Raw genomic sequence first — 109,908 nt, 5'->3', positions numbered from 1 at the left:
AGTCATACCGAGCCGGGCGACCGAGCCGTCCCCGGCTGGGGACGATCAAAAAGGTAACGGGCGAGCCGGGCTCCCCTCGCCCGCGGTGCGCGCGAACGGCGAGGGGTTCAGCCTGGCGAGGCCTTCCTGCCGCTCATAGGGGAAGTTGCTCCTCGTTGCGGGCGCCGATGATGACGGTGGCCACGGTGGGTCGTCGCAGCAGCCAGTTGACCGCGATCTGCAGGCACCGCCCGGCCGGTCTCGCGGGACAGTTCCTCGAGGACGTCCACGACGCGGAACAGGTACTCGTCGTCGACCGGGGGACCGTGGGTGGCGCGCTCGTCGAGCACGGCTTCGACCGTCTGGACCTCGCCGACGTGGCGCGCCGCGCCGAGGTGGGCAAGGACGGTCTACCGCCGCTGGGGCACGGTCGCCGTCCGCATCGCCGAGTGGGGCACCTGCGTGGAGCAGGCCGTACGGCGGGCGGAACTGCCCCAGGGCACGGATGCCGCCGAGGTCATCCGCGCCGTCTCGGCGCCCGCTGCCACGGGGCCGGCCTCGCGCCCGTACTCCCGGTCGGCTGGGATGCTTCGGGCATGCCTTCCTACCCGCCGACATTCGCCGACCAGGTCGTCACCCAACCGCTGCGCGCTCAGTTCGAGGCGTTCCTCGACGAGCACCGCAGCGCACTCAACCGCTGTCTGGACGGGCTGACCGAGGAGCAGGCCCGCCGATCGTTGGTCGCCTCCCGGACCACGTTGCTGGGTCTGGTGAAGCACACGACCTTCGTCGAGAAGGTCTGGTTCGACGAGGCCGTGACGTGCCGGCCGCGTACGGAGCTCGGGCTGCCCGCTACGGCGGACGAGTCGTTCATCCTCGCTACCGACGACACGATCGCCAGTGTCCAACGCGCACACCGCGAAGCCTGCGAAGCGTCCCGCCGGGCGACGTCGTCCCTGGAGTTGGACGACATCCTGCACGGCAACCGGAGAGGTCCGCTTCCGCTGCGCTGGGTGTACCTGCACGTGCTGCGCGAGCTCGCCCAGCACTGTGGGCACGCGGACATCCTCCGCGAGCAGCTTGCCGACGAGTAGTACGCCGCCGCCTTCGCTGCCGCCGCTCACCGCCTTCGACCTCGGCCGAGGTGTTTACAAAACTGTTAAGAGTCTTAATAATTGCCGCACTGGTGCTTCGAGGGAGGGATGTCGATGAAACCCGTACGGATAGCCGCCCCGGTGCTGGCCGCGGTCCTCGCCGCCGCAGGGGTGATCTGGGCGGCCGGCCCGGCCCTGGCCGCCGGCCCCACCGCGACCTTCGAGAGAACCTCCGACTGGGGCAGCGGCTGGGAAGGCAAGGTCACCGTCGCCAACGGCGGCGCCACCGCCATCACCGCCTGGACCGTCGCCTTCGACCTGCCGGCCGGCACCACGGTCGGCACCTACTGGGACGCCCTGCTCAGCGTCTCCGGGCAGCGGTTCACCTTCACCAACCGCAGCTGGAACGGCCAACTCGCGCCAGGCGCGTCGGTCTCGTTCGGATTCCTCGGCAGCGGGCCGGGCAGCCCGACCAACTGCACCCTCAACGGTGCGTCCTGCGGCGGCCAGCAGCCGCCAACCACGGCCCCACCCACCTCCGCGCCACCGACCACCGCGCCACCCACCACCGCGCCCCCGACGACCTCACCCCCCAGCACGGCGCCGCCAACCGACGACGGGCTGCCGGAGCACTTCCTCACCGGGTACTGGCACAACTTCGACAACCCGGCCGTCGAGCTGCGGCTACGCGACGTGCCGGCCGAGTACGACCTGATCGCGGTCGCCTTCGCCGAGGCCACCAGCACCCCCGGCGCGGTCAGCTTCGGTATCGACCCGGGTCTGTCCGCCGCACTCGGCGGCTACACCGACGCACAGTTCAAGGCCGACCTCGCCACCCTGCACCAGCGCGGCAAGAAGGTGATCATCTCGATCGGCGGGGAGACCGGCCGGGTCGCGGTCAACGACCCCGCGTCCGCCGCTGCGCTCGCCGACAGCCTGTACCGGCTGATCCAGGACTACGGCTTCGACGGCGTCGACATCGACCTGGAGAACGGGCTCAACCCGACCTACATGGCGGAGGCGATGCGCGCGCTGCGCAGCCGGACCGGGCCGGGGCTGATCATCACGATGGCACCGCAGACCATCGACATGCAGTCAGCATCGGTGTCGTACTTCAAACTGGCGCTGGACATCCGCGACATCCTGACCGTGGTGCACACCCAGTTCTACAACTCCGGGTCGATGCTCGGCTGCGACCAGGCGTTTGCCTACAGCCAGGGCACGGTCAACTTCATGACCGCGCTGGCCTGTCTGCAACTGGAATCGGGCCTGCGGCCCGACCAGGTGGCCCTCGGCCTGCCCGCCGGTCCGGGAGCGGCCGGCGGCGGCATCGTCGCCCCGACGATGGTCAACCAGGCACTCGACTGCCTGGCCCGGGGCACCAGCTGCGGCAGTTTCCGGCCGCCGCGCACCTACCCCGGCATCCGGGGTGCGATGACCTGGTCGATCAACTGGGACGTGACCAACGGCAACGGGTTCGCCCGTACCGTCAAGCCGCACCTGGCGACGCTGCCCTGACCGGCGGCCCGGCCACCCGCCGCTACCGCTCGTCCGGGGCGAGCCGCACCCGGCGGAGCAGTTGCGCGTTGAGCGCGACCACGATGGTGGACGCGGACATCAGGATCGCCCCGACCGCCGGGCTCGACGTCAGCCCGGCCCAGGCCAGCACGCCGGCGGACCACCCCGGTGACCCCGCGCGGGTCGGACGAGGCGAGAACGACCCCGGCGGACTCGATCGCGACGTCGGTGCCGGCCCCAATCGCGATGCCGACGTCGGCTCGGGCCAGCGCCGGTGCGTCATTGACGCCGTCGCCGACCATCGCCACGGTCAGCCCCCGGGCCTGCAGGTCCGCCACCGTCTTGTCCTTGTCAGCGGGCAGCACCTCGGCGAAGACCTCGTCCACGCAGGGCCGGAAGCCGAGATCGGCGGCGACCGCCTCGGCGACCTCCGGGCCTCGGGCCGGACCTCGTCGGCCAGCCCGATCGCACCGAGCACCTCGGCTCGGCCGCCGTCGAGCCGCAGCAGATGCAGCACGGCGGCACCACGCTGCGACCAGCCCACGGTCGTGGTGGTCAGCTCCGGCGGGACTGCGGCGTCGAGTTCGCCCAGCAGCGCCGGGCCGCCGACGGCATAGTGGGTGCCGTTCACGTTTGCCTGCCCGCCCCGGCCGGTCAACGACCGGAAGTCGGTTGCGGCGCTCGTCGGACCGCGTCCGGTGGCGGCGGCCACGATGGCCCGGGCCAGTAGGTGCTCGCTGTCGGCCTCCACCGCCGCGGCCAGCCGCAGTACGTCGTGCTCGGTGCGCCCGGGGGCCGCCGCGACCCCGGTCACGGTGTGCGCGCCCCGGGTCAGGGTGCCGGTCTTGTCGAACAGCACCGCGTCGACGGTCCGCATCCGTTCCAGGGCCAGCCGGTTCTTGACCAGGATTCCGGCCTTGGCCGCCACGGCCGTCGACAACGCGATCACCAGGGGGATCGCCAGGCCCAGGGCGTGCGGGCAGGCGATCACCAGTACGGTGACCGTCCGTACCACGGAGTCGTTGAGGCTGCCAAACGCCCACCAGGCGCCGAAGGTCAGCACGGCGGCGGCCATCGCGGCGTAGAACAGCAGGGCGGCGAACCGGTCGGCGAGCATCTGGGCCCGGCCGCTCGATGCCTGGGCCTGTGCGACGAGGCGCTGAATGCCGGCCAGGGCGGTGTCCTCGCCGACGGCCTCGACCCGTACCCGGACAGCCGAGTCGGTCGCGACGGTGCCGGCAACCACCGGTGCACCGACGCGTCGGTGCACCGGCCGGGACTCTCCGGTGATCATCGACTCGTCCATCTCCGCCTCGCCGTCGGTGATCCGCCCGTCGGCGGGCACCCGGGCACCGGAGCGCACCAGCACCAGATCCCCGGCCCGCAGGTCGGCCGCCGTGACCTGCTGGACCTGCCCGTCGTCGGCGACCCGTTCCGCGTTGTCGGGCAGCAGCGCGGCCAGCGCGGACAGCGCCCCCTGTGCCTGGCCGATCGCCCTCATCTCCTGCCAGTGGCCGAGCAGCATGATCGTCACCAGCGCCGCCAGCTCTCACCAGAAGTCCAGGTCGAAGGCACCGAAGCTGGTGGCCAGCGAGGCCAGGTAGGCGACGGTGATAGCCATCGAGATCAGCAGCATCATGCCGGGTGCGCGGTCGCGGACCTCGCGTACCCCGCCGACCAGGAACGGCCAGCCGCCGTAGCAGAACACCACCGAGCCGAGCACCGGGCCGACCAGGGACATACCGGGAACATCCAGCGAGTAGCCGAACCAGTCCATCACCATGTGACTGGTGACCACGGCCGGTACGGTCAGCGCGAGACTCAGCCAGAACCTGCGGCGGAACATCTCCGGGTCGTGGCCGGTGTGCTCGTCGTGTCGGGTGCCGTCCGTTTCCACGTCACCACGATACCCCCCAGGGGTATTATCACCAGTAATGGGGTTTCATGAACCTCGTGGTCGGCCTGTGCCACAGTGGGTTGGACGGGAGGCCCGGCGGTGGTTACGCGTCGGCCGACACGGACGCCGCGACGATGTACGTTGATCCACCCAGCCGAGGGAGCCCTCATTGTCGTCAAACCGGCCCGGAGACAACCAGGTAGGTTCCCTCGATGCCCGTGGTCATCCGACGCAGACACGTCCCCCGCGTAGCTCCGGGGAACCCAAGGTATCTCCTGGACGTCTACCTCGTCCCGACGGTGTCGCTCTGAGTCAAACTGGCCGGGGGCTTATCGGCACCGGCGACGGCTCGTCGGCCGAACCGTCCCTGGCATCAGGGCGACGGTCGGCGGCCAGCGGCAGCCCGACGGCGGCGACGCCGGACCTGGCCGACCACCCAGTAGACGACCAGCCCGCCGAGCAGTACGAGGACCGCCACGTCGAACCAGCGGCTGTACCGCTCGACCTGCTGCCACTGTGAACCGAGCGCGAACCCGGCACCGACGAACAGGGCGTTCCACACCCCGCTGCCCAGCGTGGTGAAGGCGCTGAACCGGGTCAACGGCATCCGGTCGGCGCCGGCCGGCACCGAGACCAGGCTCCGCACGACCGGCACCATCCGGCCGAACAGCACCGCCCACCGCCCGTACCGGTCGAACCACCGGTCGGCCTTGTCCAGGTCTTCCAGATCGACCAGCGGCACCCTGTCCAACCAGCGTCGCAGCCGTGCCTCGCCGATCGCCGCACCCAGCCAGTAGAGCAGCAACGCGCCGGCCAGCGAGCCGATCGTCGCCCCGACCCAGACCCCGACCAGATTCGCCCGGTCCTGGCTTGCCAGGTAGCCGGCCATCGCCAGCACCACCTCGCTGGGGATCGGCGGGACGACGCTCTCCAGCGCCACCAGCAGGCCGACCCCGAGCTCGCCCAGCCGGGCGATGACATCGGCCACCCAGCCGGTCAGCCCGCCGATCTGGTCCGGTGGGGTGTCGACGGTGACGGCCATGGCGCTCCCTGCGTCGAGGTAAGTCCATCGGATACCCGGCGGCCGACGGCGCTACACCTGCTCAACGACCGGCTACGCCTCACGTTGGGTCAACGACCGCTGACGGCCGGCGACGTACCGAGCTCTCCCGGACCTGCAGCTTGGTGGGCAGGGTGACGGTGGTCGCGGCCCGGTCGGGGTCGGCGATCCGCTCGATGAGCAGCTGGGCGGCGGTCTCGCCCAACTGGTACGTCGGCTGGGTCACGGTGGTCAACGCGGGCCGAACCAGATGTGCCCACGGCAGGTCGTCGAAGCCGACCACACCCATCTCCGCCGGCACCGCGATGCCCTGGTCGACCAGGTACTCCACCGCACCAACGGTCATCAGGTTGTTCGCCGCGAACAGCGCGTCCGGTCGCGGTCGTAGCCGCAGCAGCTCCGTCATCGCCCGGTAGCCTCCGTCGGAGCGGAAATCGGCATGGCGGACCAGCTCCTCCTGGTACGGCTGCCCGGCATCGGCCAGTGCCCGCTGGTAGCCACCCAGCCGTCGGCAGGCGGTCCAGACGCCACGTCGCCCGGTGATGCAGGCGATCCGCCGGTAGCCCGAGTCGAGCAGGTGCGCGGTGGCCAGCCGGGCGCCGTGCTCGTTGTCCACCAGTACGGTGTCGATCCGGCTGCCGTGCAGCTGCCGGTCGACCACCACCACCGGCACCCGGGCGGCGGTGAGCTGCCCCAGATCGGCGGCCGGCCCGGACGGGGCGATGATTACCCCGGCGACCTGTTCGGCGAGGACGGCGTTCAGGTAGCGGCTTTCCTTGGCCGGATCCTCGTCGGTGTTGCACAGCACGACCGAGTAGCCGGCCTGCTGGGCGAGGTCCTCGACGCCGCGGACCAGGGCGGTGAAGAACGGGTTGCCGATGTCGCTGATCACCACCGCCCACAACGTGGTCCGGCTGCGGCGCAGATTACGGGCCACCGCGTTGGGCCGGTAGTCCAGCTCGCGCATCGCCCGCCGGACCCGGTCCGCCAGCGCGGGATCCACGTTGGTGTGGCCGTTGACGACCCGGGAGACGGTAGCCGGGGAGACCTCCGCTTTCCGCGCAACGTCGTAGATGGTCGCCATTGTTCATCGCCCTCTTCACTTGCTCCCGGCCCGAGGGTGCCGGTCACGGAACCCGGGACGATAATTACAGACCGGGTACGGAGCGCGATGGCCCAGCAGATCGGACACCCATGGCGTAGCGCATGCAGTCCGGCGCTGAGCTGCGACGCCGTGACCGTCCACTGTCGGGATACCGACACCAGTGAAGATTCCACAGCGGACATCCGCTGACCGGTGCCCGCACCAGCCCGAGCGCGGCGTACGAACTACGCCGTTGCGCCGGCGCCCGGATCGGCCGAGGCTCGGCTGCGGCGCAGCCAGAGAAGCCCGACGACCGGCAGCACCAGCGGGATGTAGCCGTAGCCGCTGCCAAAGCCCGACCAGACCGTCTCGTCCGGAAACGCCGCCGGCACCGCGAGACTCGCCGCGCCGATGCCGAGTACGCCGACCAGCTCCACCGTGCAGCAGCCGTACGCGATCCGCCGGCCGACCGGGCCATCGATGATCAGCCCGGCGGCCGCCACCAGGTACACCACTGCGGCGAAGGCGGAGAGCAGATACGCCACCGGCGCCTCGCCGAACCGGGTGGCGATCTGCACGCCGGCCCGGGACGAGGCGGCGATCGCGAAGAGGATGTAGACGCCGATCAGCACCCGTCCCGGCCCGCTGCGGGTCCGCGCCGTCCGGCCGGTGCGCGCCGTCCGGCCGTCCGTCGACGTCGGGTCAGCCACCGCCGACCGCCGTCCAGGTCTGCTGCAGCCGGACCACCAGCACCGGAATCACCAGGGCGAAGACGCCGACGGTCAACGAGCCCCACCGGGTCGGCTCCATCCGACCCAGCACCCCCGCCATCGGCGGCAGGCTGAGCGTGGTGATCAGGTAACCGGCGAAGACCGGTGGTTCACCGGGACGCTCCCCACCGACCAGCGCCACCACGGCGGCCACGGTCAGTGCGAGCAGGGCGACCTCGACCACCGCCAGCCCGCCGTACTGGATCAGACCCGGCGGCCGGTCCAACGCCGCGCAGAGCAGCGCCCAGCCGGCGACGGCCAGCGCGCCGACGATGACCACGGCGGCGATCGGCCCGTTCACCGCCGCACCACCGGCTCAGCTGCCACAGTCACGCCGAACACCATACTCACCAGCTACCCGACCCGCCGAGGTGCGCCCCCGCAGGTCGCCGAGGACCGGTAACCGGCGCTCCGATCCGCAGTGTTCGGACGGTGGCTGTCGGTATCAGCCGGAGTTTATAGTCAGTCCGGGACGGTCCGATCCACCCTGGGGAGGGTGTGGTGGTTGGCGTCGGCATCTGGGGCCTTCTGATCGCCAGCTGTCTCGTCCTGCTCGCCCTGCTCGCGCTGGCCGCGTTGGCCGCCCGTACGGCGGAGCACCCGGCCGACCGGCGGGCGCTGCGGGCCGAAGCCGACGAACTCGCCGCCGAGGCGCAGGCCATCGCCGTCGCGGCCGCCACCGCCCGGACCGCCGCCGACCAGCTGCGCGACCGGGCGGCCGCCGCCGAGCTGGCCCGCGACGACGCCTGGCAGCGCCAGGAGACCGCCGGCCGGGCCTATCAGCAGGCGATGCTCGCCGACCAGGAGGACCGGCCGGCGGCCGTCGTCACCGGTGCGCCGCTGCCCGCCGAGCACGGGCGCGATGTCAGCCGGGCCGCGCTCACCGCGTACCGCCGGGGCGACATCTCGGTGCAGCAACTGCGTACGGTGTGGCGGCGGGCCGGTGGCGCGTCGCCGGATCCGACGGCGGCCGGCCGAGCCGACCGGGCCGTCGACCGGCACCGCGTCCGCGACCAGGCGGCCCGCCGGGAGTACGACGTGGTCGCCGCCGCCGCGCGTCGGGCCATGGAAGCGGCCTATATCGCCGAGCTGAGTGCTGCCGGGCTGGCCGAGGAGGCGGCGGCCGCCGCAGCCGACGCAGAGGAGGCCCGCTACGTCGCGGACCGGGCCGAGCGGTCACACTGAACTCCGGTCGACGAAGGGAGACGCGGCGATGGCATTGCGGTTCGGTCTGTTCGGCACCGGGCACTGGGCGGCCGAGACCCACGCGGCCGGGCTCGCCACGCACCCCGGCGCGGAGCTGGTCGGGGTCTGGGGACGGGACCGGGCGAAGGTTACGGCGCTGGCGCAGCGGTATGGCGTCGCGCCGTACCAGGACGTGGACGCGCTGCTCGCCGACGTCGACGCGGTCGCCGTCGCCCTGCCGCCCGACGTGCAGGCAGGGATCGCGGTCCGCGCCGCCGACGCCGGCCGGCACCTGCTGCTGGACAAGCCGCTGGCGCTGACCCTGCCGGACGCCGACCGGATCGTCGCGGCGGTCGACCGGCGGGCCGTCGCCTCGGTGGTCTTCTTCACCAGCCGGTTCAACCCGGCCATGATCGACTTCATTGCCCGGCCGGCCAACGGTGCCTGGCACGGTGCCCGGGGAGCGCTGTTCGCGGCGATCTCCGAGCCCGGCAACCCGTATGGTGCCTCGCCCTGGCGGCGCACCTACGGCGGGCTGTGGGACATCGGCCCGCACGTGCTGTCGGTGGTGCTGCCGGTGCTCGGCCCGGTCGCCCGGGTCGCCGCGATGCCCGGCCCGGCCGGCGGGGTGCACCTGCTGCTGCAACACACCGGCGGGGCCACCAGCACGCTGTCGCTCAACTTGGACGGCCCGGTGGCGGCGAAGACCTTCGACGTCACGTTCTTCGGTGAGCCCGGAATCGTGCCGGTGCCGCACCGGGACGCGACCACCGGGCAGGCGTTCCACACGGCCGTCGACGCGCTGCTCGGGCAGGTCACCGCCGGCCGGGCCGGACACCCGTGCGACGTCCGGTTCGGCCGGCAGGTGGTGGCCGTCCTGGCCGCCGCCGACACCGCCCGGACCGAGCAGCGCACCGTCAACGTCCCGGCTGAAAAACCGGTCGCCTGAGCGATGCCCGCCGGTTAATCTGCCAGGCGTGTCGACCACCTTCCAGGCGCTGATCCTGACCGGCGGTACGCCGGCCGGGTGGTGCCCGTTGCTGACTGCCCGCCCGCGTGCCCGGCGTCCCGTCCTGGCCTGCGGTCAGTTCGCGCCCGGCAGTTGACCGGCAGTTGACCGGCACTCCGCCGGTCACCAGTGCTGCTGATTCCGATCCACCCGTCGGCCCGCCGACGGGTACCAGTCGCGCGCGAAGCACCCCGCCCCGGCCAGGGCGGTCCGAGTCCTGCCCTTTCTGGACCGGCCGCCGGACCGGCGGCCGGTCCGTGAACCGCCGAGCCGGCCCCTGCCGGCCGGCAGACTGGACCTGGCCGTGCCTCGCCCCCACCGCAAATCTGATCCGACACGCAGATCCGATCCGACGCGAAACCTCGACCCGACCCGGGTCGGTGCCGCCACCGGCGCCGACCGTACCCGTCGGGCCTTCTCCCAGACCTTTCTGCACGACCGGGCGGCCATCGACCGGGTGGTCCGGGCCGTACGGCCCACGCCCGGTGAGCTGACCATCGAGGTCGGTGCCGGCACCGGGCAGCTGACCCGGGTGCTCGCCCGGGTCGACGGCCGGCTCCTGGCGTACGAGGTCGATCCGGACCTCACCGCGCGCCTGGCCCGCCGGTGTGCCGATCTGCCGAACGTGACGCTGGCACCCGGCGACTTCCTGGCCGCCGGGCCGCCGGCCGAGCCGTTCGCGGTGGTCGGCAACATCCCGTACGCCGCCACCGCGCCGATCGTGCGGTGGTGCCTGCACGCGTCCCGGCTGCGCGCTGCCACCCTGGTGACCCAATTGAAGTACGCCCGCAAGCGCACCGGCGACTACGGTCGATGGAGTCTGCTCACCGTCCGCACCTGGCCGGAGTTCGACTGGCGGCTGGCCGGCCAGCTGCCGCGCACCGCGTTCCGGCCGGTACCCGGGGTGGACGCCGGCATCCTGCGGCTGACTCGCCGCCCGGTGCCGTTGGTGCCGCCCGCCGCGACACCGGCGTACCAACGGCTGGTCGAGCTCGGGTTCAGCGGTGTCGGCGGTTCGGTGGCGGCGTCGCTGCGGCGTGGCTTTCCCGTCCGCCGCGTCGACGCGGCGTTGCGGGCCACCCGGATCCCGGTCGACGCCCTGGCCGGCGAGATTTGGCCGGAGCAGTGGCTCACCCTGTTCCGGCTGATCACCGCCCGCTGACCCGTCGCCTCAGCCGGTGGCCAGCGCCAGCCACTGGTGGCTGGTGACCTCGGCGCTGGGCGGCACCAGCAGCCGGTCGAGTGTGCCCGGCGTCGCGGCCACCAGATCCCACAGCGCGCCGCCGGGCAGCCGGACCCGGGCCAGCGGGGTTCCCGCCGGATACGGCTGGCCCGGCACCACCAGCCAGCGATGCAGCCGCGCGGACCCGCCCGGGATGCCGAACGACAGCGGAACCATTGCGGTGGTCTCCGTCGACGCGCGGATGGTCCGTGGGCCACTGCGCGGCAGCCACCGGGCGGCACCGTGCACGGTCGCCAGCTCCGGCTCCTCCACCTGACGCAGCGGGCGCTGGAAGGCGTCGTGTACCGCCTGCGCCACGGCAGGCATCCGGGCCCCGCCGCCGACCAGCAGCACCGATCCGATGCTTGCCGGTGGCACCCCGACGGCGGCCAGCATCTGCCGGCAGCAGGCGATCGTGCGGGCCAGCAGCGGGGCCACCAGCTGCGCCAGGTCCGCTCGGGTCAGCCGGTACGCCGGGGTGTCCGGCAGCAGGAAGTCCTCCACCGCCGGGGTGTCACTGAGCTGGTGCTTGATCCGGTTCGCGAAGTCGGTGACCGCCATGCCGAGCCGCAACGTGGCCGGGGCGGACTGGCTGGCTGCGGCACTGGCCAGCAGCGGCGCCAGCCACTGCTGGCCGTCGGCGTGGATCCGTCCGGCCAGCAGCGCGTCGATGTCCCGGCCGCCGCAGTCGTCGATCGCCGCGTGTCCGAGCACCTCGTGCCAGCGTTCGTCGATGCGCACCAGTGCCGTGTCGAAGGTGCCTCCGCCCAGGTCGTAGACCAGCACCAGCTCGCCGGGGACCGGCGGTGGGCCGGCGACCGGGGCGAACGCGGCCGCGACCGGCTCCGGCAGCAGCTCGACCGGGCCGAGACCGGCCGCTTCGGCTGCGGCGATCATCTGCGCGCGGCGCGGGTCGTCCGGGCCGTACGACGCCGGAACCGTCACCACCGTCCGGTGCACCGGGGCGCCGTTTCGCCGCTCGGCCTCCGCCCGCAGCGCGGTCAGCACCGCCGCGACCTGCTCGATCGGCCGGAACCGGCGATCCCCGAGCGTCATCGGCACATCGGCGGCCATGCCGCGTTTGAACTCGGCGGCGTACGCGGTCGGCTCGGACCGCTTCCGCCGCTCCGCCAACGCGCCGACGATCATGCTCTGGCCGTCCCAGTGCACCGCCGACGGCCAGGTCGGCGCGCCGGTGACCGGGTCCGGTACCAGCTCACCGGTCTCACCGGTGACCACCATCGCGGCGGAGGAGGAGGTGCCGAAGTCGACCACCAGGACGGGCTGGTCAGACATCCCAGACATCGATCAGGCTCCGCTCGTTGGACTCCCAGTTGGCCAGCAGGTGCCGGCTGTCGGCGCTGAACCCGACCCGGACCCGCTGCCCGGTGCCACCCAGCACCCGGAACAGCTCCTGCCCGGTCGACGTGTCCTGCAGGACCACCGCGGCGATGCCGTCGAGCGCGCCGGCGACTGCGGCCCGCAGTTGCCCGTCGGCGCTGACCACAGCCGTGCCGAACCCTTCCCGCCGGCTGTGCTCGGCGAACTCCGGCATCCGCTGCTTCCACCGGTCGTCGGTGATCCGGTCGATCTGGCTGCCGGTACGCAGGTCCCACAGGGTCGTCACGGTGCGCCGGTACCGGCCTACCGCCTTCGCCCGGCCCTCGGCCGCTGCCCGCCACCCGGTCTCGTCGATCAGCACCCGGTGCGGCTCGCCCGGATCGCGGAACCGGGCGCTGAGCTTGCCGGTCTCGATATCCCACACCGAGATGAACCCGTCCGTGGCCCAGGCCACCACCGCCAGCCGGCCGTCCGGGTCGACGAACACCCGGCCGGTCGGCTGTGCGCCGGCGGTGTGCTCCGGGCGGAACTCGGCGCGGACCGTGTCGTCGGCGATCGCCCGGAGCCGGACCAGCCGGGCCGCCGGGTCGCACTCCACCAGATGCTCGCGGTCCGGGGTGAGCAGCCAGCTCCCGGTGGACTCCAGGTGCCGCCGCCGGGGCGGCGGCTGGCGCTGCAGGGCCACCGCGTCCTTCGCGGTGGCCACCACCAGGACCGGGCCGACCAGGTCGCCCGGGTACGCCTGCTGGCCCAACTGCCGGCCGTGCTGGGCGGCGGTGAGCTCGAAGACCCGCTCGTCGGGGGTACGGATGTGGGCGAGTACCGCCCCGGCCGGGTAGGGCTCGCCCGGCGGCACGCACCAGCGCAGCAGCCGGGCCCGACCGCCCGGGATCTCCCACGAGGTTGGCTCGGTGCGCCACCGCTGAGGCTCGGCGGTGACGGTGCGCCCGCTGGCGCCGGCCGCGAACCGGGCCGTGCCGCGCAGCACCGCCAGCTCCGGGTCCGAACCGCAGCGCAGCGGCCCCGGCGACCCGGCGTCGATGATGCCGAGGCCGGCCCGCAACGTGGTGTGCACCGCCGGCAGGTAGGCGTTGCCGCCGGCGACGACCACCGCGGCCAGGTCGGCCGGTGCGGCGCCGACCGCGCCCAGCACACCTGCGGCGCCCTCCACCAGCCAGCGCAACGCCGGTTCGGCGAACGCGTCCAGCCAGGCCCGGGTCAGCCGGTACGGCGGGGTGAGCGGGGTGAGGTGATCGACCACCTCGTCGGCGTTGACCAGTTGGTGCTTGAGCCGGCGGGCGAAGTCGATCGCCTCGTGGTAGGCGCGCAGCCCGGCGTCACCGGGTGCGGCGAGCATCGGCTCCAGCCAGGCCCGCCCCTCGGTACGCAGGTCGTTGATGAGCAGCGCGTCGAGCTCCTGCCCGGCCGGGCTGGTCTGCTGAGCGAGCTGGACGGTGTGGCTGCCGTACACCTGCACCAGCGCGACGGTCCAGGTCGCGCCGAGGTCACAGACCAGCACCAGCGCGCCGGCCGGCAGGTTGTCGCCGGTCGTCGGGTCCAGCGCCGCCGCCACCGCGCTGTCGATCAGCTCGACGTCGCGGAACCCGGCGGCCGCACCGATGGCGAGCATCGTGTCCCGACGGGGATCGCCGGGCAGGTAGTCCGCCGGCACCGACAGGGTCAGCCGGTCGATCTGGCCGCCGTACAGTTGGCGAACCTCATTGGCGACCACGGTGAGGTACGCGGTGAGCGCCTCGGCGCCGGTGACCTCCCGGTGTTCCAGCCGCATGGCCGCCTGGGCGTCGACGGCCCGGCGTGGCCCGTCGATGTACCGCCGCGGCATGGCCCGCTTACGTACCTCGGACGGAGTGCCGACCAGGAATCCCTCGTCCGCCAGACACACCGACGACGGCCAGCTGGTCGCTCCGCTGGCCGGTTCCTTGACCAGGGTCGTCTGGTCCGCGACGACCAGCGCCACCCGGGTGCCCGAGGTGCCGACATCAACCACCAGGATTGGCTCGGTCATGTTCCCGCCCTCACCACAGCAGTTCGGCGATTGATCGTCCTGAAAGTTCCGGGACAGTGTCCGTTAGCGCCGCCGTCACGTCCACCCTGGGGCGATGCGCGCGGTACGCCACGGACAGGGGTGAACGTAACGGAAACTGGTCGCGTTGGTGGACCCGCCCCCGTGTGTTCGGTCACCAACCGCGATCGTCGCTGCTGGAACCGCTAGACTCGGCGACTGCGAAGGGGAGTAGCTCCCAACATCGCGGTCGACACACTGGTGCTGCGCACCCGGCCGCGACGACCCGGCGGTACGTCGGGTGGGCGAGACCTTCGACCCAGGCTGCAGTAGCCGGGTCGAGGTCCGCGTGCCACGATCCGGCCCCGACCGGATGAGAGGCACCATGGACGGCTTCCTTGCCGCGACCGCGATCAGCTTCGGCGTGATCTTCATCGCCGAGCTGGGCGACAAGTCACAGCTGATGGCGTTGACCTTCGCCACCCGATTCAGGACCTGGCCGGTGCTGATCGGCATCACCGCGGCCACCGCCGTCGTGCACCTGGTGTCGGTCGCCCTCGGGTACGGCCTCGGCGTGGCCCTGCCCACCGGCTGGATCGCGCTGGCCGCCGCGCTGGCGTTCATCGGGTTCGGCTTCTGGACACTGCGCGGCGACACCCTCACCGACGAGGAGTCCCGCCGGGCGCAGCGGACCACCAGGACAGCGGTGATCGCCGTGTTCACCGCCTTCTTCCTGGCCGAGCTGGGGGACAAGACGATGCTGGCGACGATCACGTTGGCCACCCGGCACGGTTGGTTCGGCACCTGGCTCGGCTCCACGCTCGGCATGGTCGCGGCAGACGCGCTGGCCATCGTGGTGGGCCGGCTGCTCGGCCGGCGGCTTCCCGAACGGGTGATCGCGTACGGGGCGGCAGCGCTGTTTTTCGCGTTCGGCTGCTGGCTGCTGGTCGAGGCGGTCGTCGAACTGGCCGGCTGACCCGGCGCCCGTCGATGTCGGCCGTGCGCACAGCAACACGCGTACCGACGGCCGGTCCTGGGTACGTTGAGCGGTATGCAGCACTTCACGATCGCCACCGTCGCTGAGCAGAGCCCCGATTTCCGCCGGGTGCTCTGGACCGGTGAGCACTCCCAGCTTGTGATCATGACCGTTCCGCCAGGCGGCGAGATCGGCGAGGAGGTCCATGCGGACATCGACCAGATCCTCACCTTCGTCAGCGGTGTCGGCGAAGCGCTGGTGGCCGGCGAGCGGCAGGCCGTCGCCGCCGGTGATCTGGTCGCCGTGCCGGCCGGCACCAAGCACAACTTCGTCAACACCGGCCCCAACCCACTGGTGCTCTACACCGTCTACGGTCCGCCGGAGCACACCGACGGAGCGGTGCACCACACCAAGGAGGAGGCGGACGCGGCGGAGGCGTCCGGCCAGGACGAGCCGCCCACGTCGTGACGGCGGCCTCCGCCGTACACCTCGGCTATCCGGCGACGCGGCCGGTTCAGCCCTCCGTCGCCCCGTTGAGCAGTGACGGATCGCGTCGGATCAGCTCTGCCAGGCGGGCCGCCGGACCGTCCTGGGCGGGCTGTCCGCGCGGCGGCCATTCCGGTGGGCGCCCGGCGGTCGGCACCCCGGGCGCCGCCGGGTCGCCGGACGGCGGGTTCGGCCCCGCCGCAGGCGTACCGCCGTCGACCGTCACCTGCACCCGGCCGTCCCGGTTGCCGACGGTGAGCTGCACGGCCTGACCGCCGTCGGTGAGGTGGACCGTCGCGGTCAACCCAGGGTGGCGCTCGACCACCTGCCGGACCGCCGCGGCGATCTCGTGCGCCGCCGACGCCGTCCGGTCGTTGCCCTGACTGACCCGCTTCTGCAACTGGTCGCGTCGGGCGAGCCGGGCGAGCGCGTCGTCCAGGTCACCACGCATCTGTCCTCCTCTGCTACCACCTCAGGATGGCTGACTCCGTACCGCTCGGTCCAGCGCCCGGTCCAGGACCACCAGCAGCGCGTCCCGGACCGACAGTCGGTCGCGGGCGTCGTACGCGACGACCGGAACGGCCGGGCCGGTCGCCAACGCCCACCTAACCTCGTCAATGCTATGACCAAGGCGGCCGTGGAAGGTATTTACTCCCACCACGAACGGCAGCCCGGCCCGCTCGAAGTAGTCGACGGCGGGATAGCAGTCGTCCAGGCGTGAGCTGTCCACCACGACCAGTGCGCCCAACGCCCCCCGGGCCAGGTCGTCCCACATGAACCCGAAACGGGTCTGACCCGGGGTGCCGAACAGGTACAGCTTCAGACTTCGGTCGATCGTGACACAGCCGAAGTCCATCGCGACGGTCGTGGTGGTCTTGCCGGACTCCGAGCCGGGGTCATCGACTCCGACGGAGACGGTGGTCATCTCCGCCTCGGTGGTCAGCGGGGCGATCTCGGAGATGGCCCCTACGGTGGTGGTCTTGCCGACCCCGAAGCCACCCGCCACGACGATCTTGACCGGGATCGGCGCGGTCCGGGGTGCGGCCCGGTGCCGGGCTGTCGGGGGCGGTCCGGCGGTCGGACGGTCAGGAGATGGCACGTAGTCCACGGATCACTCGCAGGATGGTGTCGGCATCGGCAGGGGCGTCGACGTCGGGTACGTGGACGTCGAGATGGGCGGAGGCGCGGAGGTCACCGACGAGCACCCGGGTCACCCCCAGGTGCAGCCCCAGCCGGGCGGACAGTTCCGCGACGGAGATCGGGTCAGCGGCGAGCGCGATGATCGCCCGCAGCTCAGGGGCCAGGCCGGCTCCCGAGGGGCCGGGGCCGAACAGGTCCGGTGCCCGGGCGGTCACCTGCGTCTCCAGGTTGATGTCCGGGTCCGCCCCGGTGACCCGACCGGCGGTCAGCACGAACGGCCGCAGCGTCGTTGGCGCGGTGTCGCCGTCCGACCGGTCCGGCCCGCCGCCATCGGACTTGCCGACACCGGGCGAAGCCCCACCCGCCGGGGCGTCACCCGCCGGCGGGGTACGCAGGTAGGGGCGGATCCGCGGCTGCGGATCGACCGGCTCGTCCGCCCCGTACGGCGGTCGGGTCACGACTGGACGGAGTTCTTCAACTCGGCGATCAGCCGGGGAGTGAGCGGGCCGCCGGCGCGCCCGGCGAACAGGGTCATCTCGTAGGCGACGGTGCCAAGGCTGGCCGAGCGGTCGGCGATCACCCCCAGCACCGATCCGGAACTGATCGAGCTGACCAGCAGGTAGCCGTCGGCCATGTCGACCACCACCCGGTTCAGCGTGCCGAGTGAGTACCAGTTCGCCGCGCCACCGGCCAGGCTGGTCATGCCGGACACCACCGCCGCCAGCCGCTCGGCGTTGGCCCGGTCCTGAATTCCGGACATGGCCATCAGCAGCCCGTCAGAGGAGACCGCGATGGTCTCACGGACACCGGCTGTGCTGGAGGTGAACGAGTCCAGCAACCAGTTGAAGGTCTGCGCTTCGGCGCTCAGCGAGCCGTTGCCGTTGCCGGCCGGGGTCGTCGGGCGTTCCGCGGTGTCCGGCGTGTAGGGACTGTTCATCCGTCGGTTCCTTTGCTGCCGTGCTGAAAGGTGGTGGTGATCTCGGTGAGCGCGCGCTGAACGCCCGTCTCAAACTCGTCCAGGGACTCCTTGGCCCGCTGCGGGTCCGGTGGCCAGGACTGGCTGTTGCCGGCGGTTGCGCTGGCCGGGGGCGGGTCGGGCAGGCTCGCCCCGGGCACCCGCTGAGTGAGGCGGTCCGACCTGGCGACCGCCGGGTCCTGCGCAACCGCTTGCTGTGCCCGCCGTACCCCGGCCTCGAATTCCTCCAGCAGCGCTCGTGCGGCGACCGGGTCGGCCGGTGCGTCGCTGAGCGCCGCCGGTCCGCCGCCGACCGGATGCTGGGCGCCGGGAACGCGCTGCCGCAGCGGTCCACGTCCCACCGGCTCGGCGGCGGGCGCCGCCGCCGGCTGGTCCGGTGCCCCGGCCGCTTCGGCCGTCGTGCCGAACGCGTTCCACGGGGTTCCGGTGCCGAGCGACCGGGTGGCCCGCTGCACCGCTGACGAGTCGAAGCCGGCGCCGGAGCCGTTTGGTGTGCCGGTGCGGACGCTGGCCCGCGCGACGGTCCGTTCCGGTCGGGGCTCGCTGGCGGTTGCCGGCGGCGCGGCCGCCGGACTGTCCCCGGACGGACTGTCCCCGGACGGTCCGTCCGGGGCGGTGCCGATCAACACCGCATCGGCCGGGACCGTGCCGGGTATCGGCGCGACGGTGGGCGCGACCGCTGGCGACCGGCTGGCGGAACCGGTGGCCATGGCCGGTCCAGGGGTGCCGGTGGCCGGCACGATCAGATTGGGTCCCAGGTCGACCGTGACCGTGATCCCACCGCCCGGCGTGGCGGTCAGTTCGACGTTCATCGCATGCCGGCGGGCGAGTCGGCCGACCACGAACAGGCCGAGGACCTCGGTCGGTACCAGGTCGAGCCGTTCTCGTCGGGTCAGCCGGGCGTTCTCCTCGGCCAGTCGTGCCGGAGACAGCCCGAGCCCACGGTCGGAGACGCTGACCCGCAGACCGTCATCGAGCGGCCCGGCGGTCACGGTCACCCGGGTGTGCGGTGGCGAGAAGACGGTGCCGTTCTCCATCAGCTCGGCCAGCAGCAGCACCATGTCGGCGATGACCGACGGCTGGAGGGCGTACCCGGCTGGTGCCTGTACGTCGACCCGGGTGTAGTCCTCGATCTCGCCGAGAGCGAGTCGGATGACGTCGGAGATCGGCAGTGGGGCCATGTGCTCCTCGGCGCCGGTCGCGCCGGAGAGCACCACCAGGCTGCCGGCGTTGCGCCGCAGCCGGCTGGAGACGTGGTCGAGCCGGTAGAGGTGCTGCAGCCGGCGCGGGTCGGTCTCCTCCCGCTCCAGCCGGTCGATGATCGACAACTGGCGGCCCACCAGGTTCTGCGTCCGCCGTCCGACGTGGCCGAACATCTGCGCCACGTTGCGTCGGCTCGACACCTGTCGTTCGACGAGCCGGGCGGCGGTCTGCTGCACCCGTTCGAAGGCGCGGGCCAGGTCGCCGATCTCGTCGGTGGCGGAAACCTCGACCGGGTCGAGGTGCACCGGGTCGGGGCGTTCCGACTCGTCATCGGCCACCCGGACCAGCTCCGCCTCGGCGATCCGGGCGACCCGGTCGGCCGAGGAGGTGAGCCTGGCCAGCGGCTGGGCGACCGACCGGGCCACGTACAGACTCAACGCGACGACCGCCAGCAGGACCAGCAGCGCACCGGCCACCACGCCGTACGCGATGAAGAGGATCTGTTCCTGCCGCCGGGTCACGTCGACCGTGACGTCGATAACGATCTTGCGTTCGACGAACCGGCCGAGGGCGATCAGCGACTCCAGGGCCGGGAACAGCGTGGTTACGGACAGGCCGGCCAACGCCTGGGTCGGGTCGACTGGGAAGCCGTCCTGCGCGCCGGCCTGGGAGGTGGCGGTGAACCCGCTGCCGAGCCGCTGGTCGAGCGCCTCCTCGACCAGGCTGTAGAGGGCCACCTGGTCGGCGGTGGCGAATCGGCTGAACCGAGCGGCGTTCTCCTGCGCGGCGACCAGACTCATCGCGTACCGGGTGGCGGACTGCGGATCGCGGGATCCGACCACCAGCAGCATGTGAGCCGCTCCGGCGCTGATCGCGGCATCCAGCCGCAGCGCGGCGTCCAACGCTACGATCTGGCGTCCCTCCGGGGTGGCGACGTCGGCCGAGTCGACCAGCTTCAACCCGTCGATCAACCGCTCGATGAGATCGCCGTACGTGGCCATCACCTGATCGCTGGTTGCCGTGCGGTCGCGTACCGCGGACCGGACCTCGGCGAGGTCGTCGACAGTGTTGACCGCTGCGGTCAGTTCGGTGCCGAGGTGGTCCCCCAGCTCCGCCCGGATGTCGGCGACCCGGTCGGTGACGGTTGCCTCCTGCAACACCAGTCGGGACCGATCCACGCTGTCCAGCAGGTAGCCGATCGCCAGCAGACGTTCCTGCTGCAGGTCCTGGGCGAGCGAGCCGATCTGGCCACCGGTCTGCACGGTACGGACCGTGTCGGCGGCTCGGCCGGCCAGCGCGGCGCGGTCGATCACGATCGGCACTGTCAGGGCAGCGACCGCGATCAGCGGGATCATGACCAGCAGGGCCAGCTTTCCCCGGATCCGTAGCCTATCGAGCAGCAACGGTCGGCCCCCATCGTCCGGTGCCCGGGTCGGCGGTGCCGGCGGGTGCGCCACCGTGCGCCGTCGGGTCGAGTTCCGGCCAGCGGGTCTGCTGGTCCGCCGCGTCCGGACGGGGCTCGGCCGGTCCCGGCGGGCGACCGGTCCCGGCGTGGCCGGCCGCACCGGTGCCGGGCTGGCCGGCGGTCGACGCGGGCTGGCCGAGGTAGGCGATGACCATCGGGGCTACGGCCAGGGCGAAGGCCACCACCAGGGCGCCGGCCGAGACCCACTGGCCGCGTTGCAGGGTGCTGATCCGGTCGGTGATCAGATTGTCCAGCTCGGCCAGCATGGTGCCGGTGAGTTCGGCCGCTGCAACCTGGGCATCGCCGCGAAGCCCGATGAGCGGATCCAGGTCGGGCAGCGCTGCCCCGCCGCCCGGTGCCGCAGACCCGTCCTCCGAAACGACATCTGCGGGTTTCAGCGCGGCGGCGGCGGCGGCAATGGTGTCCATGCTGCGCCGGAATCGGTCGACCTGGGTGAGCAGGTTGCTGCTCATCGTCCGGCTGTCGGTGCTCTCCACCGCGGCTTGGACGTTGTCGGCCAGGTCGCCGGCGGGAGAGAGCACGTCGCCGGCCGCGCTGATCAGCTCGACCAACGCCAGTGGCTGGTCCTGCGCCGGCCGGGTCGGCAGCAGCACGGCGAGATCCGCGAAGCGTCCGGTGGCGACGATCGCCTCCGGCAACTCCTCGGCCGCACCGTCCTGTAGGTGGTAGGCGTCGCCTTCCGGGTCGCGCGTCAGGTTCGAGCTCTCCCGGATTCGGTCGTACTGGGCCAGCAGCAGGTCGGTGGCCTGGCGGTACGAGTCGAAGGCTTCGGCCGGCCGGCTGAACTGCCGGTCCGACAGGGATTCCACGGCGGAGCGCAGCGTCGCCCACCGTTGCTGGGCCCGTAGTGACGCACCGATCCGCTGGTCGACCTCGGTGACCGCGTCGAGAGCCCGAAGCAGCGCCTCGTCGTTGACCGGCTGACCGGCGACGGCCGCTGACTGTGCGTCGACCAGGGCCACGGTCAACTCGTTCAGCGCGCTGAGATACGCCACGCCCTCGCGTTCGCGTTCGGCGAAGGCGATGTCCGCCGAGGTGCCGCGCCACAGCTGCGTGAACAGCACGCAGACGGGTACGAGCATCAATACGGTGATGGCTGATCGGAGCAGTGCTCCGTCGAGCCATCGCTTGCGGCGTACGGCGTCCTGTGCGGGTCGCCGTACGGCTTCGTGTGCAGGTTGCATCGCCCACCCCCCTGGCGGTAGCAGCGAATTACGGCGGACAGCGTCGAGTGCGCAGGATCGCGTCGTTCGTGCGGCCCGCCGGCAGGGAAGATAGATGCCCTGCCGGCGGGCCGGAACCCTCCGTGAGGCCGCCAGTCGCGCACCGTACGGTCGACTCCACCGCAATGTGCGAGGACGGCTACGAACAGTGAAAATTCGTCGTTCAGCAACCGTTTTCTGTCTGATTTGGGGCTTATAGCAGAATTATCGGTATCTGCGGGTGGTCGGCCGAATGGGTATTGGTATCGGGCAGACTGTCGGATCGGCGATGGCCGACATGGCTCAACCTGCTACCGGCTAACGGCTAGTCGACCGGACCGCTGACCGGCGGAACCGTCCCTTCGCCGAGCAGATCGAGCACCAGTGCCGCAGTCCAGCTGAAAGCCGCTGATCCGACCCCGTCGCCGGTCTCCGGGTGGAAATACTCGTAGTAGCCGGACCGGCGGACCAGTTCCAGCATTGCGTCACGCAGCGTTTCGGCCTGATCCAGATGGCCATGCTCCCGAAGTCCCCGGCAGATCAGCCAGTTGATGTTGATCCACACCGGTCCGCGCCAGTAGCGCACCGGGTCGAAGTCGGCGGCGGAGCGGTCGTAGCTGGCCACCGGCATCGACGCAGACAGCCCGAACCGGTGCGACTGGGCCGTCGCCACCAACGCCGCGACTCGGTCGGGCGGTAGGTCGGGCAGGATCAGCGGGACCAGACCGCTCACGCAGCGTGCCGGACTGAGCCGTCCGGTCCGGACATCCCGGGCGTGGTACATGCCGGTCTGCGGGTTCCACAGTTGGTCGTCGACCGCCCGGGTGATCCGCGCGGCTCGGTCCAGGTGGACCGCCGGGTCGGCGCCGATCACGGCGGCGATCCGGGCGAGCGCGTGTTCGGCGGCGGCCAGCAACGCGTTGAAGGTCGGACATTCGACCACGAAATCGTGGCGGGCGGCGAGCTCGTCGTCCCGGTAGCCGCCGTCGCGGTAAGCCAGCGCCAGCGCGACGAACCGGGCGTAGTCCTCATCGGTCGGCCGGTGGGCCGCCGCGGCCACCCGGTTGTCGTGCCGCTGCCGCCCGACGAGCACGCCGAGGTCGGCCGGTACGGCGGCCAGCGCCGCATCCCAGGCCGGGCTGTTGTCCAGGCCGGACTCCCAGGGGTGCACGATGCTGGCCAACCCGTCCCCGCTGGCGTCGCGACAGCTCGACAGATAGTCCTGGGCGGCGACCAGCCGCGGGTAGAACCAGCGCAGCTCGGCTTCCGCCTGCGGCCCCGGTGCCCGTCGGTAGATTTCCCAGATGGCGAGGGCGTGGGCGGGCGGCTGGACGATGCCGGTGCCGTCCGGGTGCCCGGGACGGCGCAACGGCACCTGCCAGAAACCCGGTCCGGGAAAATAGTCGTGTTCGGCGACGTCCGGGTCGAAGACGATGTGCGGGACCCGTCCGTCCGGCCACTGCGCCAGGAACAGGCTGCGCAGGTCGAGCCAGGCCCGGTCGGGGTCGATCCGGGCCAGGCCGATCGCGATGAACGCCGCGTCCCAGCTCCACTGGTGCGGGTAGAGGCTGCGCGACGGCACGGTGTGGTTGCGCGACCAGTTGGCGTCGAGCACGGCTCTGGCCATGTGCCACAGGTCGGCGGGCGTGCGTTCGGTGAGTTGTCCGGCCGGCGGCCGGTCCGTGACCGGGATCCTCGCGATGGCCGTGTGGGCGGTGCTGATACTGCTCATTCTTCCGTCCTGGTCAATCTCCGGCCGGGCCGTCGGCCAGGCAGGAACCACCGCCAGTGGTGGGGTGGTAACGACGAATGTACGCGCGGTGAACAGCATGTGCCCTTGTCGCAGGCAGCGGTAGGGTCTGTCGGCTACCGGACGATGAGTCGTCCGGTCAAGGAATACGGGCAGGTCGAAGGGGGTAGGCGGGGAGGATGGCAACGCATGGTGAGCAACCTGTGGCAATTCTGTCGTCCGGGGTCGGGATGCCGCTGCTCGGGTTCGGCACCTGGCAGGCGACGGGCGACGCCGGGTACCGGGCGGTCCGAGCGGCATTGGACGCCGGCTACCGACACGTCGACACCGCCACGATGTACGGCAACGAGGCAGAGGTCGGCCGGGCGATCAAGGACAGCGGAATCGCCCGGGACAAGATCTTCATCACCACCAAGCTGCCGCCCGAGCGGGTCGGGCGGGAGGCGGAGACGCTGGCTGCGAGCCTGGCCGCGCTGGGCACCGAGTACGTCGACCTGTGGCTGATCCACTGGCCACCGGCCGGTGGTGCCGGCGTGCCGACCTGGCGCGAGTTCGTCGCCCACCGGGATACCGGTGCGGTCCGGGCGATCGGTGTCTCCAACTACGGCCTCGACCAGATCGACGAACTGACCGAGGGGACCGGGGTGGTGCCGGCGGTCAACCAGGTGCCGTGGGCACCGGCGATGCATGATCCGCGGACGGTGGCCGAACACCGCGACCGCAGGGTGGTACTGGAGGGGTACAGCCCGTTCAAGAACACCGACCTCGCCGACCCGGTGCTGGCCCGGGTCGCCGCCGCCCACCAGGCGAGCCCAGCCCAGGTGGTGCTGCGCTGGCACATCCAGCACGGCATCGTGGTGATTCCGAAGTCCGTCACGCCGGAGCGGATCCGTACCAACGCCGACGTCTTCGGCTTCACTCTGTCCGCCGACGAGATGGCCGCGATCGACGCCCTGCGCGACTGAGGCCCACTACCACCGGCTGCCGGGCGGGTAGGTCGCGGCGCTGTCCGGGATCCCGGGCCGGGCCTGCGGCGGACGCGTCACTCGCACCGCGGGCCGGGCCCGGGTCCGTGGATCAGCCGGTGGTGCAGGTGGTGCCGTTCAGGGTGAAACTGTTCGGCGAGGAGTAGCTACCGCTGTAGCTGGCCTGGTAGCCGAACGAGGCGGTCCCCCCGGGGGCCAGCATGCCGTTCCAGCCCACGTTCCGAGCGGTCACCGACGATCCGCTCTGGGTGACGGTGGCGTTCCACGAGTTGCCGACCGTCTGCCCGGCCGGCAGTTGGTAGGCCAACGTCCAGCCGTTGATGGTGCCGCCACCGGTGTTGGTGACGCGTACGTCGGCGGTGTAGCCGTTGTTCCAGGTGTTCGCCGTGTAGCTGACCCGGCACCCGCCACCACCGGGCGGCTGACTGGTCGGCGGGGCGGTGGTCGGCGGGGCGCCGCCGGTGGAGACCGAACCGGAGAAGGAGTTGACCCCGAGTCCGACGCCGCCGTTCCACGGCTCGAAGCCGGCCTGGACGCTGGTCAGGTACCAGGAGTTGGTGATCTGCCCCCGGGCCCGGACGTCGGCGATGAAATCGAGCACGTTGAAGCTCCAACTGGTGATCGACGACGGGGCCAGGTAGGACACCACGTTGTTGGAGCCGTTGCTGCCGGTCCAGACCTGCCAGCTGCGGCCGGCGACGGTGGCGTTGCCGACCGGTGAGCCGATCGGCTGGATGGAGCCCTGCCGGTGGAACCAGATCATGATCTCCATCTGGCTGACACCGTTGGTGCGCGGGGTCGGGTCGAGCCAGATGTCGTACGAGGCGTTGTACGTCCCGTTGCCGACGTACTGGTAGTTGATGCTGGTCGGTGCGTTGCTGATCCGGCTCACCTGGATCGGCATGTTGGTGCCGGGGGAGCAGTTGGTGTAGTGGCAGCCGTAGAAAATTGACGGGTACGACACCGGTGCGCCGTTGGTCGGTGAGCTGCCTTGCTGCGAGGTCACCGAGAAGCCGGTGCCGGTCACGTTGATGCACTGTTCGGCGGTGGTGCCCCAGCGGTTGTTCTGCACCACGTAGCGACCCTGAATGGTGGTGCTGCCGTACTGTTCGCAAATTCGTGTGTCGGCCTGGGCTGGCGTGGCGGCGACCACGGTGACGAGGCCGCCGGTGAGCAGCAGTACGGCTGCGGCGGCGGCGCGGATCGGACGTCTCATGGTTCTCCTTAGACCGTGGAGACGGCGGGTAGGAACCAACGTCGCGGGAGCGCTCCCATCACGGTAGATCACATCGACATACATGAAAAGAGTCAGTGGGAGATCAGCCCGCGGGCGGCGGCCACCTGGTCGGCGGCGGCCCGCAGCGCCTCGACCATCCGGGCTTCGCCGGCGGCGTCGATCCGGTTCGCCGGGACGGACAGGCTGATCGCGTCGCCGGCCGGCTGGCGCAGCGGCATCGCCATCGCCAGGCAGACGATCCCCTCGGTGTTCTCCTCCCGGTCCACGGCCCAGCCCTGGGCGCGGACCTCGGCCAGGGCGGCGTGCAGGGCGGCCTGGTCGGTGATGGTACGCCGGGTCATCCGGCGCAACGGCCAGCTCAGCAACTGGTCGACGGTGTCGTCCGGATGTTCGGCGAGCAGCGCCTTGCCCAGCGCGGTGGCGTGCGCCGGCAGGTGCCGGCCGATCGCGCTGTACAGCCGCAGCGGGTGCACCGACTCGCGCTTGGCCAGGTAGACCACGTGCGGGCCGTCCAGCCGGCCGAGATGGACAGTCTCACCGAACTGCCCGGCCAGCGCGTCGAGCACGCCGTCCAGCAGGCTGACGGCGTTGTCGGCGGCCAGGTACGCCGCGCCCACCTGCAGCGCCCGTACGCCCAGGCCGAACCGGGTGCCGGTGGGATCGGTCTCCACCCAGCCGCGATGCACCATCGTGCGCAGTATCCCGTGCAGGCTGCTCTTCGGGATCTGCAGGACCCGCGCCAGTTCGCCGAGGGACCGGCGGTCGGGGGCGGCGGCCAGCGCCTCCAGTACCTCCAACGTCCGGCCGGCGGACTTCACCGGCTGGAAACCCTCCTGCGCCGCCATGGCGGTCACTCTAACCAGCGCCGCACCGGTTGACAGCGATGTGCCACGGAGTATGGTCACGTATGTGACCGATGTTCATGATGCTGAACGTGAGTCAACCGGCCGAGAGACCGACCAGGGCGCGCACGACGGCGGCGACGTCGTCTCGGTGATCGGTGCGGGGCGGATCCTTCCGGTGGTCGTCCTGGCCGATCCGGCCGGTGCCGCGCCACTGGCCGAGGCGTTGCTCGCCGGCGGGCTGCGTACCGCAGAAGTGACCTTCCGCACCCCGGCGGCGGCGGACGCGATCGCGGCGATGGCCGGGCATTCCGGCATGCTGGTCGGTGCCGGCACCGTGCTCACCGTCGAACAGGTCGACCGGGCGGTCGACGCCGGCGCCCGGTTCGTGGTCAGCCCTGGCTTCGGACCTGCCGTCGTGCGCCGCTGCCAGGAGCTCGACCTGCCGGTCTTCCCCGGGGTGTCCAGCGCCACCGAGATCCAGATGGCCCTCGACGCCGGGCTGGACACGGTCAAGTTCTTCCCGGCCGAACAGCTCGGCGGGGTGGGCATGGTGTCCGCGCTCGCCGCGCCGTTCCGGTCGGTGCGCTTCATTCCGACCGGCGGGGTGAGCCCCGCCAACGTCGCGGACTACCTGGCCCACCCGGCGGTCCTCGCCGTCGGCGGCACCTGGATGGTCGCCCCCCGCCTGCTCGACGCCGGCGACTGGGCCGAGGTGACCCGGTTGACCGCAGCCGCGGTCGCCGCTGCCCGCGCCGCCGACTGACCGGTCCGACCCGGCGTGGGACCGATCTTGACAAGGACCGGTTCGACCGCGATCAGGACCGGTCCGACCGTTTGACTGAGGAGTCGTGAGATGGCCGAACAGCACCCTGTCGACCGCGCCCCGCTGCACCCCCGGCCGGCCGCCGACTGTCGCTACGACCTGGTCTCGCTCGGCGAGGTCATGCTGCGGCTGGACCCGGGTGAGGGACGGGTGCGCACCGCCCGCAGCTTCCGGGCCTGGGAGGGCGGCGGCGAATACAACGTCGCGCGGGGGCTGCGCCGCTGCTTCCGCCTGCGTACCGCGGTCGTCACCGCGTTCGCCGACAACGAGGTCGGCCGCCTGCTGGAGGATCTGGTGCTGCAGGGCGGCGTCGACACCGCATACGCGCGCTGGCTGCCGTACGATGGGATCGGCCGCACCGTCCGCAACGGGCTCAACTTCACCGAGCGCGGCTTCGGGGTGCGCGGCGCGATCGGCACCTCCGACCGGGCAAACAGCGCGGCCAGCCAGTTGCGCCCCGAAGACGTCGACTGGGACCACCTGTTCGGTACCCTCGGCGTGCGTTGGCTGCACACCGGCGGCATCTACGCGGCCCTGTCGCCGACCACGCCGGACACGATCGAGGCGGCGATGACGGCCGCCCGCCGGCACGGCACGATCATCTCCTACGACCTGAACTACCGGCCCAGCCTGTGGAAGGCGGTCGGTGGACAGTCTCGGGCGCAGGAGGTCAACCGGCGGCTGGCCGGCTACGTCGACGTCATGATCGGCAACGAGGAGGACTTCACCGCGAGTCTCGGGTTCGCCGTGCCGGACACCGACGAGAGCCTCACCGACCTGGAGGTCGCCAACTTCCAGCGGATGATCACCGAGGTGACCGGGGCGTACCCGAACTTCAAGGTGGTGGCGACGACGCTGCGTACGGTGCGTTCCGCGACGGTGAACGACTGGGGTGCGGTCGCCTGGTCGGCACCGACCGGTTTCGTGTCCGCCACCCACCGGCCGGGCCTGGAGATCCTGGACCGGGTCGGCGGCGGTGACAGCTTCGCGTCCGGCCTGGTCTACGGTCTGCTTGAGCTGGGTGACCTGGCGGTCGCGGTGGAGTACGGTGCCGCCCACGGGGCGCTGGCGATGACCACTCCCGGGGACACCTCGACGGCCAGCCTCGAGGAGGTGGCGGCGCTCGCCGGTGGCGGTGGGGCAAGGGTGCAGCGCTGAGGGTCCCGCTGGCACCGATGAGCCGTTAAGATTGTCCATTGGTGGATGTTGCCCGGTGCCGTGGCGGGTGGCATTCGCGCGGAGCAAGCAGGGTGGGATGGGCCTACCGCAGGCAGTGTTGCCGGCAGTAGTCTCTTGGCTTCAATGAGTGTCTATTCCCCCGGAGGCGGCGCGGACCATGGCTCAACCACCCGTGCGCGTGCTCATCGTCGGTGCCAGCGTCGCCGGGCTGGCCGCCGCCCGGGCGCTGCGGCTGGCCGGCATCCGGCCCGAGCTGGTGGAGAAGCTGGCTCCGACCGTCGTTGCCGGCGCTGGGATCTTCCTGCCCGGCAATGCCATCCGCGCGCTTCGTGAACTCGGGCTGGACAATCCGTTGCGGCCGCTCGGCGCGGTGATCCGGCACCAGCGATTCCTCGACGCAACCGGTGCCGAGCTGTGCTCGGTCGATCTGGAACAGCTGTGGCAGGGGGTCGGGCAGTGCCGGGCGTTGCCCCGCGCCGACCTGCATCAGGTGCTGCTCACCGGTGCCGGCGGCGAAGTGCGGTACCACACCGAGGTGTGCGACGTGGAGATCGGCGACGAGACCACCAAGGTCGCCTTCGGCGACGGTTCCTACGCCGAGTACGACCTGGTCGTCGGAGCGGACGGGCGCCGGTCGGCGGTCCGTCGACTGGCCGAGATCGGTGGCGCGCCGCACCCGGTCGGCCAGATCGCCTACCGCAGCGTGGTCAGCGGCGGTCCGGTGATCACCGAGTGGACGGCACTGCTCGGGCGACGGTCCGGCATCGCGCTCGCCCCGATGGGCTACGGCCGGGTCTACCTCTACGCCGACGAGCCGTTGCCGGCCGGCTCCGCCCCGCCGGCCGACCCGTTGGTCCGGCTCCACCAGCTCCTCGGTGACTACGGTGAGCCGGTGCCAGCGGTCCTCGACGCGGTGGAGAAGGTCCAGGTGGCCGTCACCGACGAGGTGGAGCTGAGCGGCTGGTCCCGGGGGAACGTGGTGCTCGTCGGGGACGCTGCCCACGCCACCGCACCGACCCTGTCCCAGGGGGCGGCGATGGCGTTCGAGGACGCGCTGGTTCTGGCCGAGGAGCTACGCGCCGCGCCGTCGGTCGTCGAAGCGCTCGCCAGGTACGAGAGCCGACGTCGGCCGCGTACCCAGTGGGTCCTGGACCGGACCCGCGACCGGGACCGGACCCGCGACGCCGCCCCGGCCCTGCGCGACCCGATGCTGCGTGCCAAAGGCGGCACCATCTTCCAGGAGCACTACCGGTTGCTCGTCGACCCGGTGTGAGCCGACCGGCAGCCCGCAGCGGGGCAGGCACCCGGCGTGCGGACCGGCGGTGAACGGGGACTATCCTGCCTGCGAGGCACGGCCAGCGGATCATCACCCCGGGCGCCGTGGGATTGACGAGAACCGGAGGCCATTCGTGACCACCGTCGCACCGAAGCCGATCGCCAGCCGGCCCTTTCCGGTCCGCAGGCCGGTCCGCGGCTCGGCCATGGCGCGGCTGCTGCGCACGACCGACGCGAAGCAGATCGGGATCATGTACATGATCACCGCCTTCGCGTTCTTCATGATCGGTGGCCTGATGGCCCTGATCATGCGTGCGGAGCTGGCCCAGCCGGGGATGCAGTTCCTCTCCCCGGAGCAGTACAACCAGCTGTTCACCATGCACGGCACGATCATGCTGTTGTTCTTCGCGACGCCGATCGTGTTCGCCTTCGCCAACTACGTTACGCCGATCCAGATCGGCGCGCCGGACGTTTCCTTTCCCCGGCTGAACAGCTTCGCCTACTGGCTGTACCTGTTCGGTGGCACCTTGGCGATGGGTGGCTTCCTCACCCCGGGCGGCGCCGCCGACTTCGGCTGGTTCGCGTACACCCCGCTGAGCAGTGTCGAGCACTCTCCGGGCGTCGGCGCCAACATGTGGATCGTCGGCTTGGCGATCTCCGGTCTGGGCACCATCCTCGGCGCGGTGAACATGATCACCACGATCCTGACCCTGCGCGCGCCGGGCATGACCATGTTCCGGATGCCGATCTTCACCTGGAACATCCTGGTCACCAGCCTCCTGGTGATCATGGTCTTCCCGCTGCTGGCCGCCGCGCTGTTCGCGCTCGCCGCCGACCGCATGCTCGGTGCCCACGTGTACGCGCCGGAGACCGGCGGGCCGCTGCTGTGGCAGCACCTGTTCTGGTTCTTCGGCCACCCCGAGGTGTACATCGTCGCGCTGCCGTTCTTCGGCATCATCAGCGAGATCATCCCGGTCTTCTCCCGCAAGCCGATCTTCGGCTACAAGGGTCTGGTGGCCGCCACGATCGCGATCGCCGCGCTGTCGATGAGCGTCTGGGCGCACCACATGTTCGCCACCGGCGCGGTGCTGCTGCCCTTCTTCAGCTTCCTGTCCTTCCTGATCGCGGTGCCGACCGGCATGAAGTTCTTCAACTGGATCGGCACCATGTGGCGGGGGCAGATCAGCTTCGAGACGCCGATGCTCTGGTCGATCGGCTTCCTGGTCACCTTCCTCTTCGGCGGTCTGTCGGGTGTCCTGCTGGCCAGCCCACCGATCGACTTCCACGTCTCGGACTCGTACTTCGTCGTCGCACACTTCCACTACGTGCTGTTCGGCACGATCGTGTTCGCGGTCTTCGCCGGCATCTACTTCTGGTTCCCGAAGTTCACCGGTCGGATGCTCGACGAGCGGCTGGGCCGAGTGCACTTCTGGCTGACCTTCGTCGGCTTCCACACCACCTTCCTGGTGCAGCACTGGCTCGGGGCCGAGGGCTTTCCCCGCCGGTACGCCGACTACCAGGCGATCGACGGCTGGACGACACTCAACATGATCTCCACGGTCGGCTCGTTCGTCACCGGCATCTCCACCCTGCCGTTCCTGTACAACGTGTGGAAGTCGTACAAGGCCGGACCGCTGGTCGAGGTCGACGACCCGTGGGGCCACGGGAACTCGTTGGAGTGGGCGACCAGTTGCCCGCCACCGCTGCGCAACTTCGACCGGATGCCCCGGATCCGCTCCGAGCGACCGGCGTTCGACCTGAAGTTCCCGGAGCTGGCCGCCGGCCACCACTCGGTCGCCGGCCCGCCGGAGGGCGGTGCCAAGCCGCTGACCAGCGAGTCGGACGGCGGTGCCACATACCAGGAGGACACCGCCAGCAACGTCGACCGGCGCTGACCCACTGGCCGGCGCTTACCCCACGATCGGTCTACGACGCGGCCCCGGGCGACATCGCCCGGGGCCGCGTCGGGTGTTCGGGCAGCCCGTCACCGCGGTGCCGGCACCCGGTCCGGCACCGGCCGGCGGCGCCACCGCATCGCGACCATCGGCAGCGCCAGCAGCAGCCCCGCCGCACCGATCGCCACGAACCCCCACGTCGGCGTACTGGCGTCGATCACCGCACCGGTCAGCGGTGCCCCGACGGCCATGCCCACGGTCAACGCCGAACCGTGCAGACCCATCGCCTCGCCGCGTACCGCCGCCGGGGCCAGCCGGGCGACCGCGTCGGACGTGGCGGCGATCGTCGGCGCGCAGAGCAGCCCGGCCGGGGCCAGGGCCAGCCCGAGCGTCCACCAGTGCCCGGCCCCGAGCCCGACCGGGACCGTGGCGGCGGCCAGCGCGACCATCAACCCAACCGGCGGCACCGCACGCCGGGTCGCACCGTAGGCGAACCCGCCGACCAGGGAGTACGCCCCCCAGCCGGCGAGCACGACGCTGGTCCAGGCCAACTGGTCGCTCTCCCGCAGCGCGGCGATCAACGCCACGTCGGTGCCGCCGAGCACCAACGTCGACGCCGTGCCGACCGCGAGTACCCCGAACAACTGCGGGGTCAGCCAGTCCCGGCGGGCGATCCGGGTGCCAGCCCGGTCGGCTTCCTCGTGCCGGGCCCGGATCGGCGGGTCGACGACAAACAGCGCCAGCCCGGCGGCGACCAGGCCAGCGCCGACCGCGACCATCGCGATCCGGGGGGAGACCGCGGTGGCGAGCAGCACCGCCAGCGCCGGGCCGACCATGAAGGAAAGCTCGACCGACATCGAATCCAGGGCGTACGCCGGACGGCGCTGTTCCGCCGGGACCAGCGCGGCCAGCGACTGCCGGATCACCGAGAACACCGGCAGGCTGAGCAGGCCGGCGACGACCGCGGCGACCAGCAACGCGGGGTACGGCAGCGCCTGCGCCACGGTCCAGAAGACGCCCTGGGCGGTGACCGAGACGACCAGCGCCGGGCGTAACCCGCGTCGGTCGACCAGCCGACCCAGCAGCGGTGCGCCGATCGCGGCCCCGATGGTCAACGCGGTACCGGCCAAACCGGCGGCGGCGTACCCCCGGCCCAGGCCCAGCACGACGTACAGGGTCAGCGCCACACCGGCGGCGGTGTTCGGCATCCGGGCCAGCACCGACAGGGCGAGCAGCCGGGCCACCCCGGGCAGCGCGAGCGCCTGCCGGTAAGGAGTCAAATTCATCGACAGTGTTACCTCCGGCCGGCATCATGCCCGCCGGGTACGACGTCGGCCAGCCGATATCCGGGCCGGCTTTCCGGCGGGTCAGGTCGGACGCAGCACCGGGGAACCGGTCAACGTCACCCCGGCGGCCCGCATCGCGTCCACCGCCACCTCGGTGGTATCCCGGGCCACCCCGGCGGTCAGGTCGAGCAGCACGGTGGTATCGAAGCCGGCCCGGGAGGCGTCCAGCGCGGTCGCCCGTACACAGTGGTCGGTGGCGATGCCGACCACGTCGACCCCGGTGATGCCGTGTTCCCACAGCCAGTCGGCCAGGCCGGTGCCGTCGTCGCTGTGGCCCTCGAAGCCCGAGTAGGCCGCCGCGTACTGGCCCTTACGGAAGACTGCCTCGATCCGATCGGTGGCCAGCCCGGGATGGAACTCGTCCCCGCCGGTGCCCACCACGCAGTGCGCCGGCCAGGTGTCGACGAAGTCCGGCGGGTCGCCGAAGTGCGCGCCGGGGTCGACGTGGTAGTCCTTGGTTGCCACCACGTGCCGCCACCGCTGCTGCGGTGCCTCGGCGACGGTCTGGGAGATCGCCACCGCCACTCCGGTGCCGCCGCCCACCGCGAGTGAGCCACCTTCACAAAAGTCGTTCTGTACGTCAACGATGATCAGTGCCCGGTGCATGCTCGTCGTCCTCCTGCTGCTGACTTCTGCATGGTCGATTACCAGCCGCTACCGGTCGCGGCCCGGCGGTCACTGGACGGCGGGCACGACGGTCACCGGGATGGTTGGATCTCCGGCGGACAGCTTCAGCCCTTCCCACGGTATCGAGATGAGGCAGCGGCGCAGGTGCTCGCGGGACTCGTCGAGGGTCGGCCGGGTCCGCGCCTCGCCAGCGGCGACAAAGGACCGTTGCAGCACCCGGTCACCGTTGGCCCGGTCCGGGACTCCCTGCGAGACGACAATCTCCTCGGTGGCGGTGCCGGTCGGCTTGTGCCGGCGTACCGCCACCTTCCGGCCCCCGACAGTGGCCTTGTTCTCGGAGCGCTTGACCACCGGCCGGCCGTCGACCTCGACCAGCTTGTACACCAGCCGGGCGGTCGGCGCGCCGGAGCCGGTCACCACTGCGGTGCCGGCACCGTACATGTCGACCGGCTCGGCGGCGAGCGAGGCGATCGCGTGCTCGTCGAGATCACCGGAGACAATGATCTTGGTCTCGGTGGCGCCGAGCGAGTCGAGCAGCTCCCGGGACTGTTGCGCCAGGACCGACAGGTCGCCGGAGTCGATCCGGATCGCCCGCAGGTCCGGCCCGGCGACCTCGATCGCATTACGGATGCCCTGGCTGATGCTGTAGGTGTCGACCAGCAGTGTGGTGTCCCGCCCGAGCGTGGCCACCTGTGACGCGAACGCCGCCCGTTCGTCGTCGTGCAGCAGGGTGAACGCGTGCGCCGAGGTTCCCGCGGTCGGGATGCCGTACCGGGCACCCGCCGCCAGGTTGGACGTGGCCGCGAAACCGGCCAGGTACGCGGCCCGGGCCGCCGCCACCGCCGCCTCCTCGTGGGTGCGCCGCGAACCCATCTCAATCACCGGCCGGCCGCGGGCGGCGGTCACCGCCCGCGCCGCCGCCGCCGCGATCGCGCAGTCGTGGTTCAGCACCGACAGCACCAGAGTCTCCAGCAGGACGCACTCGGCGAACGTGCCGGAGACGGTGAGGATCGGCGAGTTCGGGAAGAACAATTCTCCCTCGGCGTACCCGTCGACGTCCCCGGTGAACCGGTAGTCGGTCAGCCACTGTGCGGTGCCGGCGTCGACCACCGCGCGGTCCCGCAGGTGTCGGACGGTTTCCGCGTCGAAGCGGAAGTCCCGGATCAGGTCGACCAGCCGACCGGTGCCGGCCACCACACCGTACCGGCGGCCGGTCGGCAGCCGCCGGGCGAAGACCTCGAACACGCAGTGCCGGTGCGCGCTGCCGTCCGCCAACGCGGCGGCGAGCATGGTTAGCTCGTAGTGGTCGGTCAGCAGAGCAGGGCTGGCGCTGGTCACCTGGCTACTGTACGGCCGCCCGGCCGGTGCGGCCCGGCCCGGCCTGGCCCGGCGGCCCCGGCTCGTCGGGCAGAGCGCGCACCGCCTCGGCCAGGTTGGCACGCCCGGTCACGCCGAGCTTGCCGTACGCCCGTTGCAGATGGTTCTCCACGGTGCGGGGCGACAGGAACAACCGCTGGGCGATCTCCCGGCTGGCGACGCCGGCCGCCGCCAGCTTCGCCACCTGGTGCTCCCGGTCGGTCAGGTTGGGCAGGCCGGCCAGCAACGCCGGGGTACGCACGTCGACGCACTGGCCGAGCGACCGGCCGAGCAGCATGTTGGTCTGCCCGGTGACCGGCGACCGGGCCAGCCGCTGCCGCCGTACCGCCATCGCGGCGGACTCGGCGGCGAACAGGTGCAGCCCGAGGCCGGCGAAGCCGCTGGCAGCGCGCAGCAGGGCACCGTACGGTCCGTTGGTGGCGCCTTGTGCCTGGCGCAGGACCAGCGGCGGCAGTGGGCCTTCGACCACCTTGGCGAGCTCGGTCAGCCGGTCCACCGCCAGGTCGGCCCGGTCCAGCCGGACCAGGTCGTGCAGCACCATCACCTCGTGGCCGGCGAACCCGTCGGTACGCAGCCGGGCCGCCAACTCCCGCAGCATGTCGACCGCGCCGGTGACGTCCCCCTCGGCGACTGCCACCCAGCAGCGCGCCTGCTCCCGCCACGGGTACAGGATGGCCATCCCGGGCATCTGCGCCCGGTCCGAGTCGGCCATCGCCGCAGCGGCCTGGGCCGCCTCGCCACGCAGGGCGGCCGCGTGTGCCCGTTCGGCGTGGGCCAGCCCGGCGTACACCCGGCCGGTGGCCAACGTGGCGCACGCCTGCAGGCTGTGTCGCAGCGCCTCGTCGAGCCGGCCGCGCAGCCGGGCGGCCTGCGCCCGGATCACCGACAGGTAGCCGGACCCGAGCCGGAAGTCACCGGCGTCGGCCAGGTCGGCGAACTCCTCGGCGACGATCGTCTCGATCCCGGGCAGCTCCCCGGCGAGCACCAGCCGGGTGCCGCGAGCGAGTTCCAGTGCCAGCTGAAGGTAGGGAAGTTCGGTTCGCCAGTGCGGGGCGTCGGCCACGACCCGGGCGATGGCCCGGCCGCTGCCGGTCAGGTCGCCCTGCGCGGCCTGTAGGTGGGCGATGGTGCACTGGGCCAGCCCGTGGGCGGCGGGACTGGCCGCCGGCCGGGCGAGTACGGCGCGGGCCAGCCGCAGCGCGGCGTCACACTCCAGCCGGTGCAGCCGCATGATCGCCTCGAACGAGTCGACCCGGACCCGCTCGGCCGGGTCGGTCAGCTCGCGGGCACCGGCCGCCAGGTCCTCCGGCGTCGACTCGTTGCCGAGCCCCCAGTAGGCGACCAGTCCCAGCACCATCAACCAGCGGCTGCGTCGTTCGTCGGTGGTGACCTCGTCGCGGACCGCCTCGATGGTGGCCAGCGCCCGCTCCGGCTCGTCTCGGAACATCAGGATGGTCGCCCACAGCTCGGCGGCGTCGAACCCGCCGCCGGCGTCATACGCTCGGGCGGCCAGCCGGTCCGCCAGTGGGACGTCGTACCCGGCGAACGCCCGGCCGGCAGCGTCGAGCAGCATCGCCGGGTCGTCGGCGGTGTTCGACTCGAGCCGCCAGACGGCGACCCGCAGCAGGTCCTCCCGGCGGCGTGTCCCTACCCCGTCCACGAGCGAAGCGAGCTGCGCCTGCAGCCGCTGCGCCCGGGTGACCGGGCATCGGCGGCGCACCACCTCGCCGTACAGCGGATGGGCCATGTGCACGTCCTGCCGGCGGTCGTCGACGTCGACCCGGATCAGTCCTCGTTCCTCGGCGGCCTCCACATCGGCGTGCCGGCTGGTCCGCAGCAGCAGCCGCAGCCCGATCGGCTGGCCGAACGCCACCAGCTCGACGACGCCGCGGACCGGCGGGCTGAGCTGGCCGATCCGGGTGTCGATCAGGTCAGTCAGGCTCGGCGCCAGCTCCAACCGGCCGGTCCACCGCCACACCCCGTACGTCTGGGTCAGCTCCTGCCCGGACTGGGCGGCGATGACGAGCTCCCGCAGCAGCAGCGGGTTTCCCTCGGACAGCCGCCACAGCCGTTCGGCCGAGGTCGGGTCCAGCGGTCCACCGAGCAGTTCCATCAGCAGGCCAGTGCTGTCGACGACGTCCAGTGGCGCCAGCTCGTCGTGTACCACCAGATCGTCGGCCCACAGTGCCCGGATCGGCAGCGGCACCGGCTCGCCGCTGAGCAGCGTACCCAGTACAGTGGCCCGACCGGAGCGGGCGATCAGGTTCGCCGCCGCCGCCGAGGAGGGGTCGAGCAGATGCGCGTCGTCGATGGCGAGCACGATCGGCCGGCCTGCGGCCCGTTGTCGTAGCGACTCGACGGCCCACCGCAGTAGCGCCGAGGGGGACAACCCGGGTGGCTGGTTCGCCGGGAGCACCTGGGCGAGGCCGGCGAACGGCAGGCCCGCGGCGCTGACGCTGCCCGAGGCGGACCAGACCGCGTAGCTCTTGGTCGGCAGTCTACCTACGACTTCGCGCAACAGCCGACTCTTGCCGATCCCGGCGGAGCCACTGAGGATCAGGCCGCGACCGCCGTCGGTGGCGGCGGCGAACAGCCGGTCGAGCTCTTCGGACCGTCCTACGAAGCTCCACAGGCCCATGGCAGGGGAGCATATAGAACGGTCGCCAAGGGGGAAGGGTCGGTCACGGATCGCAGTTGAGTATGAAGTGTTCGGTCAGTGAGTAGCGACAGTCGTCGCTGTGTAGGTGATTGTGCACGTAGCGTCGGTGGACTGGTAATTCGTGGCGATGACGCCCGAAGGAGCTCGTCTTGTGGAGTCCGTGACAGTACCGGCGAATCGCCCGGCCACCCGCGCCGCCGCCCGCGTTCCCCGGCAGCGCAGGCAGCCGCGCCGCCCGGGTGACCTGGTTGTGGAGTAGCCGATGGCCGCCCCGGCGCCGCCGCCCCCACCGGCCGACGAACCGGTCGCGGCCGTCGTGGTCGGAGCCGCCGCCAGTAGCCGCTCGGCCGTGCTGACCGCGTTTCTCGACGGTGAACCGCTGCCCGATCTGCGTCCGCCCGAGAGTTTCCTGGTCGTCCGGCACGGTACGGTCGAGCGGATCGCGGCATATCTGCCCGGCTGGTCGCAGCCGTGGATCGTCCCGGCGCGGTCAGCGCGGTCCGGTGCCAACCTGGCCCTGCCCCGTCCACCGCGCCGGGTCGAGGTGATCCGGCCGGATACCTCGCTGCGCCGGCTCAGCCTGGTCGATTCGCCCGACCTGGAGACGCTCCGGTCGGCCGGCGCGACGGTGCTGCTCGACACGGCGGTACGCGGCGGCGCGCTGGTCTTCGTGGTTGGTGCCGGGCCGCCGCCCGGGCAGATCGAACACGAACTGCTGCGCCGGACGCTGGGTGCCGGTGTCGCGGTGTTCGTCGCGATCACCGCGGCCGGCGTACAGAGCGCGGGCGGGTCGTTCCAGCGGGCCGAGCTGCTCGCCGCTGTTCCGGAGCTGGAACAGGCACCCTGGCATTCGGTCGACGCGGCAACCGGCGATGCGGTGTTTCTCCGCCGGGAGGTGACCGACTGGGCAGCCCGGGAGGCGCTGCACCGGGCCGGCGCCGGTCTGGCCGATCAGCTGGCGTTCGACGAGCCACTGACACTGCCATCCGGCGGGCCGGCAGTCGGCTGGTCCGAGCGGCTGGACCGGGTGGTGCGACGGATCGGCCAGCGGGTGCGGCACACCCTGGCGATCGAGCTGGCCAACCTGCACCTGGCTGCCGTCCGCGAGTTGTTGTTCGGCGGTGGACCGGCCGGGATACCCGGCTTCCTGGACCGCGAGCTCCTGACCCTGTCGTTGCACGCCAGCGCGGCCTGTGCCGCCGGCGTGGACGACGCGGTGGACGAGGCGGTCGAGCAGGTGTTCGGGCCGGACCCGGCACAGCGGCTCGGACCGCTGCTGCGCGAGCAGCTCCGCGGCCGGCTGCTCGGGGATCCGCCCAGGGCGGTCGCGGAAGGACTCCTGACGACCGCCGCGGGCCGGTGCGAGCCGGTGCCGTCCACCGTCGCCGGGCCGTCCACCATGGTGGTGGATGTCTTCGCCGCGTACCCGGTGCAGCGGTCCCGGTGCACGGTGCCGCCGATCGGCGTCGCGCTCGCCGCCGACTGCTGGCATCCGCGCGGTGGACCGTCCGGGATGGCGCCGGACCAGGCCCGGTCCTGGATCCAGCAGGCGCTGCGGGCGGTGGAGATCGCGCTGTCCCAGGAGATCGCGTTGCGGTTCGCCGCAGTACGGCGTGGCCTGGCCAACCTGTTGGCTGATGCGATCGACAGCGGCGACGCGCCGGGCTGACCGCGGTGGGCGTTGTCCGCCCCGGCCCCACCGATGGCACGATGGGGGAATGGCGGCTCCCCAGGTTGCTCCGGTCGAGACGCCGGACACGGTCGAGACGCCAGGTGACGAACGCCTGTGGGTGACCATCGTCTGGGACGATCCGGTCAACCTGATGACGTACGTGACCTGGGTCTTTCAAAAGTTGTTCGGGTACAGCCAGGCCAAGGCGGAGGAGTTGATGCTCGACGTGCACAACAAGGGCCGGGCGGTGGTGTCCAGCGGCGCCCGCGAGCGGATGGAGCTCGACGCGTCCCGGCTGCACGCCTACGGGCTCTGGGCGACGGTCGACCGGGCATGAGCATGTTCCGGCGCCGCAACGGGCGCGTCGTGGCCGTCTTCTCCCCCGACGAGGTACGGGTGTTGCGCAAGGTCGCCGGTGAGGTGGTGAACCTCCTCACCGACGGGTTCGAACGGGACGACCCGGTGGTCGACCGGCTGTTTCCGGACATCTACCCGGACGATCCGGCGAGCTCGGCGGAGCTGCGGCGATACACCGAGAGCGACCTCAAGACGGCAAAGATCGACCAAGCGGGCGCCGTGCTCGCCGCGTTGCCGGCCGACGCCGGCGACACGGGCGCGGAGGTCCGCCTGGACGGCGAGGCGGCCGAGGCGTGGCTACGCGCGATCAACGACGCCCGGCTGGCGATGGGCGTCCGGTTGCAGGTGCGGGCCGACACCGATCTCGGCGCTGAGCTGGCGGCGGCCGAGCGGGACGATCCGTCGTCGAGCCGGCTGTACCAGCTGTCGGTCTACGCCTATCTGGGCTATCTGCAGGAGTCCCTGCTCGGCGCGTTGCTCGACTAGTGTCGACGAGCGTGACGACCGCCACGGGCCGGCCGGGCCGGAGAAGCGGAGAAGGCGGTAGGCTGGGGTGGTGCTGAGCATCGACCGGTCGATCATCGACGCGATCGTCGCCCATGCCCGCCGGGACCACCCTGACGAGGCGTGCGGCGTCGTCGCCGGTCCGGCCGGCTCGGACACGCCGACCCGGCACATCCCGATGCAGAACGCGGCCCGCTCGATGACGTTCTACCAGTTCGACTCGATGGAGCAGTTGCATCTGTGGCGGGAGATGGACGACCGGGACGAGGAGCCGGTGGTGATCTACCACTCGCACACCGCGACCGAGGCGTACCCGTCCCGCACCGATGCGGCGATCGCCGGCTGGCCCGAGGCCCACTACCTGCTGGTCTCCACCCGTGACCCGGAGGTCACCGAGATCCGGTCGTTCCGCATCGTGGACGGCGTGGTGACCGAGGAGCCGGTCAATCTCATTGACGCCGGTGTCGACCCGCACGCGGTGCAGTCGTACCTGTTCGGGCAGACCCCGACCACGGTCGACTACGAGTGTTCGTCCGGCCGCTGACACCTGGCGCCGTACCGCACCGCGATCTGGTCCGACCTACCGTTGCAATAGGAGCACGTCAATGTCTATCGAAGTTCGCGTCCCCACCATCCTGCGTAGCTACACCGGCGGCGCCAAGGTCGTCGAAGGCACGGGGGACACCCTCGCCGCCCTGCTGAACGACCTCGACGCCAAGCACTCCGGCCTGCGTGGCCGGCTGGTCACCGACGAGGGCAACCTGCACCGGTTCGTCAACATTTACGTCAACGACGAGGATGTCCGTTTCCTCGGCGCGCTCGACGCCAAGGTCGCCGACGGGGACACCGTGACGATCCTGCCCGCGGTGGCCGGCGGCGCGAGCGACGTCGCCCCGGCCGCCACCGACACCATCAGCGGCTGAGCGGCCCGCCATGACGCGCTACGACAGCCTGCTCGACGCGTGTGGCGGCACCCCGCTGGTCGGCCTGCCCCGGCTCTCCCCGGTGGTGCCCGACGGGGCGCCGCCGGTACGGCTGTGGGCCAAGCTGGAGGACCGCAACCCGACCGGCAGCGTCAAGGACCGGGCGGCAATGTTCATGGTCCGCGCCGCCGAACAGGCCGGGCAGCTCCGGCCCGGCGACACCATCCTCGAACCCACCAGTGGCAACACCGGGATCTCACTCGCCATGGTGGCGAAGCTGCGCGGCTACCGGCTGGTCTGCGTGATGCCGGAGAACGTCTCCGCCGAACGGGTCCAACTGCTTCGGATGTACGGCGCCGAGATCATCTTCTCGCCGGCCGCCGGCGGCTCCAACCAGGCGGTGGCCACCGCCAAGCAAATCGCCGCCGAGCACCCTGACTGGGTGATGCTCTACCAGTACGGCAACAGCGGCAACGCCCAGGCGCACTACGAGACCACCGGGCCGGAGCTGCTGCGCGACCTACCCACGGTCACCCACTTCGTCGCCGGGCTCGGCACCACCGGCACCCTGATGGGCACCGGGCGCTACCTGCGGGAGAAGGTCGACGGCATCGAGGTGGTCGCCGCCGAGCCCCGCTACGGCGAGCTGGTGTACGGGTTGCGCAACATCGACGAGGGCTACGTGCCGGAGCTGTACGACGCGAACGTGCTCACCCGGCGGTTCTCGGTGGGTACCCGCGACGCGGTGCTGCGGACCCGGCAGTTGGTCGAGGTGGAGGGGCTCTTCGTCGGCTTCTCGACCGGTGCCGTACTGCACGCCGCGCTCGCCGTCGCGCACGAGGCGGTCAACGCCGGCCGCCGCGCCGACGTGGCGTTCCTGGTCGCCGACGGCGGCTGGAAGTACCTCTCCACCGGTGCGTACGGCGGCACGCTGTCCGACGCCGAGGAAGCGCTGGAAGGTCAGCTCTGGGCCTGAGGCGCACCGGCGGCATGGTTTGTGCTCCGGCGCTCCGGTGCAAATGATTGGTTGCGCTATGGGCGATCCTGGGGCGGGTTGTCGAAGTCGCTCCAGTTGTTCGCGCTTCGGTGTCACGTTGACGACAAGTTGCAGCGGATCTTTCATTCCGCCGCTGGCCGCGGCGTAGGCTGCCGAGCGTGGCAGAGCCGCTGGTGGAGATCTTCGATGGCATGAACGGCGCATCGCCGGTGTCTCACCGCGATCGTGGGAACAGTTGATGCGTCTGACCGTACTCGGCTGCGCCGGGAGTTTCCCCGGGCCCGAGGCCGCCTGTTCGGCCTACCTGATCGAGGCGGACGGGTTCCGCCTGCTCGTCGACTTCGGCTCGGGTTCGCTGTCCGCCCTGCAGCGGTACGTCGGCCTGCACGCGGTCGACGCGATCCTGCTCACCCACCTGCACTGCGACCACATGCTCGACGCCTGCACCTACGTGGTGGTGCGGCGCTACGCCCCGGACGGCCCGTACCCGCCGCTGCCAGTCTACGCCCCGGCCGGCGCGCCCGACCGGATCGCCACCGCGTACAACATCAGCGGCGAGCCGGTCGACGACGTCTACACCTTCTACGGCCTGCAGCCCGGCAGCTTTCCGATCGGCCCGCTGCAGGTCACCGTCGACCGGGTCAACCACCCGGTGGAGACCTACGGGGTACGCGTGGAGCACGGCGACCGGGTGCTGACCTACTCGTCGGACACGGCACCCTGTGAGGCGCTGCTGCGGCTGGCCCAGGACGCGCACGTCTTCCTCTGCGAGGCGAGCTACCTCGACGGGGTGGACAACCCGCCGGACCTGCACCTGACCGGCCGGGAGGCCGGGGAGGCCGCAACCAAGGCGGGGGTCGGTCGGCTGCTGCTGACCCATCTGGTCACCGCCTGGGGCAGCGAGGCGTTGACGTTCGAGGCGGCGGCATCGAGCTTCGACGGGCCGGTCGAGATCGTCCGGGCCGGCGCCCACTACGAGGTCTGACCGGTCGACACCGGCCAACGGTTCTCTTGCCGCAGAGTTCGCCCGCTGGTCAACGCGGCGTAGCCTCGGCCACCCGCACAGGCGAGACCGTGACACCCATGCGCGTCGCGATCGTCACCGAGTCCTTCCCGCCGGACCTCAACGGGGTGGCGCACTCCGTGGTGCGGGTCGCCGAACACCTGGTCGCCCGCGGGCACGAGCCGTTGGTCGTCGCACCGGCGCCGGCTGCGGCCGAGCGGGCGGAGGTCCACGTCCACCCGTACCCGGTGGTCCGGGTGCCGAGCCTGCCGGTGCCGCTCTACCGCAGTTTCCGGCTCGGCCTGCCGAGCCGCCGGCTCACCGAGGTGCTGGCCGACCACGCCCCGGACGTCGTACACCTGGCCAGCCCGTTCGTGCTCGGCGCGCGGGGACTGACGGTGGCCCGCCGGTTGCGGCTACCCACCCTGGCGGTCTACCAGACCGACGTGGCCGCCTACGCCCGCGCGTATCACCTGGGGTGGAGTGCGGCGACGGTATGGCGCTGGCTGCGCGAGATCCACAACGCTGCGGACCGCACCCTGGCGCCGTCGACCGCTGCGGCCGTCGACCTGACCGCCAACGGCATCGACCGGGTACGCATCTGGGGCCGCGGCATCGACCCGGTCCGGTTCGCCCCGGCCCACCGCTGCGAACCGACCCGCCGCGAGCTGGCCCCCGGCGGTGAGACGCTGGTCGGTTACGTCGGCCGGCTCGCCGCCGAGAAGCGGGTGGACCTGCTCGCCGAGACCAGCCGGCTGCCGGGCGTACGGGTCGTGGTGGTGGGTGACGGACCGGCCCGCAAGGAGTTGGAGCGCGCCCTGCCGGCGGTCCGCTTCCTCGGCGCCCGGCACGGCCGGGACCTGGCCCGGCTGTACGCCAGCTTCGACGTGTTCACCCACACCGGTCCGCACGAGACGTTCGGTCAGACCGTGCAGGAGGCGCAGGCCAGCGGCGTACCGGTGGTGGCGCCGGCCGCCGGCGGGCCGGTGGACCTGGTCACGCCCGGGGTGACCGGGCTGCTGGTGCCACCCGGTGATCAGACGGCGCTCGCCGGGGCGGTCGCCGGGCTGGTCGCCGACCCGGCCCGTCGGGCCCGGTACGGACGGGCCGCGCGGGCCGCGGTCGCCGGCCGCACCTGGGCGGCGATCGGCGACGAGCTGATCGAGCACTACCGCGCCGTGCTGGACGTACCCGGCGTCGTGGCCCGCCTGCCGGTCGCCGCCTGAGCGGACCGGTCCGGTGTGACCCGGACGGGGCCCGCAGCGGCGCGGCACATAGGCTCTGCACATGGCACGACCCGACGGACGCACCCACGCTCAGCTACGACCGGTGACCCTGACCCGCAACTGGAGCATGCACCCGGAAGGGTCGGTGCTGGTCGAGTTCGGGCAGACCAAGGTGCTCTGCACCGCGAGCGTCACCGAGGGGGTGCCCCGCTGGCGGAAAGGGTCCGGACTGGGCTGGGTGACGGCCGAGTACGCCATGCTGCCGCGGGCGACCACCACCCGGTCGGACCGGGAGAGCGTCAAGGGTCGGCTGGGCGGCCGGACCCACGAGATCTCCCGGCTGATCGGGCGCAGCCTGCGCGCCGCCGTCGACCTGAAGGCGCTCGGGGAGAATTCGATCGTGCTGGACTGCGACGTGCTGCAGGCCGACGGCGGCACCCGGACCGCCGCGATCACCGGCGGTTACGTCGCGTTGAACGACGCGGTCAGCTGGTTGGCCGACCGCAAGGCGCTCAGCGGCAAGCCGGACCGGGTGATGCGGCGCTCGATCGCGGCGGTCAGCGTCGGCGTGATCGCCGGCGAACCGCGGCTGGATCTGTGTTATCTGGAGGACGTCGCGGCCGACGTGGACATGAACGTGGTCTGCACCGGCGACGGGGACTTCGTCGAGGTGCAGGGCACCGGCGAGGCGGCGGTGTTCGGCCGGGACCAGCTCGACGCCATGCTCGACCTGGCGGTCGCCGGTTGCGCCGAGCTGACCGCCGCGCAGCGTAGGGTGCTGGACCGGTGAGCGCGGCACCGGCCGGGCGTACCCGGCTGCTGCTCGCCACCCGCAACGGCAAGAAGCTGACCGAGCTGCAGCGGATCCTGGACACCTCGCTCGGTGCCCACCGGGTCGAACTGGTCGGGCTGGCCGACCTGGAGCCCTACCCGGAGGCGCCCGAGTCCGGTCTCACCTTCGGCGAGAACGCGCTGCTCAAAGCCAGGGAAGGCTGCCGGTACACCGGGCTGCCGACGGTCGCCGACGATTCCGGGCTGGCCGTCGACGCGCTGGGTGGGATGCCCGGAGTGTTCAGTGCCCGGTGGTCCGGCCGGCACGGTGCCGACCTCGCCAACCTGAATCTGGTGCTGGCCCAGCTCGCCGACGTGCCGGACGAACACCGGGCGGCGTCGTTCGTCTGCGCTGCGGCCCTGGTGCTGCCCGGCGGCAAGGAACACCTGGTCGAAGGACGCCAGTCCGGCCGGCTGTTGCGCGCCGGTCGCGGCGACGGTGGCTTCGGTTACGACCCGATCTTTCTCGGTGACGGTCAGGAACGGACCAACGCCGAGCTCAGCCCGGCCGAGAAGGACGCGATCAGCCACCGTGGCAAGGCATTCCGGTTGATGGCAAAGGTCGTCGCGAAGACCGTCGGATGACGCCGGTAGATTTAATTAGTGCTTAGATCTCTGGTTACGCGGCGTACATCTGAGCTCACCCCCGTTAGGCTCGCGCGGCAAGCTCATGCCACAGGGGGGCTGTTTTCTTGAGTAGACACAGATTGAGCGACGCCATCGCGCGTACCGGGTCCGGCCGCCGCCGGCTCATCGTCGGCGGCGTGAGCGCCGCGCTGCTGGCCGGCATGGTGGTCACCGCTCTGCCGTTGCTCGCCGACGACGAGGTCACCGTGCCGGCCACCGCGGACACCACCGCCACCGACGTGCCGCAGGACGGTGACAACGGGGCGAAGACCACCCTGGCCACCTGTCCCGCGCTCTGCGAACGCAACCCGCGGGGGGCCCGGGACGCGATCGTCGAGTTCACCGTCGACCAACTGCCGAAGGCCGTCCGCAACCTGCGGGTCCGTCTGCAGTTGTACTCCTGGCAGGACCTGAACGCGCAGGTCACCGCGTACCGGACCGCAGTGGACGCCCGTCAGCCGCGGCCGTCGCTGGCCGGGGCGGACGGGATCGCCCGGACCGTCGACCGGGCACTCGCGACGCTGCCGACGGTCCGCAAGGGCTACAACGAGTGGGACGTGTCCGCGCAGGTCGCCGGCAACGGCACCTACACGTTCGCGCTGCGCCAGACCGGGCTGAACCAGCGCGTCTACTGGCCGTCGGTCGAGTACCGCGACCAGTCGATCCGACCCCGGCTGGTGATCAGCTACGAATCGGCGGCGGACGCGCCCAGCACTCCGCCACCGGCAGCGGCGCCCACTCCGTCCGCGCCGCCGAGCGCGCCGGTGCCGACCACCGCGGCCCCGTCGGCGTCCGCATCGGCGTCCGCTTCGCCGACCGTCGCGCCCAGCGCGTCGGCCAGCCCGCCGGCCTCCGGCGCCGGCTGCGGCTCGGTGTCGGACCTGCTGGTACCCGCCTGTGGCGCCTGGTGGGGGATGTACTCGCCGACCAGCGCCGCGAAGGGCTGGAACCACGGGGGTGCGGTCGCCGAGGTGGAGGCGCAGGTCGGGCGCAAGTTCGACATCGTGCACCGCTATCACGATTTCTCGAACGCCGGCAGCAACGGGGCGTTCCCTGACAAGTTCGAGCAGGAGCAGATGCGGGGCGGCCGGTTGATGTTCTTCGCCTGGGAGTCCCGGATCTTTTCCTCCGGCACCACGTTGAGCTGGCGGGACGTCTACAGCGGCCGGTACGACTCGGTGATCGACGACGTGGCCGGCCGGATCAAGGCGACCGGGGTGCCGGTGTTCATGGGCTTCGACCACGAGCCGGAGGACGAGCCGGCCAAGGGCAGCGATGCCGACTTCGTGCGGGCCTGGCGGCACGTGCACCAGCGCTTCGCAAAGGCCGGCGCGGACAACGCGGTCTGGGTTTGGGTGATGATGGGCTGGTCAGGCCATTACGACCGGTACGCCGACCTCTATCCCGGCGATGCCTATGTGGACTGGGTCGGCTACGATCCGTACAACTTCTACGCCTGCAACGGTGGCAAGACCTGGAAGGACCCGCACACCACGGTCGGTGGGTTCTACCGGTGGCTGGACGAGCACCGCATCGGCGTGGGCAAACCCCGGATGCTGGCCGAGTTCGGCAGCAACTTCCACCCGGACGACCCGGCGGCGAAGCAGCGGTGGTTCGAGCAGTTCCCGGCAGCGATCAAGGCGCATCCGAAGATCAAGGCGGTGGTCTACTTCAACTCCGCCGGATCGACGCGCACATCGGCCACCTGCAACATGACGATGAACCACAACCCGTCGGCGCTGGCCGGATTCACCAGGGCCGGCAAGGACTCCTACTTCCGGCAGCCGCTGCCGGGCCGGAGTTGACCTGGTAGAACGTTCAGCCAAGACTGGTAGAAACCCGATCGGCTGCCGTCCGATCGGTGGATGTCTGACCCGGCTGGGGTTGGCGCACGCTGTCTGAGACAATTTCCCATCTGGAGGGAAGCGTGAACCAATCCCAGCCTGGCTGGCGTCTGTCCAGCGGCCGTCGCGTGTGGGCATCGTCCCTGGTCGCGACTGCTGTAGTGCTGACACTGATCATCGACGCGACGGCTGCGGGTGCCGCCGTCGTCCCCACCCCGGCCCCGGCCACTCTGGTCTCGACCAACCCGGCGGACCACACCCCACATGCTCGCAACGGCGAGGCCCGAGCGTTCGCCGAGATCGGTGGCGTGATCTTCGTCGGTGGCACCTTCACCGAGATCCGGCCGACCAGCTCGGCGACCTGGCAGGCCCGGCCGTACCTGTTCGGCTACCAGCGGTCCACCGGTGCGCTGGTCGCCGGCTTCCAGCCCGACCTGGACGGTGCGGTGAACACCCTCGAGGTCACTCCGGCCGGTGAGCTGATCGTCGGCGGGGTCTTCCGCAACGTCAACGGAGAGGCCCGCCGCAATCTGGTCGCCCTCGACCCGGCGACCGGTGCCACGGTGTCCTCCTGGGAGGGCCGCTCCGACGGCGGAGTGGTCCGCGACATGGAGGTCAGCGGCGACTGGCTCTACATCGGTGGTGCGTTCAACTGGGTCAACGGCACCCAGCACGCCGGGCTCGCCCGGCTGGACGTGGACACCGGCGCGATCGATCCGACCTTCGATGTCGACATCGCGGTCGGCCGGCACGACGTGCCGCCGTACGTGTGGACGCTCGACGTCGCGCCCGACGGTGACACGCTGGTGTTCGGCGGCAATTTCCGCGAGGTCGAAGGCCTGACCCGGGAGCAGATCGCGATGGTCGACCTGACCGGCACCCCGGTCCTGGCCGACTGGGACAGCAACCATCGGTTCGCGCCGAGCTGCTCCTGGCGAACCTTCACCCACTACGTGCAGGACATCAGCTTCGGCGACGACAGCAGCTACTTCGTCGTCGGCACCAACGGTGGCTCGGGCTGGCCGGCCGCGTACTGCGATTCGCTGGCCCGGTACGAGACCGCCGACCGGGGCAGCGGCCTCGACGCCACCTGGCTCAACTTCACCGGCAACGACACCATCACCTCGGTGGTGGTCCGCGACGGCATCGCCTATACCGGTGGGCACTTCCGCTGGCTGAACAACCCGAACCGCAGCGACAACGCCGGCGACGGCGCGGTCGACCGGCTCGGCATCGGCGCGGTGACCGTGGCGACCGGGATGCCGGTCAACTGGAACCCGCGGCGCAGCGGCGGATCGGCGCTGCCGGCCGGCGCGAGCAGTTGGGGTTCCGCAGTACCGGTGCTCTGGTTCGGCTCCGACGGCCTCTACTTCGGCCACAACTCCGACGGCATGGGCAACGAGTACCACGGCCGGCTGGGCATGTTCCCCGACGCGGGCGGGCGGACCATCGTGCCGCGTAACCCACCGACCGACAGCACCGGTTACCTCTACCTGGCGGCCGCCAACGGCGACCTGACCAAGGTGCCGTTCGACGGGGCCACGCTTGGCGCGGCGACCATCACCAACCAGCCCAACCTGGTCGACGCCGGCGCGGTGTGGCGGGTGCACGACCGGATCTACTGGGCCCGCCCGGTCGCCGGCACCGAGACCGGCAGCCGGCTGGACATCTCGATGTTCAACGGCAGCAGCGTCGGCGGTCCGTGGGAGAGCTCGGGCTATAACTCCTGGTTCGACGCGTTGTCGCTGAACGCGGCGTTTTACCTGGACGGCCGGCTCTACTACACCCGCGCCGGCAGCGGCAACAACCAGCTGTTCTACCGGTACTTCGAACTCGACGGCAACTATCTCGGCGCCACCGAATTCACCGTGCCGACCGACGGCGTCACCTGGAGTTCGGTCCGTGGCATGGCCTGGGTGGCCGGCAGCATCGTGTTCGGCTCGTCCGACGGGCGGCTGCGAGCGGTGCCGTTCGATCCGACCGCCGACGTCGCCGTGGCCGGCACCTCGGTGACCGTGCTGGCCGAGCCCGACCCGGCGCTCGACTGGACCAACCGGTCGATGTTCTTCGCGGCCGAGTGACCTGGCGGTAGACCGCCCGGTGACCAGAGGTGGGCCGGCGGCAGCACCGAGGCTGCCGGCCCACCGGCCATTTTGTATGGTGAGGCATCGTTGCACAGGGGAGGCGGACCGGTGGGGTCGAGCACACGTCGGCACGGCGCGTTGCTGCGGGTGTTGTTCGCCGTCAAACGGACCTACTACCAGCTGCGCTATCCCCGGCTGCGGCTCGGCCGGGACGTCGAGATCCGGGGCCGGGTCCGGCTGCGCAGAGGGGTACGGGTGACGATCGGCGACCGGACCCGGCTCAACAAGCTGGTCCGCTTCGCCGGCACGGGTGAGGTCACCGTCGGTGCCGACTGCCTGCTCAATGCCACCTGGATCGGTAGTTGGACCAGCGTTGAGGTCGGCGACCGCTGTCTGCTGTCCGACTGCGAGCTGATGGACAACGACTTCCACAATCTCCCGCCGCAGCTGCGGCACGTACCGCCCGGCCCGGCGACCCGGGCACCGATTGTCGTCGGGGACAACGTCTGGATCGGGGCGCACGTCCTGGTGATGAAGGGCGTCCGGATCGGCCACGACAGCGTCGTCGGTGCCGGCACGGTGGTTCGCGTCGACGTACCTGACCGGGTCGTCGTGATCGGCAATCCGCAGCAGATTGTGAAGAAGTTCGATGAGTGACCAGCCAGCCCGGACCGTGACCCTCACCGACCTGCTGCGGATTCCGAGTCTGCGGTGGATGACGGTCGTCGCGGGTGCCGCGACCGGCCTGCTGTTGGCGATCGGCTACCTGGTGGTGGCCCCACCCGCGGCCTCGGCCACCGCGGTCGTCGCGGTCCGGCCGGTGGTCACCGACGCCTTCACCTATCCCGGGGCCGGTGCCGACCGTTCGGTCAACATGAACGTCGAGAGTGGCATCGCGGCCAGCACCGAGGTACTCTCCCGGATCGCCGAGGCCCGGTCCTCCGACGTCGTGGAGGTCCGCCGGGCGCTGGAGATCGAGGTCCCCACCGGCGGCCAGATTCTACGGTTCACCTACTCGACCGGCACGGTCGACGACGCAGTCGACACCGTGAACCTGGCGGCCGCCACCTACCTGCAGGTCCGCCAGGAGATGTACGAGCAGCAGCGGACCGACATGCTGGCCTCCTACGACGAGAGCATTGTCAAGGTCGCGGAGCAGCAGGACGCGGCGCAGAGTCGGCTCGCCAACGCGAACAGCACCCCGGCGGCCGACGCCGCGCTGGCCGAGTTCGGCTCGCTGAGCAATCAGCTGACCGAGCTCAACGCGGCCCGTACCGAGATCGCCGCGATCGACGTCACGCCCGGCTGGATCACCCAAAGTGCCCAGCAGCAGCTGTCCACCGACGGTCCGCCCGGGATCCTGTACCTGGTGGCCGGTCTGCTGGTCGGCGCGGTGCTCGGGGTGCTGCTGACCTACCTGCGGGAGTCGGTGGACCGGCGGATCCGCAGCGAGGCGGAGGCCAGCGAGGTCGCCGGGCTGCCACTGCTGGGCACCGTACGCCGCCGCGGGTTGCGGGTTGACGCGCGTACCGTCGATGCCGACGTCCGGTACGTCGGCATGGCCATAGCCGAACAGCTCCGCCAGGCGGTCCGTACTCCGGTGGTGGTGATCTCGTCGCGCAACCGGGAGGACACCACCCCGATGACCGCGAGCCTCGCCGTCGCACTCGCCGCCGACGGGCAGGACGTCTACATCGGCGACGACAGCCACCGGGTGACTGCGCTGCGCGACGCGCTGCTCGCCGATCGGCGCCGGGTGCCGTCCGGGCCGTTCGTGCCGGCCCAGCCGGGTGGTACGGCCCCGGCCCAGCCGGGTGGTACGGCCCCGGCCCAGCCGGGTGGTACGGCGCAGCGCCCCGGCGACAGCGGCGACCCGGAGAGCACCTTGATCTTCTCTCTGCCCAACGCCGACCAGGACCGTACGGTGATCCTGCCCCGGGTGACCGACACGGCGGACGCCCCGGCGGGTCCCGCACGGCGACCGTCGCCGCGGCCGACCGCCGGCACCGGGCAGTCCCGGCCGTCGACCGGGGACCGGTCGGCGGCCGGTGACGGTGGCCCGGTGGTAGCCACCATCCCGGTCCGTACGCTGCCGGCGGACGCGCTGACCGTCGGGGCCGGCATGGTCCGGATCGGCCTGTACGCCCAGGCACCGCGCGACGGGGAGATCGTGTTGTTCAACGCCCCACCGGCCGAGTCGGACGAGCGTGGCGTGCGGGAGGCGCGGACCGGCACCGCGATCGTCGTGGTCGAGCGGGACCGTACCCGGCTGGCCGACCTGCGTCGGTTGACCGACCGGTTGCGCGCCGCCGGGGCCGAGCCGCTCGGCTTCGTGCTCACCGGCAGCGGCCGTGGTTGACCAGGCCCGGCACCCCCCGGCGCTGCCGATCTGGCCGCTGTGGCTGATGTTCGGCCTGGTGCCGGTCTGGTGGCTCAGCGGGCTGTTCTACTTCGGCTGGCCGGTGCTCGGCGCGCTGCTGCTGATCGTCATGTTCGTCCGGGGGCGGATCCCGTTGCCCGCCGGCGCCGGACTCTGGCTGGCCTTCCTGGCTCTCGTGGTGGTCAGCGCCACCCAACTGGCCGACGTCGGCGCGCTGCTCACCTTCACCTTCCGGTTGTTGTTCTACGTCACCGCGATCGTCGTCTGCTGCTACGTGTACACGATGGCGCGGGAGCGGGACGCGTTGACGGTGGTGCTCGGCCCGCTGTGCGCGTTCTTCGTCGCCCTGGTGTTGCTCGGCTGGCTCGGCCTGCTGATGCCCCGGTTCGGCATGGTCACCCCGTTCGAACTGGTGCTACCGGGTGGGTTGTCCGGCAACCCGTTCATTCGGGACATGGTGCACGCCCAGGCGACCGAATACAGCGCCCGCTCGACCAATCCGATCTTCCGGCCGGCGGCCCCGTTCGCCTACACCAACACGTTCGGCAGCACGTTCGCCATCACCCTGCCGGCGGTGGTGGCCTGCCTGCTGCTCGGTGCCCGGGGGCCGGCCCGGGCGGTCCTGCTGGTCGCCCTGCCGTTGTCGCTGCCGCCGGCGTTCCTGACCCTCAACCGGGGCATGTTCCTCAGCCTCGGCGTCGGGCTGGCCGTGCTCGGCCTGCGGGCCGCGGCCCGGGGCAACGTCAAGGCGTTGGCGTCCATGCTCGGGATGCTGGCCGTCGGCGGGCTGGTCACCCTGTTCATCCCGATCGGCGAGCTGATCGAGCGCCGGGTGAGTGTCAGCGACACCAACACCGACCGGCTGTCGCTCTACCTGGAGGTGCTGCGCTGGGTCCAGCGGTCGCCGCTGCTCGGTTTCGGTGCGCCGGTGCAGGTCGACACGGTCACCGCCGACGCGCCGATCGGCACCCAGGGCCAACTGTGGGCGGTGCTGTTCAGCCACGGTATTCCGGCGTTGGTCTGCTTCATCGGCTGGTTCGTCATCGTCGGGCTCCGCTGCTGGCCGGTTCGGACGGCGGCCGCGCAGTGGCTCTCCGTCGTGCCACTGATCGGCCTGGTCCAACTGCCCTTCTACGGCCTGGTCAACCAGAACCTGACTGCGATCTTCTACGTCGCCGGGGTGGCGTTGGTGCTCGTCGACCGGGAACGTCCGGGTCGCCCGCCCAGTCAGCGTCCAACCCCGCAGCCTCTGGCCGGGGCTGCACGGTGACCGCCGCCACCGATCAGCGGGAGACCCGGCGTAGCGCCCGCAGCGGTGTCATCGGACTGGCCGGCGCGGCGGTCAGCGGGCTGTTCGGCTTCGTCCTGGCGGTGGTCATCACCCGCGGCTACGGGCCAACCGGCGCGGGCGCGTTCTTCGCCGCCGTCGGACTGCTCACCGTGGCCACTGCGGTCTGCACCCTGGGGGCCGAGACAGGACTGCTCTGGGCGTTGCCCCGGCGCCGTACCGGCGCCACCGGGGACGCCGCCCGGATGCTGCCGGTGGCGTTGCTGCCGCCGCTGGTGTTCGCCATCGTGGTGGCCGTCGTCGGGCTGCTGGTCGCCCCACAGCTCGCGGACGGCCTGTTCGACCGAGCGAGCACGGAGACCGTACGCCTGGTTCAGCTCTGCGCGGTCGGGTTGCCGGTGCTGGTCGCCACCGGTCTGATGCTCGCGGCCATACGCGGGGTCCGACCGATCGGCGGCTACGTGGCGGTGCAGTTCTTCCTGCTGCCGATCGGCCGGCCGGTGCTGGTCGGCCTCGCCGCGCTGGCCAGCGGCGCAGTGCTGCTCGGGTTGGCCGGCTGGCTGGTGCCGGCGCTGGCCGCCCTGCTGGTCTGCGCCGGCCTGGTCGCCGGACCGCTCGGTCTGGGGCGTGGCGCCCGACTGCGGGCCGGGTCGGCGGACTGGCGTGGCTTCTGGCGGTTCGCGCTGCCGAGGGCCGGCTCGGCCGCCATCGACGCGGGCGGCATGTGGATCGGGGTGCTGCTGGCGGTGGTGCTGGCCGGGCAGGCCGAGGCGGGCATTTTCGGCGCGGTCGGTCGGTACATCCTGGCCGGGCAGCTCGCCCTGCAGGGGCTGCGGGTCGCGGTCGCGCCGCAGCTGTCCCGGCTGCTCGGCGCGGACCGGCCGGCCGAGGCGGCGGCGGTGCACCGGCAGACCACCAGCTGGGCGATCGTGCTCTCCTGGCCGGTCTATCTGCTGCTGGCGGTCTTCGCACCGGGTTTCCTGAGCATCTTCGGGCCGGAGTTCGCCGCCGGCGCTACGGCGATGACGGTGCTGGCGGTCGCGATGCTGGTGAACGTCGCGGTCGGAAACGTGCAGACGTTGCTGCTGATGAGTGGTCACAGCGGCCTGCACCTGGTGGCCACGCTGGCGAATCTGACGGCGACGGTGTCGTTGGCGTTCTGGCTGGTGCCCCGGCACGGGGTGCTCGGCATGGCGGTGGCCTGGGCCACCGGGATCGTGCTGGAGAACCTGATCGCGGCGACCGCCGCCCGGCTGGTGGTCGGGCAACCACTGGTGGACCGCCCGGTGTCGGTGGCGGCGGCGGCGACGTTGGCCGGTGTCGGGGCGGTCAGCGTGGTTGCGGTCGCTGCGGCCGGCCGGGACGCGGCCGGCCTCGGTACCGCGTTGGCTCTGGTCGGCGCGGTCGTGATCGTAATGTCGGCGCTGCCGGGTGTGCGGCGCCGGGTGTGGCGCAGCGTCAGACAGAGAGGTGGGTGAGACGGCCATGGCGTCCATCAGGGACCGCATCAAGCAGGCGGTACCGACCCAGGTGACCGACCGGGTACGCGAGTCGATGGTGCACTACGGAGTACGTACCAGTCACCGTCGCCCGCTGCCGGACTTTCTGATCATCGGCACGAAGCGCGGCGGCACCACGTCGCTGTGGAACTACCTGATCCAGCATCCGCTGGTGCCGCGGCTCTTCCCGGCCTGGAACACCAAGGCCACCCACTACTTCGAGGAGCACTGGTCGCGGGGGGAAGCGTGGTACCGGTCGCACTTTCCCACCGAGCGTCAGCGCGCCGCGCTGACCGCCCGGTACGGCGGCCCGGTCCGTGCCGGCGAGGCCGCTCCGCTGTACATGTTCCACCCGACGGCCGCCGAGCGGGTCCAGCAACTGCTGCCCCAGGTACGGCTGATCGTGCTGCTGCGCGATCCGGTCGAGCGGGCGTACTCGCACTGGAAGGAGCGGCGGACCGAGGGCAAGGAGCCGCTGGACTTCCCGCAGGCGTTGGCGAGCGAGCCGGAGCGGACCGCCGGTGAGCGCGACCGGCTGATCGTCGATCCGAACTACTTCTCCGAGCCGTACGACTGGTACACCTACCGGGCGCGTGGGCGCTACCTGGAGCATCTCGAGCCCTGGCTGGACCGGTTCGACCGCGCCCAGTTCCTCTTCCTGACCAGCGAGGAGTTCTACCGCGACACCCGGTCGGCCTATCTGCGTACCCTTGATTTCCTCGGCCTGCCCCGGCATGAGCTGCCGACGTTCAAGGTGTACAACGACCGCCGGTCGGCGCCGATGGACGACGCGTTGCGTGCCGAGCTGACCGCCTACTACCAGCCGCACAACGAGGCGCTGGCGCAGCGGCTGGGGTTGCGGCTGGACTGGCCCGGGGCGCCGCGATGACCGGCACCGACCCGCGTCGCCGCGACGACGGTCTTGGTTGGGTGACCCGGGCGGTCTTCCCGGACGAACGGGTGCGGCTGACGCTGCTGCCGGCCGGGGCGTCGCAGCCGGCGCTGGATCCAGCCGACCGGCTGCTGGCCCGGTACGCGGTGGTGCCGTCGCCGGCCCGGGCCCGGTTTCTGTTGCCGTTGGGGCCGCGTCGGGTGACCGCCGCCTCGGTCTGGGCGTACAACGCGCTGCGCCCGCTGCGGGTGCGGCTGCCCCGGGCGTTGCTCGGTCTGGCGGCCCGGACCGGGGTGCTGCAGGTGACCCGGCCGGCGGTGCTGACCGTGTCGGCCGGGCCGGGGTCAGCCGGGCAGCTGACCCTGGTCGACGATCTGGCGGCGCACTCCGGCGGGGCGCGCTGGTACGCGGCGATCGGAGTCCGTCCGCCGGACCCGAACCACAAGCCGACGGTGCAGCTGTTCGACGCGGCTGGCCGGCCGCGCGGCTACGCCAAGATCGGATGGAACGACGCCACCCGCGAACTGGTCCGTGCCGAGGCAGCCGCGTTGGCGGCGGTGGCGCCGGTAGCGGGGGTGGGTGAGTATCCGATGGTGCCGAGGTTGCTGGCCGCAGGCGAGTGGTCCGGTCAGGCGGTCACTGTCGTCGAGCCGCTGCCGGCCGACGTGCGAGGGGTCGGGGTGGGCGAGCCGCCGCAGGTCGCGGCGGTGCTGGCGGTCGCCCGGCGGGGTGGTGCGCCGGCCGCGCCGCGGCCGCTGGCCGGCTCGGCGTTCCTGGACCGCCTGCGCCGGTCGGCCGCCGCGGCCGCGGGTGACTCCGACGGTACGGCCGTCGACGCCGCGGCGGCAGGTGCACTGGATCCGCTGGCCGGACGCCGGCTGGCAGCGGCGGTGGAACGGCTTGCCGAGCGGTTCGAGCAGGTGCGGGTCGAGTTCGGTCACTGGCACGGTGACTGGGTGCCGTGGAATCTCGGCCGGTACGCCGGCCGGCTGGTCGCCTGGGACTGGGAGCACAGTGGCCCCGACGTACCGGTCGGCTTTGACCTGGCGCACGATGCCTTCCAGCGCAAACTGGTGCTCGACGGGGCTCCGGCGGCGAGCGCGGCGGCTGCTGTGGACGCCCAACTGCACCGGCTGGCCCCAGCGTTGGGTGTGGACGCCGAGCGGCGGCGGCTGATCGTCCAGAGTTACCTGATTGAGATGTGGCTACGGACCTGGCGGCTGGCGGCCGGCGGTGCCGGTTGGAATCCGGCGCTGCACCCGGCGCTGCTGGACGTGATCGAGCAGCGGTGCGCCGACTGACAGTCGCCCTGGATCATCCCATATGTTGAGACCCGCTTGTCGTGGGCCCGACGTCTGGATTGTCGATCACGTGATTGCCAGCTTGCCGGCGGTGGCGCCTGGGTCTGCTTGCCTACTAATCCTATCGAACGGATAGAAATACTTTCACATTCTTGGGCACGGATAGTAACTGCTTGTTGGAATGCTCGGTGGTCGTACGGTTTCGGTGTGTAGTTGCGAGCTGTGGTGATCGGGGATGTTGTCGCAGGTCAAGTGGATCGACGGGAAGGCGTCAAGCGACCCCCGCCAATTTTTTCTCCGGCCGTGGTCGCATATATTGTCAATGCAAACAGTGGTTGGCCGGCTAGTGAACTCTGGGGGCGTCCGTGGCCAACAACGTGCCTGACGTTGACAGTGCACCCACGCTCCTGCTCGTCGGCTCGAGCGGTGGTCACCTCGCGCAGTTGCTCGCGCTCGAGCCGTGGTACGTCAACCGAACCCGGTGCTGGGTGACCTTCGACACGCCGGACGCCACGTCGCTGTTGCGTGGCGAGGATGTCATGTGGGCGTACCATCCGACGACCCGGAACCTTCGGAACCTGGTCCGCAACGCCCGGCTCGCGGTGCGGATCTTCCGGCGGCGGCGGGTCGCCGCCGTAATCACCACCGGTGCCGGAGTGGCCTTTCCCTTCGTGTTCCTTGCCTGGTTGCGTGGGGTGCCGGCGATCTACATCGAGGTCTATGACCGCATCGACACGGCGACGCTCACCGCGCGGCTGTGTCGCCCTTTCCTGTCGGCGATGCTCGTGCAGTGGGAGGAGCAGCGGCGCCAGTACCCGGAGGCAACCGTCGTTGGCAATCTGCTATAACTGTGCGCATTTATGAATGACGATGACATGTCAACGTAACAAGAGTAGAAGTGGCCAGGTCAAGGAGTTGATCGTGGTGGAATCCGCGTTGTCGAACACCGGGCCGACCAGCGTCGCCGCACGAATCCCCCGGCAGCGCGTCGGGCCGCGTACCGGCACCATCCTGGTCGCCGTCGGGACCGACCGGCACCGGTTCGACCGGCTGATCGGCTGGCTGGAGGACTGGCACACCGCCGCGGACCGGGTCGAGTTGATCGTGCAGTACGGGCACAGCCAGGCACCGAAGCTGGCCGGGGCAGTCGACTTCCTCGACCACGACGCGCTGCAGCAGGCCATGCAGCGGGCCACCCTGGTGGTGTGCCACGGCGGCCCAGCGACCATCCTCGAAGCGCGTCGGCACCGGCACCTGCCGATCGTCGTACCGCGGGATCCCACTCTGGACGAGCACGTCGACGACCATCAGATGCTGTTCGCCCGCCGGCTGGCCGACGCCGGGCTGGTCCGGCTCTGCCAGTCGCGTACGGCGCTGTTCGAGGCGCTGGAGGACGGGCTGCGCGCCCCGGCGAGCTTCGGCGTCACCGCCGACGCCGGCACCGACGCGGCACGACTCGCGGCCGTCGCCCGGGTCGGCGAGATCATCGAAGGGTTGATCTCATCGGCGCATCCGCGCCGCGTGCTCAGCCGGCGGTCGCGGTGACCGCCGGCCGGACCCCGACGGTCAGCGTCGTGGTCCCCACCCGGGACCGGCCCGAGCTGCTGCGCGAGGCCATCACCGCGATCCGCGAGCAGGACTATCCGGGCGTCGTCGACGTGGTGGTGGTCTACGATCAGTCCACTCCGGACATTACGCTGGCCAGTGACGATCCGCACCGGACGGTCCGGGTGATCGGCAACGGCCGGACCGCCGGCCTGGCCGGCGCCCGCAACAGCGGCATCCTGGCCGCGACCGGCGAGCTGGTCGCGTTCTGTGACGACGACGACCGGTGGCTGCCCGGCAAGCTCGCCGCCCAGGTCGCCGAGCTGCTCGCCCACCCGGACGCCGAGTTCGTCAGCTGCGGTATCCAGGTCAGTTACGACGGCACCGTCAACGACCGGGTGCTCGACCTCGACAGCGTGTCGCTCGCCGCGCTGCTGCGCGACCGGATGACCGAGCTGCACCCGTCGACGTTCGTGATCCGGCGCGCCGCGCTGGTCGACGGATTCGGGCTGGTCGACGAGGAGATCCCGGGCAGCTACGCGGAGGACTACGAGTTCCTGCTCCGGGCCGCCCGCAGCGCCCCGCTGCGCAACCTGCGGACGCCGTACGTGCTGGTCCGCTGGCACAAACGGTCCTACTTCGCGCAGCGCTGGGACACCATCGCCACCGCCCTGCAGTGGCTGCTGGACCGCTACCCGGAGTTCGCCACCGAGCCGGCCGGCGAAGCCCGGGTCGCCGGTCAGATCGCCTTCGCCGAGGCCGCCGCCGGGCACCGCCGCGGGGCGATCCGCTGGGCCCGGCACACCCTGGCCCGCAACCCGCGCGAGCCGCGCGCCTACCTCGCCCTCGCCGTCGCCAGCCGGGCGGTACGGCCGGACCTGGTGCTCCGTACCCTGCACAAGCGCGGCCGAGGAATTTGATGACACGGCCTGGGCGCGCAGCGGCCCGCTGAGACGAGCGGGGCATCGCTGTGCCTCCCGGCGCTCCGAGCGGATATCGGTGAAGGCGGGCCGGCAGGGCGTGACGGCGACACGCATCGGGTCAGCGCAGCGGGCCGATCCGGGCCTCGATCTCCGCCCGCAGCTCGGTGCCGGCCACCACCGCGCGCGTCGCCTCCAACGCCGGGGCCAGGAAGATGTCCGGCCCCGGCTGACCGGCGACCCCGCCGACCAGCTTCACCGCCGCCTGCCCAGCCGGCGACGGCCGCAGCGGGGCGCGCAGCTGCAGGCCGCGTACCGCCGCCAGCAGTTCCACCGCGAGTAGGCTGGTCAGGTTGTCCAGCACGGTACGTAGCTTGCGGGTCGCCGCCCAGCCCATCGAGACGTGGTCTTCCTGCATGCCGGAGGTGGGCACCGAGTCCACCGAGGCCGGTGCGGCCAGCCGGCGGTTCTCCGCGACGATGCCGGCCGCGGTGTACTGGGCGATCATCAGCCCGGAGTTGACCCCGGCGTCCGGGGACAGGAACGCCGGCAGGCCCCGGGACCGGTTCAGGTCCAGCAGCCGGTCCACCCGGCGTTCGCTGATCGACCCGACCTCGGCGGCCGCGATGGCCAGGAAGTCGGCGGCGAAGCCGAGCGGCGCGCCGTGGAAGTTGCCGGTCGACTCGACCCGCCCGTCCGGCAGCACCACCGGGTTGTCCACCACCGACCGCAGCTCCCGGCCGGCGACGGTGCCGGCGAACGCCAGGGTGTCCCGGGCCGCCCCGGCCACCTGCGGCGCGCACCGCATCGAGTACGCGTCCTGCACCGCGTGCAGCAGATCGTCGCGGTGCGAGTCCATCACCGCCGAGCCCTGCAACAGCCGGTGGATGTTGCCCGCCGACACGCCCTGACCGGGATGCGGCCGGATGGTGTGCAGGTCGGCCTGGAACGGCCGGTCCGAGCCGAGCATCGCCTCGATCGCCAGCGCGGCGGTGACGTCGGCCATGGTGAACAGGTGCCCGGCGTCCTCGACCGCCAGCAGCAGCATGCCGAGCATCCCGTCGGTGCCGTTGATCAGTGCCAGACCCTCCTTGGCGGCCAGCTCCACCGGGGCCAGCCCGGCCCGACGCAGCGCCGCCGCGCCGTCGACCCGGTCCCCGGTGTCCGGGTCCCGTACCCAGCCTCCACCCATCAGCACCAGCGCGCAGTGCGCCAACGGCGCCAGGTCACCGGAGGCACCGAGCGACCCGTGCTCCGGCACCCACGGGGTGATCCGATGATTGAGCAGGTCCAGCAGCGCCTGCGCCAGCAGCGGCCGCACCCCGGAACGGCCCAGCGCCAGCGACCGCACCCGCAGCACCAGCATCGCCCGGACCACCTCGTCGGGCATCGGCGCGCCGATCCCGGCCGCGTGCGAGCGGATCAGCGCGTGCTGCAGCTCCGAACGCCGGTCCGGCGCGACAAAACTGCTGGCCAGCGCGCCGAAACCGGTGGAGACGCCGTACACCGGGCGGCCGTCGCGTTCGATCGACTCGACGATGTCCCGGCTGCGGGCCATCGCCGCGACCGCGCCGGGGCTCAGCTCGACCCGTGCCCCGTCCCGGGCCACCGCCCGCACCTGTGCGGCGGTCATCCCGTCCGGTTCGATCGTCACAGTGGACATGTCGGTACTCCGTCGTGCAGGACCTGATGGATCAGCGGCACCCCCGGCCGGTAGGCCAGGTGCAGATGGGACGGCGCGTCGAGCAGGAGCAGGTCGGCGCGGGCGCCCGGGCGCAGCACGCCGACGTCGGCGCGGCGCAGCGCCCGGGCACCACCGGCGGTCGCCGCCCAGACCGCCTCCGCCGGCGTCATCCCCATCTCCCGGACCGCCAGTGCCACACAGAACGGCATCGACGTGGTGTACGACGAACCCGGGTTGCAGTCGGTGGCCAACGCCACCGTCGCTCCCGCGTCGAGCAGCCGGCGGGCATCCGGGTACGCCGCCCGGGTGGAGAACTCCGCGCCCGGCAGCAGCGTCGCCACCGTCGCCGACCCGGCCAGCGCCGCCACGTCCGCGTCGGACAGATGAGTGCAGTGGTCGGCGCTGGCGGCCCCCGACTCCACCGCCACCGATACCCCAGGGCCGGGACCCAGCTGGTTGGCGTGCACCCGCAACCCCAGCCCGGCGGCGGCCCCGGCGGCCAGCACCGCGCGGGCCTGGTCGGCGTCGAACGCGCCGCGCTCACAGAACACATCCACCCAGCGGGCGTACGGGGCCGCGGCGGCCAGCATGTCGCCGGTGACCAGGTCGACGTAGTCGTCCGGGCGGTCCGCGTACTCGGCCGGCACCAGGTGGGCGCCGAGGAACGTCGTCTCGTCGGTGAACTCCGCCGCCACCCGCAACGACCGGGCCTCATCGGTGACGCTGAGCCCGTACCCGCTCTTGATCTCGATCGTGGTGCTGCCCTGCCGCAGTGCCTCACGACGCAGCCGCCCGACGGTGCCGCGCAGCTCGTCGTCGCCGGCGGCGCGGGTCGCCGCCACCGTGGTCCGGATGCCGCCGCCGTCGTAGCGGACGCCGGCCATCCGGGCGGCGAACTCACCCGCCCGGTCCCCGGCGAAGACCAGATGCGCGTGGCTGTCCACGAAGCCCGGCAGCCCGGCCCGGCCGCCCGCGTCCGACCGCCGGTCGGCGGCCGGCGCGTGCGCCCCGCGCCCCACCCAAACGATCCGGTCGCCGTCGACCAGCACCGCCGCGTCGGTCAGCAACCCCAGCGGGCCGCCGTCGTGGGTCGGATCGTTGGTGACCAGCTCCCCGATGCCGGTCACCAGCAGCGTGCCGCTCACCGGCAGCGTGCCGCTCACCGCCGTCACCGGGTCACCGCCCGGATCGCGGCGGCCAGTTCGGCCGGTACGTTGACGTGCAGATGCCGGCCGTCGGTGACCACCGGTCGGCCGTCGACCACCACGTCGGTGACATCGGCGGCGGTCGCCGCGAAGATCATCCCGGCCGGGTCGACCCCGGCGGTCCGTACGCTGTCGCACCGGACGGTGACCAGGTCGGCACGGGCGCCGACCGCGATCCGGCCGGCGTCGGCCCAGCCCAGCGCGGCGTGACCGGCTTCGGCGGCCATTGAGATCAGCTCGCCGGGGGAGAAGTGCCCCCGCCGGCCGGTGCGCAGCCGCTCGTGTGTCTCCACCGCCCGTGCCTCCTCGAACAGGTCGACCACCGCGTGGCTGTCACTGCCCACGCTGAGCGTGACCCCGGCGGCCGCCAGCGGGCCGGCCGGGCCGATCCCGTCGGCCAGGTCCCGCTCGGTGGTCGGGCAGAGGCAGACCCCGGCCCGCGCGCCGGCCAGCAGCGTCACGTCGGTATCGGTCAGGTGGGTGGCGTGCACCGCGGTGGTGTCCGGGCCGAGCACCCCGGCGTCGGCCAGCAGCGCCGTCGGGGTCCGGCCGTACCGGGCCAGACAGGCCGTGTTCTCCATCGGCTGCTCCGACAGGTGTACGTGCAGCGGGGCACCCCGCTGCACCGCCGCCCCGGCGACGACCGGCAGCTCGGCGGCGGGTACCGCCCGTACCGAGTGGACCGCCGCGCCGGCCCGGACGTGGTCGCCGGTGGGCCGCCACCCGGCGGACCGGTCCGCCCAGTCGGCCGCGTCGGCGTCGCCGAACCGGCGCTGCACCCCGGTCAGCGGTGCCCCGTCCACCCCAGCGGTCAGGTAGCAGGTGTCCAGCAGGGTGATCCGCAGCCCGGCGTCGGTGGCGGCCTGCGCGAGCGCGTCGGACATGACGTTGGGCTCGGCGTAGCGCCGGCCCTGTGGATCGTGGTGCAGGTAGTGGAACTCGCCGACGCAGGTCACCCCGGCGAGCGCCGCCTCGGCGTACACCGCGCGGGCCAGCGCCAGGTAGCTGTCCGGGTCGAGGCGCCCGGCGACCGCGTACATCCGCTCCCGCCAGGTCCAGAAGCTGCCCCGGTCGTCGTGAATCTGTCCGCGCAGCGCCCGGTGGAAGGCGTGCGAGTGGGTGTCGGCCAGGCCGGGCAGGGTCACCCCGGCGAGCCTCGGCACGCCCGGCGGCGCCGCCACCCCGGCTGTGACCGCGGTGAACCGGCCCGCCTCGGCCTCGATCAGCACCCCGGCCGCCGGGGCCGGCCCGCCCAGCCAGGCGTGTTCGGCGTACCAGCTCATCCGGGCCGCCCCGGTTGCCGGCACCTTCGTCCGGGCCGCCCGATCCGCCGGCCGCTTCATTCGCCGGCCAGGTCGGCCAGCGCGGCGGCGAGGGCCCGCACCCCGGCGGCGCAGTCGTCGTCGGTGGCGTGCTCGTCCGGGGCGTGCGACACCCCGGTGGGATTCCGCACGAAGATCATCGCCGTCGGCACGTGTCCGGCCAGGACGCCGGCGTCGTGCCCGGCGGCGGTCGGCAGCACCGGCACCGCAGCGGTCCGCCGCGCACCCACCGCCGTGGCGATCCGGTCGGTCAGGTCCGGGTCGAAGGCGACCGGCGGGCTGTCCGACTCGCGGACCACCGCCACCGACGTACCGTCCGCCTGTGCCCGGGCCGCCGCGTCGGCCCCGACCGCCTCGACCAGTGTGGCCAGTGCGGTGGTGTCGGCGGCCCGCGCGTCCAGCCAGGCGTGCACCTGGGCCGGGACCGCGTTGGTGGCGTTGGGCCGCACCGAGATCCGGCCGATGGTGGCGTGCGCGCCCAGCAGGCGGGCCTGCGCCTCGGCGGCGAGTACGGTGTGCGCGCAGGTCAGCATCGGGTTCCGGCGGTCGACCATCCGGGTGGTCCCGGCGTGGTCGCCGGCCCCGGTGAACTCCAGCCGCCACCGCCCGTGCGGCCAGATCATGCTGGCTACCCCGACCGGGGCACCGAGGTCGACCAACGCCCGGCCCTGCTCAACGTGCAACTCGACAAAGACCCCGATCCTGGCCAACCGGTGCGGGTCCGGCCCGGCCCCAGCCGGGTCGGTGCCGCCCGCCCGCATCGCCTCGGCCAGCGTCACTCCGTCGGAGTCGGTCAGCGCCAGCGCGTGCGCCGCCGACACGCCGCCGGTGAGCAGCCGCGACCCGAGGCAGGCCAGGCCGAACCGGGCCCCCTCCTCCTCGACGAACGCGGCGACGGTCACCGGCCGCGCCGGGGTGAACCCACGGTCCCGCAGCTCGTCGACGGCGAGCAGCGCCGACACGATGCCGAGCGGTCCGTCGTAGCCGCCGCCGTGCGGCACCGAGTCGAAGTGACTACCGGTGACCACCGCCGGGGCGGCCGGATCCACGCCGGACGGTACCCAGTCGGCCCACAGGTTGCCGTTGCCGTCGGCCTGCACCGCAAGCCCGCGCCGGACCGCCTCGGCGGTGAACCACTCCCGGCAGGTCAACTCCGCCGTTGACCAGGCATAGCGCAGGTAGCCGCCGGTCGCCGGATCACGCCCGACGCCGGCCAGCTCCGCCCACATCGCCCGGAACCGCTCGGCCAGCGGGTCAGCGGTGGTCACCGGGGCCGGGCCGGTCATCTGCGGCCCATCGGCACCGGCAGGTCGTGCGCGGCGGCGACCTGACCGGCCAGCTGGTATCCGGCGTCGACGTGGCGCAGCACCCCGGTCGCCGGGTCGTTGCGCAGCACCCGTTCGATCTTCTGCCGGGCCAGCGCCGATCCGTCGGCGACGCAGACCTGACCGGAGTGCAGCGACCGGCCGATGCCGACCCCGCCGCCGTGGTGGATGCTCACCCAGGACGCGCCGCTGGCCGCGTTGACCAGGGCGTTGAGCAGCGGCCAGTCGGCGATCGCGTCCGAGCCGTCGGCCATCGCCTCGGTTTCCCGGTACGGCGACGCCACCGACCCGCAGTCCAGATGGTCCCGACCGATCACCACCGGGGCGGCCAGCTCCCCGGCGGCGACCATTTCGTTGAACCGCGCCCCGGCGAGTTCCCGTTCGCCGTACCCGAGCCAGCAGATCCGGGCCGGCAGCCCCTGGAACGCGACCCGTTCGCCGGCCAGCCGGATCCAGCGGGCCAGCGCCTCGTTGTCGCCGAACAGGTCGAGGATCGCCCGGTCGGTGGCGGCGATGTCGGCCGGATCGCCGGACAGCGCCGCCCACCGGAACGGGCCCTTGCCGGCGCAGAACAACGGCCGGATGTACGCCGGCACGAAACCGGGGAAGTCGAACGCCCGGTCGTAGCCACCGAGCCGGGCCTCGTCGCGGATCGAGTTGCCGTAGTCGAACACCTCCGCGCCGGCGTCTGCGAAGCCGACCATCGCGGCGACGTGCCGGGCCATCGACTCCCTGGCCCGCTGCGTGTACTCCTGCGGTGCCCGGCCGGCGTACGCCGCCGCGTCGGCCAGCTCGACCCCTACCGGCAGGTAGCTCAGCGGGTCGTGCGCGCTGGTCTGGTCGGTGACGATGTCGATTTCGACGCCGTCGGCGAGCAGCTGCGGCAAGACGGTCGCCGCGTTGCCGACCACGCCGACCGACAGCGCCCGCCGGTCCCGCCGGGCCGCCTGCGTCGCCGCGACCGCCTCGGCCAGCGAGCTGACGACGGTGTCCAGGTAGCCGGTGGCGACCCGGCGGGCGAGTCGCTGCGGGTCGACGTCGACGATCAGGCACACCCCGCCGTTCATGGTGACGGCGAGCGGCTGCGCGCCGCCCATCCCGCCGCAGCCGGCGGTCAGGGTCAGCGTGCCGGCCAGCGACGCGGCGCCGACCCGGTCGATCCAGGCCGGCGGCGCGGTCGGGTCGGCCCCGCCGGGTTCGCTTCGGTCAGCCGCCGGTTCCGCCGTCCGGCCCGCCGCCAGTTTGGCGGCGACCGCCGCGAACGTCTCGTAGGTGCCCTGCAGGATGCCCTGGGTGCCGATGTAGATCCACGAGCCGGCCGTCATCTGCCCGTACATGGTCAGGCCGAGCTGTTCCAGCCGGCGGAACTCCGGCCAGGTCGCCCAGTCGCCGACCAGGTTCGAGTTGGCCAGCAGCACCCGGGGCGCCCACTCGTGGGTGCGCAGCACGCCGACTGGCCGGCCCGACTGGACCAGCATCGTCTCGTCGTCGGCCAGCTCGGTCAGCGTCGCCACCAGCGCGTGGTAGGACGGCCAGTCCCGGGCCGCCCGGCCGGTGCCGCCGTACACCACCAGGTCGTCGGGGCGTTCGGCGACGTCCGGGTCGAGGTTGTTCATCAGCATCCGCAGCGCGGCCTCCTGCGGCCACCCCTTGGCGGTACGGGTGGCGCCGCGCGCCGCGCGGATCAGCTCAGCCATGTCGCGGTCCCTTCCGGGTAGTCAGCCGATGAAGACGTTGCGCTGGGCGGCGGAGCGCTCGAACTGCTCCAGCCGCCGCTGTGCCTCACCCGGTGCCGCGTCGCAGATCGCCTGCAACAGCACCATCGCCAACGCCATCGGCGCGGCGTGCAGGTCGAACACCAGCTGGTCGCCGACCGGGGCGGGCAGCACCAGGTCGGAGTGTTCGGCGGCCGGGCTCAGCAGGGAGTCGGTGATCAGCACCACGGCCAGGCCGACGGCGCGCGCCTCGACCAGCGCGTCGACGGCCTCCCGGGGGTAGCGGGGCAGCACGATGGCCAGCAACGCGGTCGCGCCGGCCTCCCGGGTCTGCTCCAGGCGCTCCGGAAGCAGGCTGCCGCCGCTGGCCAGCACCCGCACGTCCGGGCGGACCTTGGCGGCGAAGAACCCGAAGTAGGTGGCGAGTGGCGCGGCGGCCCGCAGCCCCAGTACCGGCAGCGGGGTGCTGCCGGCCAGCAGGGTGCCGGCGGCGGTGAGCCGGTCCCGATCACCCAGCTGGTCGGCGAGCGTGCTCAGCTGCCGGGCCTCGGCGCGGACCGCGCGCTGCATCTCGTTGTCGGCGGCGTAGGTCCGCCGCCCGCCGCGCCGGGACTCGCCGCGCGGTGCCGGCAGGCCGGCCGGGCCGCCGGACTGGCCGGTGCCAGCCGGATTGACGGCGAACTCCCGTAGCCGGCGGCGCAGCGCCGGGTAGCCGTCGTAGCCGAGCGCCATCGCGAACCGGGTGACCGACGGCTGGCTGACCCGGGCCAGCTCGGCGACCTCGGCGGCGGACAGGAACGCGGCGGAGCCGGCGTGCTGCACCAGGCTGTGTGCGATCCGTCGTTGGGTGGGGGTGAGCCGGACACCGGTGAACAGGTCGAGCACCCGTTCGGCCGAAGCGGCCGGGACGGCCTCGCTGTCATTCACCCTGACACTGTATGCAATATTTCATTCAGTCGGCAACGGTGGCCGCGTCGGCACCACTGGTGGCTGTGGTAGAACCAGCGCGTGGAACGCTTACCGCCGCATCGCAACCCGGTCCGTACCCGGCCGCCGTCGTGACCGGCGTGCGAGTCGCCGCCCTCCACACGTACCCGGTCAAGGGGTGTCGCCGCCTCGACCACGACGATGCCCAGGTCGAGCCCTGGGGCCTGGCCGGGGACCGACGCTGGATGATCATCGACCCGGACGGAGTCGGCATCACCCAGCGGGAGGCTCCGGCCCTGGTCCACATCCGCCCCCAGCCCGTCGCCGGTGGACTCACCCTGCACACCGCCGGCCGACACCGGACGTCCCCCCACCGGTCGCGCCCACGCTGGATGTCTGCACGCCGGTCGCCGGCCCGCCGGTGCAGGTCCGCGTCTTCCGGGCCAAGGCCGCGGTGCCGGCCCGGCTCGCCGAAGCCACCGCACACGCCTGGATCAGTGCGGTCATCGGCCGACCGGCCCGACTGGCCTGGCTGGCCGACCCGACGGTACGGGCGGTCAACCCCGACCACGGCCGTCCCGGTGACACGGTCAGCTTCGCCGACGGCTACCCGGTGCTGCTGACCAACGCGGCCTCCCTCGACGAGGTCAACGACTGGCTCGTCGAGTCGGGCGACCCGGCCGCGCCGTTGCCGATGCACAGGTTTCGCCCCAACGTGGTGATCAGTGGCGCGCCGGCCTGGGCCGAGGACGGCTGGCTGGGGCGTCGGATCCGGATCGGCGACGTCACCTTCCGGGTGGCCAAGACCTGCGCCCGCTGCGTCGTGACCACCACCGACCAGGACACCGGCGAACGCGGCCAACAGCCGCTGCGGATCCTCGCCCGACATCCCCGTGGGCCGAAGGGTGTCCTGTTCGGGATGAACATCATTCCGGACAGCACCGGGCGGATCACCGTCGGCGACAACGTGGTGGTTGCGGCCGGTCCCTACTCTTAGGTCTCACTTAGGACCGTTGCCCGGGTACGTCGCAGTACGGCAGCATCACTGGACGTGACCGACGACGGACCCGCCTCCCATGCCGGCCGGACCCGCTGGCTGGCCGGCGGTGCGGCCGCAGCCGGGGCCGGCCTGCTCGGCCTGCTGCTGGCCGCCCAGGTCGGCGCCAGCCCGGCCTGCGCGGCACCACCCGTCGGCGGCGGCATCCATCAGGGCAAGGCCACCTTCTACGACACGCAGGGGCAGGGCGGCAACTGTTCGTTCGACAGTGCGCCGGCAGACCGGATGTACGTCGCGCTCGGCCCGGACGAGTACGCCGACGCCGCCGCGTGCGGCGGGCACCTCGACGTCACCGGTCCACGTGGCACCGTCCGCGTCGTCATCATGGACCAGTGCCCGGAGTGCGCCGTCGGTCACCTCGACCTGTCCCGGGAGGCGTTCGCCCGGATCGCCGACCCGGTGCGGGGCATCGTCGACCTCAGCTACCGGGCGGTGGTCGACCCGCCGACCGGGCCGCTCGCGGTGCGGGTCAAACAGGGCGCGTCGCAGTGGTGGTTCGCGGTGCGGGTCACCGACCACGGCAACCCGCTCGCGACCGTCGAGGCCCGAATCGGATCGGAGTGGCGCGGACTTGTTCGGCACGACTACAACTACTGGCTCGCCGACGACGGGCTCGGCCCCGGCCCGTACTCCCTGCGGGTCACCGACGTGTACGGCAATCGGGCGACCGTGCCGGGGGTCCAGTTGGCCCCGGGGCGGACCCAGCAGACGGACGTGCGCCTGTACGGCAGCGGATCGGGTTCCAGCTCCGGCTCCCGGTCGTCCGGGTCGTCCTCGGCCGCCGGCGGCTCCGGCGCCGACCGCGCCGGTGACCGGCCGCCGGCGGCCCAGACCACGTCGACCGCCGAACCACCGTCGCCAGGTCCAACGTCCACCGGGTCGGCCTCGCCGGGTCCGTCGCCAACCGCCGGTGCAGCGGGTCTCGACGCGGCCGCCAGCCCGTCGACGGTGCCGGCTGCAGCTCCTGCCGACCCGCCGTCAGTCTGCGGCTGACCGATCGTCGGTTTGCGGCTGACCGACCCAGTCTGCGGCTGGCCAGTTCGCCGGTGCGCCGCTCAGCTCCCGCCACATGATGATCTCGTCCCGGTCGTCGCCGTCAGCCACCCGCAGCGCGCTTGGCAGCCGACCTACCTCCCGGTAGCCGCACCGCTGGTAGAACGCCGGCAACCCGTGCCCGTCGCGGATGGTGACCTGCAGCGCGGACAGACCCATCGACCGGCCGACCCGCTCCGCCTCGGCCATCAGGGCCAGCCCGTAGCCGCGCCCCTGCCGGTCCGGTGCGACCACCACCCGCTTGAGCACCCGCCAGTGCTCCTTGAGGTCGAACCGGTTGCTGGTGATGAAGACGAACGCGGCCAGCCCGGCATCGTCGTGGCCGACGAGCAGCCGGTCGACGCCGGCGGCGACCCCGGCGAACGCCGCATCGGCGGTCGGGCGCACGTCGGCGACGGTCACCGGGGCGACGAACCCGACCGCGCCGCCGGCGTTGGTCGCGTCCGCCCAGAGCGCGATGATCCGCTCGCGCAGCTCGTCGACGAGCTGCGGATCAAGAACGAAGCCCAGCCGTACGGAGATCGGGGGAATCATCGCGGTGTGTCGACTCCGGGTGAACCTGGGTGTCAGGTGCTGGGTAGGGCCGGCGGGACTTGAACCCACACTGGTGCGATCCTAAGTCGCATGCCTCTGCCAATTGGGCTACGGCCCCGAGCGCTTCTAGGTTACGTGCCGAGGACAGGCTAGCCGAATCCCGGTCGGCCGGAGCCGGGGCCGGCGGCGCTGTTGCGTCAGTCGAGGCCGAGGTCGCGGCGGAGCTTGGCGACGTGGCCGGTGGCCTTGACGTTGTACAGCGCCCTGGTGATCCGCCCGTCGGCGTCGATCACGAAGGTCGACCGGATCACCCCGGTGACCGTCCTGCCGTACAGCTGCTTCTCGCCGTAGGCGCCGTACGCGGTGAGCACGGTCTTGTCCGGGTCGGACACCAGCGGGAAGGTGAGCCCGTCGCGCTCGCGGAACTTGGCGAGTTTCTCCGGTTTGTCAGGAGAGATGCCGACCACCTCGTAGCCGGCGGCCTGCAGTCCGGCGAGCGAGTCGCGGAAATCACACGCCTGCTTCGTGCAGCCCGGGGTCATCGCCGAGGGGTACGCGTACAGCACCACGTGGCGCCCGCGTAGCTCCTTGAGGGACAACTGGTCGCCACTGTCGGTCGGCAGGGTGAACTCCGGGGCGGGTTCGCCCGGCGCGAGGCGGACCGGCCCGCCGGTGGCAGCTGAGGTCATGGCCGGAGCCTACTCCGAGGCCGTCGGCCGGGTCGGACCGCCAACCGTGATTAGTTGCATGCCCTATGCAAGAGCAGCGGTAGCGAAATAGGCTGGCCACGCGGCCAACGGACTGCCCAGCCGGGAGGAACCAGGTGGACCCCCTCGCACTCCATATCCAGAACGGGGTGCTCAACGGCCCCGTAGCGATCAGCTACGCCGTGCTTGCCGCGGTGGCCTTCGGGTACTGCCTGGTCCGCGGCCGCCGGGACCTCGACGACCGGCTCGCCCCGATGGCCGGCCTGGTCGCCGCGTTCATCTTCGCCGTCCAGATGCTCAACTTCCCGGTGCTGCCCGGGGTCAGCGGCCACCTGCTCGGCGGCGCGCTGGCCGCGCTGCTGGTCGGCCCGTGGGTCGGCGCGCTCTGCGTGTCGATCGTGCTGATCGTGCAGGCACTGCTGTTCGCCGACGGTGGGGTCACCGCGATCGGCCCGAACGTCACCAACATGGCGCTGGTCGGCACCGCCGCCGCGTACGGGCTGATCTTCGTCCTGCTGCGCGTGCTGCCACGCACGCCGACCGGGCTGGCGGTCACCGCCTTCGTCGCGTCGGTGGTCAGCGTGGTCGCCGCCGCGTTGAGCTTCGTGCTGCAGTACGCCATCGGCGGCACCACGCAGCTGCAGGAGTTCGGCCTCGGTCAGGTGCTGGCCCTGATGACCGGCACCCACGTCCTGATCGGCGTGGGTGAGGGGTTGATCGCCGCGGTCACCGTGCTGACCGTCGCCCGGACCCGCCCGGACCTGGTGTACGCCCTGCGCGGACTGCGCCGCCCGGCCATGCCGAGCCCGCCGGCCGCTCCCACCGCCGCCCAGCCCGCGTCCACCGGAGGTGCCGGATGAAGCGCAACACCGGTTTCGTCCTGGCTGGTCTGTTCGTCTCGCTGCTGCTGGCCGGCGTGGTCAGCAACTTCGCCTCCGGCTCGCCCGACGGGCTGGACTCGGCGTCGACCCAGGGCTGCGAACTCGACGGCGAGGAGATCGTCGGCGGGGCCTGCATGGGCTCCGGCGCGCAGGACCACGAGCTGGCCGACAGCCCGTTCGCCGACTACGGCCTGACCGCCGTGGACAACGGTTTCGTCGGTACGGCGGTCGCCGGCGCGGTCGGGGTGCTACTCACCTTCGCGGTCGCCGGTGGGCTGTTCTGGCTGACCCGCAGCCGCCGGCCGGCAGCCGGGACACCGGCCGCCGAGGCAGCGGCCATCGAGGCGCCGGCCGGCGGACCGCAGAGCTGACCAGCGGTGGGAGCCGGGCACGCGCAGCTGCTGCACCTGGAGCGGGACAGCCCGGTGCACCGGCTCCCGCCGGAGACGAAGATCGCCGCGATGCTGGCGTTCACCCTGGTGGTGGTGGCCACCCCACGCGAGCGGCTGTGGGCCTTCGGCGGCTATCTGCTGCTGGTCGTGGCGGTCGCCGTCGTCGCCCGGGTGCCGGCGGCCTGGCTGGCCCGGCGGTCGCTGATCGAGGTCCCGTTCGTGGCCTTCGCGTTCGCGTTGCCGTTGCTGGCCGGCGGTGAACGGATCCCGGTCGCCGGTCTGAGCCTGTCCGTCGAGGGCCTCTACGGCGGCTGGAACATCCTGGCCAAGGCCACCCTCGGGGTGCTCGCGTCGCTGCTGCTGGCGGCCACCACCACCAGCCGCGAACTGCTGGTCGGGCTGGACCGGCTGCGCTGCCCGTCGATCGTCACCCAGATCGCCACGTTCATGCTGCGCTACGTCGACGTGCTGGTCGACGAGGCCCGGCGGATGCGAATCGCCCGGATCTCCCGGGGCGACGACCCCCGTTTCCTCTGGCAGGTACGCGGGTTCGCCGCCGGCGTCGGCGCGTTGTTCCTGCGGGCGTTCGAGCGCGGCGAGCGGGTGTACCTGGCGATGATCTCCCGCGGTTACACCGGTCGGATGCCGGTGGCCTGGCAGGCCACCGGCGGTGCCACGGCCGGCCAGTGGATGCTGGCCGCGTCGGTACCGGTGACGGCCGCTACCATCGCCGCCGTGGCGGTGTTGTCGCGGTGAGCGATCCGGTCGACGCGGGCTCGACGCAGCCGGCCGGCGACGGCGGTCCGATGCCGTCTGCCGATTCGGTGCCGCCGTCGCTGCTGGTGCGCGATTTGCGGTTCAGCTACCCGGACGGGCATCCGGCGCTGCACGGGGTGGACCTGACCGTGCCCGCCGGGGCCCGGGTCGCGTTGCTGGGGCCCAACGGTGCCGGCAAGACCACGCTGGTGCTGCACCTCAACGGCGTACTTCGGGGCGGGTCCGGTCAGGTCGAGGTCGGTGGGCTGCCGGTGGACCAACGGCGGGCGACCCTGGCCGAGGTACGCCGCCGGGTCGGCATCGTCTTCCAGGATCCGGACGACCAGCTGTTCCTGTCGACGGTCGCCGAGGACGTGGCGTTCGGCCCGGCGAACCTGGGGCTGCGCGGTGCCGAGCTGGCGGCGCGGGTCGACGAGGCGCTCGACGCCGTCGGGATGGCGCAGCACCGGGACCGGTCCCCACAGCACCTGTCCTTCGGCCAGCGGCGGCGGGTGGCGGTGGCGACGGTGCTGTCGATGCGTCCGGAGATCCTGGTGCTGGACGAGCCGTCGTCGAACCTCGACCCGGCGGCCCGTCGAGAGCTGGCCGAGGTCCTGCACCGGCTGCCGGTGACGATCCTGATGGTCACCCACGACCTGCCGTACGCGTTGGAGCTGTGTGACCGGTCGGTGATCCTGGACGGCGGCCGGGTGGTGGCGGACGGTCCGACCACAGCATTGCTCGCCGACGCGGAGCTGCTGGCCCGGCACCGGCTGGAGCTACCGTTCGGCTTCGATCCGCTGCTCGCCGCGCGCCAGCTCGCCTCCGTCCGGGCCGACACCCTCCGGGCCGTCGCCGACGGCTCGACCGACGCTGTCCGGACCGGTGACGGGCTCCGCGCGCAGGCGTAGCACCGCGCCGACCGCCACGGCGGCCCCGCTGACCAGGACGGCGGCGACCGCGATCCGCGGCCACCAGGCCGGTCCGGGCACCGGGGCGATCGCCCGGGTGAACACGGCGGCGTTGGCGGCTCCGGCGAAGAGCGCCAGGCAGGCGCCGGTCAGGGCGAGGGCCAACTCGGCACCGGGCCGGCGGCGTGCCGCGTACCCGGCGGCAGCCAGCGCGGCCAGCCCGGTCAGCAACGCCCAGACCGGCCCGTCGAGCAGCACGCCGAGCAGGCCGAGCGGCCCACCCGTGCCGGATTCGACGGCGCGGGCCATCACATAGCCGACGGCGGTCGCGCCGCCGACGGCCAGCCCGCCGGCGGAGACCAGCTGTGCGGTCCACCGGCCGCGCCGGGCGGTGGTCACCAGAGCGACCGCCAGCAGTACGGTGCCGAGCAGCGTGCCGCCCCACCAGCGCAGCGGGTCGGGCGGCGGGATCCAGTCCAGCGTGCCGCGCAGCTCGACCGGGGTGACGCCGTCGCGCAGCGGCACCACCCAGTCGCGTACCCGGTGCACCTGGTCGGGTGCGGCCCGCACCGCCTCCGGCGGGGCGGCGTCCAGCCAGTAGGTTCGTTGGTCGTGCCAGCGGACCAGCGGTCGGTCGGCGATCCGTCGCCAGTCCGGGGGTGCGGCCGGGTCGGCGTCGGCAGGCACCGGGGTGTCGCCGGACAGGGTCTCGTTCTGGTAGGCGGTGGGGGAGCGCCGGTTCTGGTAGACCCCGTCCGGTCGGATCTCCAGGTACGGCTCCCCGGCGTAGCCGAGCACCTCGATCGGTCGGCCGCTGTGGTTGGTCAGCTCGAGTCGGGCGCCGGCCTCGACGACCCGTACGGTGAGCCCGTCGACGGCAGGCACGGTGCCGGTCACCGCCACCCGGTAGTCGGTGGCCGCGGGGGCGTCCGCGCCGTGCGCGGCGGCCGGTGCCGCGGCACCGGTGAGCAGCACCGCCGCCACGCCGGCGAACACCGCCAGCCGACCGACCAGTCGCGGGCCAGCCGGCTGCCGGGTGAACCGTGCGTCAGCTGGCCGTCGGGTGACCCGCACGTCAGCCGGCCGCGTCCACCGCGGCAGTGACGGCTTGGGCGCTCGATGCGACGGTCGCGCCGTCGACCATCACGGTCGGGGTGCCGCTGACCCCGGCCCGGCCGGCCTGCTCGGTGACGTGGGCCGGCCAGCCGGCGTAGGTGTCGTCCCGGACGCACTGGCCGAAGCTGCCGGTGTCCAGCCCGACCTCACCGCCGATGGCGATCAGCTGCTCCTCGCTGAGCCCGGGGCCGCCCTCGGCCGGCTGCTGCTCATAGAGCGCGGCGGCGTACTCCTCGAACTTGCCGCCGGCCGCCGCGCAGCCGGACGCCGCCGACGCCCGCGTCGAGTACGCGTCGTCGCTGAGCCGGTCGAGGATCGCGACGGGGTGGAACACGAGCGTGATCCTGCCATCCTCGACGAGCTGGTCCAGGGTCGGGCCGACCTGCTGTTCGAACTGCCGGCAGGCGGGGCACAGGAAGTCGGCGTAGAGGTCGACGGTGACCGGGCCGTCCCCGATCGGGATGCCGGAGTCGTCGGCGACCGCACCGGGCGGCGCGGTGTACTCGCCGCCGCGCTGGGTCTGGTAGACGGCCCAGCCGATCATGCCGGCGAGGACCAGCGCCACCACGGCCGCCACCGACGTCCAGAGGGCGCGCTGGCGCCGCCGCTCCCGGGCCAGCTGCTCGCGGACCACCCGGGCCGCCTTCTTCTGCTCCACTCGCCGGCTCATCGCCGTCACCCGCCGATCTACCTGAAAGATGACTATCTGTTGCTGTTTACCCACGAATCTGTCGACAGTGCCGTGCGCGGCCACCAGACCAAAAACCCGGCGAGCGCCAGGAAGGCAAGGTCGCGGGCGATTTCCGGGCCGTAGGCAGGGGTCTGCCCGGCGGCCAGTTCACCGCCGACGCCGAAGCAGCCGCAGTCGATCCGCAGCCCGCGCACCCACGCGGAGGTGATGCCGGCGATGAAGACGACCAGCAGGCCGGCTGAGACGACCGCGCAGAGCCGGGTGGCCAGCCCGATCAGCAGCAGCACCCCGAGCGCCAGTTCGACGAAGGGCAGCGCGGCGCCGATCACCATCGCCAGGTCGTACGGAAAGACCTGGTAGGCGTTGACCGCCCGGCCGGACCCGGCCAGGTCGGTGACCTTCGACCCGCCGGCGAACAACCAGACGGCGGCCAGCCCGAGGCGGACAGCGGCACCGACCCAGGGTTGTACCCTCATGTCTGTTAGTCGCTGCGCACCCGGTGCCGAGTTCCACGGCGACGCGCCAACAAACCGCAAAATCCGATGTCGTACGTCACATCGGGCATCGCTGGAACTTCGACCTCCGACCAGCCGACCAACCACCAATGAGGGGAGGCCGGGTCGCGCGGACCCAGGTGGACCGGCGAGCATATTCCCCATGACTGCCGCAACGAATAGATGGACGTCGCGCATCGCGGCTATCGCCGGCCTGCTGCTGGCGGCGCTGCCCGTGGTCCTGCTACCCGCCGCCGCGCCGGCCAGCGCGCACGCCGTCCTGGTCAGCACCAGCCCGGTGACCGACTCGGTGCTGCCGAACGCCCCGGCCGAAGTGGTGCTGACCTTCTCCGAATCGGTGCGGCAGGTCCCCGACCGGGTACGGGTGATCGCCCCGGACGGGCAGCGGGTCGACCAGGGCGAGCCGGTCTTCGACGGCGCGGTGGTCACCGTCGGCGTCGAACAGCAGACGTCGCGCGGCACCTACCTGGTCAGCTACCGGGTGATCTCCGCCGACGGACACCCGGTCAGCGGCGGCTTCACCTACTCGGTCGGCGCGCCGTCGGCGGTGCCCACCGACGACGGCGGCGCCGACACCGATCCGCTGGTCAGCGGGCTGCTCCAGGCGGCCAAGTTCGTCGGGTACGCCGGACTGCTGCTGATCGTCGGCCCGGTGCTGGTGCTGAGCATGCTCTGGCCGCGCCGGCTGGCCCGTGGCGGGCCGGGCCGCCTGACCTGGGCCGGGCTGGGACTCGTCGCGGCGGCCACCCTGGCCACCATCTGGCTGCAGGCCCCGTACGTCACCGGCGGCGGGATCGGCGACGCCGACGGCGCGGCGCTACGCGACGTCCTCGGCAGCGGGATCGGCGCCGCGTTGCTGGTCCGGCTCGGGGTGCTGGCCGCCACGGCGGTGCTGCTGCGGCCGTTCCTGGCCGGCTCGGAAGGCCGCAGTGACCAGATCCTGCTCGGCGTCCTGGCCGTCATCGGGGTGTTCACCTGGCCACTGGCCGGTCACCCGAGCGCCTCGCCGGTGCCGGCCGTCTCCGTCGTCATCGACGCCGTACACCTCAGCTCGATGGCGGTCTGGCTCGGCGGTCTGGCGATGCTCACGGTGTTCCTGCTCCGGCAGGCCGAGGAGCGGGAACTCGCCGCGATCCTGCCGATCTGGTCGCGCTGGGCGGCGTTGGCGGTCTGTGCCCTGCTGCTGGCCGGTACGGTGCAGGCGCTGATCGAGGTGGGCACGCTCGAGGCGCTGTTCGGCACCACGTACGGCCGGTTGCTGCTGGCCAAGATCGGCCTGTTCGGGCTGGTCCTCGCGGTGGCGGCGTACTCGCGGCAGCTGGTGCGCAATCGCAGCGCCGCCGGCCGTCCCGGCCGGATGCGGCAGGCGGTCGTCGCCGAACTGGCCGTCACCGCCGTGGTGCTGGCGGTCACCGCGGTGCTGGTGCAGACCACGCCGGCCCGGACCGCCATCGGCGAGGACCTGCGGGCCGGCAACGGCTACTTTTCCACCACGCTGAACAGTGACATCTACTCGCTGCAGGTGGAGGTGGACCCGGCCCGGCGGGGCAACAACTCGGTCCACCTGTACGCCTACACCGAGGAGAACCGGCCGCAGCCGGTGATCGAGTGGCAGGCCACGGCGGCGTTGCCGGCCAGCGGGGTCGAGCCGATCGAGATCCCGCTGCTGCCGCTGACCGACAACCATGCCACCGGTGAGATCAGCCTGCCGGCTGCGGGAGACTGGGAGCTGCGGATCACCGTCCGGATCTCCGACATCGATCAGGCGACCGTGACCACCACGGTGGAGATCAACTAGAAAGGGCTACTTCATGCTCCGTCACCGACGCACACCGGCCCGCGCCGCGGCGCTTACCGGTGCGGCCGTCCTCGTCGGCGTCCTCGGCCTGGCCACCCCAGCGGCCGCGCACATCACGGTGTACCCGTCGCAGGCCACCGTCGGCGACTACGCCCGCCTCGACTTCCAGGTGCCGAACGAGAGCGACGAACACAGCACGACCAAGGTCGAAGTGGTGATGCCGGAGGACACGCCGATTGCCTCGGTGTCGCTGGCCCGGGTGCCCGGCTGGACCGTCGAGGTGCAGACAGCGCCGGTCGATCCGCCGCTGGAGGTTCACGGTGCCCAGGTGACTGAGGCGGTGTCCCGGGTCGTGTGGACCGCCGAGACCCCGGAAGCCAGCGTGCAGCCGGGCGAGTTCCTGGACCTTCCGATCCGGATGGGTCCGCTGCCGGAGGCCGATCAACTGGTCTTCAAGTCGCTGCAGACCTACTCCGACGGCACCGTGGTGCGTTGGATCGAAGTGCCGGTGCCCGGCGAGGAGGAGCCGGCCACCCCGGCCAGCGTGCTCACGTTGACCCCGGCTGATGAGGACAGCCCGGCCGTCGGCGGTGGTCAGGAACAGGTCGACGACCAGGCGCCGGCCGACGACACCGCCACCGGCGAAAGCGACACCGGCGGCAACGGTGCCGCGCTCGGGGTGGGGATCGCCGGGTTGCTCGCCGGCCTCGGCGGGTTGGCACTCGGCGGGCTGGCGTTCGCCCGGACCCGCCGCCCGACGCCAGCTGCGGCAACTGCCCCAGCGGCCGCTACCCGCCCGGAGCCGACGTCGGGTAGCGGCGGATCGGCAGACTGACCAGCAGCAGCGCAACCGCCAGCACGTACAGGTTGCGCAACACGAAGGTGGCCGGATCGTCGGTCGGCACCTTCGCGTGCCCCCAGTCGATCAGTGACACGACACCGACGACCAGCGCTGCGAAGATGGCCGCCGCCAACGCCACCAACGCCGCCGGTCCGGCGGCCCGGACTCCGCTCCGGGCCGCCGCCGGCTGCGGCCCGGCGGCGACCAGCGGGCGGTCCGGCAGCGCCGCGTCGAGGAGCACGATCAGCGCCGGGACGAACCAGTAGACGTGGTGCGGCCAGGTGATCGGTGCGATCAGCGCGGCCACCAGGCCGGTCAGGGTCAGCCCGGCCAGCTCGTCGCCGGCCCGTACCGCGCGGGCCGCGCGCCACAGCCCGTAGCCGGCGGCGACGGCCACCAGCACCAGCCAGACCAGCCGGTCCGGCTCGGCCGGAGCGGCCAGCCGGGCGAGTAGCCCTTGCAGCGACTGGTTGCCGGTGTAGTCGCTGCGCCCCACCCGGTCGGTGCTCCACAGCTCGGTGAGCCAGAACCGCCACGACTCCGTCGGGGCGACCGCTGCGGCGAGCCCGGTGGCGGCCGCCGCCGCCAGGCAGGACACCCCCGCCGCCCGCCACCGCCGGGTGACCAGCAGGTAGACGATGAAGATCCCCGGGAACAGCTTGATCGCCGTCGCCAGGCCGACGCCGACGCCGGCCCATCGGGACCGCTTCGGTACGGCGAACAGCAGGTCGGCCAGGATCAGCACGACCAGCAGCATGTTGATCTGCCCGAGGAAGATCGTCTCCCGGGTCGGCTCGATCAGCACCACCAGCGGTACCGCCAGACCGGCCAGCCACCAGCGCGGCAGGCCGCGCCGGCGGGCGATCGGCGTGACCAGCCAGACCGTGGTGACCACCACCGCCAGCAGCGTGCCGACGGTGAACACAGCGGCGGCGGTCCCGGCGCCCACCGCCGCGAACGGGCGCAGCAGCAGCGCGGTGAACGGGGGATAGGTGAAGTAGAGCTGGCCCTGCACCACGTCGGGCTGAACGTAGTCGTAGAGCGGGTTGCCGTCGGCCCACCAGCGCATCGCGCTGAGGTAGATCTTCAGGTCGTAGAAGTCGTGCCGGTTGCCGTACCAGAGAAGGGCGGCGACCACGGCGGCGCTGAGCGCGACGACGACGGTGACCCGGCGCGGCGTGCGGGATCTGTCGTCAACGGGACGCGGCGCGGAGCCGCCCGGGAGGGTGTCGGCGGGCACGCCCGCGAGCCTAGCGGGGACCGCCGCCGGTGACCTGGCCGGCCGCTGGACGGTGCCGCGTAGGCTGTCCGCGTGGCGGATCTTCTTGTCTGGATCGACTGTGAGATGACCGGGCTCGACCTCGGCAGGGACGCGTTGATAGAGGTGGCCGCGTTGGTCACCGACTCGGACCTCAACGTGCTCGGTGACGGCGTCGACCTGGTGATCCATGCCGACGAGGAGACGCTGGCCGGGATGCCGGACGTGGTGCGGGAGATGCACGCCAAGTCCGGGCTGACCGAGGAGGTGCGGCGCTCGGCGGTCACCCTCGCCGAGGCGCAGGACCGGGTGCTGGAGTACGTGACCAGCTTCGTACAGGAGCCGAGGACCGCGCCGCTGTGCGGCAACTCGATCGCCACCGACCGGGGGTTCATCGCCCGCGACATGCCGCGACTCGACTCCTACCTGCATTACCGCATGATCGACGTCTCGTCGATCAAGGAGTTGTGCCGCCGGTGGTACCCCCGGGTCTATTTCGGGCAGCCGGCCAAGGGGCTGTCGCACCGGGCGCTGGCCGACATCCGGGAGAGCATCCGGGAGCTGGAGTACTACCGGCGGTCGATCTTCGTGCCGTTGCCCGGCCCGGACGTCGACGCGGCCAAGGCGATCGCCGCCGGCCTCTGACCGTCGCCGAACGACCGGCCGGTGGGCGGCGGCCGGGGGCCGGCCCGGCGGAACCCGCTCGACGTGATGCCCGCCGGTAGGGCTATCATTGGTCGGCACCCCACGCGGCAGTCCGCCGGGTGTGGTTCTTGGTGGCTGTAGCTCAGCAGGTAGAGCACCGGGTTGTGGTCCCGGGTGTCGAGGGTTCAAGTCCCTTCAGTCACCCCATACCGAAGCGCCCGGCCAGGATCAGATCCTGGCCGGGCGCTTTTGCTCGGTACCCGTTCCCGGGCGGGGACGGGTCAGGCCGGCGGGTCCGAGCTGGTCCCGGACCCGCCGGCGGCACCGCCCGGCGTCGACTCCGACTCGGTCGACTCGGTCGATCCGGGCTCGTACGGCAGGGCGCTGCCTTCGACGAGCTCGTCCCAGCTGAGGTTCCACACCGTCCAACCGTTGCCGTTGGCGAGCTGAACCTCGGTGCCCTTGACCGTGACCGGGTCACCGACCCTGGTCTGGTTGAACAGCCACTTGGCGTTGTCCGTCGACATGTTGACGCAGCCGTGTGACACGTTGCGTACCCCCTGGTCGGCCACCGACCACGGGGCGGCGTGGATGAACTCGCCACCCCAGGTCAGCCGCTGGGCGTACTCGATGTCCGTCCGGTAGCCCTCCTCCGGACCCAGCTCCTCGTACGTGTCGAAGACGGTCTCCTTCAGCTTCTCCATGACGATCATGGTGCCGCTGGAGGAGGGCGTCTTCGGCTTGCCGAGACTGACCGGGATCTCCTTGATCGTCTCGCCGTCCTTGGTGACCACCATCGTCTTGCTGGCGTTGTCCACTGTCATCACCAGCGCCGCGCCGACCTCGGCGTCCACGGCCAGGTCGTTGCGGCCGTACCAGCCGTCGCCCATCGGCAGGCCACCGGTCTGCGCCTTGTAGAACAGCTGGGTGCCGGCCTGCCAGAACTCGCGTGGCCGGAACTGGACCTCGGTAGGGCTCACCCAGTACCAGATGCCCTCCTGGGCGGGCTCGGTCTCGACGCTCAGCCGTCGCTGCACGTCGTCGCGGTAGTCCTGCGGGATCTCCCGGCTGAACCGCAGAATCAGTGGCATCGCGACGCCGACCACGTTGCCGTCGCCCAGGAAGCTGGACACCCGTACCTGGTTGCCCGGCTGGGCCATGGTCCGGAAGTTGTGGCTGGTCACGGTGGTCTCGCCGTCGTCGCCGGTCACCGTCACCGTCGCGGTGTACGCGGCGTCGTACTCCAACTGCCCGTTCGGCAGGAAGAAGGTGCCGTCGGCGTCGACCTCGCCCGGCACCGGGTTGCCGTCGGCGTCGGTCAACTCCACCGTGGTCTGCGCCGCCTCGGTGGTGGTGAACGTGATCGCCGTCGACGCGGGCACGTCGGTGGCGTCGGCGGCCGGCTCGGTGATCGTCGCTCGGGCCTGCGGGCTCGGGTCGGCTTCCGTACCGCCCTGCCAGGTGGGGGCGTCGCCGGCGCCGGTGCAGGCACCGGTGAGCGCGAGCGCGGCGGCGAGCGCGACGGCCGTGACAACCCGCGGTATGGGCGGTCGCGCCCGCCCGGTGCGCGGCTCTACCTGAAAGCAGCTGACTCGCATGATCCCCTCACGAAGTTCGGTCCCCGAATCCCATCGTCCATCAAAGACGCATTGGGGCAACTCCCGGGTTCGTGCCCCAACGTACGCAACAACGACACGGCTGACCGATATTCCCCGGATCGTCCGGTCCGCTCGGTCAGCCGTGTCTCATTCGTCCGTAGTTGGCAGTTATTCAGATGTCAAACTGTGCCCGCCTGACGTGGACCGGAAACGCATCGATCGTCATCCGGACGTCGCTGTCGGTACCGGCGCCGGCGTCGTCGGTGCCGGCGAACCAGCCCCTGCCGGCTGTAGATCGGCCGGCACTGGCAACGCACTACCTTTGACGAACTCGTCCCAGGTGAGGTTCCAGGCGGTCCAGCCGTTGCCGTCCGTCAGCTCCCGCTCGGTGCCCTTGACCGTGATCGGATCACCGACCTTGGTCTGGTTGAACAGCCACTCGGCGTTGGCCATCGACAAGTTGACACAACCGTGTGACACGTTGCGTACCCCCTGGTCGCCGACCGACCACGGGGCGGCGTGGATGAACTCGCCACCCCAGGTGATCCGCTGGGCGAACGAGATGTCCGTCCGGTAGCCCTCCTCCGGGCCCAACTCGGCGAAAGTGTCGAAAACGGTTTGTTCCTGCTTGTCCATCACCACCATGGTGCCGCTCGACGACGGCGTACTCGGCTTGCCGAGACTGACCGGCATCTGCTTGACCAGCTTGTCGTCCTTGAACATCGACAGCTGCTTGGTGGCGTTGTCGACCTCCACGGTCACCTTCTCGCCGATTTTCGCGGTGGCGCCCCGGTCCATGTCTCCGTACCGGCCGTCACCGGTCGGGTGACCGTCCAGCGCGATCCGAGTGGTCAACGTCGTGCCAGCCTGCCAAAAATCCGGAGCCCGGTAGAACGCCTGGGTACCGTTGGACACCCAGTACCAGGTGCCCGGCTGCGGCGGGTCGGTCTTGACGAACATCCGCTTCTGTACGCTGGCCCGCTCCTGCTCGGGGATGCCGGGGGAGAACTCGACCACCACTGGCATTGCCACCCCGTACGTCCGTCCGTCGAACAGGTAGAGGCCGGTGCCGGTCTGCGACCCGGATCTACCCATCGTGGTGAACGACGTGGTCTTGGTCTCCTCCTCCCCGGTGCTGCTGGTCGCGACGACAGTCGCCGTATACTTCTTCTGATTCTTGAGTGGTTTGTCCGGCACCCAGGCGGTGCCGTCCTCCCGCATACTGCCGCTGACCTCGCCGCCACCGTCCTCGACGAGGCTCACCGAGGTGACCTCCCCGCCGCTGACCGTGGTGCCGATCTCCGTGCTGATCGGCAGGTTCTTCGCGTCCGCCTTCGGCGCGATGGCGAACTCGAACGGCTCCGGCGAGGGTGTCGGACTCGCCGTGGCCACCTGGCCACTGACGAACCGTGGCGTTTTGCCCGATCCACACCCTGCCAGTGCCGCCGGTGCGATGACTGCCAGTGTCACCGCGACCGACCAACCCCTCCTGACCTTGTGCATGCCAGTCCCCGTTCCTTGTTCCGTCCCTGCCGACATCGTGCATCACCCGCCATGCCCTTCGTGCCTGATCCGGAAGGGTGCCAGATCCGCGCACGTGGGCAGGTCCGCCGGACAGACGGCTCGTTGCCGGCAACTGGTTGGAAGCTGGACGGCCGGACATGCTAGGGTTGCCCGCGTTGTCAGCGAGCGCCGCTAGCTCAACTGGCAGAGCAGCGGACTCTTAATCCGCGGGTTGTAGGTTCGAGTCCTACGCGGCGTACCAGACACCAAGGCCCCGACCAGGCGATTACCGCCCGGTCGGGGCCTTTGTCGTACGCCGTACAGGTGGCCGGGTGCTCGCCGGGCGCTCGGGAGCCGCTGGACCGGCCGGCCGCTGGCGGGACAGGTGTCGCCCCGCTGGGACGCCCATTGGCCACAGCACGATCCTCGGCTGGATTACTAGATGCGCACGGTCGGGTCAGGTGATGGCGATAGCGGCTGTCAGGGCCGGCAGGTCGTAGGGAACGATGAGCGCTAGCGGCCTTTCGGCCGTTCGTCCGCCCTGAGTGACGATCAAGACTGTGACGTGCTGGTCCACATCTGGTCTGCGACTGAGCCTGTCAATTGCCTCTGCTGCGGTGATGGTGCGTGGAACCTGGGCGGCGCGGTCGTGCTCTTCGGCGAACTGCATCATTTCGCGGACGGTCTGCTCTTCCGCGAGGCCCGTGTTTCGAACGAACGAATCGGCGAGCCACCGTCCGATCGCGTTGGTAGTCAATATCCCGATATAACCGCTTTGGTCGTAGACGGGCAGCTGGGAGTAGTTGAACCGCCGCACGTGGTCCAGCGCGACGCCGATCAGGTCCTCTGGATGGACTTGGCAGACTTCGCGGTGATCGAGCACGCTGAGGGCCGATGGCGGGGAGCTGATCTGGGTCCAAAGATTTCTAATCTCCGCCACGACGGCGTCGATCGGTTCGGCGATAGGGCGCCCCTCGTAGTAACAACTGTGACAAATCGCGTTGCGTAGCGACGCGAATGCGAGCAGGGCATTGAGGTGCGGGCGCGGTATCCTTTCCGTTCCGCGAACCTGTGGGCGAGCTGTCGCGCCGCCACCGGCGTCCCCGCCGACACCGGGTTCGCGACCAAACCCCGGCTCGCCACCGACCTGCTCGTCGAGACACTCGACGCCGGCGTACCGGTGCGGTGGTGCACCGCCGACGCCGTCTACGGACGGGACCGGCGGCTACGCGACACCTGCGAGACCCGGGGCATCGGCTACAGCCTCGGCGTGCCGTGCTCGTTCCGGATCACCCTGCCCGGCTGGCGGACGAAGATCCGCGCCGACACCGCCGTCACCACCCTGACCACCGACACCGCCTGGCAGACCGTGTCCTGCGGGGCGGGCTCCAAAGGCGACCGCTGGTACGCGTGGGCGTGGATCGCCACCACCAGCCCCCGCCACCACCTGCTCGTACGCCGGAGCCTGACCGACCCCGACGACCTCGCGTACTTCTACTGCTGGACACCCGAACATCTCCCTGCGACCCTGCCAGCGCTGGTGAAGGTGACCGGCCGGCGGTGGACGATCGAGGAGGACCACGGGTCCTGGCGGGCTCAAGGAGTGATCCACGCGGTCGGCATGCGCGCACCACACCGATTCGCCGAGGAATGGGCCGCCGCCGACGGGCCGCAAGCGGCCCGAGACACGCCGCTGGCTGCACCTGTACGACCAGGTGCGCCCCGACGTGATCACCACCCGTTACAACCTCCTCAGCCCGCTCTACGCCGACCATGAGACCGACATCTTCCGCTTCGCCCGCCGCGACGGCCTGGGCGTCCTGATCAAGCAAGTCCTCGGGCAGGGCCTTCTGCCCCAAGCCGGGTCCGACCCTGACCAGCGGCAGTACAGCACTGGCGACCACCGCCGCGCCGACCCAACTTTCACGCCGGGCAACCGCCGTCAGCTCCACGCCCGCCTCGCGCCCCTGCGCCACCGATACGGACACAGCCCTGCCAACATGGCGCGGCTCTGCGTGCAGTACGCCCTGCACCACTCCCCTGATGCCGCGATCCTCGTCGGCTTCTGGAACGCTGAGCAGATCGACACCGTCCTCGCCGCCCTAGACCATCCACTCCACGCCGACGACATCACGCAGATCCGCGCCGTGCTCTGCGACAACCCGTACATCGACTGATAGGAACAACACCGTGCGCTACATCGAGGTCGAGAAGAAGTACCGCCTGGTCGATGCCGAGGTCCTCAGGGCCAGACTCACCGACATCGGCGCGAAACCCGCCGAGCCCACCCGACAGGTCGACGCCTACTACAACGCCCCGCACCGCGACTTTCTCGCTCCGACGGTGATCTCTGAGTGGCTGCGTATCCGCAACGAAGACCACGGAGCGTCGATCAACTTCAAGCGCTGGCACCCCGTTGATGCCATCGTCAAGACCCATGCCGACGAGTACGAGACCCGTGTCGGGGATGCCGAGGCCGTCCGCCTCCTGCTGGAATCTCTGGACTTCCAACCTCTCGTGACTGTCGACAAGACCCGCGAGGCGTGGACCCTGCCCGACGTGGAGATCGTCCTCGACCACGTGGTGGACGCTGGCGACTTCGTCGAGTTCGAGTTCAAGGGTGAGGCCGTGGACGTCGGCGACGCCACGCAGCGCCTGAACGCGTTCATCGCCTCCCTTGATATCGAACTGGGCCAACCGGTCAACAAGGGCTATCCACACATCCTTCTCGGCCGCGACCACTGACCGCCAGGACCTGCGGCGGCCACCCACGCCGAGCTCGCCGCCCACGCCTTCTTCTGATGAGCCGGCTCGGCGAACGCGCCGCCGCCCTCGCGACCAGCCGGGCTGCTCTTCCGGGGAGCTACACGGCCGACTCGTTGTGCCTGCGTACCAGCTCGGGCAGCTCGGCTAGCGAGTCGAGATGGAAGACGCAGCGGCCGCTGATGGTCTTGTCGTCGAGGATATGTGCCCAAGGTCCGCGTCGTACCAGGGCGGTCGCGAGCCCGGCCGCTTGTGCAGGTCGGATGTCGTTGTCCAGCCGGTCGCCGACGTACAGCACCTGGGCGGCGGGGCAGCCGGCCTGCACGACGATGCGATCGAAGAACGCGGCCGAGGGTTTCTCGACATTCCAGCCGTCCGAGGTGCCGATCACGTCGACCGCCAGGTCCAGCGCGCGCAGGATGGTCTCGGCCCGGGCGGTCTGGTTACCGGCTAGGCCGACCTGCACGCCCAGCTTCCGAAGAACGGCCAGGCAGGGCCGGGCATCGGGATACAGGTTCTCCTCGGAGAAATGCTCCGGCTGCCCGGCGTCGGCTCGGCGCTGCCGCTCCTCGGCAAGGTCGAACCCGGGCCGGAACACCTGGAACGTCTCCCGGTAGTCCAAACCACGGGCGATGACCGCCCCGAAGACGGCCGAGAAGGTGTGCCGCGGGACGCCGAGCCAGTCCGCCCAGGTCCCGTACTCACGGGACTCGTCGACGATGGTCTCGCCACGTCGAAGAACACGCTCGCGATCACCCGGCGATTGTGCCCGGCACGCCCAGCCAGAGCAACGTGCATCGCGAGTCGGACCAGCAATGCGGCGATAGGGTGCGGTACATGGGAGCCGGTGCTCGGCGGGCAAGTGATTGGACGATCCACGACGAGCGGGTCATCGACGACACGAGGCGTGCCGTGCTGAGCATCGCTGACGTCGAACTACCCGACGGCGTCCGGTTCGAGCAGTACGTACTCAGGTCGCCGTCCGCCGCGATGGTGATCGTCCTGGACGACGCCGACCGGGTGCTGATGATGTGGCGGCACCGGTTCATCATCGACCGGTGGGTCTGGGAGCTGCCGGGCGGCTACCTTGACCACGACGAGGACCCCGTCGTCTGTGCGGCGCGGGAGGTCGAGGAGGAGACCGGCTGGCGGCCCAGAAGCATGGAACCGCTGCTGGGATTCCAGCCTATGGTCGGCACCATCGATCAGCAGGACATCATCTACCTGTCACGAGGGGCCGACCCCACGGGCACCGTGCCTTGTTGTCGGCTGGTGGGCGACGATCACGGCGTCGGGGCGGTGAGCTATGACATGGCCAGACGAGACCAGGGCTTGGCGGCGCCGAGGGAACCCACACGGTTGTCTCAGCGCCGATTTGACGACAACGACGGTTCCCTCGACGGCCGGATCAACGTACGAACTGGAGTGGGCGGACCTGCGTTCAACTGCTCGGTCGACCATCCAGGTGACGGAGCTGCTCGGACAGCTCGGTAGCCACCTGCTCCGGTTCGGCCAGGCAACGCCACGCGGGCACTCGGCGGCCGGTGCCGTGGCGGGCGGCGACGTCGAGGCGGGCAAGGACCTTGCGCAGGGCGCGGCCGGACGGATCGCCGGCCGGGTCGTCGACGTAGACGGCGACTTGCCGACCGGCCTGGCGGATGACGATATCGGCGATCTGCCCGGCAACGGCGACGTCCCGTTGTACGGCGACCCCGGCCTCGAGCAGGGCACGGTGCAGCTGATCGGCGGGCCCTGGGACGGCGTCCGGCAGCGCCGCGGTCGACCTGTGGCCGAGGGCTACGGCGGTGAGCAGGCCCCGTTGGCCCGACCACCACGACCGGTCGCCGACGACGACGAGCTGGGATCGGGCCCGGGTGATGGCGACGTTCCACAGGTTCGTCTGGTGGGCGAGCCAGTCCCGGGTGCGGTCACCGATGCCGTGGGCACCGACCGGTGAGACGACCATGATGTCGCGTTCGCTGCCCTGGAACCGGTGGATGGTCGCGCAGAGCAGGTTCTCGGACAGGCCGGCGGCCTGGAGCGCGGACTTCAGGCCGCGCTGCTGCGCGGCGAGCGGTGTGACCACTCCGATGGATGCCTCCGGGAAGGCCGCGCGAAGTTCGGCCACCTCGGTCACCACCGCCGCGATCTCGACGTCGTTGCGTCCGGACCCGGTTGGTCCGTAGCTGTACGTACCCGGCACGTCGCGCCACCGTACGGCCGGTTCGGCGGGCGCGGTCAGGCGGGCCGGATCGGTCAGCACGGTGAGCCGGCCCTGGTACACCTCCTGGTTCGGGGCGTCGACGATGTCCGGGTGGCAGCGGTAGTGCTCGTCGAGCAGATAGGCCGTGCCAGCCGCTGCGGCGAACGCGTCGTACGCCGAATGGCGTGCGTAGCGCAGCCGTCGGGTGTTCAACCATCCGGTGCCGAGCCCGGCCTTGATCTGCTCGGCGAGATCATCGGTCTCGGCAAGCTCGACGACGGGTGGCAACTGCCGGGGATCGCCGATGATCAGTGCCCGTTTGGCGCGGAACAGCATGGGCAGGATCGCCGGCACGGTGCACTGCGCGGCCTCGTCGATCACGACGAGGTCGTACATCGCCGGCTCCCGCCGCATCCATCGCACGGACAGCGCCGTGACGGCCCAGCCCGGCAGCACCCGAAGTAGCTCCGGGAAGTAGGCCCAGCTGTCCGGCCTGGCCTTGGCCATCTCGTCGGCCCGGTTCTGCAGCAGTCGGGCCCCGGACGTCACCCGCTGGGCGATCTGGGCGCGCAGTAGTTCGACGCTGCGCCGAGGCCGCTCGACGCCGATGAGTTCGGTCAACCGCCGCCACGACGTCTCGGCAGCGGGCAGCGCGTCGGCCTGTCGCCGACAGTCCCGCCACCGCAGCTCGATGACGGCACGTTCACCGAGGGCTCGGATCGCATCCTGGTCGCCGGCGCCGTGCCGACGCATCCGCCAGCGGTACCACCAGCCGAGCCACCGGCTGGTCAGCGCACGGTCAGTGAGCCGGTACAGCCGCGCGAGCGCCGCGTCGTCGTCCGGCAGCCCGGCCGCTGCGGCATCGCGGCCGGCCCGGTGCTCGTGGCGCGGCCCCGGTCGGCGCTCGGCCGCGAGGTCGGCCAGGTCGCGTTCGAGTAGCCGCTGATCGTCCAGGCTCTGCCGCAGGCCGTTGATCTCGTCGGCGATCAGGCGGAGTTCGTACAGCGGTGTCCGATCGTCGGGCGCCTGGTGGCTCTCGGCCGACGGGTACGCGGCGATCAGGTCGGCGATGTGCTTCGGCTCCTGCAGCCGGTGCTCCTTGTTCCCGGTGCGCAGCACCAGCCCGGGACCGAGCAGCTCGCCGACCCGGTCGAACACCGCGTCCACCGCCTGGTTGCTGGTGGAACCGATCAGCACACTCTGGCCGGCGGCGGTGGCGGTGGCGAGCAGCGCGGTGACCAGTTGACTCTTGCCGGTCCCCGGTGGACCCTGCGCGACGGTCAACGGCTGCGACATCGCGGCGCGGATGATCTCCTCCTGCGCCTCGTTGGCCGGAGCCAGCGCGACGGTCGCCATCGACACCGGAGCCTCCTCGCCCGGGCCCGCCGCGAGGGTTGCCAACGCCGTCCGGTCGATGAGCCGGGGATTCTTGATCATGCCCTGGAGGTCGACGACGAGCTGCTGCTGTGGCGAGGCCGTGGCGTCGACGGAGTAGAGCAGTGCGGCGTTCTGCACCCGGTCCAGTGGCCCGGGACGCGGTGGGCCGACCAGCGCAGTCGGGTCGAGGTCCGCCACCGGAGTCAGACCGAACGTCTTCATCAGCAGGTCGACGGTGGCGGTGAGGGCCGCCGGGTCACCGGGTACGAAGACCTGTCCGACCCGTTGCAGCAGTTCGTCGGACTCCACGTCGGACAGCTGCAGCAGGTCGAGCAGCGCCGGGCCGGGTCGTGGCGGGAAGGAGGCGTGCACGACCTCGTCGGTGCCCACCGTGACGTCGCAGATCAGCAGCGGCGTCCACCGTACCGGCCGCTGCCTGGCGGGTCGGACCGCGACGACCGGATAGCCGTACTGCAGCTCCTTGCCGTCGTTGCGGGCCCGGACGGCCAGCGCGGATGCCCGGCCGGTCAACCGGACCGGCGAGGCCGCCGTGAACACGGCCTCGGCACCGGCCGGTGCCGGGGCGTATGTGCTGACCGCTCGCGGGTCGATGAAGGACCGCAGGGCGGCCGAGCGCTCCATGCAGTTGACGTAGTAGGTGATCAGGCGGCGCCACTGGTCGGCGTCGAACGGCGCGTCGTCGGCAGGGGTCGCCGGGCTGCTGTCAGCCTGCGCCCCGGCGGCCGCCGAGTCCGGCGTCGCGACCAGCCGGATGGGTTCGGTCACCCCCTCGCTCGACTCGACCGGTGAGTGCTGCCGCTGTCGGGCCATCTCGGTCATCGCGTAGCGGGAGAGGTCATTGGTGGTGACCCAGCCGTCGGCGGACCCGTCGGCCGCGCCACGCAGCCCGTCGAGCAGCACTGCGGTGAACACCGACGGCCGATCGGGCCCCTGCGCCTTTGCCGCCTTCATATGGGTGCTGGAGGTCAGGACGAAGGTGCCTCGTTCGCGCTTGCCCCGGCGAGGTTCCTCCCGTACGCCGCCCCGGAACCGGTGCCGTGCGGTGAAGGCTCCGGAGAAGCAACAGTCGAGCAGGACGACCTTCTGACTGGCCTTGGTGCTGTTCAGCAGATGCCGCAGGGAGCCGTCGACATCGAAGGCGGTGGCGTGCAGCTGCCCGGCGTGGGAATCCGTGGCGGTGAGAAACAGCGACTCCCGGTCCTCGTGCAGCACGCCGTGTCCGGAGTAGTACAGCAGGGCCAGGTCGTCTCTGCCGCACCGGCCGTAGAACTCCTCAACGACCTGGCGTAGGTGTGCGACCGGCCGGTCCAGTTGGGCGTCGACGGTGTCGAAGCCGCCGCTGCCGTCGAGTAGCGTCTTGAGCTGGGAGACGTCCTGGCGTACCGAGGGCAGCGCCGGGAGTCGCCGATCGGCGTGGTAACTGGCTGTGCCGAGCAGCAGCGCGTGTCGGCCCATCAGCGGTGGCCCGCTTCGATCGCGGCCCGTACCGTCTCGATCAGTTCGGCGGTCTCTCCCCGCGTGGGCTGGTCGATTGTCAACTCGACGTCGCCGACGCGGAGCTGGACGCGGCGGCCGGTGTGGCGTTGCAGGAACGCCACGATCACATCGACCAGCGACTGTACGTATGAGGGGTCGACGCTGGTCAGTACGGTGACGGCTGCCAGAGCCAGCTCCGCGATGCCCTTGCTCGCTGGATCGGGGGCGAGCGGAATGCGCCGTACGTCCCCGACCTCACGAAGATCGTTTGCCAGCTCCTCGGTGAGCTGGTCGAGAACGAAATCGTCATCGCCGGTCAGCGGTGTGAAAGTGACCTCGACACGTACCTGCGACACGCAGCCTCCTCCTGTTTCGCGACGAGAAGGCTACGGAGTCGCCGATGCGGCCGGGTGCGTCTGTCGGCTATCCGATCGTACCGTCAACCGGTCGATGCCCGCCGTCGGTGATCTCATCGACCATCGTCGAATAACTGTTGGTTCAAGGACAGAAGCCTCGCCAGTCGGGAGATGACGATGAAGATTCACCTATGGGAATGCGTCCGAGTAGAGATCACCGGACACCCACCTCATCATCGGGAGGTTCCATGGACAACAAGGCGCGCCGGACGCTCGGTGTCCTCGTCGCGACGGCGGCGTTGGCGCTGGCTGCCGCGGCGACACCCGCTGCGGCCACACCCACCAGCACCGTCGACATGGTCACCCCGGTCTCCGACACGGGCGAAACCATCAACCCGGCGATCCTCGCCGAGCGGATCGACGAGACGATGGTTCAGGCCACCCGACCGGCGGTGCGGCGCGGCGCTGACGGGACGGACCGGGCGCCCGCCGCCCAGGTCGAAGGCAGGACCGAGCCGGGCGAGATCGGCATCAGCAGCATCATCGGTACGGACAACCGTTACCAGACGACCCCGGCGGACTGGTGGCCGGCGAGCTCCACGGTCCACATCACCCGTACCTCCGGTGGGGTCACCCGGGGGCACTGCACCGGTTGGATGATCGGTGCCGACACGCTGATCACCGCCGGCCACTGCGTCTATCCCCGAAACGGCACTGCGTGGTACCCGCGCAACGAGTTCACCGTCTGGCCGGGACGCGACGGCGGTTCCACGCCGTACGGCTCGTGCAGCGTTGCCAGCCTGCACTCGGTCGCGGGCTGGGTGAACAGTTTCACCAACGGTTACGACTACGGTGCGATGAAGCTCAACTGTACGGTCGGCAACAGCACCGGGACCTTCGGGTTCATGTGGACCTCCGCCAGCCAGAATGGCACGTCGACCTACAACCGGGGCTACAGCGGGGACAAGTCCTTCGGCACCCAGTGGGCCAGCTCCGACCAGATCCGGGTGACCCAGTCCACCGAGCTGTTCTACCATCACGACACGGTCGGCGGTAACAGCGGCGGACCCGTCTACACGTATTCCGTGACCGACTGCGGCCCCTGCGCCGTGGCGGTACACGCGCATGGCCTGCACGGCAGCGGGGCGCCGAACAACAACCACAACAGCGGACCGCGGATCACCGAGCCCGTGTTCAACAACTTCATCTACTGGCGCGACCTGTAGTACGACGCATGACGGCCCTGTCCGGTGACCGCGCAACCCGGTCGCCGGGCGGGGGTCGGCGCGGCGGCGACGCCAGCAGCTCGCCACAGGTTCTTGGTACTCTGTGTGATCGAACAATGGCGTGATGCGAAGACTGGCCGCGAAACGAGGACTGGCCATGAAACCAGTACGACGTTCACTTCTGTCGGTGCTGTTCGTCAGCTTGCTGATGGCGGGCTGTGCGACTGAATCGTCGCCTTCGTCCGGACCGTCGGTCCCCAACAGTCCGGACACCCCCGTCTCCGACCAGCGGGACGTGCCATCGGGGTCGCCGGGTACGGTAGCTGGTCGCGGCACGGCGATCATCGAGGTACGGAACCCGGCGGGTGAACCGCTGCCGGTGATCCCGGTGGAGGTCCGTACGGTCGACTGGCCGATGCCCGCAGGACTGTCCGAGGACATCGCCCGGATGACTGACGCGCGTGGCGAGTACATCTGGACCGATCTGCCACCGGGGGAGTACGAGTTCACCGTACGGGTTCCGGGCGAGGACGTCGCCGCGGCCCGGCGGGTGACCGTGGCGGCGGACGAGACCAGCCGGGTGCCGATGACCCTCGGCTGATCAGCATCCGGTCCGGCCCGACGTCGGCCGTGGCGCGGTCGTGGGTCAACCGTGGCGCAGCTCGCGCCGGGACAGACCGAAGCTGAACGCGGCCAGCAGCGTCGCCCCGCAGGCCAGGAAGACCGCCGTACTGCCGTACCGGTCGACCACCAGGCCGAGCACCACGCCGGCGGAGAACAGCCCACCGACCAGCGAGCCGGCGGTGAACGCGGCCAGTAGTCCACCCAGCCCGCCCGCGCCGGCCGCCAGCTCGCCGTTGCTGAGCGACCGCAGCCCGATCCGGACCATACCGCCGACGGTCAGGTTGGCGGCGGCGGTCACCAGCAGCACGGTACGCAGCAGCACCGACCCACGCAGCAGCCGCCAGAACCCGACCGGCGGCGCGTCCGACGGCGGGGCCGCGCGAGCGCAGCGGCGCGAAACTGAGCTTCGGCAGGGCCAGCCGAGCCGTCGTCGCGGCCGCCGCAGTCTCAGTCGTCGAATCAGGCGCCGAGTTGCTGGTCCAGATGTAGTGGATCGCGCCGTCCGGGGCGACGGTCAGGTCGAGGATGGTGCCGGGTGGAGTGGCGACGGTAATCTGCTCACCGGTTTCGGGGTCGGCCAGCAGCAGCCGGCTGCGCCCGGTTTGGTCGTGCTGGACGAGGATCCGCCCGTCGTCGCCGTACCAGTGGGCAGTGATCTCCGACTCGAATGACAGGCCCTGGGACAGTTCGATGCCGCGGTCGCGCCGCCAAATGCCGATCTGGTACCGGTCCGGTGTCTCGACGGCGTCGGCCCGGGCGGCGAGCGCGATGGTGTTCCGTCGGCGGCCAGGTCGACCAGGGCGGTGTAGCCGGCACTGACCGCCACCAGGTGACCTGGTCCGCCCGGTTCTCCCACTTAGCAGCGGGTCTGCCGGCCGGTGCCGACGCAGACGGCGGCGCGGCGGCCGGTGGCGTCGAAGGCGATGCTGTGCTGCCGGCCGGGCGGCAGTCCGGTCAGTGCCAGCGGCGGCGGGCCGGCCGTGGCCCGGTCTGCCGTGCCCTGGCCGATTGCCGTCTGACCGGGGTCGACCGGCTGGCGGCGCCAGACACCGCCTCCGGTCCGGTCCGGTCCGGACCTCCAGAAAGTGCCGGCCGTCCGGCTCGATGTCGCGGGCGGACACCCCGTCCGGTACGGCGGTGCGGACCTGACGTCGGCCCGCGCGGATGTCCCAGGCCGGCACCTGGGTCAGACCACCGTCGTCGTGCAACTTTACGGCCCGGCTGGGCTGGCGAGCGGCGAAGGCAGGTACGTGTGGCCCGGGTGCCGAGAGGGCCGCTGCACTGTCCGGCGATGCGCCGGGATGATTGGATGGCGTCGAGGATCAGCCTGGCGAGGTCAGCCCCGGTCGGAGATCTGCTGCACGGCCCAGCCGTTGCCGTCCGGATCGGTGAAGAAGAAGAAACCGACGTTGTCCAGCGGGTCGGGGACCGGCTGCGGGTTCTCGCCGAGGATCTGGATGTCACTGACCGCGACGCCGCGTCCGCTGAGCTCGGCGTGCGCGGCCTTGAGATCGGCGACGATGAGCTGCAGGCCGCGGAGCGAACCGGGCGGCATATCCGGGACGGCACCCTTGCCGATCACCACGGAGCAGCCCGACCCGGGCGGAGTCAGTTGGATGATCCGTACCTCGTCGTTGATCTTCGTGTCGTGATCGACGGTGAAGCCGAGCTGTCCGGCGTAGAAGTCCTTGGCCCGGTCCAGGTCGGTAACCGGGACCACGACCACCTCGAGCGTCCAGTTCATGGGTCACCTTCCGGTCGACGGTGCGGCGGTGCTGCCCCGGACGACGAGAGTAGTGCCGATCTCCACCCGGTGTCGCGGCAACACGCCACCGTTGGCCAGCGCGAGTACCATCCCGGCGGCGGTCGACGCCATCTCGGTCAGCGGCTGGCGCACGGTGGTCAGCAGCGGGCAGCACCAGCGGGCGTTGTCGATGTCGTCGAAGCCGACCACACTCAGGTCGTCCGGGATGCGCAGGCCGAGCTGCCGGGCGGCGCTGTAGACGCCGAGCGCCTGTAGGTCGTTGCCGCAGAACACCGCCGTCGGTCGGTCGGGCCGGTCGAGCAGGTCACGCCCGTGTGTCTCACCGTCCTCGAAGAAGAACCGGCCGCTGCGGACCAGGTCGTCATCCAGCCGTACGCCAACCGCCGCCATCGCCGCCCGGCAGCCCTCCAGCCGCGCGCGGGCGCCGAGCATGTCGAGCGGGCCGCTGATTACGGCGATCCGGCGGTGCCCAAGGTCGAGCAGATGGCGGGTCGCGGTGATGCCGCCGTTCCAGTTGGTGGCGCCGACCGACGGGGTCGGGTGGGCCGGTTCGCCGACCGGGTCCAGGGCGACCAGGGGGATGGCGCTGGCGGCCAGTTGGGCGTGCTGCTCCGGAGTGAACGCGGAGTAGACGGCGATCACCCCGACCGGTCGGCGGGCCAGCAACTGCTCGGCCCAGGACCGGCCCGGTTCGGTGCGGCCCTGCACCTCGGTGAACCCGACGGCGAGTTCGTTGGTCCGGGCGACCAGCTCCACCCCACGCAGGATCTCGATCGCCAGGTGGCTCTCGAGTTGATAGAAGACGACCTCGATCCCGGCGGTCGGGGAGGCCGAGCCGGGCCGCTGGTAGCCGTGCTCGCGAACCAGTGCCTCGATTCGGCGGCGGGTCTCCAGGGCCACTCCGGATCGTCCGTTGAGCACCTTCGAGACGGTGGGTTTCGAGACGCCGGCCAGCGCGGCGATCGTCGCGACGGAGAGATCGCTACGGCGGCGTGCGCGTCGCTGACCTTCCGGCGGCCTGCCGGTCGCCGGTGGGTGGTCCGGTTGGGTGGGGGCGTGGTCCACGACCGATTCGCCAACCTTCCGCTTGATCTGGGGCATCGCCCGGCTCATGCTACGGAGCGTCAGGCGTTTTTATGCACGTGCGTCGATGTTAGTCCGACGTCGACCTTGAATCTCGAACCATTCATATCGATACTAGTAACTGTTTCGAGCCGGAGTGAAGCGGGAGCTTGGGCAGCCCCGCGTCGGATCCCCATCCTGCGTGCGTTCCGGAGGAACCACATGAGACTCATGGCCAAGATGCTGGCCGCCGCCGCAGCAACCGTCACCGCCGCGGCGGCCGCACTGACCTTCGCGGCACCCGCTTCGGCGGCCACCCTGACCGAGGTCACCAACTTCGGCACCAACCCCAGCAACCTGCGCATGTACCTGTACGTGCCGGACCGGGTCGCGCCCCGTCCGGCGATCCTGGTCGCGATGCACTACTGCACGGGCTCCGGACCCGGGTTCCACTCCGGCACCCAGTTCGCGTCTCTGGCCGACCGGTACGGCTACATCGTCATTTATCCGTCGGTGACCCGCAGCAGCAAGTGTTTCGACGTCTACTCTCCGCAGGCGTTGACTCGCGGCGGCGGGAGTGACCCGGTCGGCATCCGGTCGATGATCAGCTACGTGGAGCAGCGCTACAACACCGACCCGGACCGGATCTTCGCCACCGGAACGTCGTCCGGCGCGATGATGACCAACGTGATGCTCGGCGTCTACCCGGACGTCTTCGCCGCCGGCGCGTCCTTCGCTGGGGTGCCGTTCACCTGCTTCGCCACCACTGGCGGTTCCGAGTGGAACAGCCAGTGCTCCGGCGGGCAGATCATCCGTACCCCCCAGCAGTGGGGCGACGCCGTCCGCAACAGTCTGCCCGGCTACTCCGGACCGTGGCCACGGATGCAGATTTGGCACGGCACCAACGACGGGACGCTGCGCTACCCGAACTTCGCCGAGCAAATCAAGCAGTGGACCAACGTGCACGGGCTGAGTCAGACGCCGACCTACACCGACAGCCCGCAGGGCAACTACACCCGCACCCGGTACGGTAGCTCCGGCGGTATGGCGCCAGTCGAGGCGATCAGCATGCAGGGCACCGGCCACAGCATCCCGGTCGATGCCGCCCAGGTGATCCGCTTCTTCGGTCTGGACGGCACGGCGCCTCCGACGACGGCGCCTCCGACGACGGCGCCTCCGACGACGGCGCCTCCGACGACGGCGCCTCCGACCACGGCACCTCCGACGACTCCGCCGCCGCCGTCGGGCACCTGCCGGATCACCTACGGGGTGAACGCGTGGAACAACGGACTCGTCGCCTCGGTGACGATCGCCAACACCGGCAGCAGCGCGATCAACGGTTGGTCCCTGGCCTTCACCCTGCCCGCCGGGCAGACCATCACCTCTGGCTGGAACGCGACGTACTCGCCGACCAGCGGCGCGGTCACCGCCCGCAACCTGTCCTACAACGCAGGCATCCCGCCGAACGGCTCGCAGAGCATCGGCTTCCAGGCCACCCACACCGGCAACAACGGTAGCCCGACGTCGTTCACCCTGAACGGCACTCCCTGCGCCGTCGCCTGACACAGGCGGACGTCGCTGGTTGCGGGGCTACCGGTCCAGGATGACCGACCGCGACCAGCGACGTCCTACAGCGCTGGCCGCGGTCGGTCAGAGCCGGTGGCCGCCGTGGTCCGTGTCGTGTCGCGCCGATCCATGCGTCCTTGTCGTCGAGATCAGCTCAGTACCTGCCGGGATCCGAGATCCAGCCACGGCCCGGCCGTCGCGCCGGGTGCCTGGTTGCGGGTCCACCAGCGGGCCGTCCACAGGTGCCCGCCGTACGCCACCGTCTCACCGCCGGTGTAGATCCATGATGGTGTCCAGGCGCGAATGGTGCCGTCGAAGCCGCCAACCACGGCTCCGCTCTCGGCCCAGGCGCCGTACGGGTTCGTCCCGGGCACTTCGTTGCTGGTCCACCACTGAGCCACCCAGACCGATCCGGCGTAGGTGACCTCGTCGCCGGCGTTGTAGACCGTCGACGCGGACCAGTCCGACGGCGGCTCGAGCAGTGTGAATGCCACCTCGGTCACGTTCCCCGCCAGATCGAACACCCGTAGCGTGTTCGTGCCCACGACAGCGCCGTACCTGCCCGGCTCGACGCCGTCGAGCGACGTCCGTACGGCGTCGGCAAGGTCGGTGGTGACGCCGTTGACAACGACCTTGTCGAGCGTGCCCTCGTCGTACAGCGCGAAGCTGACCTGTCGGTAGCTGCCGTCCTCGCTCTCGGACCACGGCTCGATGGTGACCGTGGGGGGCGTCACATCGACGGCGAGGAGCCTGTGGATCTCGATGGTGTTTACCATCACCGATCCCGACGCCTCGTTGGCCATGTCGACGTTGACGGTGAGGAAGCCGTTCGTCACCGCGACTGTCGCGGACGCCCGGACCGGTTTGGTCCAGTCCTTGGACAGCTTGGTGGGCGGTAGTGCGGTCACTGCCTCGCTGGTTCCCTCGTTGAGGGTGACGGTCGCTTCGTATCCTTTGTCGACCTGCGCTGACCAGCCGGTAGCGATGGCGAGGTCGACGCGGTACCGGCCGTTGGCCAGCTCGAACTTGTACGGTACACCGACTCGCTGCGCCAGCGGTTGCGTCTGGTCCTTGGCGTAGCGGTAGGTCTGACCGACAGGTGTGCCGTCGGTGTATCCGAGGTTTTCCGCGGGCCAGGTGTAGGTGCCGGTGAGCAGGTTCGGGTAGGCCGCCGACGGTTTGGCGGTGTCCAGCACACCCCAGTTCCTTCCGGTGACCGGGTCAGGCCCGAAGAACTGGTCGGTGACGCTGTGGTGCGTGCCGAGCCGGGAGCCGGCGTTGACGGTCGCCGGGTCGATGTCGCCGGCGTCGACAAGGTAGGCGAGCTCACCGATTTCGAGCCACTGCGCCCAGACGGTCATGTCGCCAGCGACGATCGTGTCCGCGTCGACACCTGCACCGGCGCCGGTCCGGGCGGTGTTCCAGCCCACGAACTCGTATCCGTTGCGTACCGGTGGTGCCGGCAGGGCACCGAGGGCGGCCCCGATACTCGCGAAGATCCGGGCGTGCTCACCCCGACCGTCGTTGCTGTCGAAGACGACCGTCGCGTCGGTCGTCGGCACCCCGGGCGCGGCGACCAGGAGGCTTCGTACTCCGATGTCGTACCCGGTGCTCGCGGTGTTCTTCCCGGCGCCGACGATGCGGTAGGTGATTTCGTGCGTACCCGCGCTCAGGTGGACAGTGCCGTGCTCGTGGTCAACCAGTCGTGGCTGCGCCGAGTAGAGGTCCACTGGCGTGCCGGTCGACACACCGTCGACGTACGGCTGCACGAAGGCGCCGCTGCCGGTGGCGACGAAGTCGGTGCGCAGCCGGTACACGGCTGACTCGTCGACGTCGAACCGGTATGTCACCGTGTCTCCGCTTTCCATGGCGGTCTCCGCGCCGTCGCCGTCGCGGTAGCTGCTCGGCGTACCGCCGGTGTGTGCGGTGTAGGTCGTTCCCGCGAGCCTCGCCGTCGAGGTCTGGACCGTGCCGGTGCTGCGTACCTCGACCGGCTCGGCTCCCGATCCCGGCACCGCGCTGTAGCGCGTGGGGTCGGCGGCGGGCGGCGTGACGAGGATTCGGGCGGCGGTGCGACCGGGCAGGTCGAGGGAGAACGATGCCTCGCCCGCTGCGGCGGCGACGTTGCGGCGCAGCACCGGTACCGTGCCGTAGTTCGGCGTGGCCAGCGTCTCCTGGATCAGGTCCACCTGTACGTGCACCCGGCCACTGGCGACGAGTGCCGGTGGGAGGTTGCGCAGTGTGACCGGAATGGCCTTCGCCGTCTCTTCCCAGTTTCCCAGCAGGATCCAGGACTCGTTGACGGTCGAGTCGTCGTTGTAGGTTGCCAGCGCGTCAACCGACGTTTTGTCGAAGGTCGTTCCGATCTTACGACCGGTCATGTCCCAGTAGGTCTGGTACACGTACCAGATCCCGGTCGCCATCTTGCCGTGGTCGTCGAAGGTGGCCATCTCGCCGAGGAAGCTGCGCGAGTTGGGATTGTCGCCGGGCAGACCCCACGCGGACCGCAGTCCGAACTCCAGGCTGGTGCTCTCCGACGCGCGTTCGAGCTCGCCCAGGTACGAGACCGAGAGCCCGGGGTTGTAGTTGCCCTGGCTGCGACGTCCGGCCTCCGTCGTCGAGTATCCGGTGCCCTGGTACTCGGTGATGGCGATCGGCATGACCGGGATGTCGTTCTGCCGCATCCACTCGGTGATCTGGCGGGCGTGGTCCTCGATCGCGGTGCGGGTCCGTGTCAGCTCGTGCCAGGCCAGCACGTCGGGCAGGCAGTCGTGCTGCTTGCAGTAGGTCAGGAAGGCAGTGAGGTACGAGAACTCGAACGAGGCGAGCTCAGGTCCTTGGACCAGCTGGGTCGGGTCGAAGTCCTTGACGCCGTCGTAGCCGTTCTTGAACCCTCGGAAAAATGCGTTCTGGTTGCTCCACTGCAGGTCAGGCTCGTTCCAGAGCACCCAGGAGTAGACGTCGATGTCCTTCGCCGCCGCGTCGGCGAGCTCTCCGGCGATGTACTCCTTGTAGGCGGCGCCCCCGTCGATCTGCGCCAGGGCCTTCCAGTCGGTGTTGCCGCCGTACTCGCCGCGGGCCACCTTGCCCTTGAACCCGTAGTAGGTACCGATCATGAGCTTGGCGTCCGGGTTGATCGTCTGCAACCGGTCGCGGGTGGCGTCCTCGAACCACCCGGGGAGGTAGTCGTGGTAGACGCTCGTCCGTTTGGAGTAGTCCGTCCCGCGGATCGCGTTGATGTCGATGCCGTCGGTCAGCCACTGCGCGGGGCCCCGTTCGTCGAACGGGTGCAGGTTGCCGCCGCCGACGTGCCGCATCGCGCCGGCATCGACCTGGTAGTCGACGGTGACGGGGTAGCTCGGGTCGGCGGCGGCCGGCGATCCGGTCGCCGGGATGAGCCCGAGCGCGAGCGCGACCCCGGACAGGGCAGCCAGCGCCCGTTGTCTTCCTCTGGTCATGACCTCTCCCTGCATCTCCTGATGGCCTCTCCGAGATCGTCAGCGCACCGCTGGCGGGCGAGTGCTTCCGGTGATCGAGGCGGTACCGTGGGCAGCGAAAGCAAGGTCAGCCTCGGTTTCGCCGCCCGCCGGCAAGCAGTTGGGCCAGCCGGCGGCGACCCGCCGTCAGCGCACCGCTGCGGCTCTGCCGGAGTCGCGGTGCGGCTATCTTCGTGGGGCTACGGAACGTAGGTCTGTTAACAATGCCGACTCGACTGTGACTTGTGGCGGCAACCATAGTGATCGATCACCTTGGTGTCAACGCTGGCCGAGGTGCCGGCGAGGAAGGGAATACCTATCAATGGCGACAGAGCCCTCGGCGACGCCGGAGCGAAGCAGGAAGCCGGCGACCATCTTCGAGGTGGCCAAGGAGGCGGGGGTGTCGCACCAGACCGTCTCACGCTTCCTGCGTGGCAACGGTGGGCTGCGCCCGGCGACGGTCGAGAAGATCACCCGTGCGGTCGAGCTGCTCAACTACCGTCCGAACCGGGCGGCCAGGGCGATGCGGACCAGGCGAACCGACCGTATCGCGATCGTCATGCCGGACATCACCCCGTTGGTTCCCAACCGGCTGCTACAGGGTGCTGCGGGCGCTGCCCACGATGCCGGCTTCCACATCGACATCGTCAGCCTCGAGGGCTCTGCGGCGGACCGCGCGGCCCGGACCCGGGCACTGCTCCAGCCCGAGACGGTGGACGGGATTCTGTCGTTCGCGCCGTTGCAGGACAGCTTGGACGGTTCGGACGTCACGGAGTTCCCGGTGCCCATCGTGATCGTCGGGGAGTACGACGACAACATGCGGGGGCGCAGCCATTTGGCTGACGCGGCGCCCGTGACCGCCATCATCGGGTACCTCGCGGCCAACGGTCATCGTCGGTTCGTCCACGTCGCCGGATCGCCGTCGTGGGCCTCCGCCCGCAACCGGCGGGCGGCGTACGAGGCGACCGTCGAGCGGCTGGGCCTCGAATCGTGTGCCGTCGTCGACGGCGACTGGACCGTACGATCCGGTTACGAGACGGCCCGCACCGTGGTCGCGGGCTGCGGTGCGACAGCCGTGTTCGCAGCCAACGACCAGGTCGCGCTCGGCGTCATCCTCGGCCTGCAGAGCGTCGGCATCGATGTGCCGGGCCAGGTCAGCGTGTTCGGCTGGGACGACGAGGAAATCGGACGGTACTTCAGACCGAGCCTGTCGACGGTGGCGGTGGACCGGGAGCGGCATGGCCGGTTGGCGATGCAGCGGCTGCTGGCCCTGATGCGGGGTGAGCCCCTGAACGAGGCCTTCCCAGCCGACCTGCAGCGGCTGGTGCTCCGCGACTCGACCGGCCCGGCATCGGTTTGAGTCGACCCCTTGCATTCAAGGGTGATCGATCACTATGGTGCATCACACATCCGATTCGGCGAGGTTACGAGCAGCAGCACCCAGCGTCGCGTGCCTGCTGGCGCACCCAGGTCGTCGATCGACATGCGACAACTGCGGACCGCTGTCGACGAGGTGTCCGCGAGCGGGAGGAAGGGGTCGAACATGTGTAGAGCCTCCTGGCCGCGGTCAGCGTGGGTGGCGCGGTGAGCGTCGCCGAGCTGCAAGCGATCAGCCGTCGTGATCCCGGAGCCCGGCCGCCGCAGGCCGCGCGTGACACGCGGGTGGCCGCAGCGTTTCTTGCGCCCTGGCTCATCGGCCTGTTCGTCCTGACGCTGGGCCCGATGCTCGCGTCGTTGTATCTGGCCTTCACCAACTACAACCTGCTCCAGGATCCGAGCTTCATCGGGCTCGACAACTTTCAGCGGATGCTCACCGACGAGCGACTGCACCGTTCCCTGGGCGTCACGTTTCTCTACGTGGCCGTCAGCGTGCCGGCCCAACTGGCACTGGCGCTGCTGCTCGCACTGGTGCTGGATCGGGGGATGCGCGGACTGGCGTTCTACCGGTCCGCGTTCTACCTACCCTCGTTGCTGGGGTCCAGTGTGGCCATCGCTGTTCTTTGGCGGCTCATCTTCGGCGGTGATGGCCTGGTCAACGATCTGTTGGGCTTCCTCGGGGTCGAGAGCACAACGAGTTGGGTGGCGGACCCGGCGACCGCCCTGTGGACGCTCGTCGTCCTGCACGCATGGACCTTCGGATCGCCGATGGTCATCTTCCTGGCCGGACTGCGACAGATCCCCTGGGAGTACTACGAGGCGGCGCAAGTCGACGGCGCAGGTACGGTAAGCCGGTTTCGCCACATCACGGTGCCGCTACTAACACCCATCATCTTCTTCAACTTTGTGCTGGCGGTCATCAATGCGTTTCAGACATTCACGCAGGCATTCGTGGTGTCGGGAGGCACCGGAGGCCCGTCCGACTCGACGCTGTTCTACACGTTGTATCTCTACCAGGAGGGATTCGGTTCGTACCGAATGGGCTACGCCTCCGCGATGGCATGGCTTCTGGTCGTGATCATTGGAGCTCTCACGGCAGTCAACTTCTGGGCGGCAAGGCATTGGGTTCACTACGATGACTGACTCGATGACGCGGGAGCCGGCGCGGCTTCGGCCGCCGGTCACGAAGGCCGGGCCTGCGCGGCGGGCCGGCGCAGCAGGCGTTGTTCGAGGCGTACGACACGTCCTGTTGCTGGCCGTGGTGGCGGTTGCGCTCTACCCGGTGTTGTGGATGGTCGTCAGTTCTCTGCGGCCCGACGGCCACATCTTCGGAAATCCGTCGTTGGTGCTCGACACATTCGACTTCTCGAATTACCCCCGTGGCTGGAACGCGCTCGCGCAACCCTTCGGCTGGTATCTACTCAACTCGGGAATCATCGTTGCCGGTGCAATCATCGGAAACCTCATCAGCTGTTCGATGGCGGCCTACGCCTTCGCGCGCCTTCGGTTCCGGTTCCAGCGGCCCGCTTTTGCAATCATGCTTGTCACGATCATGCTGCCCATCCATGTCGTGATCGTCCCGCAGTACGTCCTCTTCGCCCAGTTGGACATGGTCAACAGCTTCTGGCCGCTGATCCTGCCAAAATTCCTTGCCGTCGACGCCTTCTTCACCTTCCTGATGGTCCAGTTCATCCGCGGACTGCCGCGGGAGCTCGACGACGCTGCTCGCATCGACGGAGCGGGTCATGCGACCATCTTCCTCAAGGTGCTGTTGCCATTGATGCGGCCGGCGTTGGCCACCACCGCCATCTTCACCTTCATCTGGACCTGGAACGACTTCTTCAGCCAGCTCGTCTACCTGACGGACCCCAGCCTGTACACGGTGCCGGTTGCGCTGCGGTCGTTCGTCGACGCACAGTCGGAATCATCCTTCGGTGCGCTGTTCGCGATGAGCGTGGTGTCGATCGTGCCGCTCGTCGTCGCTTTCGCGGTCGGTCAGCGGTATCTGATCCGCGGCATCGCAACCACTGGTGGCAAATAGACCAGCCTGTCCCTGTCCAGCTGCGTCGACAACTTCCATTCATCGGAACGGAGAGTAGAATGCGTATGTCATCTTTCCCGAGTCGGCTGGCGATTGCCGGCGCGCTCGTCGCGGTACTCGGAGTAGGCGCCTGTGGCACTGCGGACTCGTCCGGCGGGACTCAGGAGCTCAGCGACGGCGACGTCACATTGCGACTGACCTGGTGGGGCGCTGACGCGCGGCACGAGCGGACCCAGCAGGCAATCGAGGCGTTCCAGGAGCAGTATCCGAACATCGAGGTGATCGGGGAGTTCAGCGACTGGACCGGGTACTGGGACAAACTCGCGACGGCGACTGCCGGCGGTAACGCTCCGGACGTCATCCAGATGGACCAGCTGTACCTCGCCTCGTACGCCGACCGCGGCGTGCTGGCCGATCTGGCCCAGCAACCGCAGTTGGACACGACGACCCTGCCGCCGGCCGTGCTGGACACCGGGCGGTCCCGAGGCACGCTCTACGGCATGCCGATCTCCACGTCGGCGTGGGGCATCCTGGTCAATCAGGACAAGCTTGCCGAGCTGGGCGTCGCCCTACCCGACACCGAGAACTGGACCTGGGACGAGTTCGCCGACTTCGGCCGGTCGGTGACCGACGCGTCCGGCGGCGAGGTGCACGGATTCACCCCACACTGGAACGAGTTCTCCTTGCAGATCCACGCCCGTCAGCACGGCGAAGCCCTGTTCAGCGACGGCAAGGTCAGCATCAGCGTGCCGACGCTGGCCAGGTACTTCCAGCAGGTGCACGACTGGGCGACGGCCGGGGCCTCCGTGCCGGCCTCGCAGTTCGCCGAGGGTGTCAGCGCCGCGCTGGATCAGACGGACTTCGCCACCGGCAAGGTTGCGATGATCTTCGCCAACGTGACGCAGCTGGCGGCGTACACCAAGGCCACGGGGGGAGCCGACCTGATCGCCGTCAAACTGCCGACGGAAGACGGGAACTCGACTCCGTTCAGCTACCTCAAACCGGGCATGTACTGGTCGGTGTCGGCTGAAAGCGAGCACCCCGCCGAAGCCGAGCTGCTGATCGACTTCCTGGTGAACACCACAGAGGCCGGCGAGATCATCGGTTCCGAGCGGGGCATTCCCGCCAACACCACGGTGCTGGAATCCATCAGAGACTCGCTCACCCCTGGCGAGCTGCAGGCCGTGGAGTACGCGGAGTCGATCCAGGACCTGCTCGGCGACGCACCGGAGATCGTGCCGAACGGTGCCAGCGAGATCGAACGGACCATCGTCCGCTACCTGCAGGACGTCATGTTCGACCGAAGGACCGCCGAGGAGGCCGCCGAGGCATTCGTGGCCGAGCTCCAGTCTTCGATCGACGCCGCTCAGTGACTACTGTCGGGCTGCGGCTTCCGGATCGGGCGGACGACGGGCCTGGCCGAGAAGCAACGGCACACCAGATCAGTGCTCCACGTCACGCCAACGAGATGGAGGACGGCATGCTCAATGTGGGAATCATCGGTGCGGGAAGCATCGCGGGCACACACATCGCCGGCTACCAGAAGTTCGCAGACGACTGCCGGATCACCGCCGTCTGCGACGTGACCATTGAGAAGGCGCAGGAACGCAGGACCACCTTCGGTCTCACCGATGCCCGCGTCTACGACGATATCGGGGTTCTACTCGCTGCCGAGGACATGGACCTGGTGAGCATCACGACACCGCCGTCGACGCACGCCGACCTCGCCATCGCCGCCCTGCGTTCGGGAGTCAACGTCCTGGTGGAGAAGCCGATGGCACCGTCCCTGCAGGAGTGTGACGCGATGGTCGCCGCCGCTGCGGAGTCGGGCAAGCTGCTGTCGGTCGTCGCGCAAAATCGGTTCCGTGACGACATGGCAACCTTGAAGGAAGTGCTGGACTCTGGTCTGATCGGAGCTGTGTCGCACGTCCAGGTCAACTCGTCCTGGTGGCGGGGACGGCCCTACTACGACCTGTGGTGGCGGGGGACCTGGTCCTCCGAGGGCGGCGGCTGCACCCTCAACCATGCCATCCACCACATCGATCTCACCATGTGGATGCTCGGCCGCCCGTCGGCGGTGACCGCGATGCTGGTCAACGCGCAGCACGACAACGCAGAGGTCGAGGACCTGTCCGTCGCGATCCTGCAGTACGACCGGGCACTGGCTCAGCTCACCAGCTCGGTGGTGCACCACGGCGAGGACCAGGAGATCGTCATCCAGGGCGCGCACGCCAGGGTTTCCCAGCCGTGGCGGGCGGTAGCCGAGAGCAGCGCGGCGAACGGGTTTCCCGCGCCGGGCGGCAACCAGGACCTGGTCGCCGACCTCGACGCACTTGTGCACGCGCACCAACCGCTCACGCATACCGGGCACACCGGCCAGATTGGCGACGTGCTGCGTGCGGTCCGGGAAGGGACGGCACCCGCGGTGAGCGGCACAGACGGGCGAAACGCGGTCGAATTGGTCACCGCGATCTACGAGTCGGGCATCGAGCGCCGCCCGGTGAGTCTCCCATTGTCCCCGGACGATCCCTACTATCACCACGGTGCCCTGGTACAGCGCGCGCCCCGGTTCTTCGAGAAGACCGCTACGGTGCGCGACCTGCCCGGTCCCATCACCGTCGGCGGCACGCCCCGACAGGACAGCTGAGGAGACGAACAGGTGTCGATGGCCAATGGAGCGACGTACGCGCCGGATCCCGTACCGGCCCCGGTGGTGACACCCGGGGAGTTCGTCTTTGCCGCGGTTGGTCTCAACCACGGGCACATCTACGGCATGAGCGCGGGCCTGCTCGGTGCCGGCGCCACGCTCAAGTGGGTGTACGACCCCGACCCGGCCAAGGTCGCCGCGTTCCGTCAGCGGTTCCCGCAGGCGCGGGTGGCACGCGACGAGTCGGAGGTCCTCGACGACGACACGGTCCACCTGGTGGCCGGCGCTGCCGTCACCTCGGAGCGGTGCGCTCTCGGCCTGCGGGTCATCGATGCAGGCAAGGACTACTTCACCGACAAGGCCCCGCTCACCACCTTGGAGCAGCTAACCGAGGCACGAAAGGCCACCGCGCGCACCGGGCGTAAGTACGCGGTCTACTACTCGGAGCGGATCCACGTCGAGGCGGCGGTGCTGGCCGGGCAGCTCATCGAGCGCGGCGCCATCGGCCGGGTGGTACAGGTCATGGGCCTTGGTCCGCACCGGCTCTCCGCCGCCGGCCGCCCGGACTGGTTCTTCCGCAAGGAGAAGTACGGCGGCATTCTCTGCGACATCGGCAGCCACAACGTGGAGCAGATGCTGCACTTTACTGGGGCGACCGATGCCGAGATCAGCCACTCCACCGTCGGGAACTTCAACCACCCGCAGTACCCGGAGCTCGACGACTTCGGCGAGTTGGGGCTGGTGCTGAACACCAGCGCGACTGGGTACTGCCGGGTGGACTGGTTCACTCCCGACGGGTTGCGCACCTGGGGTGACGGGCGGACCTTCATCCTCGGCACCGACGGCTACCTGGAGCTGCGTAAGTACCTCAACGTGGCGACCGACGCCGGTCCCGGCCATGTCTTCCTCGTTGACGGCAAAGGTGAGCACCATCTGGTCGCAGCTGGTCAGGTCGGCTATCCGTACTTCGGTCAGCTGATCCTCGACTGCCAGCACCGGACCGAGAACGCCATGACTCAGGAGCACGCGTTCAAGGCGGCGGAGCTCAGCATCCGTGCCCAACTGCAGGCCAGGGTGATCCGCCACGTCGCGGACCGCTGACCGACCGACCACAGCAGCGGCGCCTCCTTGAGTGAGGTCCGCGGCTCGCGCTCGAGCCCCCCGATCTTCGTGAAAAGACCTCATAATGGAGATTTTTGACGAATAGCCGCATAGTGGCGATAACCGACTTATGCTCAACGCAGTGCGGGATGCCCCCCAACACCCCGTGTAGGAATTTCTACTAATCTTCGGGACGCTGCGGGAGCAACGGTGACCAGTGAACGACGCCTGCGTCGAAGACTCAAACAAGCACAAACCCCTGCCAAGGTGGGCTATCTTCTCCTGCTTGCCGCGACGACAAGTAGCTTGACACCAGCGGTGCAGCCGGCCAGCGCGGCCGAGGTTCGGCCGTTGGGGGATGCGCGTCCCAGCACAGAGTCTTCGCTCGTCACACCTGGGCCGAACGGGTATCGCACTGTCTGGTATCCCGCTGCGCCGTTGCGCGACGACCCGGGTATCGGCGACCGTGAACGTTGGCAGCCGGGCCTCGGGCCGCAGGGTTGGCAGCGCTCAGAGGACGAATGGCGTCGGCACAAGCCGAGCCGTGGTCCCCAAGGACCGCAGGGTGCGCAGGGTGCTGATGGTGCCCAGGGTGCGCAGGGCGTGCAGGGTGCGCAGGGCTTCCAGGGTGCGCAGGGTGCGCAGGGTGCCCAGGGTGCGCAGGGTGCGCAGGGCGTGCAGGGTGCTGATGGTGCGCAGGGTTTCCAGGGTGCCCAGGGTGCGCAGGGTGCCGATGGTGCTCAGGGTGCGCAGGGTGCGCAGGGTGCTGATGGTGCTCAGGGCGCGCAGGGTGTCCCGCACCGGGTTTGATGGAGACATCGAAACCTGGGAGGAACACCAGCGATGCCCG

At 70.9% G+C, this 109,908-nt stretch carries 95 protein-coding genes, 3 tRNA genes and 5 pseudogenes; 59 read left to right on the top strand and 44 right to left on the bottom strand.

Annotated features, from left to right (window positions below; all coding sequences use genetic code 11):
* Window positions 1–575 precede the first annotated feature (575 nt).
* On the top strand, window positions 576–1,073 hold the full coding sequence (locus tag ACFHWU_RS16630; protein WP_416554754.1) for a DinB family protein: 498 nt from the start codon (window positions 576–578) through the stop codon (window positions 1,071–1,073).
* A 114-nt stretch (window positions 1,074–1,187) separates the two neighbouring features.
* Window positions 1,188–2,591: a chitinase gene (locus ACFHWU_RS16625; protein ID WP_416554752.1), complete on the top strand. Its 1,404-nt coding sequence runs from the start codon at window positions 1,188–1,190 to the stop codon at window positions 2,589–2,591.
* Between the two features lie 22 nt (window positions 2,592–2,613).
* Here the strand turns inward: ACFHWU_RS16625 and ACFHWU_RS16620 are convergent.
* From ACFHWU_RS16620 to ACFHWU_RS16600, 5 genes and pseudogenes are all read right to left on the bottom strand, one after another.
* Window positions 2,614–4,437 (bottom strand): annotated as a pseudogene (locus ACFHWU_RS16620) (heavy metal translocating P-type ATPase).
* A 424-nt stretch (window positions 4,438–4,861) separates the two neighbouring features.
* A complete protein-coding gene (locus tag ACFHWU_RS16615) occupies window positions 4,862–5,530 on the bottom strand; it encodes a DedA family protein (RefSeq protein WP_416554750.1) in 669 nt (222 codons plus the stop codon).
* A 79-nt stretch (window positions 5,531–5,609) separates the two neighbouring features.
* Window positions 5,610–6,632, bottom strand: a complete 1,023-nt coding sequence (locus ACFHWU_RS16610; protein WP_416590967.1) for a LacI family DNA-binding transcriptional regulator — start codon at window positions 6,630–6,632, stop codon at window positions 5,610–5,612.
* A 245-nt stretch (window positions 6,633–6,877) separates the two neighbouring features.
* Window positions 6,878–7,342, bottom strand: coding sequence for a hypothetical protein (locus tag ACFHWU_RS16605; protein WP_416590966.1), 465 nt, complete (start codon window positions 7,340–7,342; stop codon window positions 6,878–6,880).
* A complete protein-coding gene (locus ACFHWU_RS16600) occupies window positions 7,335–7,703 on the bottom strand; it encodes a hypothetical protein (protein WP_278167410.1) in 369 nt (122 codons plus the stop codon). The genes ACFHWU_RS16605 and ACFHWU_RS16600 overlap by 8 nt, the downstream gene beginning before the upstream one ends.
* A gap of 200 nt (window positions 7,704–7,903) precedes the next feature.
* Here ACFHWU_RS16600 and ACFHWU_RS16595 point away from each other — a divergent pair, with 200 nt between their 5' ends.
* From ACFHWU_RS16595 to erm, 4 genes are all read left to right on the top strand, one after another.
* The gene (locus ACFHWU_RS16595) at window positions 7,904–8,587 is read left to right on the top strand and encodes a hypothetical protein (protein ID WP_416590965.1); all 684 of its coding nucleotides are present in this window, start codon (window positions 7,904–7,906) and stop codon (window positions 8,585–8,587) included.
* A 28-nt stretch (window positions 8,588–8,615) separates the two neighbouring features.
* Window positions 8,616–9,536: a Gfo/Idh/MocA family protein gene (locus ACFHWU_RS16590; protein ID WP_416554744.1), complete on the top strand. Its 921-nt coding sequence runs from the start codon at window positions 8,616–8,618 to the stop codon at window positions 9,534–9,536.
* 28 nt (window positions 9,537–9,564) lie between these two features.
* A complete protein-coding gene (locus ACFHWU_RS16585) occupies window positions 9,565–9,693 on the top strand; it encodes a hypothetical protein (RefSeq protein WP_416554742.1) in 129 nt (42 codons plus the stop codon).
* 207 nt (window positions 9,694–9,900) lie between these two features.
* A complete protein-coding gene (gene erm / locus ACFHWU_RS16580; RefSeq protein ID WP_416590964.1) occupies window positions 9,901–10,758 on the top strand; it encodes an ErmE/ErmH/ErmO/ErmR family 23S rRNA (adenine(2058)-N(6))-methyltransferase in 858 nt (285 codons plus the stop codon).
* A 9-nt stretch (window positions 10,759–10,767) separates the two neighbouring features.
* On the opposite strand, the gene ACFHWU_RS16575 is transcribed toward erm, so the two are convergent.
* Together ACFHWU_RS16575 and ACFHWU_RS16570 are read right to left on the bottom strand one after the other, a co-directional pair.
* The gene (locus ACFHWU_RS16575; RefSeq protein WP_416568327.1) at window positions 10,768–12,123 is read right to left on the bottom strand and encodes an Hsp70 family protein; all 1,356 of its coding nucleotides are present in this window, start codon (window positions 12,121–12,123) and stop codon (window positions 10,768–10,770) included.
* On the bottom strand, window positions 12,107–14,185 hold the full coding sequence (locus ACFHWU_RS16570; protein ID WP_416590962.1) for an Hsp70 family protein: 2,079 nt from the start codon (window positions 14,183–14,185) through the stop codon (window positions 12,107–12,109). Before ACFHWU_RS16570 ends, ACFHWU_RS16575 begins: the two co-directional genes overlap by 17 nt.
* A 382-nt stretch (window positions 14,186–14,567) precedes the next feature.
* On the opposite strand from ACFHWU_RS16570, the gene ACFHWU_RS16565 reads away from it, so the two are divergent.
* Together ACFHWU_RS16565 and ACFHWU_RS16560 are read left to right on the top strand one after the other, a co-directional pair.
* Window positions 14,568–15,158, top strand: coding sequence for a TMEM165/GDT1 family protein (locus tag ACFHWU_RS16565; RefSeq protein WP_416554797.1), 591 nt, complete (start codon window positions 14,568–14,570; stop codon window positions 15,156–15,158).
* A 75-nt stretch (window positions 15,159–15,233) separates the two neighbouring features.
* Window positions 15,234–15,626: a cupin domain-containing protein gene (locus ACFHWU_RS16560; protein WP_416554734.1), complete on the top strand. Its 393-nt coding sequence runs from the start codon at window positions 15,234–15,236 to the stop codon at window positions 15,624–15,626.
* Between the two features lie 46 nt (window positions 15,627–15,672).
* Here the strand turns inward: ACFHWU_RS16560 and ACFHWU_RS16555 are convergent, their stop codons facing one another.
* The 7 genes from ACFHWU_RS16555 to ACFHWU_RS16525 form a co-directional block, all read right to left on the bottom strand.
* Window positions 15,673–16,095: a hypothetical protein gene (locus tag ACFHWU_RS16555; protein WP_416554732.1), complete on the bottom strand. Its 423-nt coding sequence runs from the start codon at window positions 16,093–16,095 to the stop codon at window positions 15,673–15,675.
* Window positions 16,096–16,116: 21 nt separating this feature from the next.
* On the bottom strand, window positions 16,117–16,752 hold the full coding sequence (locus ACFHWU_RS16550) for a GTP-binding protein (RefSeq protein WP_416554730.1): 636 nt from the start codon (window positions 16,750–16,752) through the stop codon (window positions 16,117–16,119).
* Entirely contained in the window at window positions 16,730–17,242 is a 513-nt protein-coding gene (locus ACFHWU_RS16545; RefSeq protein ID WP_416554728.1) for a DUF742 domain-containing protein, read from the bottom strand. Before ACFHWU_RS16545 ends, ACFHWU_RS16550 begins: the two co-directional genes overlap by 23 nt.
* Entirely contained in the window at window positions 17,239–17,721 is a 483-nt protein-coding gene (locus ACFHWU_RS16540; RefSeq protein WP_416554726.1) for a roadblock/LC7 domain-containing protein, read from the bottom strand. The genes ACFHWU_RS16545 and ACFHWU_RS16540 overlap by 4 nt, the downstream gene beginning before the upstream one ends.
* Window positions 17,718–20,366, bottom strand: a complete 2,649-nt coding sequence (locus ACFHWU_RS16535; RefSeq protein ID WP_416590961.1) for a nitrate- and nitrite sensing domain-containing protein — start codon at window positions 20,364–20,366, stop codon at window positions 17,718–17,720. The genes ACFHWU_RS16540 and ACFHWU_RS16535 overlap by 4 nt, the downstream gene beginning before the upstream one ends.
* Window positions 20,353–21,531, bottom strand: a complete 1,179-nt coding sequence (locus ACFHWU_RS16530; RefSeq protein ID WP_416590959.1) for a hypothetical protein — start codon at window positions 21,529–21,531, stop codon at window positions 20,353–20,355. The genes ACFHWU_RS16535 and ACFHWU_RS16530 overlap by 14 nt, the downstream gene beginning before the upstream one ends.
* A 445-nt stretch (window positions 21,532–21,976) precedes the next feature.
* Window positions 21,977–23,383: an MGH1-like glycoside hydrolase domain-containing protein gene (locus tag ACFHWU_RS16525; RefSeq protein WP_416554720.1), complete on the bottom strand. Its 1,407-nt coding sequence runs from the start codon at window positions 23,381–23,383 to the stop codon at window positions 21,977–21,979.
* Window positions 23,384–23,631: 248 nt separating this feature from the next.
* Between ACFHWU_RS16525 and ACFHWU_RS16520 the strand changes: the two genes are divergently transcribed.
* Entirely contained in the window at window positions 23,632–24,366 is a 735-nt protein-coding gene (locus ACFHWU_RS16520; protein ID WP_416554795.1) for an aldo/keto reductase, read from the top strand.
* A gap of 112 nt (window positions 24,367–24,478) precedes the next feature.
* Here the strand turns inward: ACFHWU_RS16520 and ACFHWU_RS16515 are convergent, their stop codons facing one another.
* Both ACFHWU_RS16515 and ACFHWU_RS16510 read right to left on the bottom strand, forming a co-directional pair.
* Entirely contained in the window at window positions 24,479–25,603 is a 1,125-nt protein-coding gene (locus tag ACFHWU_RS16515) for a GH12 family glycosyl hydrolase domain-containing protein (protein ID WP_416590958.1), read from the bottom strand.
* Window positions 25,604–25,695: 92 nt separating this feature from the next.
* Entirely contained in the window at window positions 25,696–26,469 is a 774-nt protein-coding gene (locus ACFHWU_RS16510) for an IclR family transcriptional regulator (protein ID WP_416554716.1), read from the bottom strand.
* Between the two features lie 64 nt (window positions 26,470–26,533).
* Here ACFHWU_RS16510 and eda point away from each other — a divergent pair, with 64 nt between their 5' ends.
* The 4 genes from eda (at window position 26,534) to ctaD (ending at window position 31,641) form a co-directional block, all read left to right on the top strand.
* Window positions 26,534–27,232: a bifunctional 4-hydroxy-2-oxoglutarate aldolase/2-dehydro-3-deoxy-phosphogluconate aldolase gene (gene eda / locus ACFHWU_RS16505; protein WP_416590956.1), complete on the top strand. Its 699-nt coding sequence runs from the start codon at window positions 26,534–26,536 to the stop codon at window positions 27,230–27,232.
* A gap of 90 nt (window positions 27,233–27,322) precedes the next feature.
* The gene (locus ACFHWU_RS16500) at window positions 27,323–28,450 is read left to right on the top strand and encodes a sugar kinase (protein ID WP_416590955.1); all 1,128 of its coding nucleotides are present in this window, start codon (window positions 27,323–27,325) and stop codon (window positions 28,448–28,450) included.
* Window positions 28,451–28,628: 178 nt separating this feature from the next.
* Complete coding sequence (locus ACFHWU_RS16495) at window positions 28,629–29,744, top strand: FAD-dependent monooxygenase (protein ID WP_416590953.1); 1,116 nt, start codon at window positions 28,629–28,631, stop codon at window positions 29,742–29,744.
* A 136-nt stretch (window positions 29,745–29,880) separates the two neighbouring features.
* Complete coding sequence (ctaD, locus tag ACFHWU_RS16490) at window positions 29,881–31,641, top strand: cytochrome c oxidase subunit I (protein ID WP_278167436.1); 1,761 nt, start codon at window positions 29,881–29,883, stop codon at window positions 31,639–31,641.
* A gap of 89 nt (window positions 31,642–31,730) precedes the next feature.
* Here the strand turns inward: ctaD and ACFHWU_RS16485 are convergent, their stop codons facing one another.
* The 4 genes from ACFHWU_RS16485 to ACFHWU_RS16470 all read right to left on the bottom strand — a co-directional run bounded on the left by ACFHWU_RS16485 (window position 31,731) and on the right by ACFHWU_RS16470 (window position 37,629).
* Complete coding sequence (locus ACFHWU_RS16485) at window positions 31,731–32,927, bottom strand: MFS transporter (protein ID WP_416568324.1); 1,197 nt, start codon at window positions 32,925–32,927, stop codon at window positions 31,731–31,733.
* A gap of 81 nt (window positions 32,928–33,008) precedes the next feature.
* Window positions 33,009–33,593: a nicotinamidase gene (locus ACFHWU_RS16480; RefSeq protein ID WP_416590951.1), complete on the bottom strand. Its 585-nt coding sequence runs from the start codon at window positions 33,591–33,593 to the stop codon at window positions 33,009–33,011.
* A 69-nt stretch (window positions 33,594–33,662) separates the two neighbouring features.
* Window positions 33,663–34,952 (bottom strand): nicotinate phosphoribosyltransferase, encoded by a 1,290-nt coding sequence (locus ACFHWU_RS16475; RefSeq protein ID WP_416554706.1) that lies wholly within the window; start codon window positions 34,950–34,952, stop codon window positions 33,663–33,665.
* Window positions 34,953–34,956: 4 nt separating this feature from the next.
* On the bottom strand, window positions 34,957–37,629 hold the full coding sequence (locus tag ACFHWU_RS16470; RefSeq protein WP_416590950.1) for a LuxR C-terminal-related transcriptional regulator: 2,673 nt from the start codon (window positions 37,627–37,629) through the stop codon (window positions 34,957–34,959).
* A 283-nt stretch (window positions 37,630–37,912) separates the two neighbouring features.
* Between ACFHWU_RS16470 and ACFHWU_RS16465 the strand changes: the two genes are divergently transcribed.
* The 21 genes from ACFHWU_RS16465 to ACFHWU_RS16365 all read left to right on the top strand — a co-directional run bounded on the left by ACFHWU_RS16465 (window position 37,913) and on the right by ACFHWU_RS16365 (window position 59,543).
* Entirely contained in the window at window positions 37,913–39,319 is a 1,407-nt protein-coding gene (locus ACFHWU_RS16465; RefSeq protein WP_416590948.1) for a hypothetical protein, read from the top strand.
* A gap of 49 nt (window positions 39,320–39,368) precedes the next feature.
* Window positions 39,369–39,659 carry an ATP-dependent Clp protease adapter ClpS gene (gene clpS / locus ACFHWU_RS16460; protein ID WP_416554700.1) on the top strand — a complete coding sequence of 97 codons (291 nt, stop codon included), beginning with the start codon at window positions 39,369–39,371 and terminating at the stop codon, window positions 39,657–39,659.
* A complete protein-coding gene (locus tag ACFHWU_RS16455; RefSeq protein ID WP_416554698.1) occupies window positions 39,656–40,165 on the top strand; it encodes a DUF2017 domain-containing protein in 510 nt (169 codons plus the stop codon). Before clpS ends, ACFHWU_RS16455 begins: the two co-directional genes overlap by 4 nt.
* A 70-nt stretch (window positions 40,166–40,235) precedes the next feature.
* Entirely contained in the window at window positions 40,236–40,727 is a 492-nt protein-coding gene (locus ACFHWU_RS16450; RefSeq protein ID WP_416554696.1) for a Mov34/MPN/PAD-1 family protein, read from the top strand.
* Between the two features lie 61 nt (window positions 40,728–40,788).
* The gene (locus tag ACFHWU_RS16445) at window positions 40,789–41,106 is read left to right on the top strand and encodes a MoaD/ThiS family protein (RefSeq protein WP_416554694.1); all 318 of its coding nucleotides are present in this window, start codon (window positions 40,789–40,791) and stop codon (window positions 41,104–41,106) included.
* A gap of 10 nt (window positions 41,107–41,116) precedes the next feature.
* The gene (locus ACFHWU_RS16440) at window positions 41,117–42,082 is read left to right on the top strand and encodes a PLP-dependent cysteine synthase family protein (RefSeq protein ID WP_416554692.1); all 966 of its coding nucleotides are present in this window, start codon (window positions 41,117–41,119) and stop codon (window positions 42,080–42,082) included.
* 259 nt (window positions 42,083–42,341) lie between these two features.
* Window positions 42,342–43,088, top strand: coding sequence for an MBL fold metallo-hydrolase (locus tag ACFHWU_RS16435; protein WP_416554690.1), 747 nt, complete (start codon window positions 42,342–42,344; stop codon window positions 43,086–43,088).
* 98 nt (window positions 43,089–43,186) lie between these two features.
* Window positions 43,187–44,332 (top strand): glycosyltransferase family 4 protein, encoded by a 1,146-nt coding sequence (locus tag ACFHWU_RS16430; protein WP_416590947.1) that lies wholly within the window; start codon window positions 43,187–43,189, stop codon window positions 44,330–44,332.
* Between the two features lie 61 nt (window positions 44,333–44,393).
* Entirely contained in the window at window positions 44,394–45,122 is a 729-nt protein-coding gene (gene rph / locus ACFHWU_RS16425; RefSeq protein WP_416554686.1) for a ribonuclease PH, read from the top strand.
* A complete protein-coding gene (gene rdgB, locus ACFHWU_RS16420; protein WP_416590946.1) occupies window positions 45,119–45,748 on the top strand; it encodes an RdgB/HAM1 family non-canonical purine NTP pyrophosphatase in 630 nt (209 codons plus the stop codon). Before rph ends, rdgB begins: the two co-directional genes overlap by 4 nt.
* A gap of 122 nt (window positions 45,749–45,870) precedes the next feature.
* The gene (locus tag ACFHWU_RS16415; RefSeq protein WP_416590945.1) at window positions 45,871–47,595 is read left to right on the top strand and encodes a glycoside hydrolase family 26 protein; all 1,725 of its coding nucleotides are present in this window, start codon (window positions 45,871–45,873) and stop codon (window positions 47,593–47,595) included.
* Between the two features lie 182 nt (window positions 47,596–47,777).
* On the top strand, window positions 47,778–49,715 hold the full coding sequence (locus tag ACFHWU_RS16410) for a hypothetical protein (protein ID WP_416590973.1): 1,938 nt from the start codon (window positions 47,778–47,780) through the stop codon (window positions 49,713–49,715).
* Between the two features lie 111 nt (window positions 49,716–49,826).
* Complete coding sequence (locus tag ACFHWU_RS16405; RefSeq protein ID WP_416590944.1) at window positions 49,827–50,375, top strand: acyltransferase; 549 nt, start codon at window positions 49,827–49,829, stop codon at window positions 50,373–50,375.
* Window positions 50,368–52,077 carry a lipopolysaccharide biosynthesis protein gene (locus tag ACFHWU_RS16400; protein ID WP_416590943.1) on the top strand — a complete coding sequence of 570 codons (1,710 nt, stop codon included), beginning with the start codon at window positions 50,368–50,370 and terminating at the stop codon, window positions 52,075–52,077. The genes ACFHWU_RS16405 and ACFHWU_RS16400 overlap by 8 nt, the downstream gene beginning before the upstream one ends.
* 46 nt (window positions 52,078–52,123) lie before the next feature.
* Window positions 52,124–53,368 carry an O-antigen ligase family protein gene (locus ACFHWU_RS16395; protein ID WP_416554791.1) on the top strand — a complete coding sequence of 415 codons (1,245 nt, stop codon included), beginning with the start codon at window positions 52,124–52,126 and terminating at the stop codon, window positions 53,366–53,368.
* A complete protein-coding gene (locus tag ACFHWU_RS16390) occupies window positions 53,365–54,864 on the top strand; it encodes a lipopolysaccharide biosynthesis protein (RefSeq protein WP_416590942.1) in 1,500 nt (499 codons plus the stop codon). The genes ACFHWU_RS16395 and ACFHWU_RS16390 overlap by 4 nt, the downstream gene beginning before the upstream one ends.
* A 7-nt stretch (window positions 54,865–54,871) precedes the next feature.
* Entirely contained in the window at window positions 54,872–55,774 is a 903-nt protein-coding gene (locus ACFHWU_RS16385) for a sulfotransferase domain-containing protein (protein WP_416590941.1), read from the top strand.
* Entirely contained in the window at window positions 55,771–57,078 is a 1,308-nt protein-coding gene (locus ACFHWU_RS16380) for a hypothetical protein (RefSeq protein ID WP_416590940.1), read from the top strand. Before ACFHWU_RS16385 ends, ACFHWU_RS16380 begins: the two co-directional genes overlap by 4 nt.
* Before the next feature lie 365 nt (window positions 57,079–57,443).
* Window positions 57,444–57,926, top strand: a complete 483-nt coding sequence (locus ACFHWU_RS16375; RefSeq protein WP_416554672.1) for a UDP-N-acetylglucosamine--LPS N-acetylglucosamine transferase — start codon at window positions 57,444–57,446, stop codon at window positions 57,924–57,926.
* A gap of 88 nt (window positions 57,927–58,014) precedes the next feature.
* The gene (locus tag ACFHWU_RS16370) at window positions 58,015–58,623 is read left to right on the top strand and encodes a glycosyltransferase (protein WP_416554789.1); all 609 of its coding nucleotides are present in this window, start codon (window positions 58,015–58,017) and stop codon (window positions 58,621–58,623) included.
* Window positions 58,620–59,543 carry a glycosyltransferase family 2 protein gene (locus tag ACFHWU_RS16365; RefSeq protein ID WP_416554670.1) on the top strand — a complete coding sequence of 308 codons (924 nt, stop codon included), beginning with the start codon at window positions 58,620–58,622 and terminating at the stop codon, window positions 59,541–59,543. Before ACFHWU_RS16370 ends, ACFHWU_RS16365 begins: the two co-directional genes overlap by 4 nt.
* A gap of 121 nt (window positions 59,544–59,664) precedes the next feature.
* On the opposite strand, the gene hutH is transcribed toward ACFHWU_RS16365, so the two are convergent.
* From hutH to ACFHWU_RS16335, 6 genes are read right to left on the bottom strand one after another with little or no spacing between them, the layout of a single operon-like run.
* Window positions 59,665–61,206 carry a histidine ammonia-lyase gene (gene hutH / locus ACFHWU_RS16360; RefSeq protein WP_416554668.1) on the bottom strand — a complete coding sequence of 514 codons (1,542 nt, stop codon included), beginning with the start codon at window positions 61,204–61,206 and terminating at the stop codon, window positions 59,665–59,667.
* Window positions 61,194–62,372, bottom strand: a complete 1,179-nt coding sequence (gene hutI / locus ACFHWU_RS16355; RefSeq protein WP_416590972.1) for an imidazolonepropionase — start codon at window positions 62,370–62,372, stop codon at window positions 61,194–61,196. Before hutI ends, hutH begins: the two co-directional genes overlap by 13 nt.
* A 23-nt stretch (window positions 62,373–62,395) precedes the next feature.
* Complete coding sequence (locus tag ACFHWU_RS16350; RefSeq protein WP_416590971.1) at window positions 62,396–63,715, bottom strand: formimidoylglutamate deiminase; 1,320 nt, start codon at window positions 63,713–63,715, stop codon at window positions 62,396–62,398.
* 56 nt (window positions 63,716–63,771) lie between these two features.
* Window positions 63,772–65,040: an allantoate amidohydrolase gene (locus tag ACFHWU_RS16345; protein ID WP_416568319.1), complete on the bottom strand. Its 1,269-nt coding sequence runs from the start codon at window positions 65,038–65,040 to the stop codon at window positions 63,772–63,774.
* A complete protein-coding gene (locus ACFHWU_RS16340) occupies window positions 65,037–66,776 on the bottom strand; it encodes a urocanate hydratase (RefSeq protein WP_416590939.1) in 1,740 nt (579 codons plus the stop codon). The genes ACFHWU_RS16345 and ACFHWU_RS16340 overlap by 4 nt, the downstream gene beginning before the upstream one ends.
* 21 nt (window positions 66,777–66,797) lie before the next feature.
* Window positions 66,798–67,721 carry a MurR/RpiR family transcriptional regulator gene (locus tag ACFHWU_RS16335; protein ID WP_416590938.1) on the bottom strand — a complete coding sequence of 308 codons (924 nt, stop codon included), beginning with the start codon at window positions 67,719–67,721 and terminating at the stop codon, window positions 66,798–66,800.
* 140 nt (window positions 67,722–67,861) lie between these two features.
* On the opposite strand from ACFHWU_RS16335, the pseudogene ACFHWU_RS16330 reads away from it, so the two are divergent.
* Both ACFHWU_RS16330 and ACFHWU_RS16325 read left to right on the top strand, forming a co-directional pair.
* A pseudogene (locus ACFHWU_RS16330) lies at window positions 67,862–68,718 on the top strand (MOSC domain-containing protein).
* A gap of 54 nt (window positions 68,719–68,772) precedes the next feature.
* On the top strand, window positions 68,773–69,771 hold the full coding sequence (locus tag ACFHWU_RS16325; protein WP_416568317.1) for an expansin EXLX1 family cellulose-binding protein: 999 nt from the start codon (window positions 68,773–68,775) through the stop codon (window positions 69,769–69,771).
* Here the strand turns inward: ACFHWU_RS16325 and ACFHWU_RS16320 are convergent.
* The 3 genes from ACFHWU_RS16320 to bcp form a co-directional block, all read right to left on the bottom strand.
* On the bottom strand, window positions 69,757–70,365 hold the full coding sequence (locus tag ACFHWU_RS16320) for a GNAT family N-acetyltransferase (RefSeq protein ID WP_416590937.1): 609 nt from the start codon (window positions 70,363–70,365) through the stop codon (window positions 69,757–69,759). The genes ACFHWU_RS16325 and ACFHWU_RS16320 overlap by 15 nt on opposite strands.
* A gap of 44 nt (window positions 70,366–70,409) precedes the next feature.
* Window positions 70,410–70,483: transfer RNA gene (locus ACFHWU_RS16315), tRNA-Leu, on the bottom strand.
* Between the two features lie 79 nt (window positions 70,484–70,562).
* Window positions 70,563–71,054 (bottom strand): thioredoxin-dependent thiol peroxidase, encoded by a 492-nt coding sequence (bcp, locus tag ACFHWU_RS16310; protein WP_416554656.1) that lies wholly within the window; start codon window positions 71,052–71,054, stop codon window positions 70,563–70,565.
* Between the two features lie 134 nt (window positions 71,055–71,188).
* On the opposite strand from bcp, the gene ACFHWU_RS16305 reads away from it, so the two are divergent.
* The 4 genes and pseudogenes from ACFHWU_RS16305 to ACFHWU_RS16290 all read left to right on the top strand — a co-directional run.
* A complete protein-coding gene (locus ACFHWU_RS16305) occupies window positions 71,189–71,932 on the top strand; it encodes an energy-coupling factor ABC transporter permease (RefSeq protein ID WP_416590936.1) in 744 nt (247 codons plus the stop codon).
* A complete protein-coding gene (locus ACFHWU_RS16300; RefSeq protein ID WP_416590935.1) occupies window positions 71,929–72,324 on the top strand; it encodes a PDGLE domain-containing protein in 396 nt (131 codons plus the stop codon). Before ACFHWU_RS16305 ends, ACFHWU_RS16300 begins: the two co-directional genes overlap by 4 nt.
* A 6-nt stretch (window positions 72,325–72,330) precedes the next feature.
* Entirely contained in the window at window positions 72,331–73,101 is a 771-nt protein-coding gene (gene cbiQ, locus ACFHWU_RS16295) for a cobalt ECF transporter T component CbiQ (protein WP_416554650.1), read from the top strand.
* Window positions 73,102–73,151: 50 nt separating this feature from the next.
* Window positions 73,152–73,901 (top strand): annotated as a pseudogene (locus ACFHWU_RS16290) (energy-coupling factor ABC transporter ATP-binding protein); the annotation flags it as partial.
* Here ACFHWU_RS16290 and ACFHWU_RS16285 read toward each other — a convergent pair.
* From ACFHWU_RS16285 to ACFHWU_RS16275, 3 genes are read right to left on the bottom strand one after another with little or no spacing between them, the layout of a single operon-like run.
* Complete coding sequence (locus ACFHWU_RS16285; RefSeq protein ID WP_416554648.1) at window positions 73,881–75,086, bottom strand: hypothetical protein; 1,206 nt, start codon at window positions 75,084–75,086, stop codon at window positions 73,881–73,883. The pseudogene ACFHWU_RS16290 and the gene ACFHWU_RS16285 overlap by 21 nt on opposite strands.
* Before the next feature lies 1 nt (window position 75,087).
* Window positions 75,088–75,798, bottom strand: coding sequence for a DsbA family protein (locus tag ACFHWU_RS16280; protein ID WP_416554646.1), 711 nt, complete (start codon window positions 75,796–75,798; stop codon window positions 75,088–75,090).
* A gap of 32 nt (window positions 75,799–75,830) precedes the next feature.
* A complete protein-coding gene (locus ACFHWU_RS16275) occupies window positions 75,831–76,295 on the bottom strand; it encodes a MauE/DoxX family redox-associated membrane protein (RefSeq protein ID WP_416590934.1) in 465 nt (154 codons plus the stop codon).
* Window positions 76,296–76,467: 172 nt separating this feature from the next.
* On the opposite strand from ACFHWU_RS16275, the gene ACFHWU_RS16270 reads away from it, so the two are divergent.
* Window positions 76,468–78,132 (top strand): copper resistance CopC/CopD family protein, encoded by a 1,665-nt coding sequence (locus ACFHWU_RS16270; protein WP_416590969.1) that lies wholly within the window; start codon window positions 76,468–76,470, stop codon window positions 78,130–78,132.
* Between the two features lie 13 nt (window positions 78,133–78,145).
* A complete protein-coding gene (locus ACFHWU_RS16265; protein ID WP_416568312.1) occupies window positions 78,146–78,967 on the top strand; it encodes a YcnI family protein in 822 nt (273 codons plus the stop codon).
* On the opposite strand, the gene ACFHWU_RS16260 is transcribed toward ACFHWU_RS16265, so the two are convergent.
* Window positions 78,921–80,213, bottom strand: a complete 1,293-nt coding sequence (locus ACFHWU_RS16260; protein WP_416554640.1) for a glycosyltransferase family 87 protein — start codon at window positions 80,211–80,213, stop codon at window positions 78,921–78,923. The two genes, ACFHWU_RS16265 and ACFHWU_RS16260, sit on opposite strands and share 47 nt — an antisense overlap.
* A gap of 72 nt (window positions 80,214–80,285) precedes the next feature.
* Between ACFHWU_RS16260 and orn the strand changes: the two genes are divergently transcribed.
* Both orn and ACFHWU_RS16250 read left to right on the top strand, forming a co-directional pair.
* Entirely contained in the window at window positions 80,286–80,876 is a 591-nt protein-coding gene (orn, locus tag ACFHWU_RS16255; RefSeq protein WP_416554638.1) for an oligoribonuclease, read from the top strand.
* A gap of 131 nt (window positions 80,877–81,007) precedes the next feature.
* A tRNA-His gene (locus ACFHWU_RS16250) sits at window positions 81,008–81,083 on the top strand.
* A gap of 74 nt (window positions 81,084–81,157) precedes the next feature.
* On the opposite strand, the gene ACFHWU_RS16245 is transcribed toward ACFHWU_RS16250, so the two are convergent.
* Complete coding sequence (locus ACFHWU_RS16245; RefSeq protein ID WP_416554636.1) at window positions 81,158–82,474, bottom strand: Ig-like domain-containing protein; 1,317 nt, start codon at window positions 82,472–82,474, stop codon at window positions 81,158–81,160.
* Between the two features lie 222 nt (window positions 82,475–82,696).
* Complete coding sequence (locus ACFHWU_RS16240) at window positions 82,697–83,977, bottom strand: Ig-like domain-containing protein (RefSeq protein WP_416568311.1); 1,281 nt, start codon at window positions 83,975–83,977, stop codon at window positions 82,697–82,699.
* 186 nt (window positions 83,978–84,163) lie between these two features.
* On the opposite strand from ACFHWU_RS16240, the gene ACFHWU_RS16235 reads away from it, so the two are divergent.
* Window positions 84,164–84,239: transfer RNA gene (locus ACFHWU_RS16235), tRNA-Lys, on the top strand.
* 195 nt (window positions 84,240–84,434) lie between these two features.
* On the opposite strand, the gene ACFHWU_RS16230 is transcribed toward ACFHWU_RS16235, so the two are convergent.
* Complete coding sequence (locus ACFHWU_RS16230) at window positions 84,435–84,917, bottom strand: CBS domain-containing protein (protein ID WP_416590933.1); 483 nt, start codon at window positions 84,915–84,917, stop codon at window positions 84,435–84,437.
* A gap of 96 nt (window positions 84,918–85,013) precedes the next feature.
* Between ACFHWU_RS16230 and ACFHWU_RS16225 the strand changes: the two genes are divergently transcribed.
* Genes ACFHWU_RS16225 through cyaB form a run of 3 tightly spaced genes read left to right on the top strand, consistent with a single transcriptional unit; the run spans window position 85,014 to window position 86,722 of the window.
* Window positions 85,014–85,754: a transposase gene (locus ACFHWU_RS16225; RefSeq protein ID WP_416590932.1), complete on the top strand. Its 741-nt coding sequence runs from the start codon at window positions 85,014–85,016 to the stop codon at window positions 85,752–85,754.
* On the top strand, window positions 85,705–86,154 hold the full coding sequence (locus tag ACFHWU_RS16220; RefSeq protein ID WP_416590931.1) for an aldo/keto reductase: 450 nt from the start codon (window positions 85,705–85,707) through the stop codon (window positions 86,152–86,154). The genes ACFHWU_RS16225 and ACFHWU_RS16220 overlap by 50 nt, the downstream gene beginning before the upstream one ends.
* A gap of 13 nt (window positions 86,155–86,167) precedes the next feature.
* Window positions 86,168–86,722, top strand: a complete 555-nt coding sequence (cyaB, locus tag ACFHWU_RS16215; RefSeq protein ID WP_416590930.1) for a class IV adenylate cyclase — start codon at window positions 86,168–86,170, stop codon at window positions 86,720–86,722.
* A 118-nt stretch (window positions 86,723–86,840) separates the two neighbouring features.
* Here the strand turns inward: cyaB and ACFHWU_RS16210 are convergent.
* Window positions 86,841–87,496: pseudogene (locus ACFHWU_RS16210) on the bottom strand (HAD family hydrolase).
* Window positions 87,497–87,577: 81 nt separating this feature from the next.
* Here ACFHWU_RS16210 and ACFHWU_RS16205 point away from each other — a divergent pair.
* Complete coding sequence (locus ACFHWU_RS16205) at window positions 87,578–88,234, top strand: NUDIX hydrolase (protein ID WP_416590929.1); 657 nt, start codon at window positions 87,578–87,580, stop codon at window positions 88,232–88,234.
* On the opposite strand, the gene ACFHWU_RS16200 is transcribed toward ACFHWU_RS16205, so the two are convergent.
* Window positions 88,182–91,796: a caspase, EACC1-associated type gene (locus ACFHWU_RS16200; RefSeq protein WP_416590928.1), complete on the bottom strand. Its 3,615-nt coding sequence runs from the start codon at window positions 91,794–91,796 to the stop codon at window positions 88,182–88,184. The genes ACFHWU_RS16205 and ACFHWU_RS16200 overlap by 53 nt on opposite strands.
* Window positions 91,796–92,173, bottom strand: a complete 378-nt coding sequence (locus ACFHWU_RS16195) for a hypothetical protein (RefSeq protein ID WP_416554608.1) — start codon at window positions 92,171–92,173, stop codon at window positions 91,796–91,798. The genes ACFHWU_RS16200 and ACFHWU_RS16195 overlap by 1 nt, the downstream gene beginning before the upstream one ends.
* Window positions 92,174–92,421: 248 nt before the next feature.
* Here ACFHWU_RS16195 and ACFHWU_RS16190 point away from each other — a divergent pair, with 248 nt between their 5' ends.
* Together ACFHWU_RS16190 and ACFHWU_RS16185 are read left to right on the top strand one after the other, a co-directional pair.
* A complete protein-coding gene (locus ACFHWU_RS16190) occupies window positions 92,422–93,399 on the top strand; it encodes a trypsin-like serine peptidase (protein WP_416568305.1) in 978 nt (325 codons plus the stop codon).
* 295 nt (window positions 93,400–93,694) lie between these two features.
* Entirely contained in the window at window positions 93,695–94,000 is a 306-nt protein-coding gene (locus ACFHWU_RS16185; RefSeq protein WP_416554604.1) for a carboxypeptidase-like regulatory domain-containing protein, read from the top strand.
* Between the two features lie 45 nt (window positions 94,001–94,045).
* Here the strand turns inward: ACFHWU_RS16185 and ACFHWU_RS16180 are convergent.
* Window positions 94,046–94,408 (bottom strand): annotated as a pseudogene (locus ACFHWU_RS16180) (hypothetical protein); the annotation flags it as partial.
* Window positions 94,409–94,511: 103 nt separating this feature from the next.
* Here ACFHWU_RS16180 and ACFHWU_RS16175 point away from each other — a divergent pair.
* On the top strand, window positions 94,512–94,694 hold the full coding sequence (locus tag ACFHWU_RS16175; protein ID WP_416590927.1) for a hypothetical protein: 183 nt from the start codon (window positions 94,512–94,514) through the stop codon (window positions 94,692–94,694).
* A 665-nt stretch (window positions 94,695–95,359) separates the two neighbouring features.
* Here the strand turns inward: ACFHWU_RS16175 and ACFHWU_RS16170 are convergent.
* Both ACFHWU_RS16170 and ACFHWU_RS16165 read right to left on the bottom strand, forming a co-directional pair.
* Window positions 95,360–95,767, bottom strand: coding sequence for a VOC family protein (locus ACFHWU_RS16170; RefSeq protein WP_416590926.1), 408 nt, complete (start codon window positions 95,765–95,767; stop codon window positions 95,360–95,362).
* 3 nt (window positions 95,768–95,770) lie between these two features.
* A complete protein-coding gene (locus ACFHWU_RS16165) occupies window positions 95,771–96,901 on the bottom strand; it encodes a LacI family DNA-binding transcriptional regulator (RefSeq protein ID WP_416590925.1) in 1,131 nt (376 codons plus the stop codon).
* A 171-nt stretch (window positions 96,902–97,072) separates the two neighbouring features.
* On the opposite strand from ACFHWU_RS16165, the gene ACFHWU_RS16160 reads away from it, so the two are divergent.
* Window positions 97,073–98,413, top strand: coding sequence for a PHB depolymerase family esterase (locus ACFHWU_RS16160; protein ID WP_416590924.1), 1,341 nt, complete (start codon window positions 97,073–97,075; stop codon window positions 98,411–98,413).
* Between the two features lie 152 nt (window positions 98,414–98,565).
* Here the strand turns inward: ACFHWU_RS16160 and ACFHWU_RS16155 are convergent, their stop codons facing one another.
* A complete protein-coding gene (locus ACFHWU_RS16155) occupies window positions 98,566–101,874 on the bottom strand; it encodes a carbohydrate-binding protein (RefSeq protein WP_416590923.1) in 3,309 nt (1,102 codons plus the stop codon).
* 340 nt (window positions 101,875–102,214) lie between these two features.
* Between ACFHWU_RS16155 and ACFHWU_RS16150 the strand changes: the two genes are divergently transcribed.
* From ACFHWU_RS16150 to ACFHWU_RS16125, 6 genes are all read left to right on the top strand, one after another.
* On the top strand, window positions 102,215–103,252 hold the full coding sequence (locus ACFHWU_RS16150; RefSeq protein ID WP_416554588.1) for a LacI family DNA-binding transcriptional regulator: 1,038 nt from the start codon (window positions 102,215–102,217) through the stop codon (window positions 103,250–103,252).
* A 224-nt stretch (window positions 103,253–103,476) separates the two neighbouring features.
* Window positions 103,477–104,412, top strand: coding sequence for a carbohydrate ABC transporter permease (locus ACFHWU_RS16145; protein ID WP_416554586.1), 936 nt, complete (start codon window positions 103,477–103,479; stop codon window positions 104,410–104,412).
* Window positions 104,405–105,310, top strand: coding sequence for a carbohydrate ABC transporter permease (locus tag ACFHWU_RS16140; protein ID WP_416554584.1), 906 nt, complete (start codon window positions 104,405–104,407; stop codon window positions 105,308–105,310). The genes ACFHWU_RS16145 and ACFHWU_RS16140 overlap by 8 nt, the downstream gene beginning before the upstream one ends.
* A 59-nt stretch (window positions 105,311–105,369) precedes the next feature.
* Window positions 105,370–106,683: an ABC transporter substrate-binding protein gene (locus tag ACFHWU_RS16135; RefSeq protein WP_416590922.1), complete on the top strand. Its 1,314-nt coding sequence runs from the start codon at window positions 105,370–105,372 to the stop codon at window positions 106,681–106,683.
* Window positions 106,684–106,790: 107 nt separating this feature from the next.
* Complete coding sequence (locus ACFHWU_RS16130; RefSeq protein WP_416554580.1) at window positions 106,791–107,957, top strand: Gfo/Idh/MocA family protein; 1,167 nt, start codon at window positions 106,791–106,793, stop codon at window positions 107,955–107,957.
* 18 nt (window positions 107,958–107,975) lie between these two features.
* Complete coding sequence (locus ACFHWU_RS16125; RefSeq protein WP_416554778.1) at window positions 107,976–109,058, top strand: Gfo/Idh/MocA family protein; 1,083 nt, start codon at window positions 107,976–107,978, stop codon at window positions 109,056–109,058.
* Between the two features lie 510 nt (window positions 109,059–109,568).
* Here ACFHWU_RS16125 and ACFHWU_RS16120 read toward each other — a convergent pair.
* A partial coding sequence (locus ACFHWU_RS16120) for a hypothetical protein (RefSeq protein WP_416590921.1) occupies window positions 109,569–109,908 on the bottom strand: 340 nt, incomplete at its 5' end.

It is taken from the genome of Micromonospora sp. LOL_015 (genome assembly GCF_048060275.1).
Lineage (GTDB): Bacteria > Actinomycetota > Actinomycetes > Mycobacteriales > Micromonosporaceae > Micromonospora_E.
The sequence above is the reverse complement of the archived record's forward strand: the minus strand, read 5'-3'. Positions and strand labels throughout refer to the sequence as shown.

Bases quoted from the DNA above. Each gene is read 5' to 3' on its own strand.
- ACFHWU_RS16630 (WP_416554754.1), top strand. From the start codon at position 576: ATGCCTTCCTACCCGCCGACATTCGCCGACCAGGTCGTCACCCAACCG.
- ACFHWU_RS16625 (WP_416554752.1), top strand. From the start codon at position 1,188: ATGAAACCCGTACGGATAGCCGCCCCGGTGCTGGCCGCGGTCCTCGCC.
- ACFHWU_RS16615 (WP_416554750.1), bottom strand. From the start codon at position 5,530: ATGGCCGTCACCGTCGACACCCCACCGGACCAGATCGGCGGGCTGACC.
- ACFHWU_RS16610 (WP_416590967.1), bottom strand. From the start codon at position 6,632: ATGGCGACCATCTACGACGTTGCGCGGAAAGCGGAGGTCTCCCCGGCT.
- ACFHWU_RS16590 (WP_416554744.1), top strand. From the start codon at position 8,616: ATGGCATTGCGGTTCGGTCTGTTCGGCACCGGGCACTGGGCGGCCGAG.
- ACFHWU_RS16575 (WP_416568327.1), bottom strand. From the start codon at position 12,123: ATGTCTGGGATGTCTGACCAGCCCGTCCTGGTGGTCGACTTCGGCACC.
- ACFHWU_RS16570 (WP_416590962.1), bottom strand. From the start codon at position 14,185: ATGACCGAGCCAATCCTGGTGGTTGATGTCGGCACCTCGGGCACCCGG.
- ACFHWU_RS16565 (WP_416554797.1), top strand. From the start codon at position 14,568: ATGGACGGCTTCCTTGCCGCGACCGCGATCAGCTTCGGCGTGATCTTC.
- ACFHWU_RS16560 (WP_416554734.1), top strand. From the start codon at position 15,234: ATGCAGCACTTCACGATCGCCACCGTCGCTGAGCAGAGCCCCGATTTC.
- ACFHWU_RS16555 (WP_416554732.1), bottom strand. From the start codon at position 16,095: ATGCGTGGTGACCTGGACGACGCGCTCGCCCGGCTCGCCCGACGCGAC.
- ACFHWU_RS16540 (WP_416554726.1), bottom strand. From the start codon at position 17,721: ATGAACAGTCCCTACACGCCGGACACCGCGGAACGCCCGACGACCCCG.
- ACFHWU_RS16530 (WP_416590959.1), bottom strand. From the start codon at position 21,531: ATGCTCGTACCCGTCTGCGTGCTGTTCACGCAGCTGTGGCGCGGCACC.
- ACFHWU_RS16525 (WP_416554720.1), bottom strand. From the start codon at position 23,383: ATGAGCAGTATCAGCACCGCCCACACGGCCATCGCGAGGATCCCGGTC.
- ACFHWU_RS16520 (WP_416554795.1), top strand. From the start codon at position 23,632: ATGCCGCTGCTCGGGTTCGGCACCTGGCAGGCGACGGGCGACGCCGGG.
- ACFHWU_RS16515 (WP_416590958.1), bottom strand. From the start codon at position 25,603: ATGAGACGTCCGATCCGCGCCGCCGCCGCAGCCGTACTGCTGCTCACC.
- ACFHWU_RS16510 (WP_416554716.1), bottom strand. From the start codon at position 26,469: ATGGCGGCGCAGGAGGGTTTCCAGCCGGTGAAGTCCGCCGGCCGGACG.
- ACFHWU_RS16500 (WP_416590955.1), top strand. From the start codon at position 27,323: ATGGCCGAACAGCACCCTGTCGACCGCGCCCCGCTGCACCCCCGGCCG.
- ACFHWU_RS16495 (WP_416590953.1), top strand. From the start codon at position 28,629: ATGGCTCAACCACCCGTGCGCGTGCTCATCGTCGGTGCCAGCGTCGCC.
- ACFHWU_RS16485 (WP_416568324.1), bottom strand. From the start codon at position 32,927: ATGAATTTGACTCCTTACCGGCAGGCGCTCGCGCTGCCCGGGGTGGCC.
- ACFHWU_RS16480 (WP_416590951.1), bottom strand. From the start codon at position 33,593: ATGCACCGGGCACTGATCATCGTTGACGTACAGAACGACTTTTGTGAA.
- ACFHWU_RS16470 (WP_416590950.1), bottom strand. From the start codon at position 37,629: ATGGGCCTGTGGAGCTTCGTAGGACGGTCCGAAGAGCTCGACCGGCTG.
- ACFHWU_RS16465 (WP_416590948.1), top strand. From the start codon at position 37,913: ATGGCCGCCCCGGCGCCGCCGCCCCCACCGGCCGACGAACCGGTCGCG.
- clpS (WP_416554700.1), top strand. From the start codon at position 39,369: ATGGCGGCTCCCCAGGTTGCTCCGGTCGAGACGCCGGACACGGTCGAG.
- ACFHWU_RS16455 (WP_416554698.1), top strand. From the start codon at position 39,656: ATGAGCATGTTCCGGCGCCGCAACGGGCGCGTCGTGGCCGTCTTCTCC.
- ACFHWU_RS16445 (WP_416554694.1), top strand. From the start codon at position 40,789: ATGTCTATCGAAGTTCGCGTCCCCACCATCCTGCGTAGCTACACCGGC.
- ACFHWU_RS16440 (WP_416554692.1), top strand. From the start codon at position 41,117: ATGACGCGCTACGACAGCCTGCTCGACGCGTGTGGCGGCACCCCGCTG.
- ACFHWU_RS16435 (WP_416554690.1), top strand. From the start codon at position 42,342: ATGCGTCTGACCGTACTCGGCTGCGCCGGGAGTTTCCCCGGGCCCGAG.
- ACFHWU_RS16430 (WP_416590947.1), top strand. From the start codon at position 43,187: ATGCGCGTCGCGATCGTCACCGAGTCCTTCCCGCCGGACCTCAACGGG.
- rph (WP_416554686.1), top strand. From the start codon at position 44,394: ATGGCACGACCCGACGGACGCACCCACGCTCAGCTACGACCGGTGACC.
- ACFHWU_RS16400 (WP_416590943.1), top strand. From the start codon at position 50,368: ATGAGTGACCAGCCAGCCCGGACCGTGACCCTCACCGACCTGCTGCGG.
- ACFHWU_RS16395 (WP_416554791.1), top strand. From the start codon at position 52,124: ATGTTCGGCCTGGTGCCGGTCTGGTGGCTCAGCGGGCTGTTCTACTTC.
- ACFHWU_RS16385 (WP_416590941.1), top strand. From the start codon at position 54,872: ATGGCGTCCATCAGGGACCGCATCAAGCAGGCGGTACCGACCCAGGTG.
- ACFHWU_RS16380 (WP_416590940.1), top strand. From the start codon at position 55,771: ATGACCGGCACCGACCCGCGTCGCCGCGACGACGGTCTTGGTTGGGTG.
- hutH (WP_416554668.1), bottom strand. From the start codon at position 61,206: ATGTCCACTGTGACGATCGAACCGGACGGGATGACCGCCGCACAGGTG.
- ACFHWU_RS16350 (WP_416590971.1), bottom strand. From the start codon at position 63,715: ATGAGCTGGTACGCCGAACACGCCTGGCTGGGCGGGCCGGCCCCGGCG.
- ACFHWU_RS16345 (WP_416568319.1), bottom strand. From the start codon at position 65,040: ATGACCGGCCCGGCCCCGGTGACCACCGCTGACCCGCTGGCCGAGCGG.
- ACFHWU_RS16340 (WP_416590939.1), bottom strand. From the start codon at position 66,776: ATGGCTGAGCTGATCCGCGCGGCGCGCGGCGCCACCCGTACCGCCAAG.
- ACFHWU_RS16320 (WP_416590937.1), bottom strand. From the start codon at position 70,365: ATGATTCCCCCGATCTCCGTACGGCTGGGCTTCGTTCTTGATCCGCAG.
- bcp (WP_416554656.1), bottom strand. From the start codon at position 71,054: ATGACCTCAGCTGCCACCGGCGGGCCGGTCCGCCTCGCGCCGGGCGAA.
- ACFHWU_RS16300 (WP_416590935.1), top strand. From the start codon at position 71,929: ATGAAGCGCAACACCGGTTTCGTCCTGGCTGGTCTGTTCGTCTCGCTG.
- ACFHWU_RS16280 (WP_416554646.1), bottom strand. From the start codon at position 75,798: ATGAGCCGGCGAGTGGAGCAGAAGAAGGCGGCCCGGGTGGTCCGCGAG.
- ACFHWU_RS16275 (WP_416590934.1), bottom strand. From the start codon at position 76,295: ATGAGGGTACAACCCTGGGTCGGTGCCGCTGTCCGCCTCGGGCTGGCC.
- ACFHWU_RS16265 (WP_416568312.1), top strand. From the start codon at position 78,146: ATGCTCCGTCACCGACGCACACCGGCCCGCGCCGCGGCGCTTACCGGT.
- ACFHWU_RS16245 (WP_416554636.1), bottom strand. From the start codon at position 82,474: ATGCGAGTCAGCTGCTTTCAGGTAGAGCCGCGCACCGGGCGGGCGCGA.
- ACFHWU_RS16240 (WP_416568311.1), bottom strand. From the start codon at position 83,977: ATGCACAAGGTCAGGAGGGGTTGGTCGGTCGCGGTGACACTGGCAGTC.
- ACFHWU_RS16205 (WP_416590929.1), top strand. From the start codon at position 87,578: ATGGGAGCCGGTGCTCGGCGGGCAAGTGATTGGACGATCCACGACGAG.
- ACFHWU_RS16200 (WP_416590928.1), bottom strand. From the start codon at position 91,796: ATGGGCCGACACGCGCTGCTGCTCGGCACAGCCAGTTACCACGCCGAT.
- ACFHWU_RS16190 (WP_416568305.1), top strand. From the start codon at position 92,422: ATGGACAACAAGGCGCGCCGGACGCTCGGTGTCCTCGTCGCGACGGCG.
- ACFHWU_RS16170 (WP_416590926.1), bottom strand. From the start codon at position 95,767: ATGAACTGGACGCTCGAGGTGGTCGTGGTCCCGGTTACCGACCTGGAC.
- ACFHWU_RS16165 (WP_416590925.1), bottom strand. From the start codon at position 96,901: ATGAGCCGGGCGATGCCCCAGATCAAGCGGAAGGTTGGCGAATCGGTC.
- ACFHWU_RS16160 (WP_416590924.1), top strand. From the start codon at position 97,073: ATGAGACTCATGGCCAAGATGCTGGCCGCCGCCGCAGCAACCGTCACC.
- ACFHWU_RS16155 (WP_416590923.1), bottom strand. From the start codon at position 101,874: ATGACCAGAGGAAGACAACGGGCGCTGGCTGCCCTGTCCGGGGTCGCG.
- ACFHWU_RS16150 (WP_416554588.1), top strand. From the start codon at position 102,215: ATGGCGACAGAGCCCTCGGCGACGCCGGAGCGAAGCAGGAAGCCGGCG.
- ACFHWU_RS16140 (WP_416554584.1), top strand. From the start codon at position 104,405: ATGACTGACTCGATGACGCGGGAGCCGGCGCGGCTTCGGCCGCCGGTC.
- ACFHWU_RS16135 (WP_416590922.1), top strand. From the start codon at position 105,370: ATGCGTATGTCATCTTTCCCGAGTCGGCTGGCGATTGCCGGCGCGCTC.
- ACFHWU_RS16130 (WP_416554580.1), top strand. From the start codon at position 106,791: ATGCTCAATGTGGGAATCATCGGTGCGGGAAGCATCGCGGGCACACAC.
- ACFHWU_RS16125 (WP_416554778.1), top strand. From the start codon at position 107,976: ATGGCCAATGGAGCGACGTACGCGCCGGATCCCGTACCGGCCCCGGTG.